This is a genomic window from Microbacterium sp. ARD31 (assembly GCF_031844425.1).
In genome coordinates this window covers 505,733-617,493 of record NZ_JAUZVE010000003.1, presented here as the reverse complement: position 1 = coordinate 617,493, position 111,761 = coordinate 505,733, and the positions used below count along the sequence as shown (strand labels likewise).

General features: G+C 70.7%; 109 protein-coding genes, 3 tRNA genes and 1 other RNA gene (2 of these 113 running past the window's edge). 43 read left to right on the top strand and 70 right to left on the bottom strand.

Going from position 1 to position 111,761, the window contains the following annotated elements; genetic code table 11:
- Together Q9S36_RS13455 and Q9S36_RS13450 are read left to right on the top strand one after the other, a co-directional pair.
- Window positions 1–940, top strand: partial view of an ABC transporter ATP-binding protein gene (locus Q9S36_RS13455; protein WP_217531414.1) — the 3' portion only. The gene continues 164 nt to the left of window position 1, outside the view; the window shows 940 of its 1,104 coding nt (coding positions 165–1,104); its start codon lies beyond the left edge, outside the window; the stop codon is at window positions 938–940.
- Between the two features lie 79 nt (window positions 941–1,019).
- Window positions 1,020–2,330: a DUF4032 domain-containing protein gene (locus Q9S36_RS13450; RefSeq protein ID WP_311285553.1), complete on the top strand. Its 1,311-nt coding sequence runs from the start codon at window positions 1,020–1,022 to the stop codon at window positions 2,328–2,330.
- Between the two features lie 6 nt (window positions 2,331–2,336).
- Here Q9S36_RS13450 and Q9S36_RS13445 read toward each other — a convergent pair whose 3' ends face one another.
- Genes Q9S36_RS13445 through cysS form a run of 3 tightly spaced genes read right to left on the bottom strand, consistent with a single transcriptional unit; the run spans window position 2,337 to window position 5,421 of the window.
- On the bottom strand, window positions 2,337–2,975 hold the full coding sequence (locus Q9S36_RS13445) for an NAD(P)-dependent oxidoreductase (RefSeq protein WP_253034275.1): 639 nt from the start codon (window positions 2,973–2,975) through the stop codon (window positions 2,337–2,339).
- Window positions 2,976–3,035: 60 nt separating this feature from the next.
- Entirely contained in the window at window positions 3,036–4,022 is a 987-nt protein-coding gene (gene rlmB, locus Q9S36_RS13440) for a 23S rRNA (guanosine(2251)-2'-O)-methyltransferase RlmB (protein WP_311285552.1), read from the bottom strand.
- Window positions 4,015–5,421, bottom strand: a complete 1,407-nt coding sequence (cysS, locus tag Q9S36_RS13435) for a cysteine--tRNA ligase (protein WP_311285551.1) — start codon at window positions 5,419–5,421, stop codon at window positions 4,015–4,017. Before cysS ends, rlmB begins: the two co-directional genes overlap by 8 nt.
- Before the next feature lie 58 nt (window positions 5,422–5,479).
- Here cysS and Q9S36_RS13430 point away from each other — a divergent pair, with 58 nt between their 5' ends.
- Together Q9S36_RS13430 and Q9S36_RS13425 are read left to right on the top strand one after the other, a co-directional pair.
- Window positions 5,480–6,406, top strand: coding sequence for an EamA family transporter (locus Q9S36_RS13430; RefSeq protein ID WP_311285550.1), 927 nt, complete (start codon window positions 5,480–5,482; stop codon window positions 6,404–6,406).
- Window position 6,407: 1 nt separating this feature from the next.
- Entirely contained in the window at window positions 6,408–6,875 is a 468-nt protein-coding gene (locus Q9S36_RS13425) for a GNAT family N-acetyltransferase (protein ID WP_311285549.1), read from the top strand.
- Between the two features lie 9 nt (window positions 6,876–6,884).
- Here Q9S36_RS13425 and ispD read toward each other — a convergent pair whose 3' ends face one another.
- The 3 genes from ispD to Q9S36_RS13410 form a co-directional block, all read right to left on the bottom strand.
- The gene (gene ispD, locus Q9S36_RS13420) at window positions 6,885–8,075 is read right to left on the bottom strand and encodes a 2-C-methyl-D-erythritol 4-phosphate cytidylyltransferase (protein ID WP_311285548.1); all 1,191 of its coding nucleotides are present in this window, start codon (window positions 8,073–8,075) and stop codon (window positions 6,885–6,887) included.
- Entirely contained in the window at window positions 8,072–9,085 is a 1,014-nt protein-coding gene (locus Q9S36_RS13415; protein ID WP_311285547.1) for an acyltransferase family protein, read from the bottom strand. The genes ispD and Q9S36_RS13415 overlap by 4 nt, the downstream gene beginning before the upstream one ends.
- A gap of 288 nt (window positions 9,086–9,373) precedes the next feature.
- A complete protein-coding gene (locus Q9S36_RS13410; protein WP_036313590.1) occupies window positions 9,374–9,856 on the bottom strand; it encodes a CarD family transcriptional regulator in 483 nt (160 codons plus the stop codon).
- Between the two features lie 134 nt (window positions 9,857–9,990).
- On the opposite strand from Q9S36_RS13410, the gene Q9S36_RS13405 reads away from it, so the two are divergent.
- On the top strand, window positions 9,991–10,476 hold the full coding sequence (locus Q9S36_RS13405; RefSeq protein ID WP_311285546.1) for a DNA modification methylase: 486 nt from the start codon (window positions 9,991–9,993) through the stop codon (window positions 10,474–10,476).
- A gap of 58 nt (window positions 10,477–10,534) precedes the next feature.
- On the opposite strand, the gene Q9S36_RS13400 is transcribed toward Q9S36_RS13405, so the two are convergent.
- On the bottom strand, window positions 10,535–11,218 hold the full coding sequence (locus Q9S36_RS13400; protein WP_253034268.1) for a response regulator transcription factor: 684 nt from the start codon (window positions 11,216–11,218) through the stop codon (window positions 10,535–10,537).
- Window positions 11,215–12,402: an ATP-binding protein gene (locus Q9S36_RS13395; RefSeq protein WP_311285545.1), complete on the bottom strand. Its 1,188-nt coding sequence runs from the start codon at window positions 12,400–12,402 to the stop codon at window positions 11,215–11,217. The genes Q9S36_RS13400 and Q9S36_RS13395 overlap by 4 nt, the downstream gene beginning before the upstream one ends.
- Before the next feature lie 176 nt (window positions 12,403–12,578).
- Here Q9S36_RS13395 and phoU point away from each other — a divergent pair, with 176 nt between their 5' ends.
- Complete coding sequence (phoU, locus tag Q9S36_RS13390; protein WP_064003130.1) at window positions 12,579–13,250, top strand: phosphate signaling complex protein PhoU; 672 nt, start codon at window positions 12,579–12,581, stop codon at window positions 13,248–13,250.
- A 67-nt stretch (window positions 13,251–13,317) separates the two neighbouring features.
- Here phoU and Q9S36_RS13385 read toward each other — a convergent pair whose 3' ends face one another.
- Window positions 13,318–14,067, bottom strand: a complete 750-nt coding sequence (locus tag Q9S36_RS13385; RefSeq protein WP_217531424.1) for a phosphoglyceromutase — start codon at window positions 14,065–14,067, stop codon at window positions 13,318–13,320.
- A gap of 41 nt (window positions 14,068–14,108) precedes the next feature.
- Between Q9S36_RS13385 and Q9S36_RS13380 the strand changes: the two genes are divergently transcribed.
- Window positions 14,109–14,933 carry a class I SAM-dependent methyltransferase gene (locus Q9S36_RS13380; RefSeq protein WP_311285544.1) on the top strand — a complete coding sequence of 275 codons (825 nt, stop codon included), beginning with the start codon at window positions 14,109–14,111 and terminating at the stop codon, window positions 14,931–14,933.
- A 10-nt stretch (window positions 14,934–14,943) separates the two neighbouring features.
- On the opposite strand, the gene Q9S36_RS13375 is transcribed toward Q9S36_RS13380, so the two are convergent.
- From Q9S36_RS13375 to Q9S36_RS13360, 4 genes are all read right to left on the bottom strand, one after another.
- Window positions 14,944–16,008, bottom strand: coding sequence for an FUSC family protein (locus Q9S36_RS13375; protein ID WP_311285543.1), 1,065 nt, complete (start codon window positions 16,006–16,008; stop codon window positions 14,944–14,946).
- Between the two features lie 32 nt (window positions 16,009–16,040).
- Window positions 16,041–17,120, bottom strand: a complete 1,080-nt coding sequence (locus tag Q9S36_RS13370) for a glycine cleavage T C-terminal barrel domain-containing protein (RefSeq protein ID WP_311285542.1) — start codon at window positions 17,118–17,120, stop codon at window positions 16,041–16,043.
- Window positions 17,117–17,722, bottom strand: coding sequence for an FABP family protein (locus tag Q9S36_RS13365; RefSeq protein ID WP_064003126.1), 606 nt, complete (start codon window positions 17,720–17,722; stop codon window positions 17,117–17,119). The genes Q9S36_RS13370 and Q9S36_RS13365 overlap by 4 nt, the downstream gene beginning before the upstream one ends.
- 171 nt (window positions 17,723–17,893) lie before the next feature.
- Window positions 17,894–18,184 carry a hypothetical protein gene (locus Q9S36_RS13360; RefSeq protein ID WP_311285541.1) on the bottom strand — a complete coding sequence of 97 codons (291 nt, stop codon included), beginning with the start codon at window positions 18,182–18,184 and terminating at the stop codon, window positions 17,894–17,896.
- Between the two features lie 117 nt (window positions 18,185–18,301).
- Between Q9S36_RS13360 and Q9S36_RS13355 the strand changes: the two genes are divergently transcribed.
- From Q9S36_RS13355 to Q9S36_RS13320, 8 genes are all read left to right on the top strand, one after another.
- Window positions 18,302–18,988: a response regulator transcription factor gene (locus Q9S36_RS13355; RefSeq protein ID WP_064003124.1), complete on the top strand. Its 687-nt coding sequence runs from the start codon at window positions 18,302–18,304 to the stop codon at window positions 18,986–18,988.
- A gap of 66 nt (window positions 18,989–19,054) precedes the next feature.
- Window positions 19,055–21,223, top strand: a complete 2,169-nt coding sequence (locus Q9S36_RS13350) for an RNA degradosome polyphosphate kinase (protein ID WP_311285540.1) — start codon at window positions 19,055–19,057, stop codon at window positions 21,221–21,223.
- Window positions 21,220–22,158, top strand: a complete 939-nt coding sequence (locus Q9S36_RS13345; protein ID WP_311285539.1) for an NUDIX domain-containing protein — start codon at window positions 21,220–21,222, stop codon at window positions 22,156–22,158. Before Q9S36_RS13350 ends, Q9S36_RS13345 begins: the two co-directional genes overlap by 4 nt.
- Before the next feature lie 137 nt (window positions 22,159–22,295).
- Window positions 22,296–23,411: a phosphate ABC transporter substrate-binding protein PstS gene (locus Q9S36_RS13340; protein WP_311285538.1), complete on the top strand. Its 1,116-nt coding sequence runs from the start codon at window positions 22,296–22,298 to the stop codon at window positions 23,409–23,411.
- A gap of 77 nt (window positions 23,412–23,488) precedes the next feature.
- On the top strand, window positions 23,489–24,451 hold the full coding sequence (gene pstC / locus Q9S36_RS13335; RefSeq protein ID WP_311285537.1) for a phosphate ABC transporter permease subunit PstC: 963 nt from the start codon (window positions 23,489–23,491) through the stop codon (window positions 24,449–24,451).
- Complete coding sequence (gene pstA, locus Q9S36_RS13330; RefSeq protein WP_253034258.1) at window positions 24,451–25,545, top strand: phosphate ABC transporter permease PstA; 1,095 nt, start codon at window positions 24,451–24,453, stop codon at window positions 25,543–25,545. Before pstC ends, pstA begins: the two co-directional genes overlap by 1 nt.
- A gap of 30 nt (window positions 25,546–25,575) precedes the next feature.
- Window positions 25,576–26,355, top strand: coding sequence for a phosphate ABC transporter ATP-binding protein PstB (gene pstB / locus Q9S36_RS13325; RefSeq protein ID WP_064003118.1), 780 nt, complete (start codon window positions 25,576–25,578; stop codon window positions 26,353–26,355).
- Between the two features lie 279 nt (window positions 26,356–26,634).
- Window positions 26,635–27,444 (top strand): type IV toxin-antitoxin system AbiEi family antitoxin domain-containing protein, encoded by an 810-nt coding sequence (locus Q9S36_RS13320; protein WP_311285536.1) that lies wholly within the window; start codon window positions 26,635–26,637, stop codon window positions 27,442–27,444.
- A gap of 108 nt (window positions 27,445–27,552) precedes the next feature.
- Here the strand turns inward: Q9S36_RS13320 and Q9S36_RS13315 are convergent, their stop codons facing one another.
- From Q9S36_RS13315 to sigK, 4 genes are all read right to left on the bottom strand, one after another.
- Window positions 27,553–28,437: an aminodeoxychorismate lyase gene (locus Q9S36_RS13315; protein ID WP_311285535.1), complete on the bottom strand. Its 885-nt coding sequence runs from the start codon at window positions 28,435–28,437 to the stop codon at window positions 27,553–27,555.
- Between the two features lie 324 nt (window positions 28,438–28,761).
- The gene (locus Q9S36_RS13310; protein WP_311285534.1) at window positions 28,762–29,400 is read right to left on the bottom strand and encodes a DNA-directed RNA polymerase subunit beta; all 639 of its coding nucleotides are present in this window, start codon (window positions 29,398–29,400) and stop codon (window positions 28,762–28,764) included.
- 43 nt (window positions 29,401–29,443) lie between these two features.
- Entirely contained in the window at window positions 29,444–30,238 is a 795-nt protein-coding gene (locus Q9S36_RS13305) for an anti-sigma factor (protein ID WP_311285579.1), read from the bottom strand.
- A gap of 13 nt (window positions 30,239–30,251) precedes the next feature.
- Window positions 30,252–30,830, bottom strand: coding sequence for an ECF RNA polymerase sigma factor SigK (sigK, locus tag Q9S36_RS13300; protein ID WP_311285533.1), 579 nt, complete (start codon window positions 30,828–30,830; stop codon window positions 30,252–30,254).
- A 216-nt stretch (window positions 30,831–31,046) separates the two neighbouring features.
- On the opposite strand from sigK, the gene Q9S36_RS13295 reads away from it, so the two are divergent.
- The 3 genes from Q9S36_RS13295 to Q9S36_RS13285 all read left to right on the top strand — a co-directional run bounded on the left by Q9S36_RS13295 (window position 31,047) and on the right by Q9S36_RS13285 (window position 32,123).
- The gene (locus tag Q9S36_RS13295; RefSeq protein ID WP_311285532.1) at window positions 31,047–31,721 is read left to right on the top strand and encodes a fasciclin domain-containing protein; all 675 of its coding nucleotides are present in this window, start codon (window positions 31,047–31,049) and stop codon (window positions 31,719–31,721) included.
- A 113-nt stretch (window positions 31,722–31,834) separates the two neighbouring features.
- On the top strand, window positions 31,835–32,011 hold the full coding sequence (locus Q9S36_RS13290) for a hypothetical protein (RefSeq protein ID WP_217531440.1): 177 nt from the start codon (window positions 31,835–31,837) through the stop codon (window positions 32,009–32,011).
- Between the two features lie 39 nt (window positions 32,012–32,050).
- Window positions 32,051–32,123, top strand: a tRNA-Lys gene (locus Q9S36_RS13285).
- Between the two features lie 230 nt (window positions 32,124–32,353).
- On the opposite strand, the gene Q9S36_RS13280 is transcribed toward Q9S36_RS13285, so the two are convergent.
- From Q9S36_RS13280 to Q9S36_RS13270, 3 genes are all read right to left on the bottom strand, one after another.
- Entirely contained in the window at window positions 32,354–33,346 is a 993-nt protein-coding gene (locus Q9S36_RS13280) for a TIR domain-containing protein (protein WP_311285531.1), read from the bottom strand.
- Between the two features lie 427 nt (window positions 33,347–33,773).
- Entirely contained in the window at window positions 33,774–36,638 is a 2,865-nt protein-coding gene (locus tag Q9S36_RS13275; RefSeq protein ID WP_311285530.1) for a hypothetical protein, read from the bottom strand.
- Window positions 36,635–37,279, bottom strand: coding sequence for a hypothetical protein (locus Q9S36_RS13270; protein WP_311285529.1), 645 nt, complete (start codon window positions 37,277–37,279; stop codon window positions 36,635–36,637). Before Q9S36_RS13270 ends, Q9S36_RS13275 begins: the two co-directional genes overlap by 4 nt.
- A gap of 1,085 nt (window positions 37,280–38,364) precedes the next feature.
- Between Q9S36_RS13270 and Q9S36_RS51615 the strand changes: the two genes are divergently transcribed.
- Complete coding sequence (locus Q9S36_RS51615; RefSeq protein WP_396653752.1) at window positions 38,365–38,871, top strand: DUF6869 domain-containing protein; 507 nt, start codon at window positions 38,365–38,367, stop codon at window positions 38,869–38,871.
- A gap of 1,297 nt (window positions 38,872–40,168) precedes the next feature.
- Entirely contained in the window at window positions 40,169–40,777 is a 609-nt protein-coding gene (locus tag Q9S36_RS13260; RefSeq protein WP_311285527.1) for a recombinase family protein, read from the top strand.
- 43 nt (window positions 40,778–40,820) lie between these two features.
- On the opposite strand, the gene Q9S36_RS13255 is transcribed toward Q9S36_RS13260, so the two are convergent.
- The 6 genes from Q9S36_RS13255 to Q9S36_RS13230 all read right to left on the bottom strand — a co-directional run bounded on the left by Q9S36_RS13255 (window position 40,821) and on the right by Q9S36_RS13230 (window position 45,480).
- Window positions 40,821–40,964 (bottom strand): hypothetical protein, encoded by a 144-nt coding sequence (locus Q9S36_RS13255; RefSeq protein WP_311285526.1) that lies wholly within the window; start codon window positions 40,962–40,964, stop codon window positions 40,821–40,823.
- A gap of 12 nt (window positions 40,965–40,976) precedes the next feature.
- Window positions 40,977–41,201 carry a hypothetical protein gene (locus tag Q9S36_RS13250; RefSeq protein WP_311285525.1) on the bottom strand — a complete coding sequence of 75 codons (225 nt, stop codon included), beginning with the start codon at window positions 41,199–41,201 and terminating at the stop codon, window positions 40,977–40,979.
- Between the two features lie 61 nt (window positions 41,202–41,262).
- Complete coding sequence (locus Q9S36_RS13245) at window positions 41,263–42,213, bottom strand: manganese catalase family protein (RefSeq protein ID WP_311285524.1); 951 nt, start codon at window positions 42,211–42,213, stop codon at window positions 41,263–41,265.
- A 98-nt stretch (window positions 42,214–42,311) separates the two neighbouring features.
- Complete coding sequence (locus Q9S36_RS13240; protein ID WP_253036154.1) at window positions 42,312–43,046, bottom strand: glycosyltransferase; 735 nt, start codon at window positions 43,044–43,046, stop codon at window positions 42,312–42,314.
- On the bottom strand, window positions 43,043–44,401 hold the full coding sequence (locus Q9S36_RS13235; RefSeq protein WP_311285523.1) for a PIG-L family deacetylase: 1,359 nt from the start codon (window positions 44,399–44,401) through the stop codon (window positions 43,043–43,045). The genes Q9S36_RS13240 and Q9S36_RS13235 overlap by 4 nt, the downstream gene beginning before the upstream one ends.
- Window positions 44,395–45,480 carry an acyl-CoA dehydrogenase gene (locus Q9S36_RS13230; RefSeq protein WP_311285522.1) on the bottom strand — a complete coding sequence of 362 codons (1,086 nt, stop codon included), beginning with the start codon at window positions 45,478–45,480 and terminating at the stop codon, window positions 44,395–44,397. The genes Q9S36_RS13235 and Q9S36_RS13230 overlap by 7 nt, the downstream gene beginning before the upstream one ends.
- A gap of 180 nt (window positions 45,481–45,660) precedes the next feature.
- On the opposite strand from Q9S36_RS13230, the gene Q9S36_RS13225 reads away from it, so the two are divergent.
- The 3 genes from Q9S36_RS13225 to Q9S36_RS13215 are packed head-to-tail and all read left to right on the top strand — an operon-like array spanning window position 45,661 to window position 46,777.
- Window positions 45,661–46,071 (top strand): phage holin family protein, encoded by a 411-nt coding sequence (locus tag Q9S36_RS13225; RefSeq protein WP_311285521.1) that lies wholly within the window; start codon window positions 45,661–45,663, stop codon window positions 46,069–46,071.
- On the top strand, window positions 46,058–46,441 hold the full coding sequence (locus tag Q9S36_RS13220) for a DUF3618 domain-containing protein (protein WP_311285520.1): 384 nt from the start codon (window positions 46,058–46,060) through the stop codon (window positions 46,439–46,441). The genes Q9S36_RS13225 and Q9S36_RS13220 overlap by 14 nt, the downstream gene beginning before the upstream one ends.
- Before the next feature lie 24 nt (window positions 46,442–46,465).
- On the top strand, window positions 46,466–46,777 hold the full coding sequence (locus Q9S36_RS13215; RefSeq protein WP_311285519.1) for a DUF4235 domain-containing protein: 312 nt from the start codon (window positions 46,466–46,468) through the stop codon (window positions 46,775–46,777).
- 8 nt (window positions 46,778–46,785) lie between these two features.
- Here Q9S36_RS13215 and moaA read toward each other — a convergent pair whose 3' ends face one another.
- Window positions 46,786–47,868 (bottom strand): GTP 3',8-cyclase MoaA, encoded by a 1,083-nt coding sequence (gene moaA, locus Q9S36_RS13210; protein WP_396653751.1) that lies wholly within the window; start codon window positions 47,866–47,868, stop codon window positions 46,786–46,788.
- 136 nt (window positions 47,869–48,004) lie between these two features.
- Between moaA and Q9S36_RS13205 the strand changes: the two genes are divergently transcribed.
- Entirely contained in the window at window positions 48,005–48,394 is a 390-nt protein-coding gene (locus Q9S36_RS13205; protein WP_311285517.1) for a hypothetical protein, read from the top strand.
- A 95-nt stretch (window positions 48,395–48,489) separates the two neighbouring features.
- On the opposite strand, the gene Q9S36_RS13200 is transcribed toward Q9S36_RS13205, so the two are convergent.
- From Q9S36_RS13200 to Q9S36_RS13180, 5 genes are read right to left on the bottom strand one after another with little or no spacing between them, the layout of a single operon-like run.
- Complete coding sequence (locus tag Q9S36_RS13200) at window positions 48,490–48,828, bottom strand: hypothetical protein (RefSeq protein ID WP_311285516.1); 339 nt, start codon at window positions 48,826–48,828, stop codon at window positions 48,490–48,492.
- Between the two features lie 43 nt (window positions 48,829–48,871).
- Complete coding sequence (locus Q9S36_RS13195; protein ID WP_311285515.1) at window positions 48,872–49,924, bottom strand: ABC transporter ATP-binding protein; 1,053 nt, start codon at window positions 49,922–49,924, stop codon at window positions 48,872–48,874.
- Complete coding sequence (modB, locus tag Q9S36_RS13190) at window positions 49,921–50,703, bottom strand: molybdate ABC transporter permease subunit (protein ID WP_311285514.1); 783 nt, start codon at window positions 50,701–50,703, stop codon at window positions 49,921–49,923. The genes Q9S36_RS13195 and modB overlap by 4 nt, the downstream gene beginning before the upstream one ends.
- Window positions 50,700–51,446 carry a molybdate ABC transporter substrate-binding protein gene (gene modA / locus Q9S36_RS13185; RefSeq protein WP_311285513.1) on the bottom strand — a complete coding sequence of 249 codons (747 nt, stop codon included), beginning with the start codon at window positions 51,444–51,446 and terminating at the stop codon, window positions 50,700–50,702. The genes modB and modA overlap by 4 nt, the downstream gene beginning before the upstream one ends.
- A 1-nt stretch (window position 51,447) precedes the next feature.
- Window positions 51,448–51,840 carry a molybdopterin-binding protein gene (locus Q9S36_RS13180; RefSeq protein ID WP_217530963.1) on the bottom strand — a complete coding sequence of 131 codons (393 nt, stop codon included), beginning with the start codon at window positions 51,838–51,840 and terminating at the stop codon, window positions 51,448–51,450.
- Window positions 51,841–51,964: 124 nt separating this feature from the next.
- Here Q9S36_RS13180 and Q9S36_RS13175 point away from each other — a divergent pair, with 124 nt between their 5' ends.
- Genes Q9S36_RS13175 through Q9S36_RS13160 form a run of 4 tightly spaced genes read left to right on the top strand, consistent with a single transcriptional unit; the run spans window position 51,965 to window position 54,673 of the window.
- A complete protein-coding gene (locus Q9S36_RS13175) occupies window positions 51,965–52,732 on the top strand; it encodes a HesA/MoeB/ThiF family protein (protein WP_311285512.1) in 768 nt (255 codons plus the stop codon).
- Entirely contained in the window at window positions 52,729–53,961 is a 1,233-nt protein-coding gene (glp, locus tag Q9S36_RS13170; RefSeq protein WP_311285511.1) for a gephyrin-like molybdotransferase Glp, read from the top strand. Before Q9S36_RS13175 ends, glp begins: the two co-directional genes overlap by 4 nt.
- Window positions 53,958–54,443 carry a cyclic pyranopterin monophosphate synthase MoaC gene (moaC, locus tag Q9S36_RS13165; RefSeq protein WP_311285510.1) on the top strand — a complete coding sequence of 162 codons (486 nt, stop codon included), beginning with the start codon at window positions 53,958–53,960 and terminating at the stop codon, window positions 54,441–54,443. Before glp ends, moaC begins: the two co-directional genes overlap by 4 nt.
- The gene (locus Q9S36_RS13160) at window positions 54,440–54,673 is read left to right on the top strand and encodes a MoaD/ThiS family protein (protein WP_311285509.1); all 234 of its coding nucleotides are present in this window, start codon (window positions 54,440–54,442) and stop codon (window positions 54,671–54,673) included. Before moaC ends, Q9S36_RS13160 begins: the two co-directional genes overlap by 4 nt.
- Before the next feature lie 21 nt (window positions 54,674–54,694).
- Here the strand turns inward: Q9S36_RS13160 and Q9S36_RS13155 are convergent, their stop codons facing one another.
- The 3 genes from Q9S36_RS13155 to Q9S36_RS13145 are packed head-to-tail and all read right to left on the bottom strand — an operon-like array spanning window position 54,695 to window position 57,187.
- On the bottom strand, window positions 54,695–55,123 hold the full coding sequence (locus Q9S36_RS13155) for a molybdenum cofactor biosynthesis protein MoaE (RefSeq protein WP_311285508.1): 429 nt from the start codon (window positions 55,121–55,123) through the stop codon (window positions 54,695–54,697).
- Window positions 55,120–55,605: a MogA/MoaB family molybdenum cofactor biosynthesis protein gene (locus Q9S36_RS13150; protein WP_311285507.1), complete on the bottom strand. Its 486-nt coding sequence runs from the start codon at window positions 55,603–55,605 to the stop codon at window positions 55,120–55,122. Before Q9S36_RS13150 ends, Q9S36_RS13155 begins: the two co-directional genes overlap by 4 nt.
- A 31-nt stretch (window positions 55,606–55,636) precedes the next feature.
- A complete protein-coding gene (locus tag Q9S36_RS13145; RefSeq protein WP_311285506.1) occupies window positions 55,637–57,187 on the bottom strand; it encodes a molybdopterin-dependent oxidoreductase in 1,551 nt (516 codons plus the stop codon).
- Window positions 57,188–57,389: 202 nt separating this feature from the next.
- Between Q9S36_RS13145 and Q9S36_RS13140 the strand changes: the two genes are divergently transcribed.
- Window positions 57,390–58,433 (top strand): GNAT family N-acetyltransferase, encoded by a 1,044-nt coding sequence (locus Q9S36_RS13140; RefSeq protein ID WP_311285505.1) that lies wholly within the window; start codon window positions 57,390–57,392, stop codon window positions 58,431–58,433.
- Between the two features lie 24 nt (window positions 58,434–58,457).
- On the opposite strand, the gene Q9S36_RS13135 is transcribed toward Q9S36_RS13140, so the two are convergent.
- The 3 genes from Q9S36_RS13135 to Q9S36_RS13125 all read right to left on the bottom strand — a co-directional run bounded on the left by Q9S36_RS13135 (window position 58,458) and on the right by Q9S36_RS13125 (window position 61,096).
- The gene (locus Q9S36_RS13135) at window positions 58,458–59,291 is read right to left on the bottom strand and encodes a MerR family transcriptional regulator (protein ID WP_311285504.1); all 834 of its coding nucleotides are present in this window, start codon (window positions 59,289–59,291) and stop codon (window positions 58,458–58,460) included.
- Between the two features lie 65 nt (window positions 59,292–59,356).
- A complete protein-coding gene (locus Q9S36_RS13130; protein ID WP_311285503.1) occupies window positions 59,357–59,866 on the bottom strand; it encodes a hypothetical protein in 510 nt (169 codons plus the stop codon).
- A 48-nt stretch (window positions 59,867–59,914) separates the two neighbouring features.
- Window positions 59,915–61,096, bottom strand: coding sequence for an FAD/NAD(P)-binding oxidoreductase (locus tag Q9S36_RS13125; protein WP_311285502.1), 1,182 nt, complete (start codon window positions 61,094–61,096; stop codon window positions 59,915–59,917).
- A 425-nt stretch (window positions 61,097–61,521) separates the two neighbouring features.
- On the opposite strand from Q9S36_RS13125, the gene Q9S36_RS13120 reads away from it, so the two are divergent.
- On the top strand, window positions 61,522–62,928 hold the full coding sequence (locus Q9S36_RS13120) for a DUF222 domain-containing protein (protein ID WP_311285578.1): 1,407 nt from the start codon (window positions 61,522–61,524) through the stop codon (window positions 62,926–62,928).
- A 319-nt stretch (window positions 62,929–63,247) separates the two neighbouring features.
- Here the strand turns inward: Q9S36_RS13120 and Q9S36_RS13115 are convergent, their stop codons facing one another.
- The 6 genes from Q9S36_RS13115 to Q9S36_RS13090 all read right to left on the bottom strand — a co-directional run bounded on the left by Q9S36_RS13115 (window position 63,248) and on the right by Q9S36_RS13090 (window position 69,079).
- A complete protein-coding gene (locus tag Q9S36_RS13115; protein ID WP_311285577.1) occupies window positions 63,248–63,607 on the bottom strand; it encodes a DUF6596 domain-containing protein in 360 nt (119 codons plus the stop codon).
- Between the two features lie 170 nt (window positions 63,608–63,777).
- On the bottom strand, window positions 63,778–64,674 hold the full coding sequence (locus Q9S36_RS13110; RefSeq protein WP_311285501.1) for an SDR family oxidoreductase: 897 nt from the start codon (window positions 64,672–64,674) through the stop codon (window positions 63,778–63,780).
- Window positions 64,675–64,711: 37 nt separating this feature from the next.
- Window positions 64,712–66,523: a glycoside hydrolase family 15 protein gene (locus Q9S36_RS13105; protein WP_311285500.1), complete on the bottom strand. Its 1,812-nt coding sequence runs from the start codon at window positions 66,521–66,523 to the stop codon at window positions 64,712–64,714.
- 75 nt (window positions 66,524–66,598) lie between these two features.
- Window positions 66,599–67,786 (bottom strand): glycosyltransferase, encoded by a 1,188-nt coding sequence (locus Q9S36_RS13100; protein ID WP_311285499.1) that lies wholly within the window; start codon window positions 67,784–67,786, stop codon window positions 66,599–66,601.
- Between the two features lie 76 nt (window positions 67,787–67,862).
- Complete coding sequence (locus Q9S36_RS13095; RefSeq protein ID WP_311285498.1) at window positions 67,863–68,483, bottom strand: DUF2510 domain-containing protein; 621 nt, start codon at window positions 68,481–68,483, stop codon at window positions 67,863–67,865.
- Window positions 68,480–69,079, bottom strand: coding sequence for an isochorismatase family protein (locus Q9S36_RS13090; protein WP_311285497.1), 600 nt, complete (start codon window positions 69,077–69,079; stop codon window positions 68,480–68,482). Before Q9S36_RS13090 ends, Q9S36_RS13095 begins: the two co-directional genes overlap by 4 nt.
- Window positions 69,080–69,150: 71 nt before the next feature.
- Between Q9S36_RS13090 and Q9S36_RS13085 the strand changes: the two genes are divergently transcribed.
- Window positions 69,151–69,543 (top strand): DUF3054 domain-containing protein, encoded by a 393-nt coding sequence (locus Q9S36_RS13085; protein ID WP_311285496.1) that lies wholly within the window; start codon window positions 69,151–69,153, stop codon window positions 69,541–69,543.
- Between the two features lie 9 nt (window positions 69,544–69,552).
- On the opposite strand, the gene Q9S36_RS13080 is transcribed toward Q9S36_RS13085, so the two are convergent.
- The 12 genes from Q9S36_RS13080 to Q9S36_RS13025 all read right to left on the bottom strand — a co-directional run bounded on the left by Q9S36_RS13080 (window position 69,553) and on the right by Q9S36_RS13025 (window position 81,253).
- Window positions 69,553–71,787, bottom strand: a complete 2,235-nt coding sequence (locus Q9S36_RS13080) for an efflux RND transporter permease subunit (protein WP_311285495.1) — start codon at window positions 71,785–71,787, stop codon at window positions 69,553–69,555.
- A 38-nt stretch (window positions 71,788–71,825) separates the two neighbouring features.
- Entirely contained in the window at window positions 71,826–72,215 is a 390-nt protein-coding gene (locus tag Q9S36_RS13075; RefSeq protein WP_311285494.1) for a hypothetical protein, read from the bottom strand.
- A 17-nt stretch (window positions 72,216–72,232) separates the two neighbouring features.
- Window positions 72,233–72,308: transfer RNA gene (locus Q9S36_RS13070), tRNA-Thr, on the bottom strand.
- Window positions 72,309–72,375: 67 nt separating this feature from the next.
- A complete protein-coding gene (locus tag Q9S36_RS13065) occupies window positions 72,376–73,920 on the bottom strand; it encodes an alpha/beta hydrolase (RefSeq protein WP_311285493.1) in 1,545 nt (514 codons plus the stop codon).
- A complete protein-coding gene (locus Q9S36_RS13060) occupies window positions 73,917–75,068 on the bottom strand; it encodes a DNA polymerase III subunit delta' (protein ID WP_311285492.1) in 1,152 nt (383 codons plus the stop codon). Before Q9S36_RS13060 ends, Q9S36_RS13065 begins: the two co-directional genes overlap by 4 nt.
- Before the next feature lie 30 nt (window positions 75,069–75,098).
- Window positions 75,099–75,722, bottom strand: coding sequence for a dTMP kinase (gene tmk, locus Q9S36_RS13055; RefSeq protein ID WP_311285491.1), 624 nt, complete (start codon window positions 75,720–75,722; stop codon window positions 75,099–75,101).
- Entirely contained in the window at window positions 75,719–78,382 is a 2,664-nt protein-coding gene (topA, locus tag Q9S36_RS13050; protein ID WP_311285490.1) for a type I DNA topoisomerase, read from the bottom strand. Before topA ends, tmk begins: the two co-directional genes overlap by 4 nt.
- A 77-nt stretch (window positions 78,383–78,459) precedes the next feature.
- Window positions 78,460–78,786, bottom strand: coding sequence for an Rv3654c family TadE-like protein (locus tag Q9S36_RS13045; protein ID WP_311285489.1), 327 nt, complete (start codon window positions 78,784–78,786; stop codon window positions 78,460–78,462).
- Window positions 78,786–79,124: a TadE family type IV pilus minor pilin gene (locus tag Q9S36_RS13040; protein WP_359919430.1), complete on the bottom strand. Its 339-nt coding sequence runs from the start codon at window positions 79,122–79,124 to the stop codon at window positions 78,786–78,788. Before Q9S36_RS13040 ends, Q9S36_RS13045 begins: the two co-directional genes overlap by 1 nt.
- Window positions 79,121–79,324 (bottom strand): DUF4244 domain-containing protein, encoded by a 204-nt coding sequence (locus Q9S36_RS13035; RefSeq protein ID WP_064003058.1) that lies wholly within the window; start codon window positions 79,322–79,324, stop codon window positions 79,121–79,123. Before Q9S36_RS13035 ends, Q9S36_RS13040 begins: the two co-directional genes overlap by 4 nt.
- 49 nt (window positions 79,325–79,373) lie before the next feature.
- Complete coding sequence (locus Q9S36_RS13030) at window positions 79,374–80,267, bottom strand: type II secretion system F family protein (RefSeq protein WP_311285486.1); 894 nt, start codon at window positions 80,265–80,267, stop codon at window positions 79,374–79,376.
- Window positions 80,264–81,253 carry a TadA family conjugal transfer-associated ATPase gene (locus tag Q9S36_RS13025; protein ID WP_311285485.1) on the bottom strand — a complete coding sequence of 330 codons (990 nt, stop codon included), beginning with the start codon at window positions 81,251–81,253 and terminating at the stop codon, window positions 80,264–80,266. The genes Q9S36_RS13030 and Q9S36_RS13025 overlap by 4 nt, the downstream gene beginning before the upstream one ends.
- Window positions 81,254–81,618: 365 nt before the next feature.
- Here Q9S36_RS13025 and acs point away from each other — a divergent pair, with 365 nt between their 5' ends.
- Window positions 81,619–83,589 (top strand): acetate--CoA ligase, encoded by a 1,971-nt coding sequence (gene acs / locus Q9S36_RS13020; protein WP_311285484.1) that lies wholly within the window; start codon window positions 81,619–81,621, stop codon window positions 83,587–83,589.
- Between the two features lie 21 nt (window positions 83,590–83,610).
- Here the strand turns inward: acs and Q9S36_RS13015 are convergent, their stop codons facing one another.
- Together Q9S36_RS13015 and Q9S36_RS13010 are read right to left on the bottom strand one after the other, a co-directional pair.
- Window positions 83,611–84,078, bottom strand: coding sequence for a RidA family protein (locus tag Q9S36_RS13015; RefSeq protein WP_217530896.1), 468 nt, complete (start codon window positions 84,076–84,078; stop codon window positions 83,611–83,613).
- Entirely contained in the window at window positions 84,078–84,296 is a 219-nt protein-coding gene (locus Q9S36_RS13010) for a DUF4177 domain-containing protein (RefSeq protein ID WP_064003053.1), read from the bottom strand. The genes Q9S36_RS13015 and Q9S36_RS13010 overlap by 1 nt, the downstream gene beginning before the upstream one ends.
- A 97-nt stretch (window positions 84,297–84,393) precedes the next feature.
- Between Q9S36_RS13010 and Q9S36_RS13005 the strand changes: the two genes are divergently transcribed.
- From Q9S36_RS13005 to Q9S36_RS12990, 4 genes are all read left to right on the top strand, one after another.
- Window positions 84,394–87,057, top strand: a complete 2,664-nt coding sequence (locus Q9S36_RS13005) for a transglycosylase domain-containing protein (protein WP_311285483.1) — start codon at window positions 84,394–84,396, stop codon at window positions 87,055–87,057.
- Window positions 87,054–88,022 (top strand): metallophosphoesterase, encoded by a 969-nt coding sequence (locus Q9S36_RS13000; RefSeq protein ID WP_311285482.1) that lies wholly within the window; start codon window positions 87,054–87,056, stop codon window positions 88,020–88,022. Before Q9S36_RS13005 ends, Q9S36_RS13000 begins: the two co-directional genes overlap by 4 nt.
- A 16-nt stretch (window positions 88,023–88,038) precedes the next feature.
- A tRNA-Pro gene (locus Q9S36_RS12995) sits at window positions 88,039–88,112 on the top strand.
- Window positions 88,113–88,199: 87 nt separating this feature from the next.
- Window positions 88,200–88,964, top strand: coding sequence for an HAD-IIB family hydrolase (locus tag Q9S36_RS12990; protein ID WP_311285481.1), 765 nt, complete (start codon window positions 88,200–88,202; stop codon window positions 88,962–88,964).
- A 6-nt stretch (window positions 88,965–88,970) separates the two neighbouring features.
- Here the strand turns inward: Q9S36_RS12990 and Q9S36_RS12985 are convergent, their stop codons facing one another.
- The 4 genes from Q9S36_RS12985 to sigJ all read right to left on the bottom strand — a co-directional run bounded on the left by Q9S36_RS12985 (window position 88,971) and on the right by sigJ (window position 93,411).
- On the bottom strand, window positions 88,971–89,609 hold the full coding sequence (locus Q9S36_RS12985) for a thymidine kinase (protein WP_311285480.1): 639 nt from the start codon (window positions 89,607–89,609) through the stop codon (window positions 88,971–88,973).
- A gap of 9 nt (window positions 89,610–89,618) precedes the next feature.
- The gene (locus Q9S36_RS12980) at window positions 89,619–91,169 is read right to left on the bottom strand and encodes a malate:quinone oxidoreductase (RefSeq protein ID WP_311285479.1); all 1,551 of its coding nucleotides are present in this window, start codon (window positions 91,167–91,169) and stop codon (window positions 89,619–89,621) included.
- 135 nt (window positions 91,170–91,304) lie between these two features.
- On the bottom strand, window positions 91,305–92,375 hold the full coding sequence (locus Q9S36_RS12975; protein ID WP_311285478.1) for an aspartate-semialdehyde dehydrogenase: 1,071 nt from the start codon (window positions 92,373–92,375) through the stop codon (window positions 91,305–91,307).
- 121 nt (window positions 92,376–92,496) lie between these two features.
- On the bottom strand, window positions 92,497–93,411 hold the full coding sequence (gene sigJ, locus Q9S36_RS12970; protein ID WP_311285477.1) for an RNA polymerase sigma factor SigJ: 915 nt from the start codon (window positions 93,409–93,411) through the stop codon (window positions 92,497–92,499).
- A 52-nt stretch (window positions 93,412–93,463) separates the two neighbouring features.
- Between sigJ and Q9S36_RS12965 the strand changes: the two genes are divergently transcribed.
- Window positions 93,464–94,207 (top strand): NAD(P)H-binding protein, encoded by a 744-nt coding sequence (locus Q9S36_RS12965; protein WP_311285476.1) that lies wholly within the window; start codon window positions 93,464–93,466, stop codon window positions 94,205–94,207.
- A gap of 18 nt (window positions 94,208–94,225) precedes the next feature.
- On the opposite strand, the gene Q9S36_RS12960 is transcribed toward Q9S36_RS12965, so the two are convergent.
- Window positions 94,226–95,512 carry an aspartate kinase gene (locus Q9S36_RS12960; RefSeq protein WP_064003044.1) on the bottom strand — a complete coding sequence of 429 codons (1,287 nt, stop codon included), beginning with the start codon at window positions 95,510–95,512 and terminating at the stop codon, window positions 94,226–94,228.
- Window positions 95,513–95,653: 141 nt separating this feature from the next.
- Between Q9S36_RS12960 and Q9S36_RS12955 the strand changes: the two genes are divergently transcribed.
- Together Q9S36_RS12955 and Q9S36_RS12950 are read left to right on the top strand one after the other, a co-directional pair.
- Window positions 95,654–97,045 carry a threonine/serine exporter family protein gene (locus tag Q9S36_RS12955; protein WP_311285475.1) on the top strand — a complete coding sequence of 464 codons (1,392 nt, stop codon included), beginning with the start codon at window positions 95,654–95,656 and terminating at the stop codon, window positions 97,043–97,045.
- A gap of 21 nt (window positions 97,046–97,066) precedes the next feature.
- Window positions 97,067–97,465, top strand: coding sequence for a hypothetical protein (locus tag Q9S36_RS12950; RefSeq protein ID WP_217530878.1), 399 nt, complete (start codon window positions 97,067–97,069; stop codon window positions 97,463–97,465).
- On the opposite strand, the gene recR is transcribed toward Q9S36_RS12950, so the two are convergent.
- Both recR and Q9S36_RS12940 read right to left on the bottom strand, forming a co-directional pair.
- The gene (gene recR / locus Q9S36_RS12945) at window positions 97,466–98,059 is read right to left on the bottom strand and encodes a recombination mediator RecR (protein ID WP_064003041.1); all 594 of its coding nucleotides are present in this window, start codon (window positions 98,057–98,059) and stop codon (window positions 97,466–97,468) included.
- A gap of 3 nt (window positions 98,060–98,062) precedes the next feature.
- Complete coding sequence (locus Q9S36_RS12940; RefSeq protein ID WP_311285474.1) at window positions 98,063–100,201, bottom strand: DNA polymerase III subunit gamma and tau; 2,139 nt, start codon at window positions 100,199–100,201, stop codon at window positions 98,063–98,065.
- A 93-nt stretch (window positions 100,202–100,294) separates the two neighbouring features.
- On the opposite strand from Q9S36_RS12940, the gene Q9S36_RS12935 reads away from it, so the two are divergent.
- On the top strand, window positions 100,295–101,401 hold the full coding sequence (locus Q9S36_RS12935; RefSeq protein WP_311285472.1) for an FAD-dependent oxidoreductase: 1,107 nt from the start codon (window positions 100,295–100,297) through the stop codon (window positions 101,399–101,401).
- A 2-nt stretch (window positions 101,402–101,403) separates the two neighbouring features.
- Here the strand turns inward: Q9S36_RS12935 and Q9S36_RS12930 are convergent, their stop codons facing one another.
- The 5 genes from Q9S36_RS12930 to ffs form a co-directional block, all read right to left on the bottom strand.
- Window positions 101,404–104,022, bottom strand: coding sequence for a glycosyl hydrolase family 65 protein (locus tag Q9S36_RS12930; RefSeq protein ID WP_311285471.1), 2,619 nt, complete (start codon window positions 104,020–104,022; stop codon window positions 101,404–101,406).
- 46 nt (window positions 104,023–104,068) lie between these two features.
- Window positions 104,069–104,791: an HAD family phosphatase gene (locus Q9S36_RS12925; protein WP_253035247.1), complete on the bottom strand. Its 723-nt coding sequence runs from the start codon at window positions 104,789–104,791 to the stop codon at window positions 104,069–104,071.
- A 31-nt stretch (window positions 104,792–104,822) separates the two neighbouring features.
- Window positions 104,823–106,046 carry an acetate kinase gene (locus Q9S36_RS12920; RefSeq protein WP_311285470.1) on the bottom strand — a complete coding sequence of 408 codons (1,224 nt, stop codon included), beginning with the start codon at window positions 106,044–106,046 and terminating at the stop codon, window positions 104,823–104,825.
- Complete coding sequence (pta, locus tag Q9S36_RS12915; RefSeq protein WP_064003032.1) at window positions 106,043–108,178, bottom strand: phosphate acetyltransferase; 2,136 nt, start codon at window positions 108,176–108,178, stop codon at window positions 106,043–106,045. The genes Q9S36_RS12920 and pta overlap by 4 nt, the downstream gene beginning before the upstream one ends.
- 51 nt (window positions 108,179–108,229) lie before the next feature.
- An RNA gene (gene ffs, locus Q9S36_RS12910) (signal recognition particle sRNA small type) lies at window positions 108,230–108,326 on the bottom strand.
- Window positions 108,327–108,417: 91 nt separating this feature from the next.
- Between ffs and Q9S36_RS12905 the strand changes: the two genes are divergently transcribed.
- From Q9S36_RS12905 to Q9S36_RS12895, 3 genes are all read left to right on the top strand, one after another.
- Window positions 108,418–109,449, top strand: a complete 1,032-nt coding sequence (locus tag Q9S36_RS12905; protein ID WP_311285469.1) for a MoxR family ATPase — start codon at window positions 108,418–108,420, stop codon at window positions 109,447–109,449.
- 76 nt (window positions 109,450–109,525) lie between these two features.
- Window positions 109,526–110,710, top strand: coding sequence for a DUF58 domain-containing protein (locus tag Q9S36_RS12900; protein ID WP_311285468.1), 1,185 nt, complete (start codon window positions 109,526–109,528; stop codon window positions 110,708–110,710).
- On the top strand, window positions 110,700–111,761 hold the 5' portion of the coding sequence (locus tag Q9S36_RS12895; RefSeq protein ID WP_311285467.1) for a DUF3488 and transglutaminase-like domain-containing protein. The gene runs 1,179 nt beyond the window's last position; only the first 1,062 of its 2,241 coding nucleotides appear in the window; the start codon lies at window positions 110,700–110,702; its stop codon lies beyond the right edge, outside the window. The genes Q9S36_RS12900 and Q9S36_RS12895 overlap by 11 nt, the downstream gene beginning before the upstream one ends.

The following is a 111,761-nucleotide window of genomic DNA, read 5'->3' as shown; positions in this document are numbered from 1 at the left end:
GGAGGTCAACTCCGGCTCGATCCGCATCGGCGACCGCGACGTCACCGACGTCCCGCCGAAGGACCGCGACATCGCGATGGTCTTCCAGAACTACGCGCTGTACCCGCACATGACCGTCGCCGAGAACATGGGCTTCGCGCTCAAGATCGCCGGCGTCGGCAAGGAGGAGCGCGCCGCCCGCGTCCTCGAGGCCGCCAAGCTCCTCGACCTCGAGCAGTACCTGACCCGCAAGCCGAAGGCCCTCTCGGGTGGTCAGCGTCAGCGTGTCGCCATGGGTCGCGCCATCGTCCGCCAGCCCCAGGTCTTCCTCATGGACGAGCCGCTGTCGAACCTCGACGCCAAGCTCCGCGTCCAGACGCGCACGCAGATCGCGTCGCTGCAGCGTCGCCTCGGCGTCACCACGGTCTACGTCACGCACGACCAGACCGAGGCCCTCACGATGGGTGACCGCATCGCGGTCCTCAAGGACGGTCTGCTCCAGCAGGTCGGCACCCCGCGCGACCTCTACGAGAAGCCGAACAACGTCTTCGTCGCCGGCTTCATCGGCTCGCCTGCCATGAACCTGTTCCCGGCGAGCCTCGCCGACGGCGGCATCCAGTTCGGCACCGAGGTCGTCCCCCTCGACCGCGACACCGTCGGCCGCGCCACCGGCAGCCAGGTCACCGTGGGTGTGCGCCCCGAGGACCTCGAGGTCGGCCCCGCCGACGGTCGCGGCCTCGCCGTTCAGGTCGACCTCGTCGAGGAGCTCGGCGCCGACGGCTACCTGTACGGTCACGTCGACATCGACGGCAAGCGCACCGACGTCGTCGCCCGTGTCGACGGCCGCAACCACCCGAACGCGGGCGAGACGGTCACGCTGGCCGCCAAGCCGGGCCACGTCCACGCGTTCGACATCGAGTCGGGCGACCGCCTCAACGACAAGCCGGTCGTCTCGGCCTGATCGTCATCATCAGCAGGACCGCGGCGCGGGAAGGTCTCCGGACCTCCCGCGCCGCGGCGCGTCAGCCGGAGGTCACCGCGTGGTCCATTCCCTGAGCATCACCGCCAGCAGCGTCGACGCAGGGCTCCTCGCCCTGCCCTGGTCGACCCCGCTCGGCGAGTGGCCGAGCGACGCGATCGTCTCGCTCCCCAAAGGCCTCTCCCGCCACCTCGTGCGATTCGCGAGCCTGTCGGGGCGGGTGATCGCGGTGAAGGAGACGACCGCCGAGATGGCGCGCCGGGAGTACGAGATGCTCGGCTCGCTCGGCCGGCTCGACGTACCCTGCGTGAGTCGGGTGGCGGTCATCGACGGGCGGCGGACGCCCAAGGGCGAGCCGCTCCCGGCCGCGCTCGTCACCGCGCACCTGCGCTTCTCCCTCCCCTACCGCGCCCTGTTCACCCAGGTGCTGCGTCCCGACACGGCGACGCGGCTGGTCGACGCACTGGCAGCCCTGCTCGTGCGCCTGCACAACGTCGGCTTCTTCTGGGGCGACGTGTCGCTGTCGAACACGCTGTTCCGACGGGATGCCGGGGCCTTCGCCGCGTACCTGGTGGATGCCGAGACGGGCGAACTGCACGAGGGCGGCCTCACGCGGGGTCAGCGCGAGCACGACCTCGACGTCGCCCGCACGAACATCGCCGGCGAGATCATGGACCTGGAAGCCGGTGGCCGCCTCGAGGGCGGTGTCGATGCCGTCGCCATCGCCGACGGCATCATGTCCTCGTACCGCTCCCTGTGGAGCGCGCTGACCGAGACCGAGAGCTTCGCCGCGAACGAGACCTGGCGCATCACCGAGCGTGTGCAGCGGCTCAACGGTCTCGGCTTCGACATCGGCGAGATGTCGATCGACGAGACCGCCGACGGCACGAAGGTCCTCATCCAGCCGAAGGTGGTGGATGCCGGCCACCACCAGCGACGTCTGCTCCGCCTGACGGGGCTCGACGTCGAGGAGAATCAGGCGCGGCGCCTGCTCAACGACATGGACGAGTTCGCCGCCCGAGTCTCGCGCCTCGGCAGCGACGAGGAGATGGTCGCGCACGAGTGGCTCACGCGGGTGTTCGAGCCGGTCGTGAAAGCCGTCCCGTGGGAGCTGCGGAGCAAGCTCGAGCCCGCCGAGGTGTTCCACCAGGTGCTGGAGCACCGCTGGTACATGTCGCAGGCGCGCGGCAAGTCGATCCCGATCGCGGAGGTCCTGTCGTCGTACATCGACGACGTCCTCCGTCACCGCCGCGACGAGGCGACCGTGATGGGGCCGCCGACCGAGACGATGGCGGTTCCGGTCGTCACCGCCGATCTGCCCCTCCCCGACGAGGACGACGAGGAGCAGGTCGACTGGCGCGACCTCGTCTGAGCGGGCTCAGTACCCGACGGTGAACCGCTCGTTGCGGTGCTTCGGCGACTCGATCTCGTCGAGGACGGCGATCGCGAAGTCGGCACCGGAGATGAAGGACTCGCCCTTGTCGTCGGTGACGATGACGTCGCCGCCGTCGCGGTACGAGCCGGTGCGCTCCCCCGGCGCCCAGGCGCCGAATCCGCCGGCCGGGTGGATGTAGAACCACTCGCGGCCGGTCGTGTCGGCCTGCAGGTCCTCGAGGATGCCGATGGCCTCCATCGCTTCGGGCTTGATCTCGTCGGGGAAGCCGCTGTCGATCACGCGGGGCCCACCCGGGGCGACGAGGCTACCTCCGGCGCCGCCGACGACACCGACCCGCACGGACAGCGGAAGCTCGCGGATCAGCTCGGTGACGGCATCCCGCATCTTGCCGGCCATGTCACCGCGCGGCGACGTCGCGAACACGACGACCTCGACGCCCTCCAGCTCGGCGACGAGCGCGGGCGCGTCGAGGAGCGTGCCCTCGACGTAGGTCGCGCCGTCGACGCGTTCGGCGGGGAGCTTGCGGGCCACGGAGACGACCGTGTGGCCGCGCTCGGCGGCCTCAGCGACGATGTGGCCGCCGGCATAGCCGGTGCCACCGATCACAGCGATACGGGTCATGGGATGCGTCCTTTCGCAGTCGGTGACGTCAGTCTGGCGCGCAATCCTCCGCCTGGGCTCTCACTCGGACGCCGCGCGCAGCGTGGCGACCTGGTAGAGCGCGACGGATGCGGCGATGCCGGCGTTCAGGGACTCGGTCGCCGCGTTGATCGGGATCGAAACGATCTGATCGCACGTCTCGGTGACCAGGCGCGAGAGACCCTTGCCCTCGGAGCCCACGACGATCACGACGGGGCGGTCGGCGAGCTCGAGCGCGGGCAGGGAGACGTCCCCGCCGCCGTCCAGACCCAGGATGAAGACGCCCTGCTTCTTGAACTCCTTGAGCGTCGTCGTGAGGTTCGGCGCGATGGAGACGGGGATGCGGGCGGCCGCTCCCGCGCTCGTCTTCCACGCGGCGGAGTTCACCCCCGCGGAGCGGCGCTGCGGCAGGATGATCGCCTGCCCGCCGAACGCGGCGGTCGAGCGGATGATGGCACCCAGGTTGCGGGGATCGGTGACGCCGTCGAGGGCGACAAACAGGGGCAGCTGGCCGCGGTCGATGACCTGCTCGAGCAGGTCCTGCGGGTGGGCGTACTCGTACGGCGGCACCTTGAGCGCGACACCCTGGTGCACACCGTCGAACCCGGCCATCCGGTCGAGCTCCTGACGGGTGACCTCGAGGACGGGGATGTCGCGGTTGGTCGCGATCGAGAGCATCTCCTTGACGCGGTCGTCCATCTCGACGCGCTGCGCGATGTAGAACGCGGTCGCGGGGATCTTGGCGCGGAGGGCCTCGAGCACGCTGTTGCGCCCGGTCACGGTCTCGGTGTCGTCGCCGGACTTCGCCTTGGGCGCACGACCGCCCGTGGTCTGGCGGATCTGCGGCTTGCCACCGGCGGCGACGAACCGCTCCCTGGCGGCCTTGCGCTTCCCGGCGGGGTGCCAGGCGCGGTCCTCGGCCTTGGGGGTCGGGCCGCGCCCTTCGAGCGAGCGCTTGTTCTTGCCGCCGGATCCCTTCGTGGGACCCTTCTTGCCGCGTCCGGCGGACGGGTTGCCTGGCTTAGCCATTGTTCAAACTCCAATGGGTCCCTTCGGGACCGTCTTCGAGGACGACGCCGGCCGCCGCGATCGCGTCGCGGATGCGGTCGGCTGCCGCCCAGTCTTTCGCCGCGCGGGCCTCCGCGCGCTGGTCGATCATGGTGGTGATGAGGGCGTCGAGGGCGGCGTCCGCGGCGGCGCCGTAACCGACCGCTGTCGCGGAATCGTCTGCGGGAAGTCCGAGGACCTGCAACATGGCGACGACGCTCCCCCGGTGCGTGATGGCGGTCGCCAGGTCCCCCGCATCGACCGCCGTGTTGCCGCAGCGGACCGTGTCGTGCAGGACCGCGAGAGCCTGCGGCACGCCGAGGTCGTCGTCCATGGCGACCGCGAAGGCCTCCGGGATGCTCCCTGGCTGCAGGACCGACGGCTCGGAACCCGCCGCCCGGAGGACGCGCTGCAGGAACGAGTCGATCCGACCGAGCGCCGCCTCGGCCTCGGCGAACGTCGAGGCGGAGAGGTCCAGATTCGAGCGGTAGTGGGCCGCGAGCAGCGCGTACCGCACCACGACGGGGTCGTTCTCCTCCAGGACGTCCTCGGCGAGCAGGAAGTTGCCGAGCGACTTCGACATCTTCTGGTCGCCGACGGTGACGAGGCCGTTGTGCACCCAGTACCGCGCGAACGGATCACCGGCGGCGGTCGACTGCGCGAGTTCGTTCTCGTGGTGCGGGAAGCGCAGGTCGAGACCCCCGCCGTGGATGTCGAACTCGGGCCCGAGGTAGCGCCGGCTCATCGCCGAGCACTCGATGTGCCAGCCGGGACGGCCCGATCCCCAGGGTGATGCCCATGCGGCATCCGCCGGTTCGCCCTCCTTCGCGCCCTTCCACAGGGCGAAGTCGCGCGGATCGCGCTTGCCGCGCGGATCGGCGTCAGCGGCGGACTCCATCGCGTCGACGGACTGGCGGGTGAGCGCCCCGTACGGCGGCCAGGACCGCACGTCGAAGTACACGTCACCTGCCGCGGCGTACGCGTGGCCGGCCTCGATGAGGCGTTCGATGAGTTCCTGCATCTGCGGGATGGATGCCGTCGCCCGGGGCTCGTACGTCGGGGGCAGGATGCCGACCGCGGCATACGCGCGCGAGAACTCGAGTTCCATCCGGTACGCCAGCGCCCACCAGGGCTCGTCGTCGGTCGCGTTCGCGAGGACCTTGTCGTCGATGTCGGTGACGTTGCGGACGAACGTGACGCGACCGAACCGGTGGGCGAGCCACCGACGGAGGATGTCGAAGCTCAGCGCCGCGCGGACGTGGCCGATGTGCGGCCCCGACTGGACGGTCGGCCCGCAGACGTACATCGTGACGTTCCCGGGGTCGGCGGGCGCGAAGTCGCGCAGCGCCTGAGCCTGGGAATCGTAGAGCCGAACCGTCACCGGTCCATGCTACCGGCGGGTGGCGGAGGCACCCGCGTCGAGACGATAGAAAAGGAGGGTGCTGCATCTGCTCGCCGTCCTCGCCGCCGCGCTGCTGTTCGGGACGACGGGAACCGCAGGCGCCCTCGGTCCGGACGACGCCTCGACGCTCTCGGTCGGCGTCGCGCGGATGGTGGTCGGCGGCATCGGGCTCGCTGCCCTCGCGTTCCTCCTCGCCACCCGATTCCGCCGACGGACACCCGACCGGCCGCGCCCCGCGCTCACCTGGCGCCCGCTCGCGCTCATGGCGGCCACGGGGGTCGCGATCAGCCTCTACCAGCCGCTTTTCTTCCTCGGCACCGAGACCAACGGCGTCGCCGTCAGCACCGTGATCGCGCTCGGGTCCGCTCCCGTTCTCGCCGGCATCCTCGAATGGGCGCTCTCGCGCCGGGTGCCCTCCGGATTGTGGATGGCGGCCACCGCCCTCGCCGCGGTGGGTGTCGTGCTGCTCGGGCTCGGCGGCGGATCGGGCACGGGTGGTGTCGACGGCGCGGGTCTCGCCGCCGCCGTCGGCGCCGGCGCCTGCTTCGCCGTCATCGCCAACGCGCAGCGGCGCCTGCTCGACGCGGGATGGGACGCCTTCACCGTCGTGGGATCGATGGGTGTCGGGTCGGCCGTTCTGTGCGCCGCGGCGATCCCCTTCGTCGACCTGAGCTGGGCGGTGACGCCGTCCGGGCTCGCGATGGCGCTCTGGCTCGGTCTCGCGACGATCTCCCTCGCCTATGTGCTCTTCACGTGGGGCCTCCAGGGGCTGACGGCGGCGACGGCGGCGACGCTGACCCTCGGCGAACCCCTCACGGCGACGGTGCTCGGCGTGACGGTGCTCGGCGAGGGACTCTCCCCTCTCGCGGTGACGGGCCTCGTCGTCCTGGCTGCGGGTCTCGTGACCCTGGCCTGGGGGTCGCGGCGACCCCGCGACCCCGCCCCGTTCGCCGTGGAGGCCTGACGTGCCCGCTCCCCCCGACATCCGCCTCGACGACCTCACCGGGCCGGCCAGCACCGCCCTCGTGCGGCAGCACCTCGCCGGCATGCACGCGCAGTCCCCCGCCGAGAGCGTGCACGCCCTCGACGTCGGCGCGCTGCGGCATCCGTCCGTCACCGTCTGGTCGGCGTGGCGGGAGGGCGAGATCGCCGGGATCGGAGCCCTCGCGCGTCTCAGCGCGACGCACGGCGAGCTGAAGTCGATGCGGGTCGCCGACGCCCATCTCGGCACCGGCGTCGGCCGCGCGATCCTGCGTCACATCCTCACCGCGGCCCGCGCCGACGGCCTCACCCGGGTCTGGTTGGAGACGGGGTCGGATGCCGCGTTCCTCGCCGCGCGCACGCTGTACGCGAGTGAGGGGTTCGTCGAGTGCGAACCGTTCGGCGACTACCGCCCGGATCCCGCCTCGACGTTCATGACGCGAGAGCTCTGAGCCGCCGGGTCACGCGGGGACGACGACGGCGACCGCGAACGCCGCGACGCCCTCTCCGGTACCGGTGAATCCGAGCCCGTCCGTCGTCGTCGCCGACACCGCGACGGGAGCGCCGAGCGCCTCGGACAGCACCCGTTCCGCCTCCGCGCGCCGCGCGGCGAACCGCGGCCGGTTCGCCTGCACCTGCACGCTGACGTTACCGATGCGCCATCCCGCCTCCCCGGCGAGTGCACGGGTGCGGGCGAGGAACGCTGCGGCATGAGCACCGGCGTACTCGGGCTGGTCCGTGCCGAAGTGCGTGCCGATGTCGCCGAGCCCCGCAGCGGCCAGCACCGCGTCGACGATCGCGTGCGCGACGGCATCCCCGTCTGAATGCCCGTGGAGTCCCGGCTCCCCCGGCCACTCCAGGCCGGCGAGCCACAGCGTGCCGTCGCCGCCGAAGGCGTGGACGTCGGTACCGATCCCGACCCGCGGGATCGCGACCGGCGCCGCCGGGACGACCGGCGGGATCGGCGAGACGAGCCCGCGTGCCCGGTCGAGGTCCGCCGACGTCGTGATCTTGAACGCCCGCTCGTCGCCGGGGACGGTGCGCACGACCGTGCCGGCGGCCTGCAGCAGGGCGGCGTCGTCGGTGTGGTCGGCCGTGGCATCCCGATACGCGTCGTCGAGGACGGCGCGACGGAAACCCTGCGGGGTCTGCGCCGCGGCGAGGACCGACCGGTCCACCGGCTCGACGACCGTGTCGGAGTCGATCCGCTTCAGGGTGTCGACGACGGGCAGCACGGGGATGACCGCATCCGACCCCGCGGCGACCGCGTCGATCACCCGGGCGAAGACCTCGGGCGGGGTGAGCGCGCGGGCGGCGTCGTGGACGAGGACGATCTCGACGTCGGGCCAGACCGCGGCCAGTCCCGCCGCGACCGACGCCTGCCGGGTCGCCCCGCCGGCGACGACCGAGACCAGGTCACCCCGATTACCAGCGGCCTCGCGGGCCTCCGTCGTGGCGTCGCCGACGCGGTCGGCGGGCGCGACGACGACCACCTGCGCCTGGGGTGCCGCGAACACGCCGCGCAGCGCGTGACGCAGGATCGTGTGCGCATCGATCCCCACGAACGCCTTGGGCGCGTCGGCCCCGAGCCGGGTGCCCGACCCCGCGGCGACGACGATGACGGCCACATGGGGAACGGGGATGATGCTCATGCCTCCGAGCGTAGCGACGCGTGTGCGCGCGGGCGGCGCCGAAGGAGGAACACGGCGACGGCCAGCAGCACCGCACCCCCGACCGCGATCGGCAGATCGAGGAACCACTCCATCACCGCGAACGGCGGGACGAACGCGCACACCCAGGCGAGGGCAACGACCGCCCGGGGCGGCGTCGACCCGAGCGTGCCGAGGGCCTCCCACCGTGCGATGGCGAGAGAGAGCACGAGCAGGACGGCCAGCACGACGACGAAGAGGATCGGCCGCGACCACCACCAGGCCTCGGACGCCGGTGTCGGCGCCGCCCCGGGGATGAGCAGGCTGATGCCGGTGAGGGCCAGCATCACCGGCAGGTGCCAGAGGTAGATCGTCATGAGCCGGGACCCGAGGACGAAGACGACCCCCTGCATCGCGCGGAGCGACATGAGGCGCGCGAGCGCCGGCTTGAGCAGTCGCAGCAGACAGGCCTGGGCGATCCCGAGGACCACGAGCGGAACCGTCGGCGGATTGAGGTTGCCGAGCATGCTGGTCGAGTACGGTCCGACCGCCGTCAACGGCCACAGGAGCAGATAGCAGGCGGCCGCGATGCCGACGAGGGTGAGCGGATGCCGCCGGTCGAACCATCCGTCGGCGTACCAGAACCCGAACTGCTGCACGAGGGGCCAGACGAACAGCAGGTTCAGCAGGCCGACCTCTTCGACACCCGAAGAGAATCGCACCACGTCGACCACGACGACACCCAGCGCGAGGACGACGAGCGTCGCCAGCGGACGGCGGGCGTGGCAGGCCGCGAGGAACGGGACCGCCGCCTGGCACAGGAGATACGCCGCGAGGAACCACAGCGGCGACCCGGCGCCCACGGCGGCATCCGACACGAGCTGCGCCGGCAGACCGGCCGCCGTGGCGACGCCGAGGACGACCGCGAAGAAGACGAAGAGGGGCAGGGCGGGCTGCGCGAGACGGAGCGTGCGCGTGCGGATGAAGCCGGCGGCATGATCTGCCCGATCCACGTCGCCGCATCGAACCACGGCTGCTGTTCGGCGGGGCGGGATGCGACGAGACCGCCGTCGGGTCCGGGTCCGATGCCCACCTGCACGAGGTGCACGACGATGACGAACAGGACGCAGACGACCCGGGCGAGGTCGAGGGTGAGGTCCCGCCGCGAGAGGTCGACGGCGGCGGGCGCGGCGCGGGTGGTCACGCCCTCATCCTGGCGCGCGCATCGCCCGAACGCACGCATGCCGTCCCGCGGCAAACGAAGAACGGCCGGCTGAGCAGCCGGCCGTTCTTTCGTGGTCTCAGGAGGCGAGGACCTCGTCGAGGACGCTGGACGCCTTCTCCTCGTCGGCCTTCAGTGCCAGCGCGATCTCGGAGATGAGGATCTGCCGCGCCTTCGCCAGCATCCGCTTCTCACCCGCGGAGAGCCCGCGGTCCTGGTCGCGGCGCCACAGGTCGCGCACGACCTCGCTCACCTTGATGACGTCACCCGACGCGAGCTTCTCGAGGTTCGCCTTGTAGCGACGCGACCAGTTGGTCGGCTCCTCGGTGAAGGGTGCGCGCAGGACGTCGAAGACCTTCTCGAGCCCGTCCTTGCCGATCACGTCGCGGACGCCCACGAGATCGACGTTGTCCGCAGGGACCTCGATGATGAGGTCGCCCTGGGTGACGTTGAGCTTCAGGTATTTCTTCGTCTCTCCCTTGATGACGCGATCCTTGACCTCGATGATGGTCGCAGCGCCATGGTGCGGATAGACGACGGTTTCGCCAACCTCAAAAAGCATGCAGTTGTGTCCTTTCGGCAACCTCCAGAATACCACAGGCGACATACGCTAGAGTTCGCCGCCCCCTCCGCCCGGTCCCGCCGTCGTGACCCCATAGGATGAGAGGGCCGCCGTTCGTGTCATCTGGAGGATCCGTGAAATCGCGTCTCATCGCGTCCCTCGCCCTGGGCGCCGCCGTCGTTCTGGGAACCACGGGCTGCAACATGCTGGCCCCGCAGGCGACGACCATCCAGTACTCGGCGTCCGACGGCGTCAACATCCCCGAGTCCGGGCCGCTGAAGGTCCGGAACGCCATGATCATCGCCAACGAGGACGGCTCGCTGGGCAACCTCATCGCCGGCATCGTCAACGGCACCGATGAGGACCTGGTCCTCAACGTCACCGTCGGCGACCAGCCGCAGCGCGTCGACGTCCCGGCGAACAGCACCGTCAGCCTCGGCGTGACGCAGGCTCCGCTCCTGTTCGACGACACCGGCAAGCCCGGCTCCGACGTCGAGGTCTCGTTCCAGTCGGGCGAGGGCGAGGGCGTCCGCGTCGCCGTCCCGATCCTCGACGGCACGCTCCCCTACTACACCGAATTCGTCCCGACGCCCGCCGCGACGGCGACGACCACCGGCTGACACCCCCGTCACGAAGGCCCCCACCGCGAGGTGGGGGCCTTCGTCGTCGAGGGAGCGCTCAGGCCTCGAAGCGGTAGCCGAGTCCGCGGACGGTCAGCAGCATGACGGGGTCGCTCGGATTCGTCTCGATGCGCGAGCGGATGCGCTTGATGTGGACGTCGAGCGTCTTCGTGTCACCGAAGTAGTCGCTCCCCCACACGCGGTCGATGAGCTGCCCTCGCGTCAGCACCCGACCCGCGTTGCGCATGAGCAGTTCGAGGAGCTCGAACTCCTTGAGCGGCATCGAGATCTCGTCGCCGTCGACGGCGACCGTGTGCCGGTCGATGTCGAGGGTCACACGACCGCCCTGGATGATCCGGTCGTCGACGTCGAGCTCGTCGCTGTCCGCACGGCGCAGCACGGCGCGCATGCGGGCGAGCAGCTCACGCGAGGAGTAGGGCTTCGTGATGTAGTCGTCGGCGCCGAGTTCGAGCCCCACGACGATGTCGACCTCGCTGTCCTTCGCGGTCAGCATGATGATCGGCACCTTGGAGGTCTGCCGGATGACGCGGCACACCTCGGTGCCCGGCATCCCCGGCAGCATCAGGTCGAGCAGGACGATGTCGGCGCCGCGCGACGTGAACGCGTCGAGGGCCAGGCCTCCGTCCTCGGCGATCTCGACCTCGAACCCCTCCCGTCGCAGGAGGTAGGCGAGGGGGTCTGCGAGGTCGGGTTCGTCTTCGACGATCAGGACTCGGGTCATGAGGCTTTCCTTCTGCTGGGCGCCTTCGCGCCGATCTTCTTCTTCTTGGGCTTACGGGTGGTGGAGGTGTCGACGGCGGCGAGGGGCAGGCGGATCGTGAAGGTCGACCCGCGCCCGGGGCGCGACCAGAGGTCGACCGACCCGCCGTGGCGCTGGACGGCGTGCTTGACGATCGCGAGCCCGAGTCCCGTGCCACCGGTGCGCCGGGACCGGGCCTGGTCGGCGCGGTAGAAGCGCTCGAAGACGCGCTGCTGGTCCTCTTCGGGGATGCCGATGCCATGGTCGGCCACGGCGATCTCGACCGCGCCGTCGGCCTCCCGCACGCCGACCCCCACCTGCGCTCCGGGCGGCGAGTAGGCGATGGCGTTGGCGAGCAGGTTGCTGACCGCCTCGGTGAGGATCTGGCGGTCGCCGCGGACGAACAGGCCGCGGTCGCCCCCGCGGGCGACGCTGATCTCGGCGGACTCCGCCGACACCGCGAGCGACTCGATCGCCGCCCGGACCACCTCGTCCACCGAGACGTCGCGCATCTCGGAGATCTCGTCGGCGGACTGCAGGCGGGAGAGGTTCATGATGCGGGAGGTCAGCTGCCCGAGGCGGGTCGCCTCGGCGCTCAGACGCCTGACGAAGTGGCGCACCTGTTCGGGGTCGTCGGCGGCGGACTCGATCGCCTCGGCGAGGAGGGTGACGGCGCCGACGGGGGTCTTGAGCTCGTGCGAGGTGTTCGAGACGAAGTCGCGCCGCATCTGCTCGACGCGCTCGCGCTCGGTGATGTCGCGGATGACGATGAGGGTGAGACGCGGGGTGATGACGCTCGCCCGCGCGGCCACGACGCGCGGCTCGACGCCGCGGTTGAGCGTCATGTTCTCGGTCGCGGGGAGCCCCGTCTGGCGGGCGCCGCGCACGAGGACGCGCAGCCGCTCGGCGTCGAGGCTCTCGTTCACCCGCAGCGAGAAGACCTCCGCCGTCGCGGAGGCAGCGAGGACGAGCATCGACGGATCGACGACGACGGCCGCGTCGTCCATGGCCTGCAGAACGGATGCCGTGCCCTCGGGGAGCTCGGTCGAGGTAACCAGCCGGGTGCGCTCCCGCGATCGCGCCGCATAGAACACGAGTGCGGCCGCACCACCGCCGACCAGGAGCCCCACGACGAGCGCCAGCAGCTCGAGCTGCGTCGAATCCATGACCCCAGCGTAGGGTGGGCACACCCCCGCCATCGGACGGAAATCGGCCCGTAGGTCGGTCACCGCCGACTGTTCACCGTGTCGGCACCGACCGTTAACCTGAGCGCGGGAGGATGGCCGAGGTCTCTGCGCGACAGTCGCGCCCCTCACCCGCCCGCACGAAGAGAAGGTGCTCCATGCGCGAAGTTTTCCACCAGTCCCTCGAGGACGTGCAGACCCGTCTCGTCGAGATCTCCGAACTCGTCACCGTCGCCATCGAGAAGGCCACCCGGGCCTTCGCCACGAGCGACGTCGCCCTCGCCGAGGACGTCATCGACAACGACCAGGTCATCGATGACAAGGCCATCGAGCTCGACGAGCTCGCCATCGAGATCCTCGCGCGCCAGCAGCCCGTCGCGCGCGACCTGCGCATCGTCGTCGCGGCGCTGCGCGTGAGCGCCTCGCTCGAGCGCATGGGCGACATCGCCGAGCACATCGCCCAGCTGACGCGGATGCGCTTCCCCGAGCGGGCGGTCCCGAAGGGACTGAAGAACACGTTCACGAAGATGGGCGAGATCGACACCGAGGTCGCCCGCACCCTGGCCGACCTGCTGCGCACCGAGGACCTGTCGCTGGTGAGCCGCCTGCACGAGCTCGACGACCAGCTCGACGCACTGCACCTCGCGGTGTTCGAGAAGGTCCTGAGCGACAACTGGCAGGGCGAGGCATCCGCCACCGTCGACGCCACGCTGGCCTCCCGCTACCACGAGCGCTTCGGCGACCACGCGCTGTCGGTCGCCAAGAAGGTGTCGTACCTCGCGACCGGAACCTGGGCCGCCGACACCGAGGGCGTCGACCTCGAGGTCTGAGCCGCCGCAACGACGAAGAGCGGATGCCGGGAGGCATCCGCTCTTCGTGTTCCCGGTGTGAGGCGGGTTACTTCTTGCCCTGCGAGGCGACCGCGGCGGCGCCGGCAGCGGCGGCGTCGGGGTCGAGGTACTCGCCCGGTCCGATCGGGACGAGGTTCTCGTCGAGGCGGTACACGAGCGGGATGCCGGTGGGGATGTTGAGCTCGGCGATGTCGTCGTCGCTGATGCCGTCGAGGTGCTTCACGAGCGCGCGCAGCGAGTTGCCGTGCGCGGTCACCATGACGGTCTTCCCCGTCTTCAGGTCGGGGACGATCTCGCTCTCCCAGTAGGGCAGCAGGCGGTCGATGACGATCTTCAGCGACTCGGTGCGGGGCACCTCGCCGTCGATGCCCTCGTAGCGCACGTCGCCGACCTGCGTGTACGGGTCGTCGTCGGAGATGTCCGGCGGCGGGACGTCGAACGAGCGACGCCAGAGCATGAACTGCTCCTCGCCGAACTCCTCGAGGGTCTGCGCCTTGTCCTTGCCCTGCAGGGCGCCGTAGTGGCGCTCGTTGAGGCGCCACGACCGCTTGACCGGCACCCACAGGCGGTCGGCCGCGTCGAGGGCGATGTTCGCCGTCTGGATGGCGCGGGACAGGAGCGAGGTGTGCAGGATGTCGGGCAGCAGACCCGACTCCTTGATCAGCTCGCCGCCGCGCTGGGCCTCGGCCTTGCCCTGATCGGTGAGACGGACGTCCACCCACCCGGTGAACTGGTTCGACTTGTTCCACTCGCTCTGGCCGTGCCGGAGGAGGATCAAGGTGTAGGGGGCTGTCATGCCCGCAATCCTACCGGCGCGGCGGGTGCGATCATGGGGGCATGACGCGCTCCGATCCTGTCGTCGGACAGGTGACCCGGGGGACGACGAACACCAACCGCCTGCGCCGCGTCGACCGCTGGATCGCGCGGCATCCGGTGCTGCGCCGGACCGTCGATCCGCTCGTGGTGGACCTCGGGTACGGAGCGAGCGGGGTGACCGCGTTCGAGCTCGAAGCCCGGCTGCGGCGAGCGCGCCCGGACGTCGAGGTGCTGGGGCTGGAGATCGAGCCGGCCCGCGTGGAGCGCGCCCGCGCGCAGCTCGCGCTGATCCGTGCGGGGGCGGGGGTGTTCGCCGCGGATGCGCGCGTGTCGTTCGCGCGCGGCGGGTTCGAGGTGCCGGTGCCGGACGGGCGCCGCCCGGCGGTGATCCGCGCGTTCAACGTCCTGCGTCAGTACGACGAGGCCGACGTGCCCGCGGCGTGGGAACGGATGGCGTCGCGCCTGCGCCCGGACGGCATGCTCGTCGAGGGCACGTGCGATGAGCTCGGCCGGATCGCGACCTGGATCGAGATCGGACCGGATGCCGCGCCCCGCACGCTCACGATCTCGTTGCGGCTCGCGGGGCTCGACTCCCCCGCCGTCGCCGCCGAGCGGCTGCCGAAGGCGCTCATCCACCGCAACATCCCGGGCGAGCGGGTGCACGAGGTCCTCGACGCCCTCGATCGGGAGTGGACGCGGGCGGTCGCCGCGTCGTCGTTCGGCCCGGTCCAGCGGTGGCGCGCCGCCCTCGACGCGCTCGTCGCGGCGGGGTGGCCGATCGGCGGGCGGAGCCGGTGGCGACTGGGCGAGTTCACGGTGCCGTGGGAGGCCGTCGAGCCCCGATGAGCGGGGCGCGTCACACCCGCGGGAGCAGCGCGCGGGCTTCGTCGGGGTGCAGGCCCGTCGCGCACAGCAGGTCGGTCGCGAGCGGCCGCAGCGCCGTGATGAGGGTCTGGTCGCCGAGCGATCCGTCGGGGACGAGGGCGATCGGGTCGAGGCGGGCCGCCACCGCGGTGAGTACCTCGCGCGCCGCCGGCTCGTGCGAGATGTCGGTCAGCGACGAGGCGACGAGGTTCGCGCCGCGCACAAGCTCGAGGAGCAGATCGGCGGCGACGTCGCGCTCGCGACCGTCGTCGCTCAGGTAGACGGCGCGCCGGGCGACGACGCGCAGGTTGCGCACCGCGAGGTCCATGGCCTGCCGCATCCGCTCGAAACGATCGAGCTCGAAGCGCTGTCGGCGGAGGAACGGCGAGATGCGGGCGATCGCCGCGCCCGACTCGACCGAGACCCGCCAGTCGTCGACGAGGCCCTGCAGCTCGCGCGCCTTCTCGAGCCCGCGCTCGGCGCGTACGCGGCTGCCGCGACGCAGGCCCTGTGCGACGGTGCCGGCGGCGCCCTCGAAGGCAGCGAACAGGCGCGTCGCGTCGGCGAGGGCGGTGCGGAGCGGGCTGCGCGGGATGAGGGCGGTGACGAGCAGCGCCATCGCTCCGCCGATGACGGCGTCGAGCAGTCGCAGGAACGGGGTCTGCGAGGGGACGACGACCACGATGATCGACTGGATCGCCGCGGCGATCGCGAAGCCCGCCTGCGGCGAGACGAACCGCGCGATCGACAGGCTCACCCCGAGGGTGAGGGCGAGCTGCCACCACCCGCTGCCGGCCGCGAAGACGACCAGCTCGGCGACGAAGACGCCCAGCACCATGCCGATGACGGTCTCGAGCACCCGCCACGGTCGGGCGTCGCGGACGAGACCAAGGCTCGAGATGGTGACGGTCGCCGCGATCAGCGGAGCCGGGTGCCCCAGTCCGTAGTGCGCGATCGAGAACGCGGCGCTCGCGGCGACCACGAGCTGCACGATCGCGACGGCGGACCCGCGCAGTCGCGCCCAGCCCTCGCGCGGATACCTCCGGGCAGTGGGCACCGGAACCGTGGTGGTCGGCTCGGGCGCCATCGTCAGCGGCGCTGCGACAGACGGGGCAGACGCGGGACGGATGCCGCACGCCCGGCATCCGGCGGAACGACGACCTCCTGCGCCGCGGCGATCTCGCCATCCGCGACGGCCACGGTCAGCGCCGCGTCGACGGGGACGGACCGCTTCACGATCGCGAGGGCGATGGGGCCCTCCTCGTGGTGGCGGGCGACGGAGGTGATCGCTCCGACCTCGGCGCCGTCGAGGCTGACCGGTGCGCCCGGGTCGGGCAGCTCGGCATCCGAACCGTCGAGCTGCAGCGCGACGAGGCGACGCGGCGGGTGCCCGAGGTTGTGCACCTTGGCGACCGTCTCCTGGCCGCGGTAGCAGCCCTTGTCGAGGTGGACGGCCGTGCGCAGCCAGTCGACCTCGTGCGGGAGGGTCCGGCCGTCGGCCTCCGCGGCGGCGCGGGGACGCCAGGCGGCGACGCGCAGCGCGTCGACGGCGAGGTGACCGGCCAGGCGGACATCGCCGCGGAGGGCGGTGGCGGCGAGCTCGTCGAGGGTGGCCCGCGGCACGATCGCCTCGGCCCAGTCGCGCTCGGCACCGGGGTGCGGTGCGACCGGGGAGTATCCCCACCCACCGGGGCTCACGCGGGGCCACGGGTCGCGCCACACGACGGCGGCGCCCAGGGCGTCGACAGCGGCGGCGGTCCCGCCGACGACGGCGTGGTCGGCGGCGTCCTGCGGGTCGACGCGCAGGCGGAACCTCATCCGCGTCAGCCAGGTCAGCAGCGCGTCGGCGCGGTCGCGGTCGACGATGAGCCAGGTGCGCTCCCCGTCGTCCACGACGGATGCCGCGTGCTCGACGTGCCCCTGCGGGTCGAGGACGAGCAACTCGGTGCCGACTCCGGGCGCGAGGGTCGTCAACGCCTGCGAGGTGATGGAGTCGAGCCACGAGAGCCGGTCCTCGCCGGAGACGGTGAGGACGGCGCGGTCCGCAAGGGGCGCGACCGCGGCCCCGCTCGCGAGGTCGCGCTGCTCCCGCACCGGGTTGCCGAGGTGGGCGAGCCCGCGGTCATCGAGGACAGCACCGGGCACGGCCGCAAAGGCGTCGGCGGTCATTGGACCCTCGCGAGTCGAGCGGAGGCGTGGGACGACAGGTCCGAGCCGAGCGCGGCGATGTCCCACGCCCACAGCAGGTGCCCGTCGACGAGCCCGTACATCCGGGTCGCGGCGCCGTACTCCTTGGCGCCCGCGGGGCGGACGATCGCGTCGGTGGCGATGTCGATGCGCGGACCGCGCACCTGGCCGAGGTAGAGCTCGCTGATGCCGTCGGAGTGCACGAGCGCGACCTCGATCTCGAAGCCGTCCTCCGCCGTGCGGAGAGCCTCGACGTCGTGCACCGTGCGCGCGTCGACGCGGGGTGCGAGGGCCGGCAGCAGCGCGGGCCCGGGATCCTGCTCGGTCGCGGGGCGGGACAGCCGCCAGTACCCGGTCTCGGCGACGAGGTCGCGGCGGCGGCCCTCGGCATCCTCGAACCAGGCGGTCGCCGCGTAGTTCAGGGCGTCGCCACCGTCATGGCTGAAGCTCACGCGGTGAGAGAACTCGCCCGACATCGTGCGACCCTGCGCGTCGTACTCGAGGACGCCGGTGCCCTCCCACACGCCGAGGAGCCAGGAGAGCGGGACCAGATCAGCCGGAAGGTCGGTCGGCAGATCGATCACGATGTCAGCGCTGACCGCGGTAGAGGTTCCAGACGACGACGCCGGACACGAACGCGATCGCGAGCGATGCGAGGCCGAGCAGCCCGACGAAGAAGAGTTCGAGTGCGACGAGATCCATGCCGTCCACTTTAGCGGCCGGGAGCGGACCCTCGGTCGGCGGATGCCGGTGGATCAGCTCGCGAAGAGTTCGGCGAGCGCGAAGCCGGCGCCGATGAGTCCCATCACCAGCAACGCGCCGAGGACGCTCGCCGAGATGCGCATGATGAACCCCTGCGACCGCCCCGACGCCAGCTGCACCGCGAAGGCGAGGAAGAAGCAGAATCCGAGACCGACCAGCAGCCACGCACCGCGCCAGTCGGGCTCGACGAACACGCCGACGGCGAGGGCGACGAGAGCGGCGGCCACCCAGACCGCGATCACTCCGGCGGCCCGTCGACGAGGGAGGATCTCGGGCGCGGTCATGGTCTCTATTGTGGCGCACCGGCGCGGGGCCCGCACGGCGGCGAGCCCGCGTCGCGGCGGCCGCGGGGCGAGCCCCTAAGATGAGACCGGTTCCGAGTCCGCACCGAAGGGTCCCCCTTGGCACAGTTGCTCGTCCTGAGCTCCGCCGCCGGCGGCGACTCCGTCCTGCCCTCCCTCGAACTGCTCAGCCACCGGGTCCGCCAGATCCCCGCCGAGGCGGCGCAGCTGGTGAACGCCCCCAATGCGGACATCGTGTTCGTCGACGCCCGTAAGGACCTCGTCGCCGCGAAGTCGCTCTGCAAGATCCTGACGACGACGGGTCTCGACGCGCCGCTTCTGCTGGTCGTCACCGAGGGCGGACTCACCGCGGTCTCCCCTGACTGGGGCATCGACGACGTCGTCCTCGTCGGCGCGGGCCCAGCCGAGGTCGATGCCCGCATCCGCCTCGCCATCGGACGCGTGTCGAAGGAGCAGGTCTCCACCCGCATCCAGACCTCCGGCATCACGATCGACGAATCCTCCTACTCGGCGAAGGTGCACGGTCGCCCGCTCGACCTCACCTACAAGGAGTTCCAGCTGCTTCACTTCTTCGCGACGCACCCCTCGCGGGTGTTCACCCGCGAACAGCTGCTGAGCGAGGTGTGGGGTTACGACTACTTCGGCGGCACCCGCACGGTCGACGTGCACGTGCGCCGGCTGCGCGCGAAGCTCGGGGACCTCGAGCAGCTCATCGGCACCGTGCGAAACGTCGGCTACCGCTTCAACGTGTACGAGGACGAGCAGCTGCCGGGCTCCTCCGCCTGAGTCGGATGCCGCGGCATCCGTCGCCACGTTCACACACACGTCACCGTCCCCTGCAATGATGTGGGGATGATCGACACCCAGGTTCACGACTCCGGACTGGGCGACGCGGACGACGACGACTTCGACGACGTCGTCGAAGCGTACGACTCGCAGCTGCCCGACAACCGCTACCTCGACCGCGAGCTCAGCTGGCTCGCGTTCAATCAGCGCGTGCTCGAGCTCGCGGAGGATCCGAACCTGCCGACGCTGGAGCGCGCGAACTTCCTCGCGATCTTCGCGAGCAACCTCGACGAGTTCTTCATGGTGCGCGTCGCGGGGCTCAAGCGCCGCATCCTCACCGGGCTGGCCGTTCCCACCAACGTCGGACGCGCTCCGTTGGACGTGCTGGCGGACCTCGCGACGTCGGCGCACGCGCTCCAGGAGCGTCACGCGGCGGTGTGGTCGGAGCAGGTGCGTCCCGCCCTGGCCGATGCGGGGATCGAGGTGGTGTCCTGGGCGGACCTGTCCGACCAGGAGCGCAGCACCCTCTACGACTACTTCTCGGCGCAGGTGTTCCCGGTGCTGATGCCGCTCGCGGTCGACCCGGCGCACCCGTTCCCCTACATCTCCGGGCTCTCGCTGAACCTCGCGGTGCGCATCCGCAACGCCCGCACGGGGCGGCAGGAGTTCGCGCGCCTCAAGGTGCCCCCGATGCTGCCCCGGCTCATCGAGGTCGCCAAGAACGGTTCGACCGTGCGCTACCTGCCGATCGAGGAGCTCATCTCGGAGAATCTCGACGACCTGTTCCCGGGCATGGAGATCCTCGAGCACCACACGTTCCGCCTCACGCGCAACGAGGACGTCGTGATCGAGGAGGACGAGACCGAGAACCTCATCCAGGCGCTCGAAGCCGAGCTGCTGCGCCGCCGCTTCGGTCCGCCGATCCGCCTCGAGATCACCGAGGACATGGACGAGGTCACGCTCTCGCTACTGCTCGACGAGCTCGACATCACCGAGAACGACGTCTACCGCCTGCCCGCCCCCCTCGACCTGCGGGGACTCTTCTCCCTATCGCAGATCGAGCGGCCCGATCTGCGCTACCCGGCGCACGTGCCGAAGACCTCGACACCGTTCCAGCCGGCCGAGCAGAACGGCCGCGCCGACATCTTCGCGGCGATCCGCAAGCAGGACGTCCTCGTCCACCACCCGTACGAGTCGTTCACGACGAGCGTCGTGTCGTTCCTGCAGCAGGCCGCGCGCGACCCGCACGTGCTCGCGATCAAGCAGACGCTGTACCGCACGTCCGGTGACAGCCCGATCGTCGAGGCGCTCATCGACGCGGCCGAGAACGGCAAGCAGGTCCTCGCGCTCGTCGAGGTGAAGGCCCGCTTCGACGAGGCGGCCAACATCGTGTGGGCGCGCAAGCTCGAGAAGGCCGGCGTGCACGTCGTCTACGGGCTCGTGGGCCTGAAGACCCACTGCAAGCTCCTTCACGTGATCCGCGAGGAGGACGGCGTCCTCCGCAGCTACAGCCACATCGGGACGGGCAACTACAACCCGAAGACGAGCCGCATCTACGAGGACTACGGCCTGTTCACCGCGAACGAGCAGGTCGGTCGCGACCTGACCCGCCTCTTCAACGAGCTGAGCGGCTACGCGATCGAGAAGAAGTTCAAGCGGCTGCTCGTGGCCCCGCTCCATCTGCGCAAGGGCCTGCTCCGCCACATCGACGGCGAGCGCCGCAACGCGCTGGCCGGCAAGCCCGCGCACGTACGCATCAAGGTGAACTCGATGGTCGACGAGCAGATCATCGACGCCCTCTACCGCGCCAGCCAGGCCGGGGTGAAGGTCGACGTCTGGGTGCGCGGCATCTGCTCGCTGCGCTCGGACCTGCCGGGGGTCAGCGACAACATCACGGTGCGCTCGATCCTCGGACGCTACCTCGAGCACTCCCGCATCTTCACGTTCCACAACAACGGCGACCCGCAGGTGTTCATCGGCAGTGCCGACATGATGCACCGCAACCTCGACCGCCGCGTCGAGGCCCTCGTGCGGGTGACCGAGCCCGCGCACGTGAACGAGTTGATCTCGCTGTTCGAGCTGGCGATGTCCGACACCACGAGCTCGTGGCACCTCGGCGCCGAGGGCGAGTGGACGCGGCACCATCTGGATGCCGAGGGCAACCCGCTCGTCGATCTGCAGGAGAAGACGATGTCGCAGGTGCTCCGCCGCCGGCGGGCGCGGGCGGTGCGATGACGGAGACCGCGGTCTACGCCGCGGGCGGCGTCGTCTGGCGGATGGTGGACGGCAAGCTGCTCGTGCTGGCGATCCACCGCACGAAGTACCGCGACATCACCCTGCCCAAAGGCAAGGTCGATCCCGGTGAGACCCTCGCCGAGACGGCCGTGCGCGAGATCCTCGAGGAGACCGGCATCCGTGTCCACCTCGGGGTGCCCGTCGGGATCTCGAAGTACCGCCTGCCGAGCAAGCGGACGAAAATCGTCCACTACTGGAGCACCGAGGCGACCGAGGAGGCGATTCGCGGGTCGTCCTTCGTGCCGAACCGCGAGATCGCCGCGATCGAATGGCTCACCCCGAAGAAGGCGCTCGAACGGCTGAGCTATCCGGTCGACGTCGAGATCCTCGAGAACTTCCTGCACCTCGTCGACGACGGCGTGCTCGCGACCTTTCCCGTCGTCGTGCTACGCCACGGCAAGGCGACTCCCCGCGAGGACTGGAAGGGGAAGGATGCCGCCCGCCCCCTCACCGACCGCGGCAAGCGCCAGGCGAAGGCGGCCGTCGGGCCGTTGCGGGCGTTCGGCATCCGTCGGGTCGTCTCGAGCGACGCGGTTCGCTGCGTCGACACCGTGGCGCCGCTCGCGAAGGCGCTGGGCCGCGACATCCGTCGGACCGAGCTGATCTCGCAGGATGCCTGGGAGGGAGGGCACGCGGATGTGCGCACCGTCGTCGGCAAACGCGTGCGGTCGCGGAAAGCCGCTGTGCTGTGCTCGCATCGACCGGTGATCCCCACGATCATGAGCGAGCTGGCGCTGGCGACGGGGAGCTTGAAGGGCTCGTACATCGAGAGCGCCGCCGACCTCGAGGTCGGCGGGTTCTCCGTCGCGCACCTGTCGGCGACGAATCCCGGCTCGGGCATCGTGGCGATCGAGACGCATCCCCCGAAGGTGTGAATCGGCTGAGCGAGAGGCGTTCGGACCCGACCCGTTCACCTGTCGTTCACCTGTCGAGCGGAACCTGGTCACCGGCGACTCTTAGCGTCGAGCCAGCCCCGCACCGGGGTGTCCCGATCACCCGAAGGAATTCACACGTGAAGCTCAACCGCATCGCCCGCGTGGGCGCTGTCGCCGCCGTCGCCGTCCTCTCCCTGTCGGCCTGCGCCGCCAACGAGGGCACCCCTGCTGGCAGCGGCCAGCCCTCCGACGGCGGCAGCTCGCTGTCGGGCACCGTCAAGGCGACCGGCGCCTCCTCGCAGGGCGCCGCCCAGCAGGCGTGGACCGCGGCCTTCCAGACCGCTAACCCGGACGTCACGGTCAACTACCAGCCGACCGGCTCGGGGACGGGCCGCGACAACTTCATCGCCGGCTCCAGCAACTTCATCGGCTCGGACCGCGCGTACAAGACCGACGAGATCGCCGCCGGGAAGTTCGGCGCCTGCGCGACGCCCGACATCGTCGAGGTCCCCGCCTACATCTCGCCCGTCGCCGTCGTCTTCAACCTCGAGGGCATCACCGAGCTGAACCTCACGCCCGAGGTCATCGGCGAGATCTTCAACGAGAAGATCGAGAAGTGGAACGACCCGAAGATCGCGGAGATCAACGAGGGCGTCGAGCTGCCCGACCTGGCGATCACGCCCGTCTTCCGCGGCGACGAGTCGGGCACGACCGGCACCTTCACCGCCTACCTCGCCTCCGTCGCGCCCGACGCGTGGCCGTACGAGGACGACGACGCCTGGCCCGTCAAGACCACGCGTTCCGAGGCCGCTCAGCAGACCTCCGGTGTCGAGGCCGCCGTCAAGGCCGGCAACGGCACCATCGGCTACATCGACGCCTCGCGCGTCGGTGACCTGGGCTCGGCCGCCGTCAAGGTCGGCGACGACTTCGTGCCGTTCTCCTCCGAGGCCGCCGCGGAGCTCGTGGCGTCGTCGCCGCTCGAGGAGGGCCGTGCCGACGGTGACCTCGTCTACGACGTCGACCCCGCCAAGGCTCCCGCCGGCTCGTACCCGATCGCCCTCGTGAGCTACCTCATCGGCTGCCAGCAGTACGAGGATGCCGACACCGCCGCCATCGTGAAGGCGTACTTCTCGTACATCGTCAGCGAAGAGGGCCAGAAGGTCGCCAACGAGGCCGCCGGCTCCGCGCCGCTGTCGACCGAGGTCGCCAAGGAGGCCCAGGCCGCCATCGACCTGATCGGCGCCAAGCAGTAACACCCCTGCTGCGGGTGGCCCTCCATGGAGGGTCACCCGCAGCCCCACGTCCGCCCGCTTCCGACCCGAGGACTGCGATGCCCCCCACCTCCGACCTGGCCACCGACCAGGCGCCCACGAGACGACCGATGCGTCGCCGCGGCGACCTCGTCTTCTCCAGCACCGCACTCGGCGCGGGCATCATCATCCTCATCGTGCTCGCAGCGGTGACGCTGTTCCTCATCGTCGAGAGCGTGCCGGCCTTCACGGCGAACCCCGACGAGACGCAGTTCCTGAACGGCAAGCCGTTCTTGGAGTACGTCTGGCCGTTCGTCTTCGGCACCCTGTGGGCGTCCGTCATCGCGCTCGTCGTGGCGACCCCACTCGCCATCGGTATCGCGCTCTTCATCTCGCACTACGCCCCGCGCCGGCTCGCCTCGGCCCTCGGGTACGTCATCGACCTGCTCGCCGCAATCCCCTCCGTGGTCTACGGCCTCTGGGGCGCGTTGGTCTTCTCGCAGCTGCTCAAACCATTCTTCTTCTGGCTCAACGAGAACTTCAGCTGGATCCCGTTCTTCGCGGGCACGGTGTCGCAGACAGGGCGAACGATCCTCACGGCATCCCTCGTCCTGGCGGTCATGATCCTGCCGATCATGACGGCCATCACGCGGGAGGTCTTCCTGCAGACGCCCGTCCTCCACGAGGAGGCGGCGCTGGCCCTCGGCGCGACGCGCTGGGAGATGATCCGCATGGCCGTCTTCCCCTTCGCCCGGGGCGGCATGGTGTCGGGTGCGATGCTCGGGCTGGGTCGCGCGCTCGGCGAAACGATGGCCGTCACGATGGTGCTCTCGGCCACGGGTGCGGTCACGTTCCAGGTGCTCAACTCGAACAACCCGACGCCGATCCCGGCGAACATCGCCCTCAACTTCGGTGAGGCGTACGGGGACGGCGTCAACGTCCTCATCGCGACCGGCCTCATCCTCTTCCTCGTGACGTTCGCCGTCAACGCGCTCGCGCGGTGGATCGTGAGCCGTCGCGCCGAGTTCTCTGGAGCGAACTGATGACGACGACCCTCACCCGCTCCGCGGCCCGGACGCCCGTCGGCAACTCGCTCACCGCGGGTCAGCTGCCGAAGTGGATGCCGTGGGTGCTGCTGGCCGGTGCCCTCGCGCTCTCGAGCATCGTGTTCGCCATCATGAACGGCGGCGGTGACGTCGCGGACTTCAACATCGCCGCGGCGGTCTTCGTCGGGGTGGTGCTGTTCGCGATCGTCCTCGTCATCCTCTCGAACGTCGTCGAGACCCGGCGCCGCGCCGCCGACCGACTGGCGACCGTGCTGGTGTCGATCGCCTTCACGATCGCGCTGCTGCCGCTGATCTCGCTGCTGTTCACGGTCGTCGTCAACGGCATCGCACGATTCGACCCGATGTTCTTCTCGTACTCGATGCGGAACATCGTCGGCGAGGGCGGTGGAGCGATCCACGCCATCTACGGCACGCTCATCGTCACCGGGTGGGCGACGCTCATCTCCGTGCCGATCGGCCTCATGACGTCGATCTATCTCGTCGAGTACGGACGCGGCCGTCTCGCAAAGGCGATCACGTTCTTCGTCGACGTCATGACCGGCATCCCCTCGATCGTGGCGGGTCTGTTCATCGTCGCCGTCTGCGCGCTCATCTACGGACCGGGTCTCAACACCGGCTTCATGGGTTCGCTCGCGCTCAGCGTGCTGATGATCCCCGTCGTCGTGCGGTCGAGCGAGGAGATGCTGCGGCTCGTGCCGAACGAGCTGCGCGAGGCGAGCTACGCGCTCGGTGTGCCGAAGTGGCTGACGATCGTCAAGGTCGTGCTCCCGACATCCGTCGCGGGCATCACGACGGGCATCATGCTGTCGATCTCCCGCGTCATCGGCGAGACCGCGCCGCTGCTGCTGACGGCCGGCTTCACCCAGTCGCTCAACGTGAACGCGTTCGACAACCCGATGATGACGCTGCCGGTGTTCGTCTACGACCAGTTCCAGAACCCCGGCACGAACATCCCCGCCGCTCTCGAGCGGGCCTGGGCCGGCGCGCTCACCCTCATCATCATCGTCATGGCGCTGAACCTCATCGCACGCTTCGTCGCGAAGAAGTTCGCCCCCAAGTTCGGCCGCTGACTCGCGGCATCCGACAGAAAGCACCCCGAAGTGTCCAAGAGCATCGAAGTCAACGACCTCAACGTCTACTACAGCGACTTCCTCGCCGTGGAGGGCGTGTCCCTCGACATCGAGCCCCGCAGCGTGACGGCCTTCATCGGCCCGTCCGGATGCGGCAAGTCCACCTTCCTGCGCACGCTCAACCGCATGCACGAGGTCATCCCCGGCGCGCGCGTCGAGGGCGAGGTCCTGCTGGACGGCGAGGACCTGTACGGCCCGGGCGTTGACCCGGTGCTCGTGCGCCGCCAGATCGGCATGGTCTTCCAGCGCCCGAATCCGTTCCCGACGATGTCGATCCGCGACAACGTGCTGGCCGGTGTGAAGCTCAACAACTCGCGCATCTCGAAGTCCGATGCCGACGCGCTCGTCGAGAAGTCGCTGCGCGGCGCGAACCTCTGGAACGAGGTCAAGGACCGTCTCGAGAAGCCCGGATCGGGTCTGTCGGGTGGTCAGCAGCAGCGCCTCTGCATCGCGCGCGCGATCGCCGTCTCGCCCGACGTGCTGCTGATGGACGAGCCGTGCTCGGCCCTCGACCCGATCTCGACGTTCGCGATCGAGGAGCTCATCCAGGAGCTCAAGAGCGAGTACACGATCGTGATCGTGACGCACAACATGCAGCAGGCCTCGCGCGTCTCGGACAAGACCGCGTTCTTCAACATCGCCGGCACCGGCAAGCCCGGCAAGCTCATCGAGTACGACGAGACCGGCACGATCTTCACCAAGCCGTCCGTCCAGGCCACCGAGGACTACGTCTCGGGTCGCTTCGGGTGAGTCTTTCTCCCTGAGGCCACGCGCCGGCACGGATTCGGGTTCCGTGCCGGCGCGTTTTCTTTGTGCGCGCGTGCGTCGCGTGCGTGGGTCGGGTTGGCGTGCGCGGATGCAATGGATGCCGGGCGACACGCGGCATCCAATCGGTCTGCCACGGGGTGTCGGGGCGGATCTGTTGCATCGGTGAACGGGGCTTCCTCCCCGGAGGGTGGGATGCGGCGGCTCTCCCCCGGTTCGGGGTGCGAGTCCGTGCGGGGTGACAGCGGCGGCGAGGATCGCGGGATGTGCGAGCTGCGGCATCCGATTCTCCGTCTTCGTCAGTTGCTCGACGCGGGGTGGTCGATGCGACGGGTGCAGCGTGCGCTGCGGACGGGTGAGTTGCGCCGGGTCCGCGTCGGCGTCTTCGTTCCGCCGGACGCGTGCGCCGACGCCGTCGCGATCGCCCGGCACGGCGGGTCGATGGCGTGCGTGACCGCGGCGCGGCATCGCGGACTGTGGGTGCTCGACGAGGACGATTCGCCGCACGTCTGGATGCGGCCGGGCGGCCGGTCGCACGACGCGGACTGCGACTGCGTCGAGCACTGGGACGCGCCGGGCGTCGGTGAATCGCGGCGGGAGCCGTCGCTCGCCCGGGTGCTGCGGCAGATCCTCCTGTGCCGTGGCGTCGAGGCGTTCTTCGTCGCGCTCGAGTCGGCCCGACGACAGCGGATGCTCGACGGCGACGACATGCGGTGGCTCGCACAGAACCTGAACGCCGCCGGACGCGAGGCACTCGGACTGAGCCGGGACGACGCCGACAGCGGTCTCGAGTCGCTGCTGCGGTGGCGGCTGCGCGGGTTCGGGCTGACCGTGCGGACACAGGTGCGCGTCGCAGGCGTCGGTGTCGTGGACGCCCTGATCGGCGACCGCGTGATCGTCGAGGTCGACGGGCGGGTGAACCACGACGGCGCGTCGCTGCGGCACAAGGACCTCGTGCGGGACGCGAACGCCGCCTTGTGGGGATATGTCACGCTCCGGTTCGACTACGCGATGGTGCTGCACGACTGGGACCTCGTCGAGCGCGCGATCCTCGCGGCCCTCGCGCGGGCGTGACGCGTCCACGGATGCAAGGGATGCGGGGCGACACGCGGCATCCCGGGGCGGGTCAGCGGCGTGTCGGGGCAGATCTGTTGCATCCGTGAACGGCAACCCGCCGCGAGGTCAGTCGCGGGGGCTGAGGAGGTAGCGGTTGAAGGATGCGGTGAGCTCGGCGTCGACGGAGAGGGGGCGACCGTCGACGGCGGTGATCGGAGCGGCGAGGCGCACGCTGGAGACGAGCCAGGCGGCATCCGCTTCGTACAGGGCCGAGACGGGCAGCGTCTCGTACGCGGTCTCGAAGCCCTGCGTGGCGAGGTGCTCGAACAGGCTCAGCTGAGTAGTGCCGTGCAGGATGCCGCCGTTCGGCGCCGGCGTCACGAACGCGTCGCCGCGGCGGATGATCAGCGACGCGGTCGGCGCCTCGAGCACGAATCCGTCGGAGCTCACGAAGACGGCGTCGTCGGCTCCGCGACGCTTCGCCTCGCGGATCGCCGCCATGTTCACCGCGTACGACAGCGTCTTCGCGCCCAGCAGCAGCCACGGCGCCCGCCCGGGCAGATCGATGCTGTACCCGCGGTCGAGCACCGCCACGGCGATGCCCTCGGTGCGCGCCTTCGTGAAGTCCGCGGCCGGCGCGACCGTGACCCACGCGGTCGGCGTCGGACCATGCTCGACACCGCGGCTCAGGATCAGTTTGATGACCGCCTCGCCCTCCCCCGACGCGGTCTGCGCCCGCCGGATCGCCTCGCGCCACTGCCGCAGGTTCGGCGCGGGCAGCTCGCAGATCTCGGCCGAGTGCGCGAGTCGCTCGAGGTGCGGCTCGACCTCTTGCGCGTGCCCGTCGACGACGCCGATCGACTCGAAGATCCCATCGCCGCGCTGCGTGCTCAGCTCGCCCACGGTGAGCGCGGGGGCCGACGGGTCCACCTCGGTGAACGTGTCGGCGAAGTCGGTGCGCGCATCGTCGGATGCGGCGGGGTCGATCATGAGAGCGAAGCGCCAAGCCATGCGATGAGCCTACGCGGCGGCATCCGTCCGCGGCGGTGTCGACGGATGCAATGGATCGTGCGCGACACGCCGCTGAAGGGCGACGGGATGCCGGGTGTCGCCCGGCATCCGTTGCATCCGTGAACGCGCACGACGCCCGCGGCGCGACACGCCCGGCCCGAACGAAATCCCCCGCGGGCTGGAATACCCGCGGAGCCCCTCCGTTACACTTTTCTAGCCGGGCCGCAGTAACCCCGGGCTCCATCTTCAGCCGCTGCGAGCGGCCACGCGCCGAGAGGCGTTCTGCGGCCCGGCACTTTCCTGCCCGCGAACGCGGCCCCCGACTCAGGTGAGGCCGTCGCGGCGCCACAGGGCCGCGGCCGCCGTGAGGTCGCCGGCGTAGGTGTCGAGGCGCAGCGCGCGGGTCGTGAACTGCGACGCCCGTCCGGGTTCGCTCGCGTCGTAGTCGTCGGCGAGGTCGGTCGCGCCGGCCGAGACGACGCGCGAGAACGCCGCCGCCCGCTCGAGGGCGAGCGCGAAGTCGCCTGCGAACACCCCGCGCATGATGAGGTCGATGAGCGAGACGAGCTCGTCGGGGCTTGCCGGTGTCGGCGCCCCCGCGATGACGACATCGGCCGATGCGAGCCGCGTGCGTCCCCGCTCGTAGAGCAGCGCGGACGTCGCCGGGTCGTCGTGGATCATCAGCTGCAGCAGGTACAGCCGCCACAGCGCGCCCGGCAGCGACCGGGCGGGCGACTGCGCCCACAGCTCGGCGATGGTCGCGATGCCGTGCGCGTCCGTGAAGGTCACGAGCCGGTCGATGACCTCGTCGTGCGGCGCCTCGCGCACCCGCGAGAGCAGAGCGGATGCCGTGGCGTGCGCCACGCGGTTGGCTTCAGCGGGATCGTCGGCGGCGAAGTTGCGATCGAACGAATCGGGGGAACGGCGGACCGGCTTGTGGAAGTCGCGGGACGCGTCAGACATCACTCCAGGCTACCCCGCGGGGCGGGGACGGGCCTCGGCCCGCTCAGGCCGTGGGGATCGTGATGATCGGGTCGGTCGTGGGCGAGCCGTCGGGCGATCCGCCCTTCTGCTCGACCGTGACCGCGACGATGTCGCCGGGCTGGAACTCGCCCGACAGCAGCGCCGTGATCTCGTCGGACGGGTCGAACACGCCGGCCGAGATGGGCTGGTCGCCGCGGATGAACCACAGCTCGAAGGAGCGGTCCGAGGGGATCTCGGGTGCGTCATCCGTCGTCAGGACGACCTTGTCGAGCTCGTCCGACCAGTGCAGCACGGCCTCGCCGCCGTCGGTGAACTGACCAGTGACGGTCTGCGCGTCGGGCGCGGCCTCGATCTGCTCGAGCGCCTGCACCTCGAGGGGCGTGCGGGCCTGTTCGACGAGGGATCCGACGCCCCAGCCGATGCCGACGAGGAGTGCGGCGGATGCGACGAGCGCGAAGAGTCCGCGGGTCCAGTTGCGCCGCTGCACGGCCTGGATCGCTTCGGTCGGCGGGCCGGCGACGACGGGCTCGTCAGCGGGAGCGGACTCGGTCGCAGGCTCCGCGGCGACAGGCTCAGCGGCAGCAGCACGCGCCGGGGCCTGCGGCATCCCACTGATCTGCTCGAGCAACCGGGCCCGCAGATCGGCGGGAGGGGCTTCTTCGCCCGCGCCTTCGGCGAGGAATCCGGCGACCTGTGCGTCGGCGTCGACCTGGTCCTGCCACTCGGGGTGGGCGGCCAGTGCGTCCTGGTAGGCGCGTTCGTCCTCCGGCGACAGCGCGTCGAGCGCGTGCCCTGCGGAGAGTTCGGCGAACTCCATCTCGTTCACAGTGTCACCCCATCTCCTGTCGTAGGCGGTTCAGTCCGTCGCGCATCCGTGTCTTGATCGTTCCCAGCGGTGCTCCGAGGAGCGTCGCAATCTCACTTTGGCTGTATCCCCCGAAGTACGCGAGGGTCAGGGCCTCACGTTGCGGGTCGGGCAGAGACCGGAGTGCGCGGACGACGCGACGTCCTTCGATCTTCAGCTCGACCTGTTCGGCGATGCCTTCTTCTTGTGTGTACGCGTCCCGGGCTCCGACACGCATATCCCGGTCCACGCTCGATTGTGACGAGCGCACCCGGTCGACGGCCCGACGATGGGCCATCGTCAGGATCCAGGTTCTTCCTTGCCCTTTGTTCGGAGCGAACGAGGAAGCGGATTGCCAGACCTCGAGGAAGACCTCCTGCAGCACCTCTTCGCTCTGCGACGGGTCGACGAGGACGCGTCGGATCAGTCCGAACACCCGTGAGGAGAGCATGTCGTAGAGCTCTGCGAAGGCCGCCTGGTCGCCGTCGGCGATGCGGACGAGGAGGTCGCCGGCGTGATCTGCCGCCTGCCCGTCGTCGGGAACGTCAACACCGTCGATAACCATCGCCTCTCAGCATGCCACCCCGGAGACGAGGAACTCGGATGCCGGGGCTTGAAACCCCGGCCACACGTGGGATCGAGAGCGTTTTGTGACCGTCGGCATGCGCCCGGATCGGATACGCGAAAAAGAATCTCGGGAAATGTGCAATCCGTTTGCCTAGTGGTTCCGAAGACCAGACATCGCCGCCGCAGAGGGCGGTCCCAACACATGGAGGACAACATGTTCAGCACGAAGAAGAAGATGACCGCAGCACTCTCTCTGACGCTGGTCGGTGCGTTCGCTCTCGCCGGCTGCTCGTCGAGCACCGCCCCCGAGGGTGGCACCAGCAGCGAGGGCATGGAGTCGCAGGAGCCGATGGAGTCGCCCTCGCCCGAGATGACCGAGGACACGATGGACCCCGCCGCCAACCTCGTCGGCCCGGGCTGCGCGGACTACGCCGAGGCCGTTCCGGACGGCGCCGGATCGGTCGCCGGTATGGCGCAGGACCCGGTGGCCACCGCGGCATCCAACAACCCGCTGCTCAAGACGCTGACCGCTGCGGTCAGCGGCCAGCTGAACCCCGACGTCAACCTGGTCGACACGCTGAACGGTGACGAGTTCACCGTCTTCGCCCCGGTCGACGACGCCTTCGCCAAGATCCCGGCCGAGACCATTGAGGGTCTGAAGACGGACTCCGAGACCCTGACGTCGATCCTCACCTACCACGTGGTCCCCGGCCAGATCGCTCCCGACGAGATCGTCGGCACGCACGCGACCGTTCAGGGCGCTGACCTCGAGGTCACCGGCTCGGGCGACGAGCTGATGGTCAACGATGCCAACGTCATCTGCGGTGGCGTCCAGACCGCGAACGCGACCGTTTACCTCATCGACACGGTGCTGATGCCCCCGATGTGATCACGGTCTTCTGACCGGCGGCGTCGTCGGAGCTCTGCGGGCTCCGGCGGCGCCGCCTTCTTTTCCCTCGTGTGGGGGATGCCGCGGCTCGGCGCCGTCCGTAGCGTCGAGGCATGGCGAACAAGAACATGAACGGGATGTCGTTCGGCCTCTGGATCGGTTTCGGAATGCTCGGCGGGATGATGGTCGGACTGCTGTTCCTCGACAACATCGGGCTCGGCGTCGGGTTCGGCCTGTCGTTCGGCATCATGCTCGGGGTCGTCTTCGGCAGTTCGAAGAGCACCGAGTGACGGATGCCGCGCCGCTCCCCCGTTAGGCTGGGATGCTGAGGGCCTCTAGCTCAGTCGGTAGAGCATCGGACTTTTAATCCGCGGGTCGTGGGTTCGAGCCCCACGGGGCCCACCTCTATGGCAGCGTCGGAGTTTGGTCCCTGCGAGCCGCGCCACGCACCGAATCTGCTCGACTGGGTGATGCTCACGCCGACAGTCGCTTGGCCCGCGCGGCGGACCTTGCCCGTGCATCGCATCGGGCGGGCTATCTGAAAACACCGCGTCCGCGGGCGACGGGCGCGGGCGCGTGAAGCGGGACTGGCACGCATGACGACCGGCTTGCGAGCGAACTCTTGCGCACGCTCAGACGACGCGGAACGGACCTGCTGCGGTATCCATAAGGTCGTAGTCCCCCGCGCGGACCGTTGCCCCCACGGTCTCCAGACGGTTCTTTAGGTCTTTCCGGCTGTCCCACAAGCCGTCGAGTTTTACCCAATTGAAGCCCGCCACGTCGGAAATGTCACGAGTCGGCGCGCTCTTCACGAAGATGGTGCGACTCCGTTCCATCGCGAACGCCATGCCTGCTTCGAGAAGTACGTTCTGGCGCGCCTGTCCCTGCAATCCCCGGTCCGGGTCGCCCGGCTCGGAGAAGTCGTCTCTCACGCGCGCAAGGTCATCGGGAGAGAAGATGACGATGATGGCCGCTGCGCCGGCCATCCCGGCGCGGACCACGTCGTACGTGTGTGGCTGCGACTCGCCTGTCAGTCGCACCGCCTCCGACCAGGGCATCATGTGCAGGCCGAGGTAGAGAAGGTACTGCTTGATGACTTCGACGGGCCGCATGTCGCGACCGTGGACGACAAAGACCTTGCTCACGTCCCGCGGGATGCTCGGCGGGCTCGGTGCTGCTGACGGCGAACCCCACGGCGAGGAGACTGCACTCCACGGGTCCGCTGTCGAATAGTCCGGCACCGTAACCGCTGGCCTCTCTACTCGCTCGAGGGTGTCGATGTCGCTGCCATCAGGCAAGGCAAAGCCGTTGTCCGTCAGGCGGATGCCGCGCGGCTCGAGGACGTTCGAGCGTAATGCCCGGTACGACGGGTTCCCGTCACTGAGGTCAGCGCGCGGATTCTCGATGAAGAGATAATTCAGCATGCCCACAACTAGGGAGTCCGTGTCTGGTTGCTCGAACATGTACCGGACGACGGCAGTTGCACGACTCGTCTTGTTCGCGCTCAGATCGGTAGCGGTGCCCACCGAGAGCTCAAACTGAGAGATGCCTGCGGCGGTCGTGTTGTCAACGAGAGCATCGACAAGGTAGCGCGTATCCACGCGCTTGAAGACATCTGAAGGCACCCCTCGATACTAGGGATGTCTCTCTAGTACAGGCGGAAGCGACAGTCGCTCCTCTCGGCGGCATCGTGTGGTCGTCGCATGCGGACCTCGCTCGCTGCGAACGAAGAGGCCCGGTTGACTCTCGTTCGAAGCGTCGCCGGGGTGTCAGCCGATCCGGCTACGCGTCAATCCAGACGCGGATTTCCCAACGTCTCCCCGACTCAGCAGCCGGCCGCGGAGCGGGAAGCTTACGAAGCTCTGCAGCTGTCGCGTCTCGTTTCGGAGTACGCGACCCGGCAGCGATGGCTGGAATGCGAGAAACGTGAGATCGACAAGATCCTCGAGAGGTGCATCGTCGCGAAGGATCGGAGACGCCGGCATTAGTACCGGACGAGCGCGCAGAGGCATCCAATCTCGTATGCCGTTCGTCCTCGCGCCGAGGCGTTTCCTACTCGTCGTCGTACTCGCCGGTCGCAGCAGTTCCGTCCAGCATTGATTGAACCTCCTTGTCGAGGTTGACGCTTCCTCGTGCGCCAAGCTCGTTCATGTAGGTCTCGGCGTCGCGCACTAGCGCGTCGTCGCCTGATCTGAGTGCGTTCGCGATGACGGTGGGGACTGCCCGCATGGTCAGGTCGAATGCCGTCAACCCCGAGCCGTGTCGCTCGTCGAGCAGGAGCCTGAGAACTTCGAGCGCTTCGCGCGGCTGTTCCGCGGACGCGGCTGCGAGCTCCTTGCCCAGCATGTATCGTTCGTTCGCTATCTCGGGTGCAAGGGTTAGTGCGGCGCGAAGTCGCGGTAGCCACCACTCCGGAGAGAACGCGACTGCTTTTGCGAGCCAGAAGATGCCGCTCAGTTCGGCGGAATCCTCGGGATGAGTTTGCACGTGGGCGAGACGGTCGTCCCAGATGTCGCCGAATTGGTCGCGGATCGTGTCGTCGACGCTATTGGCGTGGAGAAGTCGCCATGCGACTTTGCCCAGCGCATCGCCACGCACGCTCGCTGGCGTCTCGGCGAAGAACTTCTTTACTTCGGGATCGTCGAATGACTTGTGGCCGAGGATAACGGCGTCGATCAACCACTCCCCGAGCCTCGGTAGCGGCTTCGAGCCGCCCTCCCAGCCGGCGGCGAGCGCTTCCCCGACGCTGATCGCGCCGAGCATGGCCGATCGGAGGGCGTCGAACAGTTCAGGGTGGTACCGATGTGTGGCAAGGATCGTGGTGAGCGTGATCTGCTGCCGGCGCGTAAGACCGTGCTGCGAGCCGACCATCGCTTCGATGCGGGGACTGAGCCAGAATCCTGCCCGCGCGAGAAGTCGACCAAAGCCCTCCCCGAGAGCTGCGTCTCCGGCGCCATGGCGGTCGTCTCGCGTGAGTTCATATTCGAGGGCCTTAAGCGCATCGCCCTTCCAGGAGGGGTCGGGTTCCGCCGTCGCCGCGAAGATCAGGGCGCGGATTCGCTTCGGCCACTCATAGTTGAGGGAGAGCGTAAGCGCGTCCCAATCGCCCCGCGGCTCAAAGCTGTCGTAGCTGTCCCAGGCCTCGTCGCTCGGGGCTTTGATGAGAAGTTGCGCGAACCTTCTTCGGAACTCGACCGGTACGGGATCCGAGTCGCGGTGCTTAAGGAGTTCCTCAAGGAGGCCGATTACCGCCTTCTTGGTGGCGCGGAAGTCTCGGTCGTCATCGAACTCGGACCCCTCGATGTCGTATGGCGAGTCCATCGGATGACTCAGCACATCATCGATCAGGCGGGTGGCCTGTTCCCAGTCAAGTTCAAGATCGGCCTTGATCGCTGCCTCCCATCCTTCAAGGATTGCTCGCAGGTAGGTTGGCCGGAGCTTGTCTACGAGGTTTGGCACCCCGGTCAACGCCATCGGCGCGGCAGTGAGAAGCCCTGCGAGTTCTCGTCCCTGCCCTTCATGGGAGGGACGCGGCCCCCAAATGTCGCCGTCGTCGTGCCAGCTGGCCAAGTGAGCCACCAGCTGCGCTGGTGTCATCCTGCCCATCTCCTCTTGCGAAGTGTGCGCGTTCGGGCCTGTCCACGTGGTGACAACTCCCAATGGCGCGAGCGGGTTGTCGATCTGGCCGCGACGGATGTCAAACGCTTCCAACTCGGCTTGGAGGTCCGGAGGAAGCGCAGACGTACCGATCGCCGCGAGCCAGCTGTGGCGGTAGGAGTCGGCGCGGTCGCGAAAGTCTTCCGCGCCTTCTCCCACGAGCCGACCATCACGGGCAGCCTCGCGCATCCGGTCCAAGTCGACCTCATACGCGCGATCGAGGAACGGACCGATCACGGAGACAGCGTCAGGATCGACCTGGGACACGGCCTGCGCTAGATCCGCGTACTCGATCCTGAGGTGCTCGTCGTCCGATTCTGGATCGGAGAGGAGACGGATCGCCGTCGGGAGGAGTTGGCTCGGATCAGCTCCGCCGCTCGTTGCGACCCGGATCGTCTCTGCGATCACGAACATCGCAATCTTGCGGTGAAGTACGGATTGGTGTCGCAAGAGGATCTGAACCGTGTCGCCGGCATCCACCAGCACCGCGCCCACGGCGAGGTCCCGGATCGCCTCGACAAGGGCGTTCTCGGGATCCCTGTGGGAGTCGCCGCGGTCCCGGATTGATGGCCGCGTCATGCCGCTGATGTCGTGCTCTTCACTGACCAATCCAGCTGCGCGGAGATAGTCAGCAAGCCAGCCGGTCAGTGCCTTGAGGGCGTCTTCGCCAAGAGCGGGGACGATCTTCGGTAGTTCCTCTTCGAACCAGTAATCCTCAAGCCCGAACCTTGGGGAGCGAATCCGATTCGGGTCGTCTGGAGGTGGAGTCGGCTTGAAGAGCGCGTTCGCCAGCCACCGGCCTTCCTTTCGCGCGCCGCCATTGAGCAGGCGAGCGGCGAAGGAGACCATCGTCCGCGGGTCGGTGCGCCAGCCGAAGCCAGTAGGTTGCCAGGCCCTGAGCAGCGGGATGAGGCGTGTCCCTTCGGCTGCCGGTATCGCGGCGCCGATCTCGAAGGTCGCCCGCCGGACCCAGGCGTTCGTGCTGGACTCGAGAGCGAGCAAGACGTCTACGACCGCTTCGGGAGCCTCCGGCGCGACGCGCGTAAGGTAGTCCAGTTCCGGCCAATAGGTGTCTTGAATGTACCGATCGTCGGTCACCGTCGGCTCAGGTGGACTTGAAAAGGCGCCGGCTTCCATGAGTGGACGTACCCAGTGCGGGTTGGTCAGGCCCCCGTAGAACACGCGACGAAGCTGATAGGTCGGGATTCTGAGCAGCGCCGCTTCGACCTGCGACTGGTTCGGGATTCGCCGGTCGCTCACGCGGTGTCCCCTTTGTCATTGATCTCGGCGAGTAGGTCCTCGATGGATTGTCGCGCGGTGAAGAACTGAGTGATCACGCCGTCGACGAGCGTTTCAAAGGTCGCCACATGTGCCCTGATCTCGTCGTCGCTGGGTAGCTCTTCGCTCGGTACAACCCGATCATGGATGTGAGCCCATTTGACGAAGAAGCCTCTCGCTTCGATCCACTTCGACACCGCCGCGTGCGCCGCGTTGCCGTCATCGGTAAGCAAGGCAGCGACATCGTCGCGGCTTCGTCTCTTCTCCTGCACAGCTGCCCTAAAGAGAGACTCCATCGCGACGGCCACTTCTCGCGGAATCGGAACAAGCTCCTGGCCGACGTCGAACTGCAGGTCGGGAAACCGCGATAGCAAGTCCGGAAGTTGCTGCACGCGGTCGCTCGAAGAAGGTTTGACGGCAGGTGCGATGGGGCGCCCCATTGCGGTGATGATCCGGTTCATGACTTCACGCATCGAGTGACAGATATACGAGATGCGAGTGCGCGCGCCGACCTCACCACTTGGAACGCGGAGTTGATCAATCGCGACGCGATACATGTCAGCGAGGTCGGGGCGACGCTCGACCAACGCATCAAAGACCCTCTGCTGAATCGGTTCCATCACACGCGCGACCCCAGACGAGTCGCTGGTTCAACACTGACGCGATCAGATGGCTCCCGGCTTGCAACGATCACGAGCGCCAACCTAGCGCTATTCCGGACCCGGAACGTCAGGTCGCGTTACTGCGTCGTGGGGTAACGATGTCGAATCGTCCGTCGAGGCGAACCTGGATGGGATCTCACGCCATCCTGCCGCTTGTTAGCGTCCGCGAGGGAGAGGAACGCACGCCACCGGTCCCCTCAGCGAGCACGGCACGATAGAGGATCCCCTTACGGTCACATATGGCAACCCTTCCCGAACTCACGATCGACCCAACGAAAACGTCCTATGAGGGCTTCGGCCAGTGGCCGTCGCGGCGGGGAGCTTTGGCGGTTCCATCGCCCGGCGTGTTGAGTGCTGATCCACGACGGCGCCCGCCGTGCCATAAACGATCGTTTTCGGCGGGGCTAGACAACCCGCTGTCTCCCTAGGACCGCGAGCGGCTCTCAATTGCTCAGAGCACGATCACTCGTCGACAGAGCAGCGAGCTGTGTCATCGTCACTCAGCCAATCGCCGTCCGTGTTCCATCGCCACACGCCGAGCGAGACATCATCGGACTCAACCTGAACGCTCGAGTGGAACGATGCTCCGATGTGTATCGACGTCCAAGCGCCCTGCGGGCGATGAAACCTCACGACGGAACCTGCGGATGCGGGCCCAAGCTCAATGACGGGCGGCAGGTCGGTATCTTCGCTGTTCCTGTCCGTTGAGACGGCCACCCAGTCGTTCGCCTCGGGCACGCATGTGACGTAATCAATCGACCCATCGAAGTTCACGCGAATGGCAGACGGATGCACGGCCTGGCATCCAGTTAGCGCGACGACTCCGACGGCGCAGATCCCCGTGAACCAGGATCGAATGGGACGCATGGCGCGACAATATCGGTCATTGCCTCCGGCGCAGGATGACATCGTTAAAAAGTTGTGCGCCGCGCCACCTCATCGACCTATGCACGCCATAAACGATCGTTTTCGGCGGGGCCAGTAGCCGTTGCAATCAATCTCATTGAAGAGACTTGAGGAGGCGCGGGGGCAACGAGTGGCACAGAATGGGGGACGTGTCAGAGACGTCGTGGTTCTCACTGCCGCCTGAGTCGGTTGACGCCTATGCGCGCCATTGGCTCGCCTTCGAGTCCGGCTCAGTCGACTTCGATGACGAGATGGACGAGCCGCTGGACGCGGTCATTGACGGCAGGTTGGCGAGCTCCGATCCGCACCGCGCGCTCGACGTGGTGATTCGAATCCTCGATCTGATTCGCGACGACCTGAGTGGAGGTCTTGGCCAGCACACCGGCATCCTCGCCGCGGGACTGACCGAGGACATTATCCGCTTCCATGGAGAACTTGTGATCGAACGGATCGAGGCGATCGCTGGCGAACGTCGCGACTTCGCTGATGTTCTCGGAGGTGTCTGGATGGTCACCAGCGACGATGTCTGGCGCCGTATCCGCGCAGTCGCGACTCCCGTCGAGACCCGTCCCGACTCTGACCAGCGACCACGATTGCGCAGTCACCGACGACAGCTGAGGGCGACACCGCTCCGTCGGCGCCGCTAGCCAGATAGCTTTCGGGGTCGGGGCTCTTCCCTCGTCCACGGCGCACCAGAAACGTCCGCCGGAACTCAGTTCCGGCCAACCTTTCCGGGCGCCCATCCTCCCCCTCCGCGCGTAGCGGGCCGCAAACGATCGTTTTCGGCCGCATCGCGTGAACGTCGCTGAGGTCCATGCCGGAAACGTGCATCACAACCTAGTTTCGGCAGGCGTTTTCGGTGCTCTCGGACTACCCGGTATCGGTCCTCCGAGATCCGACGATGAACGCAGTAGCGTGTCGTGTGTGATCAATGAGGCGAGGCCAGCAGGGTATGCCGCCCCTGCGGAGCTTGCGGTCTTGGTCGAAGAAGCGAGCCGCGTCCTGAGGCTCGAGGTGGACTTCCCAAAGCTTGTATTCACCGATCCTCGCGGTTCCCTGCGCTGGACCGATTCTGACTACCTGGGATGGGCGCCACTTCGAGACTTCGCACGGTTGCATCAGGACACGGATGTCAGCGTCCTCGTCCCCGGCGCTGTTCGTCGCTCTTGGCGGCGCGGCGTCCGCACCCCAATCCGCCTTGGTTTTACTGTCACTGCCCGCGCCAGCACCGACGAGTTCGAGACGCTGCTGGGGGCCGACGGCGGAGCGCAGCACCAGGGCAGTTTGGCGATGTTCGGCCCCTCGGGTCGATGGGCAGTTTTCGGAGAACCAGACCTTGCAGCATGGTGGTCCGTCCTGCCTGCTGACGCCCCCGAGTTGAGTGCCTGGGAGCTGAAGTATCGGCCTTGGGCTTACTCGGCGGATGATGCAGCTGACCTCTGGTCCCTCGCATTTAATCCGGGGGTACCCGAAGAGCTACGCGCAGAGCTGCGAGCCAATTACGGCGCCTTCGACAGAGAGGACCGCGAGGCGTCGATGCCGGAAGTCCCGATGGCTCGGCGATCACTACGAGAGTTCGATTAGGCGGCGCTGCGCCTGATCCATACGAGCGTCGTCTTCAACGGGGCATCAGCCGCGCTTGGGGCGTTGCGAGCGATCGCAGACGGCACAGTCAAGGCGCGGGTGACACCCTGAAGCGGCGCGTTTGGTGGGGTGGAGTCGAGCCACGCTGTATCGGCACCAGGCCGCGGTAACCGGCTAATGCCGCCAACCCGCTGAACAGAACACCGCCACATTGGAAGAACGGTCACAGATTTCGACCCCACCAACGACCGTGTGGAGGTGTTCGTTAGCTGATGGCCTGCGCGACAACGGACAAGCTCGGCACCAGGTCGTCGGATGCCCGTGCTGCGCCCCCGCCGTGGCGGTGACAACGTCGTCCGCATGAACGGAATACTGATTGGCTACGCCAGAGTCTCCACCGCGGATCAGGACCTCACATCGCAGCGAGACGCGCTGCTGCGACTCGGAGTCCTCGCTCGAAACATCTACGTCGATCATGGGCTGACCGGCACCAACCGGGCCCGGCCCGGGCTGCGCGAGGCACTCGCAGCGGTTCGAGAAGCCGACACACTCGTCGTGACGAAACTCGATCGGCTCGCCCGTTCGCTGAAGGACGCGCGCGACATCGCCGACGAACTCACAACGAAAGGTGTCGCGCTCAGTCTCGGAGGGAGCAGGTACGACCCCACCGACCCGGTGGGGCGACTGCTTTTCAATGTGCTCGCGATGGTCGCAGAGTTCGAGCGCGATCTCATCAGCATGCGCACAAAGGAGGGGATGGCGGTGGCGCGCGCGAAGGGTCACCTGAGAGGCCGACAGCCGAAGCTCTCGACAACGCAGCGGAAGCTGTTGTTCGACGTCCAGGACCGGGGCGAGTACACGCAGACGGAGATCGCCGAGTTGTTCAACGTGTCCCGTGCGACCGTCTATCGCGAATTGCAGCGCCGCCGAGCGGCGTTCCTAGCTACCTGTGAGGCGCACATCTACTGAGCCGCTCGCATCCCAGTTGGGACAGCGCCGCGACAACGGGCTGTCAGCCGCCGGGCCGGAGGACGGCCCAACCCGCGTTCAGCCCGTCCGCGAAAATCTTGAGTTGCACGAGGGTGTCCGCGTCGTAGGCGATGCCCTCGATCCGGCCGGGCGCGGCGCAGTCCTGTGCGACGGACGTCGGTCCCACGGGATTGGCCGGCTACTCGCCCGCGGCGGGCGCTGGGGCCCATTCTAGCGTCACCCGAGCGGTCGACGGACTGCAGTCGAAGTCGATCACGTACCGCTCCCCCGTCACCACGACACCCGAGACGGCCGCCTCGCCTTCCGAGATGCCACCGGCCCCCTCAGCGACGAAGGTGATCCGCGAGAACTCGTCGTCAGCGACGCCGGGCACGGCGTAGTCGCCAAGGCCCGCCACGGCCATTCAGCACCACGATCGCCTGACCCCCGACCCCGCGGGACGGGGCCGGGGTGCACGCGCCGGCTTACTTCATGCGCCCGAACGTGGCGTCGATGTCGGCCATCTCCATCGCCGCGGTCGCCTCGATCAGCGCGCGGAGATCCTTGTCCGCGCCCGGCGAGAACTCCTCGGGCCGTTCGGGCGAGATGGTCATCGGCGATCCGACGGGTGCCTGCTCACTGGCATCCAACTCGGTGCCGTCGTTCGACGGCGAGGCGCCCTGGAAGATACGGCCGGCCTCGGACTGGTTGCCGAGATCGAACGAGTACTGCTTGCTCTGCAGGCCCATGTCGACGAGCTTCTTCACCTCGGGGAACTGCTCGGCGTTCGTCTTCGGGATCGGCAGCGCGGTGCGCCAGCTCACCCCGAGCGTCTCGAGCGCCTTCGCGTAAGCGTTCTCGTGCGCCTGGTCACGGACGATGAGGTACGAGATCGTGCTGCGGGCCATCTTGTTGTCGGTCATCTCGTACAGGCGGCACTTCTGTAGCCGGCCCGTCGACTCGAGCATGAGGTTGTAGAGCAGGTCGAGCACGAGGTTGCCCGAGTTGTAGACGTAGCTGCCCATCCATGGGTTGCCCGCCGCATCCACCGGCAGCGCACCCTGCGCGCCGACGAGGTAGTGGTGGATGTTGCTGTGGTCGACGGCGATGCTCAGCGGCGTCGCACCGCCGGCACCCGGCTCGTCCACGGGGTCGGTCGGCTTGCCCTTGTACCGCGGCGATCCGTCGAGCAGGCGCGAGATCGTCGTGCCGACGAGCTCGACGTGGCTGATCTCCTCGGTGCCGATGCCCTGGATGAGGTCCTTGTACGGCTTGCCCGAGGGCCCGCGGAAGTTGATGCTCTGGAAGAGGTACTGCATCATCGTGCGCATCTCGCCGAACTGGCCGCCGAGACCCTCCTGCAGTGCGTTCGCGGCGGCGGGATCCGGCTCGTCCTGCGCGATCTCGTTGATGAACTCTTGAACGTGGAAATACATGGTTCCTCCGATGGGGTGTGGGGATGCCTCACGATCCGCACCTCTTCCGCGCCCACCGATCCCCTCGCCAAGCAGGCCGCAGCGAGTACCCTCCCGTATCAGCCCCGCGCCTCCCCCTCGATGCGCTCGTGCGTCGCGCGGACGAACGCCGCGTAGCCCCCCGCGGTCCGGCCCCAGAAGCGGCCGGAGGTAGTCACCTCGGTCTCATCCGTCGCGTGCACCCGCGCGCCAACAGTGCGAGCGGCGCGGACCAGCTCGACATCCTCGTGCTGGTCGAGGTCGGCGAACTCCCCCGCCGCGATGTAGACGTCCGCCCGCAGCCCCAGGTTCGCGCCGTGCACGTTGCCGGCGGGACGACCCCGCGGGTGGGTCGCGAGCCAGTGCGCAGCGTGCTCGACGGTGAGGTCGGCGAAGTCGGGACGGACCGTGCCCAGGACGACATCGGTCCCCGCTGCCCGCACGTCGAGCTGATGGCTGAGCCACGCGACCGGCACCGTCGAGTCACCGTCGGTCGTGGCGATCCAGGTGGCGCCCAGCGGCACGTCCCGCAGTGCTGCGAGCGCGGCGGCGACGCCGAGCCGCCGCGCGGTGCCCACGTTCCGTGCGTCGATGTGCAGCGTCTGCACGGGCCACGACGCCGCGATCTGCTCGGACGCGTCCGTGCAGGCATCCAGGACGACGACGGTCACGACTCGCACGTCCGGATGCGTCCGGCGGGTGTGCGCGATCGCTGCGTCGAGCGCCGCGAGACAGCCACCCAGCAGGGCGGCCTCGTTGTGCACCGGGACCACGATCGCGACGGCGGCGACGGCATCCGACTCCGCCGCTGTCACGCGATGAGCCCGGTCTCGGCAGCGACCGACCGCGCGCCCGCCAGCCCGTAGACCTCGAGCACGTAGTCCTCCTCCTCGTGCACCACCAATCGGACGAGGCCGTCCGCGGCCCGGAGCGCCGCGTGGACGTCGTCTCCCGACAGCGGGTATTCCTCGACGGGATGCCGCCAATGGCACGCGAGCAGCTGCCCGTCGCGCGTGAGGGCGGCCCGCATCCGCTCGACCCCGTCGGCCAGGTCGGCTGCGCCCCAGTAGTAGCCGACCTCCGACAGGACGATGAGGTCGAACGAGCCCTCGGGCCACTCACCCGGCAGCGCGCGGCGCTCGAGGCGCACATCCGCCCCCTCACCGATACGGCGACGCGCGGCCTCGAGCGGCGCCTCGGCGATGTCGACGGCGAGCACAGCGTCGCACCGCTCGGCCAGCAGCTGGGTCAGCGCGCCGGTCGAGCACCCCAGCTCGAGCGCGCGGCCGTACCGGGGTCGCGGCAAGCACGCCATCGTGACCGCACGCTTTCGCTGCTCGTACCACCGCGATTCGAACCCCCACGGGTCGTCACCGTTGCGACGGTAGAACGCGTCGAAGTAGGTCTCGTCCAGGCTGCCGCGCTCACTTGCGGGCCGGATGAAGACCTCGAACGGGCGGTCGAAGTGCGCCTGCATCCGTTCGTGCAGCATCACTTCGTCGCCCGGCGCGTCGGACAGCGGCTCGATCTGGCTGCGGTGGCGATGCAAGGCGTGCCGCTTCGCGTCGACGGTCGCATCATCGAGTGAAAGGACCTCGATCTCGTCCCACGGCACATCGTCGGGCGTGCCCCAGTGCCACAGCCAGATCGGGTACCACCGGTACGGGATGCCCCGCTCGGCGCACACCTCGGCCGTCACCTCGCCGACCACGCGGTGATCGCGATGCCCATCGCCGGTCCATGGCGCGACGACGAGACATGAGCCCGCGTCGGCGACGGTCTCGCGGAGCGCCGTGGCGATAGGGGTGCTGTGACCGTCGGTCCCACCGTCGGGGATGCCGAGGAACCGCAGCTCGATCGACGGCGCCAGCTGCGCGAGCGCGTCGGCCGCCTCGCGGCGGCGCAGCGCGCCGAGCTCGACGGGTGTCGCGGACGGCGAGTCGGGGTGCGACCCCTCCCCGTCCGTGACGACGAGCACGGTCACCCTCGCCCCGCGGCGAGCGGCGGCGGCCATCAGCCCTGCCGCTCCGAGGGTCTCGTCATCGGGGTGCGCTGCAACGACGACGAGGTGATCGAACTCGACGTCGAGGCTCGCGGGGTTCCGCCCGGCGAAGGCCTCGGCCCACACGTCCTCGCCCGTCCCGGGGTCGAGGTGGCTGAAGCTCACCATGCGCCGCGACCCTGACCGAGGTCGGCGCCGATCCGAGCGAGGTCCCGCTCGCCGTGGTGCTGGCGGAGGTAGATCCCCAAATCCGCGACCCGACGCGCGTGCGCGTCGTCGGCGACCAGCGGCAACGGTCCGAGCGCACGGGCTGACTCGGCGAGCGTGGTCTCGACGGCGCCCGCCACGACGGCCCGCACGCGGGCGGCCAGGATGCCGGGGTCGGGAGCGCGGTCGGATGCGGCGGGCGCGGCATCCATCTGGTCCGCAGCCGACCGCAGCGCGAGCCGCGCCGCCCACAACGCCGTGTCCACGCGACCGAGATGCAGACGCGACAGCTGGTCGGCGCCGTCGCGCTGCGCCGCTGCGAGGAGCGCCGCGCGGAGCGGCAGCGCACCGCCCCACCAGCACGCGGCCACCCCGACCCCGCCGGCCGCGAAGCCCGGCCGCCTGAGGTACCAGCCGGGCTCGCCGACCGGCACGGCCGGCGCCGACGCGAAGTCCACCGGAGCGCTCACGACCTGGCGCAGCCCGCGCGCATGCCACGGCCCGTCGTGAGGGCTGACCGCGGGCCCTCGCAGGGCCACCGCGAAGAGGCGACGCTCGTCGCCGACCCATGCGGTGACGAGCGCGTGGGTCAGGTGCTGCGCGAGCGAGCACCACGGCTTGGTTCCCGTCAGCAACCAGCCGGAGCCGTCGTCCCGCGCATCGAGGCGCACGCCCGCACCTTCGGCGGCGAACACTCCCCACGACGAGCCCGGGCCGGCACCGATCGCTTCGAGGTCCGGCCCGACGGCCGCGTGTTGCGCCTGGTCGAGGATGTCGAGCGCGTCGAGGTGCGGTTCGAGGATGCGGGCGGCCGCGACATCCCGCTCCGCGACTGCCGCCAGGAACGACCAGTCGTCGGCGAGGGAGCGGTCGTCGTCGCGGGCGGCGCCGACGCCGATCGCCCACGCAAGGGTGGCGGACACATCGGTGCCGAACCCAGCGAGCTCGTCGGCTTCGGCGAGCGCGGACCGCTGTGCGCTGGGAAGCGGGTGGTCGCCGAGGGCGCACGACGTCGAGGGATCTGCAGCGGGAGAGCTCACACTCGTGAGTCTCGGGGCGTGGGTCGCGGGACGGCAGAGGCTTGCCATCGCATCCACCTGTTCGCTAGCGGTCGACGACCCGCGCCTCACGCACCGCCGTCGACGGAAGTCAAGCCTGTCGTGCAGATGGACGAAGATCCACGAGCCTGAAGCCCTACCACCCGATGAGAGGAGTCGGTCGTGACGCAGGCCAAACCATCACCCGAACCGTCGACCGCGGAGCTGATCTCCCGTCTGTCCGAGCAGACGTCTCGCCTCGTGCGGGATGAGATGCGCCTCGCCCGAGCGGAGCTCTCATCGAAGGCTAAGCAGGGCGGACTCGGCGTGGGGCTGCTCGGCGCGGGCGGCGTGCTCGCGTGGTTCGGCGTCGGCGCGCTCATCGCGACAGCGATCATCGCGCTGTCGCTGCTCCTCCCCGCATGGGCCGCCGCGCTGATCGTGACCGCCGTGCTGTTCATCGTCGCCGGCATCCTCGCGCTCGTCGGCAAGAAGAAGGTGTCGGCCCTGTCGCCGACGCCGGAGCGGACCGTGCAGAACGTGAAACAGGACATCACCGAAGTGAAGGAGCGCACCCACCATGACCACGCCTGACGTCCCCGCACGCGAAGTGCCCCTCTCGTCCACCCCCGCGACGAAGCCGGAACCCGCGGACGGCGCGTCCGTCGAAGAAATCGAAGCCGACATCGCACAGACCCGCGCGGAGCTGGGCGACACAGTGGAGCAGCTCGCAGGCAAGCTCGACGTGAAGGCGAGGGCGAAGCAGCAGGTCGAGACCGTGAAGACGAACGTCGCTGCGCAGATCGGCGATGCCCGCGAGCACGCGGCCGATTACGTGCATCAGGCGACGAATGCCCTCACGGACGACGCCGGCAAGCCGAACCGCAACGGCTGGATCGCCCTGGCCCTCGCGGTCGTCGCGATCGGCGCCGTCATCACCGCTGTCGCGCGCCGCGGCCGCTGAGACACACCTCGAAAGGACCCCCGCATGTCGAAGAAGACCTCGAAGCCGGCGAAGAAGTCGAGCACGTCGGCGAAGATCCTGTACCGCCCGATCGGGCTCATCAGCGGCATGGTGAGCGGCGCCCTCGCCGGTGTGATCTTCAAGCAGCTCTGGAAGCGGGCGAGCCCGACCCACCGCGAAGACAGCCCGAAGGCCCTGGAGTCAGAATTCGGCCTCGGCGAGGTGCTGATCGCAGCCGCCTTGCAGGGCGCCTTGTTCGCCCTGGTGAAGGCGCTCGTCGACCGCGGCGGCGCCCGGGCGTTCGAGCGCGCGACCGGGGAGTGGCCTGGCGACTGAGCCCGCGGTCAGCCGCCGATCGCGTTCATCCCCCGCGCGGGCTGCAGGAACGACGGGTCGTTGATCGCGTGCCCGGGCAGCTTCCCCAGCACGCACGCGTGCAGCACCTCGGCGATCACGCGCCGCCGATCGGCGGGCGCGGCATCCACCGGCATCCCGCGCACCGGGGTCGTCACGTCGTACTCGGTCAGCGAGAACAGGCAATTGCGGAACTGACCGTCGGCGGTCAGGCGCAGCCGGTCGCACGCACCGCAGAAGGGCGCCGTCACCGACGCGATCACGCCGACCTCGTGCGGGCCGCCGTCGATGCGCCACTTCTCGGCCGGAGCGCCGCCGCGCCCGGGCACCGGCTCCAGCGACCACCGCTGCGACAGCGCCGCGAGGATCTCCTCGCGCGTCACCATCGCACTGCGGTCCCACGTGTGCCCAGAATCCAGCGGCATCTGCTCGATGAACCGCAGCTGCGCACCCACCTCCATCGCGAACGCGACGAGGTCCGCGAGCTGGTCGTCGTTAACGCCCCGCATCGCGACGGCGTTCAGCTTCAACGGCTTCAGATCGGATGCCGCGGCTGCTGCGATCCCCTCGAGCACATCGTCGAGCCGGTCACGCCGCGTCAGCGCGGCGAATCGCTCGCGGTCGATCGTGTCGATGCTGATGTTCAGCCGCCTCAGGCCCGCGTCGATCAGGTCCGGTAGCACCTCGGCCAGCCGGATCCCGTTCGTCGTCATCGCCACTTCGACCGGGCCCTCGGGCCCCGAGATCGCTGCGACCCGACGCACCACGTCGACGATGTCCGTCCGCAGCAGCGGCTCCCCGCCGGTCAGCCGGAACGTACGGATGCCGAGACCCGCCGCCACCTCCGCGATCTCGACGATCTCATCCGTCGTCAGGATGCTCGTGCGCGCCAGCCACTCGTTGCCCTGCTCGGGCATGCAGTAGGTGCAGCGCAGCGAGCACCGATCGGTGAGCGAGATCCGCAGGTCGCGGTGCACACGGCCGTGCGTGTCGACGAGTCCGACCGCCGGGTCGGGAGCGTTGACGGCGAGTACCTGCGGCGCTCGGCCGAGCGAGATCGGCACGGCCGTCACCGGCTCATCCCCCCGCGGCATCCCATTTTCCGAGCCTAATCGCCCTGACCGGCGAGGCGGCCTGTCAGACCGCCCACGGGCTGGGAAGTCGGCACCAACCCCGGTCGGGCGACGATCCTGCGGTACGTTTCGGCGCATGACCCTGCGCCGCATCGCCCTGCCGGTCCTCGCCGCGACCGCCCTGCTCCTCACGGCGTGCGCGCCGACCGAGTTCGACCGCGAACAGACCGCCACTGACCGCCCCGACTCGGTCGTCGACGGGGCCGACGGCGCGATCGACGTCGCGACGCTGCGCCACGTCGGGAAAGCCGACGCGTACGACGTCTACCTGGCGCGCGCAGCGGACGACAGTGATTCGCTGTGCCTGTCGCTCACCCTCGACGACGCCTGGCAGACCACCGCCTGCGCGCGCGACTCCGTCTCGGTACGGATCAGCGACAGCGCAAGCGTCGCCGCGGATCTCAGCTACCGCAGCGGCGAGGGTCGCGACATGCTCTCCGACAACGTCTGGGTCAACCGGAAGTAGCCTCGCGCGTCATCGCCACGCACCGCTCTCCGACGGCCCGACCTGCAGCCGGACCGTGTCATTGCGACCCGCGGGTCCGCTGTCACCATCATCAGTCAGTGCCGGACGTTGAAGAAGAGCAGGAAGATGATCGCGCTCGCCAAGATCGCCACGCCGAGCCCGAGAGTCGTCCAGACGGCGATTCGGCGCACGCGGGAAGGACGCTGCCCGCCGAGACCTGCATACGCCGCGATGAATGACAGCGCGGCCCAGCCCGCGAGGCCCGCCACGCCCATCGCTATCCCTATCGCCCGTTCTGAGTCGTCTGAATCGGACAGTTGTGCAACGACGAGACCGCTGTCCCAGTGCACGCCTGCCAGAGCGAGCATGAGGGCGCCGAAGAGCCCGACCACGGTGCCGGCGACAGCGAGGATGAGGCTCCCGACAATGCGCATGACCCCATCCTGACGGACCGAGCGAGTTCCGCTGCACAGCCGATCAGTGTGCGGACGACATCCCCACGAACCGCACCCGCGCCGGGTCGACCTGCAGCCACACCGCGTCACCGACCGCGACCGCCGTCTCCGACACGTCGACCACGCCCTCCGTCGTCCGCACTCGCGCTCCCGACAGCGTCGGCTCCACCCCCGCCACCGTCGCCGACCAGGCGTTGTCGCCCGCAGCGCCCACGATCCGCACGTCGCCCGGGCGGAACACAGCGGCGAGCCCGACACCGTCCCCGGCGGCGAGCGCGGTCGACGCGGCATCCGTGCTTGTCAGCACCTGCCCCGCCGCACCCCGCCACACGCCGCGCGCGGCGACCCCCGGCATCCGATTCATGTCCGCGATCGACGCGACGAAAGCGGATGCCGGGGCCCGCAGCACCTCGCGCACCCCGCCGCTCTGCACCACGCTTCCCGCCTCGATCACGAACAGCCGCTCGGCGAGGGCGACCGCGTCACCGGCGTCGTGCGTGACCGCGACGGTCGTCGTGCCGGCGAGCTGCTCGCGCAGCATCCCGCGGATCGCCGACGCCGTCACGGGATCCAGCGCGACCAGCGGCTCGTCGAGCAGCACCACCCGCGGCGACGCCGACAGCGCCCGCGCGATCGCGACACGCTGCTGCTCGCCTCCCGACAACTCGTGCGGCATCCGCGCACCCGTCCCACCGAGACCCACCCGCTCGAGCCAGGCGTCGGCCTCGGCGCGCGCCTGGACGGCCGGCATGCCCTTCGCGCGCGGACCGAACGCGACGTTCTCGCGCGCGCTGAGGTGCGGGAACAGCCGCGGATCCTGCCCGAGCAGCACCACGCCGCGCTGCATCGGCGGCGTGCGCACCCGCGGAACGGCCGCCCGCTCGACCGTGCGACCGGCCACCGCGATCTCGCCGCCGTCGAGCGGCACGAGACCGGCGAGCGCCTCGAGCAGCGTCGACTTGCCCGCGCCGCTCGGACCCATGACCGCGACCGTCTCACCCGCATCCGCGTCGATCTCGACGTCCACGCGAAAGCGCGGACGCTCCACCACGACGCGCGCCCGCAGCCCGCTCATCGCACCGCTCCCGGTCGCCAGCCGCGCACCAGCATCAGCACCAGCACCGCCGCGGCCAGCAGCAGCAGCGCGAGCGCGACGGCCGTGCCCTGCGTCACCCCGGCACCGTTGAACGCCGTGTAGATCGCGAGCGGCATCGTCTGCGTGACGCCGGGCCGGTTGCCGGCGAACAGGGCGGTCGCGCCGAACTCGCCGATCGCGCGGGCGAAGCACAGCACGACACCGGCGACGATCCCGGGGGCGGCGAGCGGCAGCGTGATGCGCCGCAGGATCGTCCAGCGCCCGGCGCCCAACGCCGCCGCGGTCCGCTCGAACTCCATCCCGGTCGAGCGCACGGCGCCCTCGACGGCGAGCACCAGGAACGGCAGCGCCACGAACGTCTGCGCGACCACGACGGCGGGCGTCGTGAACGACAGCCCCCACCCGCCGAGCCAGCCCTGCCGGCCGAACAGGTACAGCAGCGCGATGCCCCCGACCATCGGCGGCAGCACGAGCGGCACCGTCACCGCCGCCCGCAGCACCGCCGCCAGCCGCGGACCCGACCGCGCGATCAGCAGCGCCAGCGGCACACCGATCACGACGCAGATCGCGGTGGCCGCCGCACCCGTACCGAGCGAAAGACCCAGCGCAGACAGCGCAGCAGGCGACGTCACGTCGGCGACGAACGTCGACCACTGCACCCGGGCGATGAGCGCGACCAGCGGCAGGATCAGGAACGACAACCCGACCAGCGCCGGTACCGACAGCGTGCGCGGGACGTAGCCGCGCCCCGCGCTCACGGGGCCCCGAACCCGCGGTCCGCGAGGATCCGCTGCCCGGCATCCGACAGCACGAACGCGACGAACGCCTCGGCGGCGGCGGGGTTCGCGGCATCCGTCAGGGCAGCGATCTCGTACCGGTTCACGACGTCGCCGCTGCCCTGTGGGACGACCGCCTCGACGTCGTCGCGCCCGACCACGTCGGTCGCGTAGACGAGGCCCGCATCGGCCTCACCCGCCGCCACCTTCGTGAGCACCGCGGTCACGTTCTGCTCGAGGCTCGCGGCGTCGACCGTGACATCCGCGCCCTCGAGAAGCCGAGCGGATGCCGCGCCGCACGGCACCTCGGGGGCGCAGAGCACCGTCATCACGCCGGACAGATCGGCCAGCGACGCGACGCGTTCCGGGTTGCCCGCCGGGACGACGATCACGAGCGTGTTCGTCGCGAAGACCGCGGAGTCGGGTGCGAACTCCGACACCTTCGCCATCGTCGACGCATCGGCCGACGCGAAGACATCCGCGGGCGCGCCCTCGGCGATCTGCGTGGCGAGCGTCGACGACCCGTCGTACACGGGACTGATCCGCACGTCCGGATGCTGCGCCGTGAACGCGTCGGCGACCTCGTCGAACGACGCCTGCAGGGATGCCGCGGCGTAGACGGTCAGGGTGCCGTTCACGTCGTCGTCCGACGCCGGCGGAGTCGAGGCGGCGCAGCCGGTCAGCGCGAGCACGAGCGCAGCGAGCGCGACGGCCGGGCGGCGCACGTCAGTCCCCCGCCAGCTCGACGACGACGTTCGTCGCCTTCACCGATGCGCGCGCTGTCGTCCCGACCTCGAGCTGCAGCTCGCGCACCGCCTCGGCCGACAGCAGCGACACCACCCGGTGAGGACCGGCCTGGATGTCGACCTGTGCCATGACCCCGTCGACCTGCACCCGCGTGACGATCCCGACGAAGCTGTTGCGCGCGCTGGAGCGATGCTCGAAGCCGTCACCGGGGTCGTTCGCCATGGTCACCGCGAACGCCGCGAGGGCTTCGCCGGGGATCTCGGCGGGCACGGCATCGGTCACGGGGAGCAGGCCCTGGTCGATCCAGCGCCGCACCGAGTCGTCGCTCACACCCAGCAGACGAGCGGCCCGGGCCACACGGTAGGTCGTCATGGTTCGATCATGCCGCACACGCGGCTGATTGGGGGCCGGCGATGCCGCATCTGCGGACCCGTTGGCCCGTCGGCATCCGATTCCGCGGCGGCCCTGCCATCACCGACACACGTACACTCGGGACATGCGCCCGTTGGTCGATCCCGTGCCCGAGTTGGATCCCGACGAGCGCCGGCGCACCGCGCGCCACACGGTGCTGAAGGGCATCGGCGACGAAGGTCAGCGGCGGCTCGCGAACACCCGCGTCGCCGTCGTCGGCGCGGGCGGCATCGGCTCGCCGGCGATCCTCGCCCTCGCCGCCGCGGGCATCGGCGCGATAACCGTCATCGACGACGACACGGTCGAGCTGCACAACCTGCAGCGCCAGATCGCGCACCGCATCGAGGACATCGGGGTGCACAAAACCGTCAGCACGGTGCGCGCAGTCGCCGCCCTCTCCCCCGTCACCGTCGTCACCCCCGTGACCGCCCGACTCGACGAGACGAACGCGCAGGAGTTCTTCGCGGGCGCCGACATCGTCATCGACACGAGCGACTCGTTCGCCACCCGTCGCGCCGTCGCCGCGGCGACCAAGGCGCTCAGCGTGCCACTCGTCTGGGGCGCCGTCCGCGAATGGCACGCGCAGATCACGGTGTTCTGGTCGCGGCCGATCGAGGGCGACCCCGTCGTTTTGAACGACCTCTTCGCCGTCGGCACCGAGGGCGATCCGCCGACGTGCGCCCAGGTCGGCGTGCTCGGCGCGCTGTGCGTGCAGGTCGGCGGCATCCTCGCCACCGAGGTCGTCAAGCTCGCGATCGGCGTCGGGCAGCCGCTGCTCGGCCGCATGCTCGTGCTCGACGCCCTCTCGAGCCGGCAGCACGAACTGCCGCTGCGGTCGGCGGCGCGCGCATGAGCGGCCTCCGCACGGTCGAGGAACAGCTCGCCCGCGTCCTCGCCGCGGTGCGCCCGATCGCCGGCGAGACGCTCCCCGTCGGTGACGCCGCGGGCCGCACGCTTACGGCACCCGCCGTCGCCGCGCACGACATCCCCCTGTTCGACAACTCCGCGATGGACGGGTTCGCCGTGCGCGCCGCCGACGTCGTCGCGGCGGGGCCGGGGCATCCCGTCTCTCTCCGTGTCGTCGCGGACCTGCCGGCGGGAGTCGCCAGCGATCCCCCGCTCGCTGCGGGCGAGGCGGCGCGCATCATGACCGGGTCGCCGACACCCACCGCCGCCGACGCCGTCGTGCCGTTCGAGAGCACGGCGGGTGGACTCGCCGACTCGCTCGGAACCGTCGAGGTGCTCGAGGCGCCGACGCCGGGCGCGTTCATCCGCCGCCGCGGCGCCGACCTGCGCGCGGGCGACGTGGTCGTCGACGCAGGCGAGCGTTTGGGACCGTTCCAGGTGGCCGCGGCCGTCGCGGCGGGAATCGACGAGGTCACCGTCGCCCGGGCACCTCGCGTCGCCGTCGTCTCGACCGGCAGCGAGCTGCTCGCCCCCGGTGAGCCCGTGCGGCGTGGCCTCATCCCCGACTCGAACGGACCGCTCCTCGCACAGCTCGTCGTCGACGCGGATGCCGAGCTCGTGCTCACCGCGCGCGTGTCGGACGACGGTGCGGCGGTCGCGCAGGTGACGGCCGACGCCCGCGCGGCCGGGGCCGACGTCATCGTCTTCACCGGCGGCGTGAGCGCCGGGGCCTACGAGCCGGTCCGCGCCGCCTTCGACGGCCACGGGGAGGTCGAGTTCACCCGGGTGTCGATGCAGCCGGGCAAGCCGCAGGCGTTCGGCACAGTGGGTGACGGATGCCTCGTGTTCGGCCTTCCCGGCAACCCGGTCAGCGTCGCCGTGTCGTTCGAGGTGTTCGTGCGTCCCGCCCTCCTCGCGCTGCAGGGGCGCTCGGTCATCCAGCGCCCGCGGATCACTCTCACCGCCGCGGAGTCGTGGACGACACCGCCCGGTCGGCGCCAGTACCTGCCCGCGGTCGTCGACCTCGCCGCCCGCACGGTGCGCCCCGCGACGGCGGGCGGCTCGGGCTCGCACCTGGCCGGCGGGCTCGCCCGGGCATCCGCTTTCGCGATCGTCCCCGCCGAGGTCGCGAGCGTCGCCGCGGGTGACGAGGTAGATGTCATGCTGGTCGGATGACGTTCCCCCACCTCGACTCCGCCGGCCGCGCGCACATGGTCGACGTCACCGCGAAGAGCCCGACGGTCCGCACCGCGACCGCGCGCGGGTTCGTGCGCTGCAGCGCCGAGGTCGTCGCCGCCCTCCGCGACGGCACCGCGCCGAAGGGCGACGTGCTCGCCGTGGCCCGGATCGCCGGCATCCAGGCGGCGAAGTCCACCGCCACGCTGCTGCCCCTGGCGCACGTCATCGGGGTGCACCGGGCGTCGGTCGAGCTCGAGATCACCGACGAGGGCGTCGAGATCGAGGCCACCGTGGGTACCGCCGACCGCACCGGCGTCGAGATGGAGGCCATCACCTCGGTGTCGGTCGCCGCGCTCGCCGTCGTCGACATGATCAAGGGACTCGACCGCGCGGTCGTCATCGAGAACGTCCGCATCGTCGCGAAGTCCGGCGGCCGCTCGGGCGACTGGGTGCGCCCCGGCGAGGAGGAGCGGGCATGACCCTCGTGCGCTACTTCGCGGCAGCCGCCGAGGCCGCCGGGACCGAGAGCGAGGAGCGGACCGAGGCGACCCTCGACGAACTCCGCACCGCCGTGCTCGACGAGCACCCGAAGCTGTGGTTCGTGCTGCCCGACTGCGCCGTGCTGGTCGACGGCGTGCGGACCGACGGCGACGCCCCGCTCGCCGACGCACGCCTCATCGACGTGCTGCCGCCGTTCGCCGGCGGATAAGGGCGGGCGGGTGAGCGCGGGTCAGCCGCCGATGCCCTTCCAGGCGGTCGTACCGTCTTCCTCGACCTGACGCTTCCACACCGGCAGGTCGGTCTTGATCGTCTCGATGATGGCGCGGCAGACCTCGAACGCCTCGGCGCGGTGCGCCGACGCGACCGCGATGACCACTGCCGCGTCGCCGACGGCGAGGCTGCCGACGCGGTGACTGACGGCGACGACGGCGTCCGCGGCATCCCCCGCCTCGGCGGCGATGCGGTGCAGCGTCGTCTCGGCGTCGGGGTGGGCGCTGTACTCGAGCCCGACGACCGTGGTCGCGGCATCCGGGTCGTTGTCGCGCACCCGCCCGATGAACGTCGTCACCGCGCCGTACCGAGGGTCCTCGACGGCGCGCAGGTGCGCCTCGATGTCGAGCGCGGCCTCTTCGAGCCGCGCGATCCGCACCGTGTTCACGAGTGGTCCCCGCCCTTCGCTTGATCGACCACGTGCCGGGCGACCGACACGATCACCGGGATGCCGGAGGTCACCGCTCGGGTCGAGCCCGGCAGGTTGACGATCAGCGCCCCCTCGGGCTCGACGACGCCCGCGACGCCGCGGGAGAGCAGCGACATCGGGGTGTCGGCGAGGCCGACGCGGCGGAGCTCCTCCGCGACGCCCGGGATGACCCGCGTCACCACGCGCTCCGTGCCCTCGGGAGTGCGGTCGCGCGGACCCACTCCGGTGCCGCCGGTCGTGACGATGAGCCGGGCCGGGGTCGCGAGCGCACGGCGGAGCGCCTGCTCCACGGCATCCGCTCCGTCGGGGACGATCTCGCCGCCGACGCACGGAATGCCGGCCTCGCCGAGAAGCGCGACCGCGAGCGGCCCGCCGCGGTCCTCGCGTTCGCCGGATGCCGAGCGGTCGGACACCGTGATGACGTAGGCGCGCAGAGTCACGTGCTCACCCTAGGCGGTCGCCCGCGCACGATCACGAGACCGTGATGAGCGAGCGCTGCCAGCCGGTCGATCCGTCGGGCGCGATCGGTACACGCTCCTCGATCTGGGTCTCGCCGTTCTTGTTGATCGCACGCACCGCGACGTAGTGGGGGCCGGGCGTGGCGTCCCACTCGAGCACCCACTGCACCCAGGTGTCCTCGTTGATGGGGGTCGAGAGCTTCGCCGGCTGCCAGTCGCCGTCGTCGATGCTGACTTCGACGCCCTCGATGCCCACCGTCTGCGCCCACGCGACGCCCGCGAGGGGCACCTTTCCGGCCGCGACGGGCGTGCCGCTCTTCGGGGTGTCGAGCCGAGACGAGAACTTGATGGGCGCCTCGGCGGAGTATCCGCGCGGGGTCCAGTACGCCTCGTCCGCGGCGAAGGTCGTGATCTTCAGTTCGGTGACCCACTTCGTGGCCGAGACGTACCCGTACAGACCGGGGATCACCATGCGGACGGGGAAGCCGTGCTCGGGCGGCAGCGGCTCGCCGTTCATCGCCACGGCGAGGATCGCGTCGATGTTCTCATCGGTCCCGGCCGACAGCGGGGTGCTGGCCGTGTAGCCGTCGACGCTGCGGGAGAGGATCATGTCGGCATCCGCCTTCGGCCCCGCCATCTTGAGCACCTCGCGCAGCGGCACACCCTGCCAGATGGCGTTGCCGACGAGCCCGCCGCCGACCTCGTTCGAGACGCACGTGAGCGTGATCGCGTACTCGTCGAGGCCCATGTCGAGCAGGTCCTGGAAGCTGAGCTCGACGCGCCGGTCGACTATGCCGTCGATGACGAGCCGCCACGTCGAGGGGTCGACCGTCGGCACGGTGAGCGCCGTGTCGACACGGTAGAAGTCGGCGTTCGGGGTGATGAGCGGGCTGATGCCCTTGACGTCGAGCTCGGCACCCGCGGGGATCGTCACGGTGCTTCTCGGGGCGGGCAGCTTGAGCGCTCGACGGATCGCGTCGGCCGAAGTGGTGGCGGCGCTCACCGCGCGGGCCGTGACGCCCACGACGACAGCGGATGCCCCGGCGATGACGGTCGTCAGCAGGAACCGCCGGCGATCGAGGCCCTGTGCCTCACCGGTGTGGGTGTCGTCGCGCCAGCCGCGCAGCCACCGTCCGAGCAGGAACAGGACCGCGGCGGAGCCGAGCGTGCCGAGCGTGGGCGGGAGGAACGCCAGCGGCGTGGCGTCGGCGCGGGTGACGATCGCCGCACCCGACAGGATCCCCGCGACGAAGAGCGCGATCACGCCGACGGGCGGTCGCACGTACTCGAGGATGCCGGCGATCGCCGACGCGATCGCGACCGCGAGGCCGAGCCCGGCGAGGAGCGCGATCTTGTCGTACTCGCCGAACGTCGTGATCGCGAACTCCTTGAGCGGCCGCGGCACGATGTCGACGACGAACGATCCCACGGCGAGGATCGGGCTGGCCGTGCTCGAGAACAGGAGGGCTGCGAGTTCCGCGATGGCGAGGAACACCGCGCCCGCGACGATCCCCGAGAGGGCGGCCCACAGAGTGAACCGCGTACCGCTGGTGTGAGTGCTCATGTCATCCCTTCAACAGGTGTTCGGAGCGAACACGCGATCGGATGAACCGAGGAGCGGCACGCGAGGCGAGCTGATGCGTCTCACTCTGGCTGGTCGTGTGAGCGAAAGCTCGCTCTTGCGGAGGCGGGGCGGATGCCGCAGGGGCTCGCGCACGCCGGCGGGACGCGTCGGGGCGTGGGCCGCGTCGAGTAGTGTCGGCCCGGTGACCCCCGCGCACCTCGCCGATCGTCTCGAGAAGACACCCGGGCCCCAGCTCCCCTCGCACCCGGCGATCGCCGTGTGGCGCGCAGCGGCATCCGCCGACATCGACGCGATCCACGCGGTCGTCAGCGCGGCCGACGCGGTCGACCACCCCACGTGGACGACTCCGCGGCAGGACGTCGCCGAGGCGTTCGAGTCGACGCACATCGACCCCGCGCGGGACACCCTGGTCGCCGTCACCGCCGACGGCGAGATCGTCGCGACCGGCGTCAGCGCACTGCACCCGTCGCGGGCCGGAGGGATGCTGTCGGTCGACCTGAGCGGCGCGGTCCACCCGCAGTGGCGGCGCCGCGGCATCGGAACCGCACTGCTGCGCTGGCTCGACGCGCGGGCGCAGCAGCAGGTCGCGCGGGCGGCGCAGTCGCTCGAGGGCGGCGGGTCGGAGGGTCGGCTCAAGGCGTACGTCGAAGAGCCCAACACCGACCACGCCACGATCCTCGCGGCGCGGGGGTATACGGCCGAGCGCTGGTTCTCGACGATGGAGCGCGACCTCGCCCAGCCCGTCGCCGGCCTCCCGGTGCCGGAGGGCATCTCTCTCGTGCCGTACGACCGGGCACGGGATGCCGACGCGCTCGCCGCGCGCAACGACGCCTTCCGAGACCATTGGGGAAGCTTGCCGTCGAACGAGGAGCGCTGGCAGCAGTTCGTCGGCGGCGACTACTTCCGCCCCGACCTGTCCCGCATGGCCGTCACCGATGACGGGCAGATCGTCGCGTTCTGCCTCGCCTCGGTTAACGAGGAGGACTTCGCGGCGCTCGGGGCATCCCACGCCTACATCGACCTGATCGGCGTCGTCCGCTCGCACCGAAAGCAGGGGCTCGCACCGCTCGTCATCGCGGCCGCCCTCGAGGCGATCACGGCCGAAGGGTTGGAGCGTGCCGTGCTCGATGTCGACACCGACTCCCCCACCGGAGCCAACCGGCTTTACGAGGGGGTCGGGTTCGTCGCGACGCACCGGGTCGTCGCGATGGTGCGGCGGCTCTGAGGGCCATCGAGCTCTTGGCGGCGGTCAGCGGCCTCCGTCCGCGAACGGCCAGGCGACGGTCAGCCGCAGGGGCTCGTCGTCGCGGGGTGAGTTGTGCCAGATCTCCCGGGGCGGGCCGACCGGCGTGCCCCCGGCATCCGTGATCCATGCGTGCACCTCGTCGTAGAGCGCGAGGATCTCGGGGAAGTCGGTCTCGCGACCCTCGGCGTGGCGGAGCGCGAGCCGGCCGCCCGTCATCCGATAGCTGCGGACGCCGTCGGTCTCGTCGGTGAGGCCGTCGACGGGCAGCACGATCTCGAGCGGGCCGTCGGAGTCGTCGGTGACGGGGGCGTGGAAGACCCCGAACGGGTCGCCCGTCGGAGTGAGCCCGGCGCGTGCGGCGACCTGCCGGAGGCGGGTCGTCTCGGTGTGGATGATCTCGTCCATCTCGTGCGGCGCCATCCGGCGCATGACGCTGAGCACGGGCAGGTCGGCCTCGATCGTGGTCTCGACAGCGGACATGGGGGTCTCCTTCGTGAGATGGAGCCGAGCTCGGGCGAGCACGACGTCGTTTGCCTGCACGCGGCGGTGCATCGAGGCGACCGCGGCGTCGAGCAGGGCGACCGCGCCCGCGGGGTCGGCCTCGGCGCGGTCGAGGATCGCGGCGATCTGCTCGAGCGACAGGTCGGCCGAGCGCAGCAGCGCGATCAGCCATCCGGTCGGCACCTGATCGGCCGAGTAGTAGCGGTAGCCGCTCGCCTCGTCGACCCGACGCGGCGCCAGCAGTCCCCGGTCGGCGTAGATGCGCAATGCCTTCGCCGACAGCAGGGTCTCCGCCGCGAACCGGCCGGCGGTCATCCACTCCTCGTGTTCTGTCACGTGCTCAGCCTCGGCCATGCCCCTGGGGCGAGGTCAAGCACCGATAGCGTGAGGCCTGGGACCCCCTACTCCTCGTCGGCGGGCGCGGAGCAGTCGGAGGCGACGACGAAACGGGCCGTGCTGGTCGCTTCGATCAGCCGTCCGTCGAGCCAGTACCGTGCGGTGTACCCCGCTGACCGGTGCACCTCGCCGCCACCGACGGGCGCCACGGCGAACAGCGCCGTGACGTCGGTTCCCGGATCGACCACCGTGCCGCGGACGTCGATGCGTCGGTTCCAGACCTCCGGGTCCGGCGGGTAGGCATGGCTGCCCAGACTCGTCGTGCCCTCGATCGGAACCAGGTAGCTCTCGCGGAGTTCGAGACCTTCGGGGTCGATCAGGTCGATCGAGTCCATGAGGACGGCAGCCCCGTTCGACGTCCGCACCACATCGCCGAAGGTGACCATCGCCGCGTCCGACTGGACACAGACTTCGTACCCGCCGCCGAGCGTCACAGGCGCCTCGCCCGCGCAGGCGGAGAGGCCGCCCGCGACAAGAACACACGTGAGTGCGGCGATCGGGATTCGACGGGCCATGCGCTCACCCTGGCACAGCGGCGGTCGACGCGCACCCAGGCGCTGATGTCAGCCGATGCGGGTGCGGAGGGCCTCGGCATCCGTCTCACCGTCGACGAGCACCGCGCGCGCGAGGTCGCGCGCGTCCTCGACGTTCCAGAGCAGCACGCCGACGGGAGCTCCGGATTCGTCGCGGTAGTAGACGACCGTGCGCTCCTCGTCGAGGTCGACGACGAGCGGGTCCTTCTCGGGATCGAGCGTGCCGACCGCCTCCCATCGGACGCCGAAGACGGCGGAGTAGAAGTACGGCGTGTGCGTGTACGGCAGGCGCTCCCCCGCCATGGAGCGGCCGACCGCGGAACCCATCTCGTTCGCGTTGTCGACGTGTTCGACGCGCGTGCGCCCGAGGATCGGGTCGGGGTACGACGCGATGTCGCCCGCAGCCCAGATCGCGTCGTCGCTCGTGACGAGGTGCTCGTCGACGACGACGCCCTCATCGACGATGAGGCCTGCCTGCTCGGCGAGGTCGGTCACGGGGTCGACGCCGAGGCCGAGCACGACGATGTCCGCCGGTCGTTCGTCGCCGCCCTCGAGCACGACGTGCAGGCGGTTGCCCTCCGTCCGGACCTCTTCGACGCGCGCGTTCGGGCGGAGCTCGACCCCTCCGTCACGGAACAGCTGCTCGTAACGCCGGGCGAGCTCGGGCGGGAACGTGCCGTCGCCGAGGACCTCGGACGGGAACACCAGCTCGGTCTCGACGCCGTTCTGCACGAGCGCGGCCGCGATCTCCGCGCCGATGTAGCCGCCGCCGACCACAACGGCGCGACCGCCCTGCGCCGCGAGTTCGCGCAACCGTCGATAGTCGTCCGCCGAGCGGAAGAACAGCACGCGGTCGTCCTCCGGCGCCGGGATCTCGCGGGGCTTCGAGCCGGTCGCGAGCAGCAGGCGGCGGTAGCCCAGCTCGTGCCCCTCACCGATCGAGACCGTCTTCGCTTCCCGATCGATGGACGTGACGAGCGTCTCGAGCCGCAGCTCGGCGCCGGTCGCCTCCTCGGTGCCGAGCGCAACCTGGTCCCACGTGAAGTCCGGGTCGGTCCAGAGCTTCTTCGACAGGGCCGGCCGCGTGTACGGCGGATCGATGTCCGCGCTGAGGATCCCGATCGTCCCGTCCGGATCCAGTTCCCGGATGCCGCGCGCCGCCGCATCCGCCACCATTCCGCCGCCGACGATCAGATAGTCGTAGGTCCTCATCGCTTCGCTCCGCTCCGTTCGTTTGGGGCAACGGTAGGTGGGAGCGGTGGGATCGGCGGCGGGGTTGCGTGTGTGCGCGGGGGCGGTTAGGTGAGGGGCGTGGGCGGTGCGCGCGGGGGCGGCGGGGGCGAGGTGCGCGGCGGGGCGGCAGGCGCGGGGGCGCGGTGCGCGGCGGGCGGTTAGGTCGCGCGGATTCGGAGATGTGCGTCGGATTCGGATCGCGTGGGGTGGTGCATCCGAATCCGGCGACTCCCTCCGATTCCGGCGCCTTTACCTTGAGTCGCGCTTGCCGTCGGGGGCGGACCGAGTCGCTTCTCCCGCTCTCGCGAAGAATGAGAGGACTCTCATTTTCGGGAGGTGCATACCGTGTGTTTTGGGCCGGTTTTGCCGGGGTGGATGTCGGTGGCCAGTGGCAGAGTGCAGGTATGACGGATGCGGCGGAAACCCCCGGTGGCGAGGACTATCTCGCGACCCTGGCGGGCGTCGTTGCGGACGTCGATTCCGCAGCTCGACGGATCGCTGCGGCGCAGATCGAGGAACTGCGCGCACTGGCCGCAGCAGGGCGGTTGGCCGAAGCGCAGACCGCGCAGCGCAACGCGCGGGTCCAGGTGCACGACATGGCGTTGCGGTCGATCGCGGCCGAGGTCGGCGGAGTCATGCGCGTGACCGACCGGACCGTCCAACGGCGCATCGGTGAAGCACGAACCCTCGTCGAAGGGTTTCCCGCGACGGTCGAGGCATGGGAGCAAGGCCGCATCGTTCGGGGCCACGCGATCGCGATCGTCGAGACCGGGACGAGCCTCCCGCCGGAGATGTGGGCCGAGTTCGAGCAGGTCGCGATCGGCCGGTGCGAACGCGATACCCCGAACCGGGTGCGAGGCGAGCTCGAGATCCTCGCCCACCGGATGCACCCGCGCTCGTTCGCGGAACGGCACGAGGAAGCCGCCGCGACGCGATGCGTCCGGATCGTGCCGGGGCGAGACGGGATGTCCGACGTCGTCGCAACCGTCCCGACGGTGATCGCCGAGGGTATCCACGACCGGCTCACGCAGCAAGCGCGAGCAGTCATCGACACCCGCGACGAACGTGCCGCTGCGCGCGGCTGTGCGGGTGTCGCGTTCGGGGAAGCCGCCAGCGACGGCGACACTGACGGCGATCGCGACGACGACGCCGCCGCGATCATCGCCACCGACCAGCGCTCCATCGACCAGGTCCGCGCGGACGTGCTCGCCGACCTGCTCCTCGCCGGAACACCCGCCCTCGACGACACCCGAGACACCACCGCGGGACCCCTCGGCGCGATCCGCGCACGCGTACAAGTGCTCATCCCCGCCGCGACGCTCACGGGCGAGGACGACGGACCGAGCGACCTCGCGGGCCGCTCCGCCATCGATCCCGCGACCGCCCGCACCCTCGCCGGCGGTGCGCAGATCTGGGAGCGCCTGTTCCACGACCCGACCACCGGGGTCACGGTCGCGACCGACTCGTACCGCGTCCCGTCCGGGATGCGCCGGTTTCTGCAAGCCCGGGACCAGCACTGCCGGTTCCCCGGATGCCGCGTCGCGGCGATCCGCTGCGAAGTGGATCACACCCGCGACTATGCGCTCGGCGGACGAACCGAACTCACCAACCTCGCGCACCTGTGCCAGCGGCACCATTCGATGAAACAGTTCACCGCCTGGAGGGTGCGACAACTGAAGGGTGGTGTCCTGGAATGGACTTCACCCCTCGGCAGGATCTACAGAGAAGACGCACCGACCCCGGCCGTCGCCTTCACCCCTGCCGCACCACCATCACCACCACCCGCACCAGCGGAACCCGCACCTTTCTGATGTGACTATCGGGCGCGCCAAGACACCGTGCGCGTGCGAGCGTCAGGCGAGTGCCACGCCCCCGACCGGGCCGACCTACTCCGCGCCGAGCCACGCCGCCTTCTCGCGCAGCACCGCCTGCTGCACCGTGTTCGCCGTGAGTTCCGCTGCCGCCAGCAACTCGGCCCGCGCCTCCGACACCCGCCCCAACTGCGCCAGCAACTCCCCCGCACGCTCGGAACGACATGCGACCCGCGCAGCGCCCCGGCGCGCTCCACCTCATCGACGATCGGCAGCGCCTCCGCCGGACCCACCGCCATCGACACCGCCGCGGCCCAGTTCAGCTCCACCACCGGACTCGGCGCGACCCGACCGAGGATCTCGTACAGCAGCACGATCCGGCCCCAATCGGTCTCCGCCACACTCGGCGCCACCGCATGGCACTGCGCGGTCCCCGCCTGCAGCGCGTACGGGCCCCGCCCGAGCCCGCGCGCCGCAGCCACGGCATCCGCCGCCGCCGCAACTCGTCCACCGCCCTCGCGATCAGCACCGCACCACCCGACGCGGTCTCGCGCGCCGCGAACCGCGACCGCTGGAACTCCATCAGCGCCAGCAACGCCAGCGCCTCGGGCTCCCGCGGCAGCAGCCCCGACACCACGCGTGCCAGCCGGATCGCCTCATCCGCCAGATCCGGACGCACCCACCGGTCACCCGCCGTCGCCGCGTACCCCTCCGTGAACACGAGGTAGAACGGCACCCCCGCCGCCCCGGAAGCGGGCCGCGACGGCGGAGAAGGAGCTCGTCGACGCCTGACGCGGCATGACAAAGGCCCCGCGCGCTCGATGCGGCGGGGCCTTCGTCATGCGATCGTCAGGGCGTCGGCATCCCGCCGTTGACGTTGAGGGTCTCGCCGAGCACGTAGCTCGACTCCGGCGACGCCAGGAACACGTACGCCGGGGCGAGCTCGGCGGGCTGTCCCATGCGTCCGAGCGGGGTGTCCTCGCCGAACTGCTCGAGCTTCTCGGGCGGCTGGCCGTCCGTGACCTGCAGCGGCGTCCAGATCGGTCCCGGAGCGACCGCGTTGACGCGGATGCCCTTGGGCGCGAGCTGCTGGGCGAGCGCCTTCGTGAACGCGTTGATCGTCGCCTTCGTCGAGGCGTAGTCGACGAGCGTCTCGGACGGCGAGTACGCCTGGATCGACGTCGTGTTGATGATCGTCGATCCCGCGGGGAGGTGGGGCACCGCTGCCTTCGTGATCCAGAACATCGCGTCGACGTTCGTCGTGAACGTGTGGTCGAACTGCTCGTCGGGAAGCTCCGTGATGTCCTCGCTGTAGATCTGCTTGCCGCCGTTGTTGACGAGGATGTCGAGACCGCCGAGGCCCTCGACCGTCTGCGCGACGAGGCCGACGCAGTACTCCTTGTCCTTGAGGTCGCCCGGCAGGGTCAGGACGGTGGCCCCGGCCTCGCGGAGGATGCCGGCGATCCGCTGCGCGTCCTCCTCCTCTTCGGGCAGGTACGACAGAGCGACGTCGGCGCCCTCGCGCGCGAACGCGATCGCCGTCGCCGCGCCGATGCCCGAGTCGCCGCCGGTGATGAGGGCCTTGCGCCCCGTCAGCCGACCGGTGCCGCGGTAGGTGTCCTCGCCGAGGTCGGCCTTCGGGGCGAGGTCGGCGTCGAGGCCGGGCTCCTCCTGGTGGCCCTTGCGGGGTTCGATCTCGGAGTAGAGCTCCACCGGGTTCGTGAACGTGTACTGGTCGCGTGCCATCGTGCTCTCCTTCTTCTTGGTGGTGGTCAGGGGGTCGTCAGCGGCCGTCGGCGTCGTCGCCGACCAGCTCGCGGATCGTCAGGGCTGCGCGGATGAGCGCCAGGTGGCTGAGCGCCTGCGGCAGGTTGCCGAGGAACGCGCCGTCGTCGGGGTCGATCATCTCGGCGAACATGCCGACGTCGTTGCCCGAGGCGACGAGCTCGTTCATCGCGGCGATGCCTTCGTCGTGACGGCCGACGCACACGAGCGCGGCGGCGCGCCAGAAGCCGCACGCGACGAAGGTCGCCTCCTCCTCGCGCATGCCCGTGTAGCGGAAGAGGTGCGGCCCCTCGCCGAGCTCTCCCGAGAGCGCGTCGATCGTGCGCGACATCCGCTCACCGCGGTCGAAGCCGCTCAGCGAATGCAGCAGGACGGAGGCGTCGAGGTCGCGGCTGCCCTGGGCCATGACGTACGCGCCGCGGGACTCCGACCAGCCGTGCTCGTCGACCCAGTCGCGCACGAGCTCCGCCTCGGCCGCCCACCGCTCGCTGCTGCCCGGGATCTGCTCGAGCTCGGCGAGCCGCACTGCGTCGTTGAGCGCCTGCCAGCACCCCATCTTCGACGAGACGTAGTGCCGCTCCTCGGGCAGCTCCCACATGCCCGAGTCGGGGTTCCGCCACGAATCGCACACCTTGTCGGCGTACATCGACAGCATGCGTCCGGTCTCGACGTCGAGGGCGTTCCCCGCCTCGACGTAGGCCCGGCAGATCGCGAACAGGTCGCCGTAGACGCCCAGCTGCACCTGCTCGCGGGCGGGGTTTCCGGTCACAACCGGGCCGATCCCGCGCCACCCGGGCACGTCGTACTCGGTGACGTGGCCGTCGAGCTCGCCGTCGAGGGTGTACATGACGTGCAGCTCCGGCCCGTGCCGGCGGATCGTCCGCAGCAGCCACGAGATGGCGGCGTGCGTCTCTTCGCGCAGTCCGAACCCGACGAGGGCGTCGAGCGTGTACGCGAGGTCGCGCACCCAGGCGAGGCGGTAATCCCAGTTCTTGCCCCCGGCGAGGTTCTCGGGGAGCGACGTCGTCGCGGCGGCCGCGATCGCACCGGTCGGACTGTGGATGAGGAGCTTGAGCATGAGGGCGCTCCGCTGCACGTCGGTCGCCCACGGACCGTCGTACGAGAACTCGCGCGACCAGGCGCGCCAGGCCTCGATGGTGCGGTCGATGCCGCGGTCGACGTTGTCGGGGTCCGGGAAGTGGATCGGCTCGTCGTGCGTGCCGACGACGATGAGCAGGTGCCGGCTGCCCTTCGTGGCCGTGAAGCCGCCGGCGAGTCCCGTCGCGATGCCGTCGGCGGATGCCGCGGGTTCCGGCCCGTGGTCGCGCCCCGTCACGCCGATCGTCGTGAGTCCCGAGCGCAGGATGCTGCGGCCGTTCGCCCGGTCGTGCCAGGGTGCGGCGGTCTTCAGCGACGTGCCCGGCTGCACCCGCCAGCGGAACGCCACCTCGCCCTCCACCCCGTCGACGCGGCGGGCGAGCTCCGCCCACGGCAGGCGCCCCGCCACACCCGTCACGAGCGCGTCGGTCACGGTCGCCGTCCCCGACGCGGTACGGAAGGTCGTCACGAGGACGTTGGTCCGCGGCAGGTAGCGGCGGCGGACGTCGTACTCCTCCACCGGTTCGAGCTCGATGCACCCGCCGGCGTCGTCGTCGAGCAGTCGCCCGAAGATCGGCAGGTCGTCGATGCCGGGCAGCGGCATCCAATCGATCTGACCGCGCAGCCCGATGAGCGCGACCGTGCGGCCGTCACCGATCGGCGCGTAGCTGCGCAGATCCTGACCGGGAGCGGCGTCGTCGTGAGGGGGCATGACCCGAGTCTTCCCGGGGCGCCGACCGAGCGGATGCCGGTTGACACCCCGCCGACGATGTGTGACGGCGTCGGGTCAGGCAGCCGCCTCGCGACGTTCGGCCAGTCCGTCGATGACCCCGCGGTAGGCGTCCAGCATGCGATCCGCGCCCACTCGAGGGCGGGCGGCGAGGGCCGCGGCGCGGTAGTCCGGCCGGCGGGCGATGACCTTCGCCCAGGCGGCGGCGATCGCGTCGGGGTCGTGCGGCGTGACGAGTCCGATGCCCGCGACGACCTGCGCGGCGTCGCCGACCGCCGTCGTCACCGGGGTCGCCCCGCTCGCCGCTCCCTCGATGAGGCAGAGCGGCGACGCCTCGCCGAACGCGCTCGTGAGGGCCACGATGTCGGCCCCGCGGTACAGGCGCGGCATGTCGTCGCGGATGCCGAGACGATGGATCCGCTCGACGGGAGCACCCGCCTCGGCGATCGCAGCGGTGAGCGCGGGGTCGTCGACCGTCATGCCGGCGCCGCACAGGACGTACTGCGTGCGGGTGTCGCGCGCCGCGTGCGCGGCGACCGCCCGCAGGAACAGCCCGGGGTCCTTCATCGCGTCGAAACGCGCCGCGAACAGGACGACCGGCGCGGTCGGGGCGATCCCGAGGTGGGCGCGCAGCGGCATCCGCTCGTACGGCTTGGGACGGTACCGCGTCAGATCGATCCCGTTCGGGATCACGACGCGCTCGACGGACGGCGGCGTGTAGCGCGCGTAGGCGTCGCTCGTGGATTCCGCGCACGAGATGGTCGTGGTGAGCCGACCGGATGCCGCCAGCTCCCCCATCCAGCGCGCCGCGGCGCCCGAGTGCGTCGGGTCCGACCGGTGCAGGCACGCGGCGATCGGCACGTCGGGAAGGAGGCCGCGGGCTTCGAGGGCGAGGAGGAGGCCGAGCGGCTGCTCCTTGAGGGTGAGGATCACGTCGGCGCGCCGGACGGCCGCGGCGGCGACCTCGAGCTCCGCATCGGTGAAGCTCTCGGGTTCGGGCGGCAGGGCGCCGGCCTCGCGCCCCAGGTCGGTGACGTCGACACCGGCGTCGCGCAGCCACCGGTACCGCGGGTCGTCGGCGATGTGCTGCACGGCGCCCTCGCGCCGGGCGCGCGACGCGATCGACAGCACGGCATGCTCGTGCGAACCGTCCTGGTGGAGCGACGTCACGACGTTCGTGTGGAGCACGCGGGCGCCACCCGAGAAGAGGCCTTCGTACAGCGAGAGCACGCGGTGACCGGTCATCCCCCCATGCTGAGGCGGGGCCGCGCCGGCGCGATGAACCGCAGATGACCATCGCGTGAAGATCGCCGCGAAGGGGTCACCGTGCGGTGGTGACCGCCTCCCACGCCGCGTCCGAGAACAGGGTGATCCAGACGGCGAAGACGACCAGGCCGACGGCGGTCGCGATCAGCCAGCCCCAGAACGGCGCGAGCCCGCGCCCCGTCTCGCGGTGCACGACGAACGTACGACCGGCGACGTAGACGCCGAGGGTGGCGACGAAGGCGAGCGCCGCCCAGCCCCAGCCGAAGGGTGACGGGATGCCGCGACGCCGCAGGGCGCGATGGTCGAGGCGCGCGAACAGCACCGCGAGGGCGACGAGGACGAGGTCGACGACGACCAGCAGGCTGAGACCGGCGACGATCCACCCCGCCGGCGTCAGCGCCGCGGACGCCTCACCGAACAGCCGCGCGACCGCCTCCATGTCGAGGAACGCCCCCGTGTAGAGCGGCAGGACGGATGCCGCGATCGCCGCCCAGATCCAGACGGTGCCGGCGCGCACGGCGCCGGGCGCCGGGGCAGCGGCGGGTTCCGGGTCGACGACCGCGACGGGCGTGCGCGGGGCGACCGTGTCGGTCGCCCACTCGGTGCCGTCCCACCACCGCAGCTGATTCGGCTCGCCCGGGTCGGGGTACCAGCCCGCGGGCGCCTGGCGGCTCACCGGCCGCTCTCGTCCCGGTCGCCCGTCGACGAGGCGAGCTCGGCACCGGCGTGCGCGAGTTCGGCGAGCGCGGCTTCGCTGGGGGCGGGTGCGACGCCGGCGATGAGGTCGGTGAGGATGCGGACCCGTCGCCCGTGCGCGATCGCGTCGAGGGCGGATGCCCGGACGCAGTGATCCGTCGCGATCCCGGTGACGTCGACGTCGACCACGCCGTGCGCCGTCAGCAGGTCGGCGACCGTCTCACCGGCATCCGTCACCCCTTCGAACAGCGAGTAGGCGGGCTGGCCCTGCCCCTTCTTGACGTGGTGCGTGACCGCGCTCGTGTCGAGGCCGGGGTCGTAGTCCGCGCCCGGGGTGCCCGCGACGCAGTGCACGGGCCACGAGTCGACGAAGTCGGGCTCGGCGGCGAAGTGCCCGCCGTTGTCGCCGTCGCCGTCGTGCCAGTCGCGCGAGGCGACGATGAGGTCGTAGTCGGCGGCGTGTGCTCTCAGGTGCGACGTGATGGCTGCGGCGACCGCATCCCCTCCGTCGACGCCCAGGGCCCCGCCCTCGGTGAAATCGTTCTGCACATCGACGATGAACAGCGCTCGGGTCATGTGACGAGGGTACGACGGCGCGGGGCCGGCGGTCATCTCCGTGTCGCGGGCGGCGCGGCTACGCTGGCGGCATGACCGTCCCCGTCCGCGACCGCCGCTCGACCGCAGGCATCCTCGCCGCCCTCGGCCTCGACGTCGTGCTGGTGACGGTCTTCGCCGCGATCGGACGGGCCAGCCACTCCGAGGCGCCGTTCGCGGGTCTCGCGACGACGGCGGGGCCTTTCGTCGCCGCCCTCGTGGCCGGCTGGCTGGTGGCCCTCGCCTGGCGCGCCCCGCTCGCGGTGGTGCGCACCGGCATCCCGGTGTGGGCGGTCACCGTCGTCGGCGGCATGATCCTGCGCGCCCTCTCCGGTCAGGGCGTGCAGGTCGCCTTCGTCATCGTCGCCGCATCCGTCCTGCTCCTGCTGCTGGTGGGATGGCGCCTCGTCGCCGCGCTCGTCGCGCGCCGCCGCTCGGCCGACTGACGGCGCCCCTCACGCGTCGAGCGTGCGGCGGTACTCGGCGCGCGTCATCTCCTCGGGTGCAGCGTCCGCCGAGGCGTCCTCTGCATCGACACGGGACAGCGTGGAGGGCCACCAGATCTTCCGGCCGATGTCGTACGCGAGGGCCGGCACGAGCAGCGAGCGCACGATGAACGTGTCGAGCAGCACGCCGAAGGCGACGATGAAGGCGAGCTGGACGAGGAAGAGGATCTGGATCACGCCGAGCGCCGCGAACGTCGCCGCCAGCACGAGGCCTGCCGAGGTGATCACCCCGCCCGTCGCGACGAGTCCGCGGAGGATGCCGCGGCGCGTCCCGTGCGCCAGCGACTCCTCGCGCACGCGCGACATGAGGAAGATGTTGTAGTCGATGCCGAGGGCGACGAGGAAGACGAAGCCGTAGAGCGGCACGGCGGGATCGCCGCCCGGGAACCCGAACACGTCGTTGAAGACGAACGCGCTCACGCCGAGCGCCGCCGCGAACGACACGATGACGCTGAGGATCAGCAGCACCGGTGCGAGCACCGAGCGCAGCAGCAGCATGAGGATCAGCAGCACGACGACGAGGATGACGGGGATGATCACCGTCCGGTCGCGGATCGAGGTGTCGTTGGTGTCGAGGTCGACGGCGGTGGTGCCGCCGACGATCCCCTCGAACGGCGCGTCGGCGAGGGAGGCTCGCAGTTCGCGCACCGTCTGCTCGGCCTCGAGAGAGTCCGCCGCGTCCGAGAGGGTGGCCACGAGCATGACGTCGCCGCCGTCCACGGTCGGCTCGGGGGCCGGCGTCCCGGGAGGACCCTGCGGCGCCAGGACGAGTTCGCCGCCCTCGACGCTGACGGCGGCCTGCCCCGAGGGCGTGTCAGCGGCCACCACACCGACGGAGTCGACCCCGTCCTGACCGGCGACGAGCTCGGCCGCCTCGGGGGCGTCGCCCTCGGACACGATGACGTAGAGCGGGCTGCCCGACCCCGCCGGGAAGTGCTCGGCGAGCACGACCCCGCCGTCCCGCGCTTGGGACTCCCCCAGCACGAGTTCGCTGGCGGGGACGCCGTCCGCCTTCAGCTGGGTGACACCGACGGATGCCGCCAGCAGCACGACCGTCGAGAGGATCCAGACGACCCGCGCGCGGCGCGCGACGAACCGTGCGAGCTTCGCCCACAGCCCGCGGGCGGGCTGCGTCAGGTCGGCGGGGAGCTCCGCCATGCCGGTCTTCGGGATGAACGGCCAGAACGTCGCGCGCCCGACGAGCGCGAGGAGCGCGGGCAGGAAGGTCAGCGCCGACAGCATCGCGAAGGCGATGCCGATCGAGGCGATGGGGCCGAGGGCACGGTTGCTCGCGAGGTCGCTCAGGAGCAGGCAGAGGAGGCCCGCGATGACCGTGCCGCCCGAGGCGAGGATGGGTTCGATCGAGCCCTTCCAGGCGGCGGTCGCGGCATCCCACCTCCGGCGGCCCTCCCCGATCGCCTCCCGGAAGCGCGCGACGTAGAGCAGCGCGTAGTCGGTCGCGGCGCCGATGACGAGGATGAAGAGGATGCCCTGGACCTGACCGTTGAGGACGACGATCCCCGCCTTCGCGAGCCACCACACGCTCAGGAGGGCGACGCAGAGCGCGAACACCGAGGTCAGCAGCACGAGGATCGGCAGCAGCGGCGACCGGTAGACGACCACGAGGATGACGAACACGGCGCCGAGCGCGACGAGCAGCAGCAGGCCGTCGATGCCGGTGAAGCCGGTCGCGAGGTCGGCGGTGAAGCCGGCCGGACCCGTGACCCACGCCTCGAGGGAGTCCGGGGCGTCCGCCGCGACGAGCTCGCGCACCTCGCCGACGATGTCGGTGACCTCCGCCGAAGCGTCGATGGAGACGACCACCTGCGCCGCCTCGCCGTCCTCGGACGGGATGGCGGGCGAGACCTCGAGGACGCCCTCGAGCACACCGATCTCGTCGGCGACGGTCTGCACGCCCTCGAGGTCGGCGGCGTCGAGACTGCCGGTGCCCTCGAAGACGACGAGCGCCGGGATCGCGTCGCCGCCGAGGAAGTCGTCCAGGCGCTCCTGCACCTGCGTCGACTCGGCGCTCTGCGGCAGGAAGCTCGACTGATCGTTCGTCGAGACCTCCTCGACCTTGCCGAAATAGGGCCCGCCGATGGATCCCCCGGCGAGCCAGATGACCACGAGGACGAGCGGAAGCGCGATGCGCAGCCAGCGTGAGGATGTCGATGCGGATGACATATACCTAGCTTATCTAGATATACGCTTTTACAACAATCTCAGGATCGCAGGAAGAAGACGATCACCGAGGCGAGCACCGTCACGACGCCCAGCGCACCGCCGCCGACAGCCAGCCCCACCAGCAGTCGCAGGACGGGCGGACGCCTCGTGAACCGCATGCGATCGCGCCAGCCGTGGCGATACCAGATGCGCGCCGTGCCGCCTGCCCCGAGGTGATCGCGGTCGTGAGCAGACAGCTCTGCGGCGTTCACCTCGCCGGCGTCGTCGAGCCACCGCAGGGTGCGACCGTCCTCGTCGAGGTACGCGTCCGCGGGGAGCCAACTGCCGTCGGACGCCCACACGACGAGGACGGCGATCCCGAAGACGACGGCACCCCCGAAGCCCACCCACGAGAAGATCTCGAGAATCGCATCGAGGGCCTGTGTCACCCGTGTGTCCTCTGTTCTGGAGCCACCTAAGGGAATCGAACCCTTGACCTATTCATTACGAGTGAATCGCTCTGCCGTCTGAGCTAAGGTGGCGCGCTTCGCTCGCGCGTTGCACGATCATCGATCCTACAGGGTCCGAGGGGATGGTGCGAACGCGCCCCTATCCGGCATCGCAGCGGACGTCGCCGGTGGGCACCTCGCCGTCCTCGACGTACGCCACGACGGTCTCGTCGACGCAGGCGTTCCCCTTGTTGAACCCGGTGTGCCCCTCCCCCACCCGCGTGATCAGGATGCCGGAGCTCAGCTGCTCGGCCAGGGCCGCCGACCACTCGTAGGGGGTCGCGGGGTCGTTCGTGGTGCCGATGACGAGGATCGGCGCCGCCCCGTCGGCGGTGATCTCGCTGCGTGAGCCCGTGGGCGGGTAGGGCCATTCGTCGCAGAGGTCGACGTCGGAGCTCCAGTACGGCGCGAAGGTGGGCGCGTCCTCGGCGACCTGAGCCTCCGCCTCCGCGACGACGTCGGCCGGGTCGGCCGGGTAGTCCATGCAGTTGTACGCCGAGAACGCTTCCGTCGAGTTGTCGAGGTACGACCCGTCGTAGCGGTTGTAGTAGCGGTCGACGAGGGCGAACATCTCGTCGGGATCGCCTTCGAGGACCGCGGTGAGCGCCGACGAGAGCGTCGCCCAGCTGCCCTCGCTGTAGAGCGCCGAGATGATGCCCATCACGAGCGCGTCGGCCCCCAGCATCCGCCCGTCCGACGCCGGCAGCGGGGTTGCGTCGACGGCGGCGAGCGCGTCCTCCAGCTGCTGCTGCGCCGCGTCCTGCGCTCCGTCGAACGGGCAGTCCGAGCCGGCGAGGCACCAGGCCAGATAGGCGTCGAGCGCGGATTGGAAACCGGCGGCCTGTCGCGCGCCGACGATCGCGCCCGGGATCGACGGGTCGAGTCCGCCGTCGAGGACGACGCGGCCGACGTTCTGCGGGAAGAGCTTCGCGTACGTCGCGCCGAGGAACGATCCGTACGAGTATCCGAGGTAGGCGAGCTTCTCGTCGCCGAGCACAGCGCGCATGAGGTCGAGGTCGCGGGCCGCGTTCTCGGTGGTGATGAAGGGCAGGATGCCGCCGCTGTTCGCGTCGCAGGCGCGGGCGAACGCGGCGGCCGACTGCCGCTGCTCGCCGGCGCGCTCGGGCGTTCCGCGCGGGGCGGCGGGGATGTCGAAGAGGTACCGGTCCATCGCGGCGGCGTCGAGGCAGCGCACCGCCGTGGAGCGTCCGACCCCGCGCGGATCGAAGCCGACGACGTCGTACGACTGCAGCAGCTCGGGCCCGACGGCGAAACCCGCCGACTGCCGGACCATGTCGACGCCGCTCGCACCCGGTCCGCCGGGGTTGACGAACAGCGACCCCTTCGACTCGCCGTTCGAGGCGACGCGGACGATGACGGCGAGGTCGAGGTCGCCGGCGTCCGGGTCGGTCCAGTCGCGCGGCGCGGTGATCGTGCCGCAGAAGTAGCCCCCGTCGTCGAAGCCGGTGCACTGCTCCCACGCGACGTCCTGGCCGTAGTAGTCCTCGAAGCCGGCGGGGGCGCCGGAGACCACCGGCGCGCGGTCGGGGGCGACGGGCGTCCTCGGGGTGCAGCCGGCGAGCATCGCCGCGAGACCGGCCGCCAGGACGGCGGCCGCCGCGCGGCGGAGCACGCCGCGGATCACGCCGCGCGCCCCGTCGCGACGGTGATCAGCATGCTCTCGAGGGCCAGGGCGGGGGCGGCATTGCCCTGCAGGTTGGTGCGCGTGAGCGCGATGGCGTCGAGGACGGTCAGGGTGTGCTGCGGCGTCCACGCCGCCGCGAGCGCCTCGATGTCGGGCGTGAGCTCGCGGTTGATGAGCTCGGTCTCGCGGCCGAACTGCCGCATGAGCGTGTCGCGGTAGAGCGACTCGAGGTCGGTCAGCACCCGGTCGATCCCGTCGCGCAGGCTGCGGGTCGCGCGCCGTTTCTGCTCGTCCTCGAGGGCGCTGACCTGGCTGCGCACGGCGGGAGGCACGGCGCTGCCCGGAGCGACCCCGAGCGTGCGCAACAGCGCCTCGCGCTCGCTCTCGTCGCGTTCCGCGGTGAGCGCCTTCGCGTCGTCGGTCGCGGACTGCACGATCGTGGCCGCGACCTCGACCGCGTCGCCGACACCGCGCACGCGGAGCACCGCGCGGAGGGTGCGCTCGCGACGCTCACGGGATGCCGCATCCGTCGCCAACCGCTGCGCCATGCCGATGTGGCGCTGTGCGAGCCGGGCCGACTGCTCGGCCACGGTGTCATCGACGCCCGTCCGCTGGACGATGAGCCGGGCCACGTCGGCGACGTCGGGCTCGCGCAGCCGCAGAATGCGCACGCGCGAGCGGATCGTGGGGAGCAGATCCGCGTCGCTCGGCGCGCAGAGGATCCAGACAGTCTGCTCGGGCGGCTCCTCGAGGGCCTTCAGCAGGACGTTGCTCGTCCGCTCGACCATGCGGTCGGCGTCCTCCATGACCATGACCCGGTAGCGCCCGAGCGACGGCGAGAAGTAGGACCGTTCGACGAGCGAGCGCGCCTCTTTGATCGAGATGATGACGCCCTCGGTGCGGAGGGCCGCGAGGTCGGGGTGGGTCCGCGCCATGACCTGCCGCATCGCGTTCTCGTCGCCCGGCTCGGCGATGAGCGCCGCCGCGAACGCATACGCGAGGGTCGACCGGCCTGATCCCGGTGGTCCGGTGATGAGCCACGCGTGCGCCAGCTGGGAGGGGTCGGATGCCGCGGCCCGCAACTGCGCGACGGCCTCGTCCTGACCCCAGACCTCGCCCCACGGGAGCACGTCGGTGGAGGCGGTCATGCCGTTCAGCCTACGAGGTGCCGGGGACGCTCAGGACAGGTGCGGGGCGATGCGGGAGCGGATCTCCGCCGCGATCTCGTCGATCGCCCGCGTCGCGTCGACGACGAGGAAGCGGTCCGGATCGGCTTCCGCGAGCGCGAGGAACGCCGCGCGCACGCGCTCGTGGAACGCGCTCTTCTCGGCTTCGAGCCGGTCGAACGGCTTGTCGGCGGCATCCAATCGTCCGCGCGCCGTCGCCGGATCGACATCCAGCAGAACCGTGATGTCGGGGAGCGCACCCTCCGTGGCCCACAGCGAAAGGTCGCGGATCTCCCCTCCGTCGAGCACGCGGCCGGCGCCCTGATAGGCGACCGAGCTGTCGAGGTAGCGGTCCTGGAGGACGACGTCGCCGCGCTCGATCGCCGGCCGCACGAGGGTCGCGACGTGGTGGGCGCGGTCGGCGGCGTAGAGGAGCGCTTCGGCGCGCGGCGCGATGTCGCCGCGGTGGTGCAGGACGATGTCGCGGATGAGGACGCCGACGTCGGTGCCGCCGGGTTCGCGCGTGCGCACGACCCGGCGACCCTGCTCGCGGAGCCACTGCTCCAGCAGGGCCGCCTGCGTCGTCTTGCCCGAGCCGTCACCCCCCTCGAGGGTGATCCACAGCCCGGAGGTCACTTCTTCTTCGCCGCCGGCTTGCGCGCCGCGGGCTTGCGGGTCGTGCGCTTGGGCGCCGGCCCTTTGGCCCGCTTGTCGGCGAGCATCTGCACGGCGACCTCGAAGGTGATGTCGTCGGGCGTCTGACCGCGCGGGATCGTCACGTTGGTCGTGCCGTCGGTGACGTAGGCCCCGAAACGGCCGTCCTTGATGCGGATCGGCTTGCCACTGACCGGGTCGGCCTCGAACTCCTTCAGCGAGGTCGCGGCGCGGTTGGCGTACTTCGGCTGCGAGTAGATCTCGAGGGCCTGCTCGAGCGTGATGTCGAAGATCATGTCCTCGCTCGCGATGCTGCGCGAGTCGGTGCCCTTCTTGATGTACGGACCGTACGGACCGTTCTGGGCCGTGATGACGGTGCCGGACTCGGGGTCGACACCCACTTCGCGCGGCAGCGACAGGAGCTTCAGCGCGGTCGCGAGGTCGATCGTCTCGGGCGACATGCTCTTGAACAGCGAGGCGCGCTTGGGCTTGGGCGCGACGGCCTTCTTCGCGCCGCGCTTGGGCTTCGCGTCCTCGGCCGGCGCCTCCTCCTCGGGCAGCGCCTCTTCGAGGTAGGGCCCGAAACGACCGTCCTTGATGACGATGTCGCGGCCGTTCTCGGGGTTCTGCCCGAGAACACGGTCGCCGCCGACGGGCGCCTCGATGAGCTCCTGCGCCTTCTCGGGCGTGAGCTCGTCGGGTGCGAGGTCGTCGGGGACGTTGATGCGCCGCGGCGTCTCGGGGTCGTCGCCCGGGACCTCGAGGTACGGACCGTAGCGGCCGAAGCGGAGCACCGCGACGTCGCCGATCCTGGTGGAGTTGATCTCGCGCGCGTCGATGTCGCCCAGGTTGTCGACGATGTTGCGGAGGCCGACGTGGTCCTCGGAGCCGAAGTAGAACTCGCGCAGCCAGGCGGCGCGGTTCTGCTCGCCCCGGGCGATCGCGTCGAGGTCGTCCTCGAGCGCGGCGGTGAAGTCGTAGTCGACGAGATCGGCGAAGTGCTCCTCGAGCAGCCGCACGATGCTGAACGCGAGCCAGCTGGGGACGAGCGCCTGGCCGCGCTTGGACACGTAGCCGCGGTCGAGGATGACGTCGATGATGCTCGCGAAGGTCGAGGGACGGCCGATGCCGCGCTCCTCGAGCGCCTTGACGAGCGACGCCTCGGTGTAGCGGGGCTTGGGGCTCGTCGCGTGGCCCTTCGGCTCGACGTCGGTCAGCCGCAGTGCGTCGCCGACGGCGAGCGCCGGCAGCGACTGGTCGTCGGTGCGGTCGTTGTCGTGGCGCTTCTCGTCGCGACCCTCCTCGTACGCGTCGAGGAAGCCCTTGAACGTGTAGACGGTGCCGGATGCCGTGAACGTCGCGGTGCGACCGGCGGCATCCGCGTCGATTGCGACGGTCGTCGTCTCATACTTCGCGTCGGCCATCTGGCTGGCGACGGTGCGCTTCCAGATCAGGTCGTACAGGCGCAGCTCGTCGCGGTCGAGGCCGGAGGTGACCTCCTTGGGCGTGCGGAAGTGCTCGCCCGAAGGACGGATCGCCTCGTGCGCTTCCTGCGCGTTCTTCGCGTTGTTGCGGTAGCTGCGGGGGTTGGCGGGCACGGCCTTGTCGCCGTACAGCGCGACGGCCTGCGTGCGCGCCGCGGTGACCGCCTGGGCCGACAGGGCGGTCGAGTCGGTACGCATATAGGTGATGTACCCCTTCTCGTAGAGCCGCTGCGCGACGCCCATGGCGTGCTTGGCGCTCATCGAGAGCTTGCGACCGGCCTCCTGCTGGAGGGTCGAGGTCGTGAACGGGGGCTTGGGGCTGCGTGTGCCGGGCTTTGCCTCGACGCTGACGACGGATGCCGCGCCCGACGCCTCGAGCGCTGCGGCCAGCTCGCGCGCCTGGTCCTCGCTGAGGACGACGACGGCCTTCTTCAGCGCACCGGTGTCGTCGAAGTCGGTGCCGCGCGCCAGAGGGGCGCCGTCGAGGCGGGCGAGGCGGATCGCGAACGAGTCCGACCCCTTCACGGCGGTCGAGTCGACGTCCCAGTACGAGGCGGACACGAACGCCATGCGCTCGCGCTCGCGCTCGACGACCATGCGGGTCGCGGCGGACTGCACGCGCCCGGCGCTCGTGCCCTGACCCACCTTGCGGCGTGTGACGTCCGAGACGTCCCAGCCGTAGAGGCGGTCGAGAATGCGCCGCGTCTCCTGCGCGTCGACGAGGGCGTGATCGAGCTCGCGGGTGTTCTTCACCGCGGCCTGGATCGCGTCCTTCGTGATCTCGTGGAAGACCATGCGCTTGACGGGGACCTTGGGCTTCAGGGTCTCGAGCAGGTGCCACGCGATGGCTTCGCCCTCGCGGTCCTCATCGGTGGCGAGCAGGAGTTCGTCGGCGTTCTTCAGGGCGCGCTTGAGCTCGGCGACCGTCTTCTTGCCGCGGTCGCTCTCCACATAAAGAGGAGTGAAGTCGTTCTCGATGTCGATGGAGTACTTGCCGACGGAGGTCTTCTTCAGATCCGCCGGGATGTCCTTCTTGTCGGCGAGGTCGCGGATGTGCCCGACCGAACTCATGACCTCGTATCCGTCACCCAGGTATCCCTGGATCGAGCGCATCTTCGTCGGCGACTCGACGATGACGAGCTTCTTGCCCTGTGCCACGTGGGGTCCTTTCTTCGTTGCACACCATACACACCGCGTTGTCAAGAGCACGCTGGGAGCGGTTGCGGTCCGGCGCGTCACCCGGCGCCGGGCGGCGGGCCCGCGCGGGCGCGCGCCCGCGCGTCCAGGGGGCCGACGCCGATCGAGACCTCGATCGTGACGATGAGGCCGTCGATGCGACACGCGGATACCGACGCGCCCACGCGCGAGGCGACGTCCGCGGCGCGTGCGCACGGTTCGCCGGGAACGAGGCCCGACGCGGTGTCGGCGGCCGCCAGGGCTGCGGCGTCGGCGGCTCCCGCGGCGCGCGCGGCGGTCGCCGCCGCCCCTCCGGCTGCGAGGAAGCCGACCGCGAGCGTCGCCGTGACCGCCAGGACGCCGACGGTCGTCGCCGATCCTGCCATCAGTCCCCCTCCGGTGCGGGCAAAGCGCACGACGACGCGCGCAGGTCGGGCAGCGGCAGCGGGACCCCCGACGCCGCGGTCAGATCGACGCAGACGAGGTCGCCGTCCCGGCGGGTCCCGACCTCGGCGCCCGAGGCGAGGGCGCGCGCGGCGGCGACCACCCGATCGGCGGGCTCCTCCCGAGCGGCCAGACGCGCCGCCTGCGCGGCGGCGTGCTCGAGCCGCACCTGCCGACCGCCCACGGAGAGCGCCGAGACCGCGAGCACGAGCACGAGGACGACGGCGGGGACGGTCACGGCGAACTCCGCCGCGACCGATCCCCGCTCGTCGCGCCTCATGAGACGGTCAGGGCGCGCCGGACCAGGTCGGTGAGGATGCCGCGCACCTCGTCCGAGCGCATGATGATGACGAGCAGGCCCGCGAAGGCGACCGCCGCCATCGTCGCGATGGCGTATTCGGCAGTCGCCGCGCCGGTCTCGTCGGCGAACAGTTCCGCCGCGCGACGGCGGGTCAGGGTGGGCAGGTCGTGGGATGTCATGATCTCCTCCGATGTGGGTTGTGGATGTGGTTGCGGGCACGTCTGGGGCTCACAGCGTGAGCGGGGTCGTGGTGAGGACCGAGAGCAGCATCGGGCCGACCCCGAGGAGCAGGAACGCGGGGAGGGTGCAGACCCCGAGCGGCAGCAGGAGCCGCCCGGACAGGGCGGCGGCGCGCAGCCGACCCTCCGTCCGTGCCGCCTGACGGCGGGCCGCGGCATCCGCTCGCAGCAGTTCGACAGCGGGGGCGCCGGCGGAGCGGGAGAGCGCGAGCACCGCGCCCGTCTCGCTCGACGGCGCGAGGCCCGACGCCGCCGCCGCGACCTCGATCGCGCGCGGGATGGAGACGCCGCCCGAGAGCGCGATCGCGATCACCTCCGCATCGAGCCCCGGGATGTCCTCTCCCGGCTGCGCCCGGGCGACGAGGGCGCGGGTCCACCGGTGGGTCAGGAGCATCAGCGACCCTCCGGCCACGAGACACACGGCGCCCGCCGGCGTGGCGAGGGCCGCGAACGGGTCGAACCCGAGCGCCGCGCCCAGCCCCAACGCGACGAGGGGCAACCACGCGATGAGGCGGGCCGTCGTCTGCGGCTCGGCGAGCGCCGTGCGCACGTCGTCGCGCGCCTGATGGGCGTCGCGGAGCGCCTCGGCGAGGCCGCGCAGGCTCGCCGCCAGGGGCGCCCCGACGACGGTCGCGACCTGCCACGCCACCCCGATCTGGCGCCATGCCTCACCGCGTTCGGTGAGAGCGGATGCCGGCGGATCCCCTGCGTCGAGGCGGGCGCAGACCGCGCCGGCGGTGTCGTCCCCCGCCGCGGCCAGGTGGCGCCAGGCCGCGCCCGGCGCGATGCCGGCCTGCAGCAGGACCGCGAGACGCTGGACGACGGCGGCGACCGCTGCCGCGTCGGGTGCCGCCGCGGCATCCGCTCTCCTCCGGCGCCTCACGGGAGGTCCTCCACGCCGAGCCGGTCGCTGCGCACGACGGGACGCGCGATCCCGGTCACGCGCCGCACCCCGTCACGACCCCGCTCGATGTGCACGATCGCGCCGATCGCGCTGGCGGTCTGCCGCGCGAGCGCCCGGTCGTCCATGCCGGCGAGGGCGCCGAGCGCTTCGAGGCGCGCGGGCACGTCGGCGATCCCGCTCGCGTGGACGGTGCCCGCGCCGCCGTCGTGTCCCGTGTTGAGCGCGGTCAGCAGTTCGCGGACCTCCTCACCGCGACACTCCCCCACCACGAGACGATCCGGCCGCATCCGCAGCGCCTCGCGCAGCAGGCGCCCGAGCGCGATCGCCCCGACGCCCTCGAGGTTCGCCTGCCGCGCCTCGAGGCGGACGTGGTGCGGGTGGGCGATGCGCAGCTCCGCGACGTCCTCGATCGTGACGATCCGTTCCGACACCGGGACCCGCCCGAGGAGCGCGGCGAGCAGCGTCGTCTTGCCGGCGCCGGTGGCCCCCGTCACGAGGATGTTCGCCCGCTCGTCGACGAGTCTCTCGAGGCGTGCGCCCGTCGCGGCGTCGAAGGTGCCGCGACGGCCCAGCTCGTCGAGGTCGGCCATGCCGGTCCCGGGCAGCCGGATCGAGATCGTCGCGCCCGTGCAGGCGATGGGCGGCAGGACCGCGTGCACCCGCACCCCGTGCTCCCACCGGACGTCGGCACACGGCGTCGCGTCGTCGAGGTGCCGCCCTCCCAGCGCGATCAGCCCGACGGCGAGCTCGCGGACGGCCTCCTCGTCGAGGCGCCAGTCCGGGATCCGTTCCGCTCCCCCACCCCGGTCCACGTACAACCCCTGCGTGCCGTTGACGAAGACGTCGGTCACCTCGGGGTCGGCGAGGTAGCGCCGCAGCGGTGCGACGACGGGATGCGGCGGCACCGGGCGCGGCTCGGCGGACGCCGTGCGGCCCCGCGGAGCGACGATGAACGGATGCGGCATGCCCGAGACGCTAGGCGCGGCGACGGGGGCGCCGCGGCGGCCGTCGGGCAGCGGTGGAGGACCGCGTCCGCACTCGAGGTGTGAAGGAATCGGCGCACCCCGCCCGGGAAAAGGAGAAGGGCGGCACCCATTTGGGGGGAAGGGTGCCGCCCACGCGACCGCGCTTCAGGGGGGATCAGCGGGGCCGCGAAGCCGAATCGATGTTCGGGCGTTAACGATCTTACGCTCATCGGCGGAGTGCACGTTCACAGACACTCGATGGTTGCCACGCACCCACTATCGGCGGTAGTAGACGACGACGAGCGATCCTAGAGTGACCGCATCGCAGGACGAGGCCACGACGGCCCGACGCAAAGGAGCGCCGCATGAGCAGCCAGATCGACCACCTCCTCACCGAGACCCGCCGCTTCGCGCCGTCCGCGGAGTTCGCGGCCCAGGCCAACGCCCACGCCGACCTGTACGAGGCCGCCGCGCAGGATCGCGAGGCCTTCTGGGCCGAGCAGGCGCGTGCCCTCCACTGGGACACTCCGTTCACGAAGACCCTGGACTGGTCGAACCCGCCGTTCGCCACCTGGTTCGAGGACGGCGAACTGAACGTCGCCTACAACTGCCTCGACCGGCATGTCGAGGCGGGCCTCGGCGACCGCGTCGCCCTGCTCTGGGAGGGCGAGCCCGGCGACGAGCGCCGGGTGACCTACGCGGAGCTCACCGACGAAGTCAAGCGCCTCGCGAACGTCCTGACCGAGCTCGGCGTCGAAGCCGGGGACCGCGTCGCCATCTACCTGCCGATGATCCCCGAGGCCGTCGCCTCGATGCTCGCCGTCGCCCGCATCGGCGCGATCCACTCGGTCGTCTTCGGCGGGTTCTCCGCCGACAGCCTGCGCTCGCGCATCGACGACGCCGGCGCGAAGCTCGTCATCACGAGCGACGGCGGCTACCGCAAGGGCAAGGTGTCCCCCCTCAAGCCCGCCGTCGACCAAGCGCTCGCCGACCGCGGCCACGGCCCGCAGGAGACCGTCGAGCACGTCCTCGTCGTCAAGCGCACCGACAACGAGGTGAGCTGGCAGGACGGGCGCGACCTGTGGTGGCACGACCTCGTGCCCGCGGCATCCGCTGATCACGTTGCGCAGCCGTTCCCGGCTGAGAACCCGCTCTTCATCCTCTACACGTCGGGGACGACCGGTAAGCCGAAGGGCATCCTGCACACGAGCGGCGGCTACCTCACGCAGGCCGCCTTCACGAACAAGGTCGTGCACGACCTGCACGCCGAGACCGACGTCTACTGGTGCACGGCCGACATCGGCTGGATCACCGGGCACACCTATGTCACATACGGTCCGCTCGCCAACGGCGCGACGCAGGTGATCTACGAGGGGACGCCCGACACCCCGCATCCGGGCCGCTGGTGGGAGATCGTCGCGAAGTACGGCGTGACGATCCTCTACACGGCCCCGACGGCGATCCGGTCGTTCATGAAGCTCGGCCGCAGCATCCCCGAGCAGCACGACCTGTCCTCGCTGCGCCTGCTCGGCAGCGTGGGCGAGCCCATCAACCCCGAGGCGTGGATGTGGTACCGCCACGTGATCGGCGGCGACACGGCGCCGATCGTCGACACATGGTGGCAGACCGAGACGGGCGCGATCATGGTGTCGGCGCTCCCCGGCATCACCGAGACGAAGCCGGGCAGCGCGCAGGTGCCCCTCCCGGGCATCAGCCTCGACGTCGTCGACGAGAAGGGTCACGTCGTCGGCAACGGCAACGGCGGCCTCCTCGTGCTGACCGAACCGTGGCCGAGCATGCTGCGCGGCATCTGGGGCGACCCCGAGCGGTTCAAGGAGACCTACTGGGACAAGTTCGCCGACCTGGGCTACTACTTCGCCGGGGACGGCGCCCGCCTCGACGAGGACGGCGACGTGTGGTTCCTCGGACGCGTCGACGACGTCATGAACGTCTCGGGGCACCGGCTGTCGACGACCGAGATCGAGTCGGCCCTCGTCGGCAACGAGGCCGTCGCCGAGGCCGCAGTTGTCGGCGCGTCCGATGAGACGACCGGCCAGGCGGTGGTGGCGTTCTGCGTCATCAAGGAGTCGTACATGAAGGCGCACTCGCTCGACGGCCTCGTCGACACGCTGCGCGTGTGGGTCGGCGAGCAGATCGGCCCCATCGCGAGGCCGCGCGACGTCTACATCGTCACGGAACTCCCCAAAACCCGCAGCGGCAAGATCATGCGCCGCCTGCTGCGCGACGTGGCGGAAGGGCGCGAGGTGGGTGACACCACGACCCTCGCCGACACGATGGTCATGTCCACCATCAAGGGGCAGGTCACGAAGAAGTAGCGCGGCCGGCAGCCCGGTCGATCAGGCGTGCGAGAACACGACCTCGACTTCGACCGGGCTGTCGAGCGGCAGCACGGGCACACCGACGGCGGAGCGCGCGTGACGGCCGGCGTCGCCGAAGATCTCGCCCAGCACGCTGCTCGCGCCGTTGATCACGACGGGCTGGCCGGTGAACTCGGGGACGGATGCCACGAATCCCGTCACCTTCAGGACGCCGGTCAGCCGGTCGACACCGCCCACGGCGGCCGCGGCGGCGGCGATGGCGTTGAGCGCGCACTGGCGCGCGAGCGCGGCGGCGTCGTCCGCGGAGACGAGGCCCTCACCCTCGCCCACCTTCCCGGTGGCCGGGAGCGCGCCGTCGACCATGGGGAGCTGCCCCGCCGTGTAGACGAGGTCGCCGTGCACCTTGGCCGGGATGTACGCCGCCAGCGGCGGGACGACGGAGCCGAGCTCGATGCCCAGCTCGGCGAGTCGCGCGGAGACCGACATCAGCCCTGCCCGAACTGCCGGGCGGCCTGAGCCGCGGCATCCAGTCCGGCGTTGGCGGAGCCGTCGCCGCCCGAGGGGCGCTTGAAGTAGCCGACGAGGCCGCCCTCGGGGCCGGTCACCACCTGCACGAGCTCCCACCCCTGCTTGCCCCAGTTGTTGAGGATCGCGGCGGTGTTGTGGATGAGCAGGGGCGTGGTCATGTACTCCCACGTGGTCATGCGGTGCTCCCGGAGGTCGAGGCGGGGCGGCCCAGACGGGCGCGACGACGGGAGCGTCACCGAGGCGTCACCCAGCTATCTCCCTTACGATCAGCCTATGCCCCACTCGAAACGCACGGCCACCGGTGTGCTCGGAGGCCTGTTGGGCCTCATCGGTCTGAGCACTGTGGCCGCTCTCCTCGTCACGGCGACCATCACTCCCGCGATCGCCGTCTCCGGCTACGCCGCGACGAGCGCGATCAAGATGTTCGAGAACATGCCGAGCTACCTCAAGATCGAGAAGCTCATGCTGCCGACGACGATCTACGCGAAGGACGACGAGGGCAAGGACGTCAAGCTCACCGAGTTCTACGATCAGAACCGCATCCCGGTCACCTTCGACCAGGTGAACCCGGTGATGTACGACGCGATCCTCTCGAGTGAGGACAAGAACTTCTACACGCACGGCGGCGTCGACCTGCTCGGCACGCTGAGCGCGCTCGCCCGCAACGCGAGCTCCGGCTCGAACCGCGGTGGATCCTCGATCACCCAGCAGTACGTCAAGAACGTCCTGCAGCAGACCTGCGAGGCGAAGGCCGTCGGTACCGAGCAAGTTCAGGCCTGCTACAAGGAGTCCACCGCAAACACAGGCACGGCGGGCTACCAGCGCAAAATCCAGGAGATGCGCTACGCCATCCAGCTCGAGAAGGAGTACTCGAAGGACGACATCCTCCTCGGTTACCTCAACATCGCGCACTTCGGCGGGACTGTCTATGGCATCGGCGCGGCCGCGCGGCACTACTTCGACACCACGCCCGACAAGCTGACCATCGGTCAGGCGGCAGTGATCGCCGGCATGGTGCAGGAGCCCAACACGCTCCGCATCGACCGGCCCGACGGCTCGACGACGACCAGCGACGGCACGCCTGTCAACGGCGCCGGTGACGGTTACAAGCTGAGCAAGGCGCGTCAGGTCTACGTTCTCGACCGCCTCCTCGAGGATAAGAAGATCACGCAGGCCGAGCACGATGAAGCTGTCGCCGCACCCATCGAGCCGCAGATCACGTCGCGTCCGCAGGGGTGTTCCGAGGCTGAGGGGGCCGAATTCTTCTGCGCGTACGTCACGTCGATCATTCGCGGCGACAAGGCATTCGGTGAGAGCGAGGCGGACCGCATCGCGGCGCTGCGTCGTGGCGGGCTGAGCGTCTACACGACGCTCGACCTATCCCTGCAGGAGGCCGCGAACGAGGCAATCTCGGTGGTGCCCGCCAGCGTCGATTACATGGACCTCGGTGCCTCGGGCGTCCAGGTCGAGGTGGGCACGGGTCGTGTGCTCTCGATGGTGCAGAACCGCCCGTGGGCGGATCAGGCCGACGACAAGACGAGCACCCAGGTCAACTACAACGTTCCCGTGAAGAACGGCGGCGGCGGTCACTCCGCGGGCTCGACCTACAAGGTGTTCAGCCTCATCAACTGGATGCAGCAGGGTCACTCGGTCAACGAGATGCTCAACGGACGCGTCGGCACCAAGACGGTGCAGACGTGCGACGGTGCGACGCAGACCGTTTACACCGGTGAGGGCACCGGACCCGACGGCCAGCCTCGGATCGGCAACTTCGAGCGCAACCGGGGCTACACCGGCACCGTCGCCCGCTTCACGAAGGACTCGCTGAACTCCGGTTTCCTGGCGATGGCGGAGAAGATCCCGGTCTGCACGACGAACAAGTTGGCGGGCGACCTGGGAGTGACGCTCGGCAACGGCCAGCCGCTCGACCAGAACAACAACCCCTACGACGTCCTCGGCTCGCAGGATGTCGCGCCCATCGACATGGCGAACGCGTACGCCGCGATCGCCTCGAACGGCACGCTCTGCGCCGCGAAGGCCATCGACCGCGTCGTCGACGCGGACGGCGAGGAGCAGCCGATCCCCGACACGAAGTGCGAGCGCAAGCTCAGCGAGGACGTCGCGGCAACTGCGGCCTACGTCCTGCAGAGCGTGATGACCGGGAGCGGAACCGGTAGCGGTGCGCGCACGTTCGACGGTGTTCCGATCTTCGGCAAGACCGGCATCCACCAGTTCCTCCACACGTGGATGATCGGCTCGAGCACCGAGGTCACCACCGCGGTCTGGGTCGGCAACGTCAAGGGCCAGGAGCGCCTCGAGAACCACTACGAGAGCGGCTACCGCCTCTCCCGCATCCGCAACTCGATCTGGCCCGCCATGCAGCGCGCCGCGAACGAGGAGTTCGGCGGGTCGGAGTTCCCCGAGCCGTCGACGGAACTCACCAAGCGCAGCTACGCGCGGCTTCCGAGCGTGATCGGCCTGGACGTCGACGCCGCGACCGAGCGGATCGAGGACGCCGGCTTCAGCGTCGTCGTCGGCAAGCCCGTCTCCTCGCCCGAGGCCGAGGGCACGATCGTGTCCCAGACGCCCGGCGCGGGCCGCGTCGTCTCGGGCACGACGGTCACCATCAACCCGAGTGACGGCGAAGGCGTCGTGGTCCCGGGTGTGAGCGGCACCCCGGAGCAGGCGGCGCGGGCACTGTCCGACGCCGGCTTCCGCAACGTCGCGCAGACGTGCGAGGACAACGACGGCGCGCCCGCAGAGGGTGTCGTCACCGGCACGGATCCCGCCGCCGGCGAGACCGTGAGCCGCGACGCCACGATCACCATCGAGTACCAGTCCTCCGACTGCGACGGCAACGGTGACGGTGACGGCGGCGGCAACGGGGGCGGCGGCAACGGCCGCGGCAACGGCAACGGCAACGGCAACGGTCCGTGAGGCCGGCTGGTCACACCGCCCTCACCGCGCTCGGCGCGGTGGGGGCGGTCGGCGTCGCCGCCGGCGTCTGGGGCGTCGGGATCGAGCGGTACCTCTTCACGCTTCGGCGTCATGAGCTGGCCGTCCTGCCGCCGGGGAGCCCCTCGGTCACCGTCCTCCACCTGTCCGACGCCCACATGGCGCCGTGGCAGCACCGAAAGCAGCGCTGGATCGCCGACATCGCCGACCGCATCCAACCCGACCTCGTCGTGAACACGGGCGACAACCTGGGGCACGTCGACGGTCTCCGCGGCATCCGGGCGGCGTTCGCGCCCCTCCGAGGCGTGCCCGGCTTCTTCGTGCACGGGTCGAACGACAAAGTCGCCCCCAGCGCCCGCAACCCGCTCAAATACCTCTTCGGCCCGTCGGGACCGCAGAACCACGAGTCCTTCACCCCGTCGCTCGACACCGACGCCCTCGACGACTACCTGACGGGTCTCGGCGAGACGCTCATCGACAACACTGCCGCGAGCATCCGCGTCGGCGGTGCCCGCATCGACGGCTTCGGGGTCGACGACGCGCACCGCGACTTCGACGACCTCGATGCCTCCTCCGACGCGCTCCGCGCCCTCGGCGGCGGCGCAGACGTCCGCCTGGGGGTCACGCACGCTCCCTACCGGCGGGTGCTGGACGCGTTCACGGATGCCGGTGCCGACCTCCTCATCGGCGGGCACACGCACGGCGGCCAGGTCCGCATCCCCTTCGCGAAGAAGGCGCTCGTGTCGAACTGCGACATCCCGCTCGAGAAGGCGCGCGGGCTCAGCTCGTGGACGCACGACGGACGCACGGTGCCGCTGAACGTCAGCGCCGGCCTCGGCCACTCGATCTACGCACCCGTGCGCTTCGCGTGCCGACCCGAGGCATCCGTCCTCGTCCTCCGCGCCCGACGCGCCGACGATTCGCCCGACGGGCGGTCGGCAGGGTAAGCTTGGAGGGTTGCCACGGGGTGTGGCGCAGCTTGGTAGCGCGCGTCGTTCGGGACGACGAGGCCGCAGGTTCAAATCCTGTCACCCCGACCGCAGAGAGGCTCCGCCGGACACCGGCGGGGCCTTTCGCATCCCTCCTCGGAGGGGCCATCGCACCTTCCACGGAACCGGAGCACCATGACCTCTCCCCGCCTCGTCGCCTTCGACCTCGACGACACGCTCGCACCGTCCAAGACCGCGATCGACCCGCGGATGGGTGAGCTCCTCTTGCGCCTCGCCGCGCGCGTCGAGGTCGCGATCATCTCGGGTGGGCAGCTGCAGCAGTTCCAGACGCAGGTGGTGGAGAAGCTGCCCGACGCGGATGCCGCGACCCTCGCGCGCCTGCACCTGATGCCCACGTGCGGCACGCAGTACTACCGCCTCACCGCGGACGGCATCGAGACGGTCTACGCCCTCTCCCTCACCGACGACGAGAAGTCGCGCGCCCTCGCTGCGGTCGAGGAGGAGGCCAGGCGCCTCGGCCTCTGGGAGAGTGAGACGTGGGGCCCCATCCTCGAGGACCGCGGCTCCCAGATCACGTTCTCGGCCCTCGGTCAGTCGGCGCCCCTCGATGCCAAGACCGCGTGGGATCCGACGGGCGAGAAGAAGAACGCACTGCGCGACGCGGTGGCCGCCCGCATCCCGGACCTCGAGGTCCGCTCCGGCGGGTCCACCTCGGTCGACATCACGCACCGGGGCATCGACAAGGCCTACGGCATGCGCAAGCTGGCCGAGCAGACCGGCATCCCCCTCGACGACATGCTGTTCGTGGGCGACCGCCTCGACGAGCACGGCAACGACTACCCCGTCCTCGCGATGGGCGTGACCTGCCACGCCGTCGAGGGCTGGGAGGACACTGCCGCCTACCTCGACGAGCTGATCCCGACCCTGCCGGCCCGCTGAGCCGCCTCAGCGCAGCCTGCCGCCCGACTCGCGCAGGTAGCACCGGGCGCACATCGACTCGTACGTGACGCGGTCGGCGGACAGTTCGTCGATCGCGACCTGGTCGCCGTCGAAGACGAACCGGCCCCCGACGAGGCGCGCGTTGAACAGCGCCTTGCTGCCGCAGCGGCAGATGGTCTTCAGCTCTTCCAGGCTGTGGGCGAGCTCCATGAGTCGCGCCGAGCCCGGGAATGCCCGCGTCTGGAAGTCGGTGCGGATGCCGTAGGCGAGGACGGGGATGCCGTCGTTCACCGCGATCCGCAGCAGGTCGTCGATCTGATCGGGCACGAGGAACTGGGCCTCGTCGATCAGCAGGCACGCGACGTCGGTGCGCGTGTCGGGGACGAGCGCCGCCTCGGCCTCGAGCTGCACCCGCCGGCGATGCTCCGCGAACAGCGCGCGGGCGTCGTCGTCCGGCCCGATGAGGAAGTCGACCTTGCGCTCGACGCCCAGCCGGCTGGAGATCTGGTCAGCGCCCTTGGTGTCGATCTCGGGCTTGGCCAGCAGCACGTGCTGCCCGCGCTCCTCGTAGTTGAAGGCGGCCTGCAGCAGCGCCGTCGACTTGCCCGAGTTCATCGCGCCGTAGCGGAAGTAGAGCTTCGCCACGGATGCGTCTCAGGCGTTGATCTTGAGGGCAGCCGCGGTCGTCTGCAGGATCTCGCGCGCCGTCTCCGGTGCGTCGTTGAGCGTCCGACCGTACGTGGGGATGAGCTCCTTGAGGGTCGGCTCCCACGCCGGCAGGCGGTCGGCGAAGCAGGTCTTCAGCAGACCCAGCATGATCGACGCGGCCGTGGAGGCGCCCGGCGAAGCGCCCAGCAGTCCTGCGATGGAGCCGTCGGCGGAGCTGACGACCTCGGTGCCGAACTGCAGCACGCCGCCCTTCTTGGGGTCCTTCTTCATGACCTGCGCGCGCTGACCGGCCTGCAGGAGCTCCCAGTCCTCATCGCGAGCGCTGGGCATGAAGTCGCGGAGCGAGTCGACCTTCTTCGCGTGACCCTTGAGGAGCTCGCTGACGAGGTACTTGATGAGACCGGGGTTGTCGATCGCGACCTTGAGCATCGGGAGGATGTTGCCGGGGCGCACCTGGGCGATGATGTCGGTCATCCGACCGTTCTTGAGGAACTTCGGGCTGAACGTCGCGAACGGGCCGAACAGCAGGGATGCCTCACCGTCGACGACGCGGGTGTCGAGGTGCGGCACCGACATGGGCGGCGCGCCCACCGACGCCTGCGAATACACCTTCGCCTTGTGCTGCGCGACGAGCTCGGGCTTGGAGGTCTTCAGCCACTGGCCGCCGATCGGGAAGACGCCGTAGCCCGAGATCTCGGGGATGCCGGAGCGCTGCAGGAGCTTGATGGCCCAGCCGCCGGCGCCCACGAAGACGAACCGCGCCCGCACCTTGCCGGGAGTGCGCCCGACGGTGCGGCGGTAGGTGACCTCCCACGTGCCGTCCTTCTGACGCTTCAGGTCGCGCACCTCGCGGTTGGTCTCGACGTCGACGCCCTGCGCGGCGAGGTGCTCGAACAGCTGACGGGTGAGGGAACCGAAGTCGACGTCGGTGCCCGCGGGGACACGCGTGGCCGCGAAGGGCTCGCCCTTGCGGCGCTGCTGCATGAGCAGTGGAGACCACTGGTTGATGACGCGCGAGTCCTCGGAGTACTCGATGCCGGCGAACAGCGGCTGTTCCTTGAGCACTTCGTAGCGCTTCTTGAGGAACGCGACATCCTTCTCGCCGCGGACGAAGGTCATGTGCGGCGTCGCGTTGATGAACGTCGACGGCTCGTCGAGCACGCCGCGCTCGACGAGGGCGCTCCACAGCTGCCGGGACTGCTGGAACTGCTCGTTGATCCCGATCGCCTTCGCCGGGTCGATCGTGCCGTCGGGTCCTTCGGGCGTGTAGTTCAGCTCGCAGAGAGCCGCGTGGCCCGTACCCGCGTTGTTCCACGCGTTGGAAGACTCCTGCGCGACCTCGGAGAGACGCTCGAACACGCCGATCTTCCAGTCCGGCTCGAGCTGCTGCAGCAGGGTGCCGAGCGTGGCGCTCATGATGCCGCCGCCGATCAGCAGGGCGTCGTACACCCCCGTCGGACTCGCCGCGGCGGGGCTGCTCGCGGCGGCGTTCTCTGCGGCGTGATCGTCTGCTCCGGGATTGTCAGTCACGGTCATCCAGTCTACGTCGCCCGACCACCGGCGATCGCCGTCGGGGCGCCGCCGGCGGTGCAGGAAACACGGTTCTTTCCCCAGGTGAAACGCGGATGCCGGGTGCCGCCGCGCGGGGACGGGGGCACCCGGCATCCACCCTCAGACGCGGGCGCTCAGGTTCGCGGCGACGAGCTCGGCGATCTGGACCGCGTTCAGAGCGGCCCCCTTGCGGAGGTTGTCGTTGCTGATGAACAGGACGAGGCCCTTACCCTCGGGCGCGGACTGGTCGGCCCGGATGCGGCCGACGAGGCTCGGGTCGGCGCCGGCGGCGGCGAGGGGGGTCGGCACGTCGGCGAGGGCGACCCCCGCGGCGTCGGCGAGGACCTCTCGCGCACGGGCGGGAGTGATGTCGCGCGCGAACTCGGCGTGGATCGACAGCGAGTGGCCCGTGAAGACGGGAACGCGGACGCAGGTCCCGGCGACGCGGAGGTCGGGAAGCTCGAGGATCTTGCGGCTCTCGTTGCGGAGCTTCTTCTCCTCGTCGGTCTCGTCCTCGCCGTCGTCGACGAGGTTGCCGGCGAAGGGGATGACGTTGAACGCGATGGGGGCGACGTACTTCTGCGGCGCCGGGAACTCGACGGCGGCGCCGTCGTGGACGAGACCGATCGCGCCGCCCTGGCCGACCACCGACTCCACCTGGCCGAGCAGCTCCTCGGCCCCCGCCAGACCCGAGCCCGACACCGCCTGGTAGGTGCTGACGGTCAGGCGGACGAGCCCCGCTTCGACGTGCAGGGGCTTGAGCACGGGCATGGCGGCCATGGTCGTGCAGTTCGGGTTGGCGATGATGCCTTTGGGCAGATCCTCGATCGCGTGCGGGTTGACCTCGCTGACGACGAGCGGGACCTCGGGGTCCATCCGCCAGGCGCTCGAGTTGTCGATGACGACGGCGCCCGCCTCGGCGAACCGCGGCGCGTGGGCGCGCGAGCCCGTCGCGCCGGCCGAGAACAGCGCGATCTGGATGCCGGCGGGGTCGGCCGTCGCGACGTCCTCGACGACGATCTCGCGGCCGTCGACCTCGATCGTCGAGCCGGCCGAGCGGGCCGTCGCGAACAGGCGGAGCTCACGGATCGGGAACGCGCGCTCGACGAGGATGTCGCGCATCACCGTCCCGACCTGGCCGGTGGCGCCGACGACGGCGACGGAGAATCCCGAATCGGAGAAGACGGTCATGGTGCGGTTCCTCGGGGGTGCGGCGCCGCGCGACGAGGCGTCGCGACAAGGCGCAGGAGAGCGGGTTCCGGCGATTCTACCGGCGCCGCGGGTGCCGTGATCCGCATGTGTCGCCCGGGCGTCACACCCAGGCGCGCAGCTTGCCGGGGTGGCGCATCATCCAGACGTCCGTGATCCGCTGGCCGTCGGTCGCGAACGTCACGACCGCGGCGACGGCGCCGCCCAGGCGTATGACGAAACCGAGGCCGTCGCCGGTGACCGCCGGCTCGTACACCGCCGCGGGCTGCTTCTGAGCCAGCCCGAGCAGGAACCGCGCGACGTGGTCGGCACCGCGCACCGGCCGCCTGGCCGCGGAGACGACCCCGCCGCCGTCCGAGACGAGGACGACGTCGGGCGCGAGCACGCGGACGAGGGCGTCGAGCCGCCCCGTCGCACTCGCGGCGGCGAACGCGGCCACGACCTCGTCGTGCCGGCTGCGCGGGACGGTGGCCCCCGGGCGGCGGCCGACGTGACGACGAGCGGATGCCGCCAGCTGTCGGCACGCGGCGGGCGAACGCCCCAGCACCTCGGCGATCTCCCCGAACGGCACCGTGAACACCTCGTGCAGCACGAACGCCACGCGCTCGGCCGGGGTGAGGGTCTCGAGGACGAGCAGGAGCGCCGTCGAGACGCTCTCCGCCCCGGCGGCGGCATCGGCGGGGTCGCCGCCGGCGGACTCGGCGGGGACCGGCTCGGGGAGCCACTCCCCCACGTAGATCTCATGGCGCGCCCGCGCCGAGCCGAGCACGTCGAGACAGATCCGACCCGTCACCCGCATGAGCCAGCCCGCCGGATTCGCGATCTCCGCCCGCTCAGTGTCGCTGAGGCGCACCCAGCGGACGTACGCCTCCTGCACGGCGTCCTCGGCCTCGGCGAGCGTCCCGAGCATGCGATGGGCCGCGGAGACGAGGATGCGGCGGTGCGCGTCGACCTCGCCGGCCGCGGCATCCGGTCGCGTCGCGGCATCCGTCATCGCGATCTCCGTCCCCGGCCTCACATTCACGGAGGCTGCGTCGTCACCACAGTGACACACCTTCGGAAGGGGAGAGATGAAGATCGCAGTGGCAGGCGGAACGGGCACCGTCGGACGACTCGTGGTGGAGCGGGTGCGCGCAGCGGGGCACGAGCCCGTCGTCCTCTCGCGAGCGGCGGGGGTCGATCTGCGCGACCGCGCGGCGACCGATCGCGCGCTGGTGGGCGTCGACGCCCTGATCGACGCGGCCAGCGTCGGGACCACCCGCGCGACAACGTCGACGGAGTTCTTCCGCGCCGCCTCCGGGACGCTCCTCGCGGCGGCCCGGGCGGCGGGTGTGGCGCACGCGGTGCTGCTGTCGATCGTCGGGATCGACCGCAACCCGAACGGCTACTACGCCGGGAAGGTCGTGCAGGAGGAGCTGTTCGAACGCGGCACGGTGCCCTGGACGATCCTGCGGGCGACCCAGTTCCACGAGTTCGCCGGGCAGGTGGCGTCGCAGGCACGACTGGGGCCGCTGCAGCTCGCTCCGCGCGCCCGCGTGCAGCCGGTCGCCGCCGCCGAGGTCGCGGCGCGACTGGTCGCCCTCGCCGTCTCGGGACCGCAGGGACGTGCGACGGACCTCGCGGGGCCCCGCGAGGAACTCCTCGAGCGCATGATCCGGGCGTGGGTGCGTCGGGACGGCTCGCGGACCCCCGTCATCCCCGTCGGCATCCCGGGGGCGCAGATGCGCGGCATGCGCGCCGGGCTGAACCTGCCGACCGCGGGGGCGAGGCTCGCCGGGCCGACCTTCGACGACTGGCTCGCCGCGCAGGGATGAAGCCCGGCGGGGTCGTCGTCAGCGGCCGGTGCCGGCGTGGACGACGGCCTCGGTGTCGCCGTCGAGACCGTACGCGGTGTGCACGACACGCGCCGCCTCGGCGAGGTCGTCACCGCGGACGACGACCGAGATGCGGATCTCGGAGGTCGAGATCATCTCGATGTTGACGCCCGTCGTCGACAGCGCCTCGAACAGGGTCGCCGAGACGCCCGAGTGGGTGCGCATGCCGGCGCCGACGACCGACAGCTTGCCGATCTGGTCGTCGTGGACGAGCTTGTCGAAGCCGACCGAGCCCTGCTCGACCGACAGGGCGCGCAGAGCCGTCGACGCCTCTGCCTTGGGCAGGGTGAACGAGATGTCGGTGCGCCCGGTGGCGGCGGCCGACACGTTCTGGACGATCATGTCGACGTTCGCGCCGGACTTCGCGACGATCTTGAAGATCTCGGCGGCCTTGCCGGGGACGTCGGGCACGCCGACGACGGTGATCTTGGCCTGGCTGAGGTCGGTGGCGACACCGGTGACGATGGGCTCTTCCATCTCTTCTCCCTCTTCGTGGTCGGGGGCGGTCATCCCCGGACCGAGAACGTACGTGCCGACACCCGAGCTGAAGGTCGAGCGGGCGTGGATCATGACGCCGTGACGGCGGGCGAACTCGACGGCGCGGATGTAGAGCACCTTCGCGCCGTTGGCGGCGAGCTCGAGCATCTCCTCGGATTGGACCGTCGCAAGCTTGCGGGCCTTCGGCACGACGCGCGGGTCGGCGGTGAAGATGCCGTCGACGTCGCTGTAGATCTCGCAGACGTCGGCGTTCAGGGCGGCGGCCAGCGCGACGGCGGTGGTGTCGGAGCCGCCGCGGCCGAGCGTCGTGATGTCGCGGGTGTCGCGGCTGAACCCCTGGAAGCCGGCGACGATGACGATCGCGCCCTCGTCGAGCGCCTCACGGACCCGGACGGGGGTGACGTCGACGATGCGGGCGGCGCCGTGCGAGCTGTCGGTGATCATGCCGGCCTGGCTGCCCGTGAACGAGCGCGCCTCGAAGCCCATCGAGTTGATCGCCATCGCGAGCAGCGCCATCGAGATGCGCTCACCGCTGGAGAGCAGCATGTCGAGCTCGCGCGGAGCGGGCAGCGGTGAGACCTGCGAGGCGAGGTCGAGCAGCTCGTCGGTCGTGTCACCCATCGCGCTCACGGCGACGACGACGTCGTGACCGGCGCGGCGGGCGTCGACGATGCGCTTCGCGACGCGGCGGATGCTCTCGGCGTCGGCGACGGACGAACCGCCGTACTTCTGGACGATCAGGGCCATGGTCGGATACTCCCGGGTGGATGCCGGGCGCAGCCGGCGGGCGGAGACTCACGCCCGCCGTCCATCCTACGGAGCGGCCCGTACCGCGACAGCCATGTGACGCGGGCGGACCGCCGGAAGGGCTCATTTAGGCTGGATCCCATGGGACGACGCCAGCTCTTCACGTCGCTGCAGGCCCTCGTCCGCACTCCCGAGAGCTCAGCTCCGCACACCGAGATGCTGCCCGTCATCGACGACGCGTTCGCGGTCGGGGTGCTCGATCTGGCCATCCGCATCGGCGAGTCCATGCTCGCCTCGGGCGCCCCCGCGAGCGAGGTGACGCTCACGATCGTCCGGGTCGCCGGGGTGTACGGCCTCGACCCCGTGCACGTCGACGTCAGCTACAACTCGATCACCGTCGCGCATCACCGCAGCGGCGCCGACCGTCCGATCACGCTCATGCGCGTCGTGCGGAGCCAGGCCCCCGACCACGCCCGTTTGCAGCGGCTGCAGGCCCTCGTCGCGGCGATCCGGAACGGGATGCCGCTGGAATCCGCGCGCGCCGAGTTCCGGATCGTGCGCCGCACCCCCTTCGCCTATCACCCGCCGGTGATCGTCGGGGCGCAGGCGCTGCTCGCCGTCGGCGTCGCCCTCATGTTCGGCGCGAACTGGCTGGTCATCCTGCTCTCCTTCATCGCCGCGGCGGGGGCGGCGATCACGCAGTTCCTCCTCGGCCGCGCGCACGTCCCGTTCTTCTTCAGCCAGGTCGCCGGCGCCTTCGTCCTGACCCTCATCGCCGCCGTCGCCCCGCGCCTCGAGGCGACGGGATGGATGGCGGCGCAGGAAATCCGACCGTCGGTCATCGTCGCCTCCGGCATCGTGCTCATGCTCGCGGGGCTCACCGTCGTGGGCGCCGCCCAGGACGCGATCGACGGCTTCGCGCTCACGGCGACCGGCCGCATCCTCGAACTCACGACCCAGACCCTGGGTGTCGTCCTGGGCATCCTCGCGGGACTCGAGACGGCGCGCGTCGTCGGGGCGGGGATGGACGCCCCGAACGACCCGCTGCCGTTCGGGCCGATCCCCTTGCAGTTCGCGGGCGCCGCGCTCATCGCCGTCTCGGTCACGATCTACAACGGCGCCGGGCTCCGGGTCGTCGCGGTCAGCGTGGCCCTGAGCGTCGTCGCCTGGGCGGGCTACACCGCGGCATCCGCCCTCGGCTTCGAAACCGCGGCCGCCAGCGGTGTGGGGGCGTTCGTGGGGAGCCTCATCGGCATCCTCGCCGCCTACAAGCTGCACGTGCCGTCGGTGGCGATCACGACGGCGGCGATCCTGCCGATGGTGCCCGGCGCGGCCGTCTTCCGCGGCCTCCTCGGCGTCGTCGAGTCCGGGCAGAGCACCGTGACGCTGCTCATGGGCTTCACGACCCTCGCCTCGGCGGCGACCGTCGGGATCGCGCTGGCCGTCGGCGCGTCGCTCGGCATCTACGTCGGTCAGCCGCTGCGCGCGACGCTCGGCACCGTCATCCGCGCCCGCGCGCGCGAGCGGTCCTGAGCTCTCCCCTAGGCTCTTCGCATGAGCTCTGCGAGTGACGCGATCTGGAACCGGGCCGTCGATTTCGACGCCGCCGCGACGCTGGCGGGCGACCTCGCCGCCCGACGGGTCCTCACCTTCCACGGAATGGTCCAGAACGGCGGATTCTGGTACGCGATCGAGGTGCACTCGACCGATGACGAGTTCCCCCTGAACGCGATCGCCGACGGCTACCGCACCCTCGGACTCGAAGCGACCGCCGAGGCCGTGGACCGAGCAGCGTCCGAGTACGACGAGACGGCGGGGGTCGGCGACGAAGAGGCGTGGGGCGAGGCCGAGGAGCGTGTGAACGGCGAGTACCGCCTCGAGGACGAGGACATCCTCGCGGCCATCGAGCGCACGCTCGCCCAGGAGCCGGAGCTGTTCGCCCCGACCGACTGACTAGACCGCGCGACGGCCTTCGAAGGCACGCCCGAGGGTGACCTCGTCGGCGTACTCGAGGTCTCCGCCGACCGGGAGTCCCGACGCGAGCCGGGTCACCCGGATCTCGAGGGTGTGGAGCAGGCGGCTCAGGTAGGTCGCGGTCGCCTCGCCCTCGAGGTTCGGGTTGGTCGCGAGGATCACCTCGGTGACGGTGCCGTCGGCGAGGCGCTGCATGAGCTGCGCGATGCGGAGGTCGTCGGGACCGATACCCGCCATGGGGCTGATCGAGCCGCCGAGCACGTGGTACAGCCCCCGGAACTCGCGGGTGCGCTCGATCGCCGAGACGTCCTTCGCGTCTTCGACGACGCAGATGAAGGTGCGGTCGCGACGGGGGTCACGGCAGATGGAGCACTGCGTCTGCTCCGACACGTTGCCGCAGATCTCGCAGAACCGCACCCGCTCACGCAGCTCGGACAGCAGCTGCGCGAGCCGGGAGACGTCGAAGGACGGCGTCTGCAGGATGTGGAAGGCGATGCGCTGCGCCGACTTCGGGCCGATGCCAGGAAGGCGCCCGAACTCGTCGATCAGGTCTTGGACGATGCCGTCGTACATGGGTCAGTTGAACCTCGTCGGCGGCGTGTACGGCTCCTCGCGGATGAACCGGGCGCCGAGCAGTTGGCGGACCGCCGCCTCGCCGACCCGCTCGATGCCGCCCGGACGCGGCGCGCGCGGCGGCTCGGCGGCGAGCCGCGTGGGCGGCGGGGTGTGGACCGGGACGGGCGCGTCGGCATCCACCGGCGGCGGCACGTCGTCCTCGTCGTCGTCGGGTGCCTCGGCGGGCAGAACATCGCCCTCCCGCGGCGCGGTGAGCGTGCGGACCGGCGCGGGGGCCGCATCCTCGGGCTCCTCGTCGACCGCGAACTGCGCGGCGGGCGCACCGTCGTCGGAGGGGATGGGAGCGACCGCCCACTCGGTGACGGGCGCGGCGGCCGCGGGTGCGGTCCGCGGGGCGGCGGACGGCGGACGGGATGCCGCGGGTGCAGCGGCGCCGCCGGGGCCGGACGAGGGCGTCGCGGCGGGCGGGGCCGTCGGGGCGGGCGGGACGTCGGGTCCGACGCCGCCGGGCGGCGGCGGGGTCGGATCGGTGTCGTGCCGCGTGAGGTACTTCACCCGCACGCCGAGCACCGACAGGATCGCGGTGCGCAGATCCTCGCTCGGACCCTTGCCCGCGCTCAGCTTCTTGAACGACTGCACATCGGCGTGGCTCTGGAACGACAGCGTGAGGATGTCGCCCTCCGCATATGCCACCGGCCGGGACGCGCTCGCGATCATCCACGATGTGCGGCTGAGGTCTTCGAGCCGGCGGAGGATTTCGGGCCACGAGTCGCGGATCTGCGCGAACGTCACCGGCCCGGTCGAGACGGGCGGCTCGGGCAGGGCCGCCGGGGCCGGCTCGGGCGCCGACGGGGCGGGCGCCGCGGCGGCCCCTGCGCCGGGAGCGGCGGGAGCGGATACCGGGGGCGTCGCGCGGGGTTCCACCGCGGCGGGTGCCGGCGCCGCAGGTACCGGCGCCGCAGCGACCGGCGCGGAGGCGACCGGCGCGGAGGCGACCGGCGCGGGCGCCGAGGGCGCGGCCGCGGCGGGCGCACCGGCATCCGTCGCCGCGAGGACACGGGCCACGAGAAGCTCGAGCTGCAGGCGGGGCGAGGTCGTGCCGGTCATGTCGTCGAGCGCGGTGACGACGAGGTCGGCGATCCGCGAGAGCCGATCGGTGCCGAACGCAGCCGCCTGGCGCCCCATGCGCTCGAGCTCGTCGGCCGGCACACCGCGCAGCACGGCGCGGGCGCCCTCGCCGGTCGCCGCCACGATGATGAGGTCGCGCAGGCGCTCGAGCAGGTCGTCGACGAAACGTCGCGGGTCCTGACCGGTCTGAACGACGCGGTCGACGGCGCCGAAAGCCGCGGCGGCATCGTGCGACGAGAACGCGTCGACGACCTCGTCGAGCAGTTCGGCGTGCGTGTAGCCGAGCAGGGCGACCGCGCGCTCGTAGCCCACGGCGCCGTCCTCGGAGCCAGCGATGAGCTGGTCGAGGAGCGAGAGGGTGTCGCGCGGCGATCCACCGCCGGCGCGGACGACGAGGGGCAGGACACCGGGCTCGACCGTCACGCCCTCGCTGGCGCAGAGCTGCTCGACGTACTCGAGCATGGCGGCGGGGGCGACGAGGCGGAACGGGTAGTGATGGGTGCGCGAGCGGATCGTGCCGATGACCTTCTCGGGCTCGGTCGTCGCGAAGATGAACTTCACGTGCGCGGGGGGCTCCTCGACGAGCTTCAGGAGCGCGTTGAATCCCTGCGCCGTGACCATGTGCGCCTCGTCGAGGATGAAGATCTTGAAGCGATCGCGCGCGGGGGCGAACACGGCGCGTTCGCGCAGGTCGCGCGCATCGTCGACACCGTTGTGCGAGGCGGCGTCGATCTCGACGACGTCGAGCGAACCGCCGCCGCCGCGGCTGAGCTCCTTGCAGGAGTCGCACTCGCCGCACGGGGTGTCGGTCGGGCCCTGCGCGCAATTGAGGCAGCGCGCGAGGATGCGGGCCGAGGTGGTCTTGCCGCAGCCGCGGGGACCGGAGAAGAGGTAGGCGTGGCCGACCCGGTCGCTGCGCAGCGCCGTCATGAGCGGCTCGGTCACCTGGCTCTGCCCGATCATCTCGCCGAAGGACTCCGGGCGATAGCGGCGGTACAGAGCGGTGGTCACCACAACAGACTACGGCGTGGCGCCGACATCCGATCCGGTGCCGAGGCTCCGGGCACCGGGAACAGCCGGGGTCGGTCTCACGTTGCAGCCGTCATGTCCCCCGAGCCCGTCGACGTCGCCGTGATCGGCGCGGGGCAGGCCGGGCTCAGCGCCGCCTACCATCTGCGTCGCCGCGGTTTCGTCCCACTCCGGGACACCCAGGCGGAGGCGCCCACGTTCGTCGTCGTGGACGCTGAGACGCATGCCGGGGGCGCGTGGCAGCACCGGTGGCCGTCGCTGCGGATGGGCACGGTCAACGGCATCCACGAGCTCCCCGGCTACGCCGTGCCGCCGGCGGATCCGCGGGCGGCCAGCCGGGAGGTCCTGCCGGAGTACTTCACTGCCTACGAGGCGCGGTTCGAGCTCGCGGTCCGTCGCCCCGTGCAGGTGCGCGCCGTCCGACGGGCCGACGACGACCCGCGCGGCCGGCTGATCGTCGAGGCGGACACCAGCGACGGCGCCCACGCCTGGGCGGCGCGGTACGTCATCAACGCCACGGGCACGTGGCGGAAGCCCTTCTGGCCGACCTACCCCGGGCAGGCGACGTTCACCGGCCGGCAGCTGCACGTGCACGACTACCGCTCGGCCGAGGAGTTCCACGACCGGCGCGTCGTCATCGTGGGCGCGGGTGTCTCGGCGATCCAGCTGCTCGACGAGATCTCGCAGGTGACCGAGACCCTCTGGGTGTCACGCACCGAACCGCAGTGGGATGCCGTCGCGTTCGACACCGCAGCGCGCATCCAGGCGATCGCCGGAGTCGAGGAGCGCGTGCGGCAGGGGCTGCCGCCGGGGAGCGTCGTCTCGGTCACCGGCGCGCACTGGTCGCCGTGGGCGCAGGCGGCGAAGGAGCGGGGCGCCCTGGTGTGGCATCCGATGTTCCGCGCGATCGAGCCGGATGGGGTGCGGATGCCGGACGGCACCCTCGAGCGCGCGGACGTCATCCTGTGGGCGACCGGCTTCCGCGCCGACATCGCCCACCTCGCGCCGCTGGGCCTGCGCACCCCCGCCGGCGGCGTGAGGGTGCGCGACACCCGCGCGATCGACGAGCCGCGGCTGTTCCTCATCGGCTACGGCCCGTCGCAGTCGACGATCGGCGCGAACCGCGCCGGTCGCGACGCCGTCCGCGCGATCGTCCGCGAGCGCGCCACCGCGACGGTCTGAACTCAGACCGTCGCGGTCACATCACCCACGTCGATCGCCGGGAACTGCTGCGTCCGGGTGTCGGGCTCGAACGCCTGCCGCGCCGGGGCATCCGCCTGGTCCTCGTCCGCCGTCACGATCGGGATCGTGCCGGTGTGCACCGGGACCGAGGTCGCGGCCGTCGCGTCGGGGACGGATGCCGACAGCAGCGTGCCGTCCTCGCGCAGTTGCTCGCCGATCTGGCGGAGGGTGGGGCGTCCCGGGATCACCGGGCCCTGGCCGTCGAGGTGCACGGTCACCGTCTCGCCGCCGGCGACCGTGTACCCGGCGCCGCGGACCGTGAACGACACGGCGTCGCCGTCGTCAGCGGTGACCGTCATCTCGTCGCGGCGGACCGTGATCCGCAGGCGCGTGCCGTGCCAGTGGAGCGTGTACGACAGCGACGGCCAGTCGGCGGGCAGGCGCGGGTCGAAGCTGAGCGCCCCACGGTGGTCGCGCATGCCGCCGAACCCGGCGACGAGCGCCGTCCAGACGCCGCCGGCGGAGGCGACGTGGACGCCGTCGGACGCGTTGCTGTGCAGGTCGCCGAGGTCGACGAACGCCGACTCGCGGAAGTACTCCAGCGCGAGGTCCTGGTACCCGACCTCGGCGGCGAGGATCGCCTGCACGACCGCCGAGAGCGTGGAGTCGCCCGTCGTCAGCGCGTCGTAGTACTCGAAGTCGGCGAGCTTCTCGGCCGGGGTGAACTGGTTTCCCTGCAGGAACAGGGCGAGCACGACGTCGGCCTGCTTGAGGACCTGGTACCGGTAGATCACCAGCGGGTGGAAGTGCAGCAGGAGCGGGCGCTGCTCGGCGGGGGTGTTCTCGAGGTCCCACACCTCGCGCTCGAGGAAGACGGCGTCCTGGGGGTGGATGCCGAGGGCCTCGCTGTACGGGATGTGCATCGCCTCGCCGGCGCTCTGCCACGCGACCGGCTCGGCCTCGTCGAGATCGAGACGGTCGACCATCGCGCGGTAGGCCTCGGGCTGGTCGACGGCCATCTCGCGCACGACGCGCGCGGCGTAGCGCAGGTTGTACCGCGCCATGACGTTCGTGAACAGGTTGTCGTTGACGACCGTCGTGTACTCGTCGGGACCGGTCACCCCGTGGATGTGGAAGCTCTCGGGCTCGCCCGTCTCGGTGAACCGCCAGAACCCGAGGGTCGCCCACAGCCGCGCCGTCTCGACGAGGATGTCGACGCCCTCGCGGTGCAAAAAGTCGGTGTCCCCCGTCGCGCGGACGTACTTGCCGAGCGCGAAGGCGACGTCGGCGTTGATGTGGTACTGCGCGGTGCCGGCGGCGTAGTAGGCCGAGGCCTCCTCGCCGTTGATCGTGCGCCACGGGAACAGCGCACCCGCCTCGTTCAACTGCCCCGCGCGCTTCCGGGCCGCCGGGAGCATGAGGTACCGCATCCGCAGCGCGTTCCGCGCCCAGAGCGGCGTCGTGTACGCGAGGAACGGCAGGACGTAGACCTCGGTGTCCCAGAAGTAGTGGCCGCTGTAGCCCGAGCCGGTCACACCCTTCGCGGGCACGCCGAGCGAGTCGGCGCGCGCGGCCGCCTGGGCGAGCTGGTACAGGCACCACCGGGTCGCCTGCTGCAGGTCGTCGTGCCCCTCGATGAGCACGTCCGACCGCTCCCAGAACGCCTGCACCCAGGCCTCCTGCCGCTCGAACAGCCGCTCGATGCCCTCGTGCTCGACCCGGTCGAGCGTGCGGCGGGCGCGCTCGACGAGCTCGCCCGCGGGGACGCCGCAGGAGGTGTGATACGCGACGGCCTTCGTGATCGTCACCGGCACACCCTGCTTCGCCTGCACCCGGAAGACGTTCTTGGCGACGTCGGGCTCGACGAGCGAGCGCGACGAGTACTCGTTCTCGGTCTCGACGAGGTGGTCGGCGACGACGGCGACCGTCATGCCGGAGTCGGTGACCTTGTACGACAGCGCGGCGCGGGTGCCGTCCTGCCAGTGGTCCTCGGGCTGCAGCACCCGGTTCGCGAAACCGTCGGCCTTGCGGGGGTCGAACCCGGCCTCGGCCTGCTTGCCGAGCCCAGGACCGCCGTACACGTCCTGGCCGTCCTGCCGGTTGATCATCTGGCAGTTGACCGTGACCGGGGCATCCGCGTTCAGCACCGTGACCGAGATGCGCATGACGGCGACGTGGCGCTCCTCGAAGGAGACCATGCGCTCGTAGTCGATGACGACGTCCTTGCCGCTCGGGGTCATCCACCGGATGTGGCGGGTCAGTACTCCCCGGCGCATGTCGAGGGCTCGCTCGTATTCGCGCAGGTCCGCGATGTCGAGCGAGAGCGGCTCGTCGTCGACGTAGACGCGCATGACCTTGCTGTCGGGCGCGTTGATGATCGTCTGCCCGACCTCGGCGAAGCCGAAGGCGCGCTCGGCGTGCCGGATCGGGAACACCTCGTGGAAGCCGTTCAGGAACGTGCCGTGCTCGTGCGCCTGGCGCCCCTCGGGGTGGTTGCCCCGCAGGCCCAGGTAGCCGTTGCCCTCGGCGAACAGCGTCTCGGTGACGCCGACGTCGTCGAGCGAGAACGAGGTCTCGACGAGACGCCACGGGTCCACGGGAAAACGATGACGATCGATCATGCGGGGGTCCTTCTTCGGGTGTCAGGACGACAGGGGATGCCGCGGGTCAGGCGAAGACGGCGAGGTCGTCCACGACGACGTGCGCCCCGGCGTCACGCAGCGCCTGGGCTCCGGCGCCGCGGTCCACACCCACCACGAGACCGTACCCGGCGGAGGCGGCCGATCGCACGCCCGAATGCGCGTCCTCGACGGCGGCGCTGCGCGCGGGGTCCACCCCGAGCATCTCGGCGGCGCGCGCGAAGACGTCGGGCGCGGGCTTGGAGGCGAGGTGCTCGGACTCGGCCACGACGCCGTCCATGATGACCGGGAAGCGGTCGATGATGCCGGCGACCGTCAGGACCTCGCGGGCGTTCTTCGAGCTCGAGACGACGGCGATGGGGACGCCGGCGGCCTGCAGCTTCTCGACGAGGGCGAGCGAGCCCGGGTACGGCGCGATGCCGTCGGCGCGCAGCACGCGCTCGAAGACGACGTTCTTGCGGTTGCCGATCCCGCAGATCGTGTCGACCGAGGGGTCGTCGGACGGGTCGCCCCACGGCACCTCGACGTCGCGCGAGCGCAGCAGGCTCGCGACGCCGTCGTACCGCTTCTTGCCGTCGAGGTGCTCGAAGTAGTCGCTCTCGCGGTAGGCGGGCTCGACGCCCCACGAGGCGAACAGCTCCGTGAACATGCTCTGCCAGGCGTGCATGTGGACCTCGGCCGTGGGGGTCAGCACACCGTCGAGGTCGAAGAGGACTCCGTCGAAACGGGTGAGGTCGGGAAGCTCAGCCATCGTCACCGGACCAGCGTAACGGCCGCGCACGTCAGGCCGTCGCGACGGCGTGGGCCTGGCGCGCGATCTCGAGCTCCTCGTCGGTAGGGACGACGAGGACCGTCACGGGAGAGTCGTCGGTCGAGATGACGCGGATGCCGCTCTCGCCCGACGTGTTGCGCTCGGCATCCAGGTGGACACCGGCGAAGCCGAGGGTCTCGAGGGCCGCGGCGCGCACGACGGCGGAGTTCTCGCCCACGCCCGCCGTGAACGAGATGACGTCGACGCCGCCGAGCTGCGCGAGGTAGGCGCCGAGGTAGGCGCGGAGCCGGTGGATGTAGACGTCGAAGGCGAGCTGCGCGTCGGCATCCCCCTCCCGTCGGCGGGTGTCGATGTCGCGCATGTCGGACGCGCCGGCGAGCCCCAGGAGGCCGCTCCGCTTGTTGAGGAAGGCGTCGAGCTGGCCGGGTCCCATGTCCTCGCGTCGGGCGAGCACCCCGAGCACCGACGGGTCGATGTCGCCGGAGCGCGTGCCCATCACGAGCCCCTCGAGCGGCGTGAGACCCATCGAGGTGTCGACCGACTCGCCGCCGCGGATGGCCGTCGCCGACGCCCCGTTGCCGAGGTGCAGCACGATCTGCGAGAGCTCAGCGAGCGGCCGCCCGAGGAACGCCGCAGCCGCTTCGCTCACGAACTTGTGGCTCGTGCCGTGGAAGCCGTACTTGCGGATGCGGTGCTTCTGCGCCGTCTCGCGGTCGATCGCGTAGGTGTATGCCGCGGCCGGCATCGTCTGGTGGAAGGCCGTGTCGAACACCGCGACGTGGGGGACGTCGGCGAAGGCGGCGCGCGCCGCGCGGATGCCCTGCAGCGCCCCCGGGTTGTGCAGCGGCGCGAGGGCCGACAGCTCGTCGATGTTGATCTCGACGAGGGGCGTGATGAGGGTCGGCTCGAAGAAGCGCGCGCCGCCCTGCACGACGCGGTGACCGACGGCGACCGGGCGCGCGTTCTCGAGGGAGGGACCCTGGGCCGCGAAGGCCTCGAGCATGACGGCGAACCCGGCGGTGTGGTCGGGGATCGCGCGCTCGATGCGCGAGGTGGCCTTCGTCGCCGTGACCGCGGCGCCCTCCCCGCCGAGGAAGACGGTGTGGGTCGCGATGCCCGACTCCTCGCCGATCCGCTCGACCAGACCGGAGGCGAGGGGACGCTCGGTGGCGACGTCGACGAGCTGGTACTTGAACGAGGACGAGCCGCTGTTGATGACGAGGACGGGGGTCATGCGCGGGCCTCCGGGGACGCGGCATCCGCGTTCTGCGCCTGGATCGCGGTGATCGCGATCGTGTTGACGATGTCCTCGACGAGGGCACCGCGGGAGAGGTCGTTGATGGGTTTGTTCAGGCCCTGCAGGACCGGACCCATCGCCACCGCGCCGGCCGAGCGCTGCACGGCCTTGTAGGTGTTGTTGCCCGTGTTGAGATCGGGGAAGACGAAGACGGTCGCCCGACCGGCGACATCCGACCCGGGCATCTTCGTCGCCGCGACGGCCGCGTCGGTCGCGGCGTCGTACTGGATCGGGCCCTCGACGAGGAGCTCCGGAGCACGCTCGCGCACGAGCGCGGTCGCCTCGCGCACCTTCTCGACGTCGGCACCCGACCCGGACTCGCCGGTCGAGTACGAGAGCATGGCGACGCGCGGCGAGATGCCGAACTGCTCCGCCGTGGCCGCGGACGAGACGGCGATGTCGGCGAGCTGGGCCGCCGTCGGGTCGGGGATGACCGCGCAGTCGCCGTAGACGAGCACGCGGTCGGCGAGCGCCATGAGGAACACGCTCGAGACGACGTCGACACCGGGTTTGGTCTTGATGATCTCGAACGCCGGACGGATGGTGTGCGCCGTCGTGTGCGCCGCGCCCGACACCATGCCGTCGGCGAGCCCGAGGTGGACCATGAGCGTGCCGAAGTAGGAGACGTCGGTGACCGTGTCGGCGGCCTGTCGGAACGTGACGCCCTTGTGCGCGCGGAGGCGCTCGTACTCGCGGGCGAACTTGTCGACGTGGACGGCGTCGAAGGGGCTGAGCACCTCGGCGGCGCGGATGTCGAGACCCAGCTCGAGGGCACGCGCGTGCACCTCGATGGGCTCGCCGAGGATCGTGATGTCGGCGATCCCGCGCGCGAGCGCGGTGGCGGCCGCGCGCAGGATGCGGTCGTCGCCGCCCTCGGGCAGCACGATGCGGCGACGCTCGCGCCGGGCGCGTTCGATCAGCCCGTACTGGAACATGAGGGGCGTGACCACCTGCGAGCTCGCGAGGCCGATGCGTCGGAGGAGGTCGTCGGTGTCGACGTGCTGCTCGAACAGCGCCAGGGCCGTGTCGTACCGGCGCTGCGAGTGCGCGGCCAGCCGGCCGCGGGCGCTCATGATGCCGCGCACGGTCTCGTACGTGCCCTGATCGGTCGCGAGGATCGGGAGGTTCGAGTCGAGGCCGTCGATGAGGCGCTCGACGTGCTCGGGGAGCTCGAACGGGCCGTAGAGGACGATGCCCGACAGCGAGGGGAACGTCCCCGACGCGTTGGCCAGGAGCGCCGCGAGCAGCACCTCGGTGCGATCGGCGGCGACGGCGAGGATCGCGGCCTCCTCGAGCCGCGGCAGGACGTTGTTGAGCGACATTCCCGCGACGACGACGTGGAGCACCTCGCGGTCGAGCAGCGCCTCGTCTCCCTTCACGAGCGTCGCGCCGAGCGAACGGGCGACGTCGCCGACCGACGGGGCCACGAGGTAGGCGTCCTCGGGGATCGCCCAGACCCCGATGTCGCCCGCTGCGGCGGGGACGGCGCGGACGGCCGCGACGATGTCGTCGAGGTGCGCGGGGTCGGCGCGGTTGACCACGACGGCGAAGATGCCGGCGCGCTCGTGGGTGATCTCGGACAGCGCGAGGGTCGCGAGGTTGCCGACCTGGGCGGGTGTCAGCCCACCGGCATCCGTCTGCCGCTCGCCGTCGGCGGCCTGCCCCGACAGCACCACGAGGACGGGCGCCCCCAGGTTGGCCGCGATGCGGGCGTTGTAGCCGAGCTCGGCGGGACTGCCGACATCGGTGTAGTCGCTGCCGACGATGACGACCGCGTCGCACTGGGCCTCGACCGCCTTGTACCGCTCGACGATGCGGCCGAGGGCCGCCTCGGGGTCGGCGCGGACCTCGTCATAGGTGGCCCCGATGCACTCGTCGTAGCCGAGGTCGACGCCGTCGTGATCGAGGAGCATCTCGAGCACGTAGTCGCGCTCCTCGGTCGAGCGCGCGATCGCGCGGAACACCCCGACGCGAGGCGACCGGCGGCTGAGGGTGTCGAGCACGCCGAGGGCGATCGTCGACTTGCCCGAGTGACCTTCCGCGGAGGTGATGTAGATGCTCTGAGCCACGCTCCCAGCCTAGGGTCGCGGCCGATGGGCGGGCTGGGAGGCGCCGGGCAAAAGAAAGACTCTCCGCGAACCCGGCAGAGCCTGGTTACCCTTGCTACGTTTCCGTCCTGGGGGAGTTGGCCTGGATGCCGTCTCGCGGAGAGCTGCTGCAAGTCTACCCGACGTCGGGCGCCCGCCCGTGACGGGCGGGTTAGCATCGGGTCGGGCGCGCTGATGCGCCGACCGCGTGAGGGGGACGGATGACCGACGACCAGACGACGATGACGGCGCCGGGGGGCGCTTCCACGTCACGGGCAGCGACCGGAGTGGATGCCGCGGTGTTCGCCGAGACCACCGATGCCCTCATCTCCTCGGTGTCGCAGGTCATCGACGGCAAGCCGGACGCCGTCCGCGCCGCGCTCGTGTGCCTGCTCGCCGAGGGGCACCTCCTCATCGAGGACGTCCCGGGCGTCGGCAAGACGATGCTCGCCCGCGCGCTGAGCGCGTCGATCCGGGCGACCGTGCGCCGCATCCAGTTCACGCCCGACCTGCTGCCGAGCGACGTCACCGGTGTGAGCGTCTACGACCAGTCCGAGGGCAGGTTCGAGTTCAAGCCGGGGGCGATCTTCGCCCACGTCGTCATCGCGGACGAGATCAACCGCTCGTCGCCCAAGACCCAGTCGGCCCTCCTCGAGGCCATGGAGGAGCGCCAGGTCACGGTCGACGGCACGAGCCGCATCCTCCCCGACCCGTTCCTCGTCGTCGCGACGCAGAACCCGCTCGAGATGGAGGGCACCTACGCCCTTCCCGAGGCGCAGCGCGACCGCTTCATGATGCGCATCTCGATGGGATACCCGGATGCCGCGAACGAGGCGCTCATGCTGCGCCAGCGCGACAGCGGCAACCCGCTCGAGGCGATTCGCCCCGTGATCTCGGCCGAACGCGTCGCCGCCCTCATCGCCTGGGCGCGCTCGGTGCACGTCTCCCCCGCCGTCGAGGAGTACGCCGTCGCGCTCTCGCGGGCGACGCGCGAGCACAGCGACCTGCGGCTGGGGGCGAGCCCGCGCGCGACGCTGCAGCTCGTCCGCGCCGCGAAGGTGTGGGCGGCGCTCGAGGGCCGTGAGTACGTGATCCCCGACGACCTCGTGACGCTGCTCGAACCCGTCTTCGCCCACCGTCTCATCGCCGCCCGCGGCGGTGCGATGGCGCGCGGCCGGGGCGGCGCCGACCTCGTGTCGTCGGTGCTCGACTCGGTGGTGCGTTCGGTGCCCGTCCCCGTCGCCGCGCGCTGAGCGGTCCGACGACATGACGCGATGGCCCCTGACCCCTCGGGGCACAGGAGCGGTCCTGGTCGGACTCGCTTCGTTCGTGTGCGCCCAGATCTTCTCCGTGCCGGCGCTCGTCTTCTTCGGCGTGCTGCTGCTGGCGGCGGTGGGCGTCTCGTTCGCGTCGCTGTGGCTGGGACACCGCGACGACGGCGTGCGCCGCTCGTTCGCGCCCGCCGTGGCGAGCGTCGGGGGCGACGTCGACGTCCGCGCCCACGTCGAGGCGCGCACCGTCCTCCCGACGGCGGTGGGCACGTGGCAGGACCGACTGCCCCGCGGTGTCGACGGCGAACCGAGCGGCGTCTATCCCGCGCTGCGGTCGGGTCTCGTCTCGGGCGGGCACAGCGTCGACATCTCGTACCGGGTGCAGGCCCGGCGCCGGGGCGTGCGCCCCATCGGCCCCCTCGTCGTCGAGACGACCGATGCGTTCGGACTGAGCCGGCGGCGTCAGCAGCTCGGCGGCACCGTCCCTCTGACCATCGCGCCCGCCGTCGTTCCGCTCGAGGCCTTCGAGGAACTCCCGGGAGCCGCCGGGGGCACGATGCAGTCCGTCACCGACAAGCTCGGGCAGGGCGCCGACAACCTCATCCCGCGCGTGTACGCGCCCGGCGACTCGATGCGCCGCATCCACTGGCGCGCCAGCGCGCACCGCGGTGAGCTCATGGTGCGTCAGGAGGAGCGCGAGTCGAACCCGGAGGCCGTGATCGTCTTCGACCGGAGCGTGACGCGGTGGAGCGGCGACGCCCTGCGCTCCCCCGGCGAGGACGCGGGCTTCGAGGCGGCCGTCTCGATCGTGGTCTCGGCCGCGCACCGCTTCGTGCAGGAGGGGTACAGCGTGACGATCGTCGACGTGGACGGCTCGGAGATCGCCGAGCCGCTCGAGGGCGGCGACACGACGGCGCTCGAGGCGCTCACGACGGGCTTCGCCACGCTCACCGCGCGACGGGACGGGAACCTCCGCACCCTCTCGACGCTGTTCGCCGGGACCACCCTCGGCCCCGTGGTCGTCGCGACCGGCGAGATCGACGCGGAGGATGCCGCGGCCCTCCTTCCGATCGTCACCCACAGCAGCCTCCCGGTGCTGTTCGCGCTCGGCGGGTCGGCCGAGGCGATGCGGATCGCCCGCGACGGCGGCTGGCGCGTCCACCGGCTCGAACCCGAAGACGAGATCGACACCCTGTGGTCGGGCATGGCGGGGTTCCCCGAAGGCCGCGGTCATGTCGACTGACCGGATCGAGGCGGAACGGCCCCGCCACGACGGTCCGTCGACGATCGCCCTGCTCCTGGCGATCGTCGCGGCGCTCATCCCGCTCTTCTCGGTGATCGCCGGCGGTGCGTGGGCGGCGCTCGCCTTCGTGCTCTCGGCCCTCCTCCTCGGCGCCGGTTACCTCCTGCGGCGCCTCCGGCTCGTGGCCGGCGTGGTCACCCTCGCCCTCCTGGCGCTGTGGACGGCGATCATGACGGCGGTGTTCTTCTCCGACGTCGCGTGGCTGCTCGTCATCCCGTCCGGTGAGGCGTTCGCGCGGGTGCCGCGGCTGCTCGAGATCGCGAGCTCCGACATCGCCGTCGGCGTCGCGCCTCTCGAGGCCTCGGCGTCGCTGACGTTCCTCATCGTCGGCGCCGTCGGAGTGCTGACCATCGCGCTCGACCACGTCGTCCTGACGGCGCGGATGCCGCTCCTCGGCGGTATCGCACTGACCGCCGTCTGGCTCATCCCGACGATCGCCGTCCCCCGCGCGGTCGACCTGTGGGCGTTCGCGCTCCTCGCCCTCGCGCTCCTGTGGCTCATGCGCACCGAGACGCGCGCGCGGCACCGCGCGCTGCAGCCCGCCGCGCCCCGGGGCGGTGTCGGCGGCGTGGCCGCCGTGATCGCGGCATCCGCTGTCGTCATCGCCGTCATCGTCGCGCCCGTCCTGCCGACGGCCGTCGCCCCCGCGGGCGGGTTCGGCGGCGGCACGAGGATCGACGCGAGCCTCAACCTCGGCGACGATCTGCGGCGCCCGGCCGAGGTCCCCGTCGTGCGCCAGTGGAGTGCGAGCGGCGGGCCCTCGTACCTGCGGGTCGCCACCCTCACCGAGCTCGAGGGCGGGTCGTGGCGCCCCGACCGCGCCCGCACCGTGCCCGTCGAGGAGTGGGAGCCCGACGACTCCGCCGCGGAGGGCATCGAGATCGTGGAATCGTCGCGGACCGTCGAGGTGCTCGACCTGTCCTCGGCGCAGCTGCCCGTCCCGGCCGATGCGGTGTCGTTCGAGGGTCTGAGCGGCACCTGGCGCATCGCG

Excerpts from the sequence above, each read along its gene's own strand:
- recR (WP_064003041.1), bottom strand. The coding sequence starts at position 98,059 with ATGTACGACGGCATCGTCCAAGACCTGATCGACGAGTTCGGGCGCCTT.
- Q9S36_RS13350 (WP_311285540.1), top strand. The coding sequence starts at position 19,055 with ATGATCGACACCCAGGTTCACGACTCCGGACTGGGCGACGCGGACGAC.
- Q9S36_RS12980 (WP_311285479.1), bottom strand. The coding sequence starts at position 91,169 with ATGACCGTGACTGACAATCCCGGAGCAGACGATCACGCCGCAGAGAAC.
- ispD (WP_311285548.1), bottom strand. The coding sequence starts at position 8,075 with ATGAGCATCATCCCCGTTCCCCATGTGGCCGTCATCGTCGTCGCCGCG.
- Q9S36_RS13380 (WP_311285544.1), top strand. The coding sequence starts at position 14,109 with ATGACGCGCTCCGATCCTGTCGTCGGACAGGTGACCCGGGGGACGACG.
- sigK (WP_311285533.1), bottom strand. The coding sequence starts at position 30,830 with ATGGTTATCGACGGTGTTGACGTTCCCGACGACGGGCAGGCGGCAGAT.
- Q9S36_RS13005 (WP_311285483.1), top strand. The coding sequence starts at position 84,394 with ATGCCCCACTCGAAACGCACGGCCACCGGTGTGCTCGGAGGCCTGTTG.
- Q9S36_RS13290 (WP_217531440.1), top strand. The coding sequence starts at position 31,835 with ATGGCGAACAAGAACATGAACGGGATGTCGTTCGGCCTCTGGATCGGT.
- Q9S36_RS13105 (WP_311285500.1), bottom strand. The coding sequence starts at position 66,523 with ATGCCCCCTCACGACGACGCCGCTCCCGGTCAGGATCTGCGCAGCTAC.
- Q9S36_RS13015 (WP_217530896.1), bottom strand. The coding sequence starts at position 84,078 with ATGTCGGTCTCCGCGCGACTCGCCGAGCTGGGCATCGAGCTCGGCTCC.
- Q9S36_RS51615 (WP_396653752.1), top strand. The coding sequence starts at position 38,365 with ATGGGGGACGTGTCAGAGACGTCGTGGTTCTCACTGCCGCCTGAGTCG.
- Q9S36_RS12990 (WP_311285481.1), top strand. The coding sequence starts at position 88,200 with ATGACCTCTCCCCGCCTCGTCGCCTTCGACCTCGACGACACGCTCGCA.
- Q9S36_RS13215 (WP_311285519.1), top strand. The coding sequence starts at position 46,466 with ATGTCGAAGAAGACCTCGAAGCCGGCGAAGAAGTCGAGCACGTCGGCG.
- Q9S36_RS12955 (WP_311285475.1), top strand. The coding sequence starts at position 95,654 with ATGGGACGACGCCAGCTCTTCACGTCGCTGCAGGCCCTCGTCCGCACT.
- Q9S36_RS13410 (WP_036313590.1), bottom strand. The coding sequence starts at position 9,856 with ATGCTTTTTGAGGTTGGCGAAACCGTCGTCTATCCGCACCATGGCGCT.
- pstA (WP_253034258.1), top strand. The coding sequence starts at position 24,451 with ATGACGACGACCCTCACCCGCTCCGCGGCCCGGACGCCCGTCGGCAAC.
- Q9S36_RS12920 (WP_311285470.1), bottom strand. The coding sequence starts at position 106,046 with ATGACCCCCGTCCTCGTCATCAACAGCGGCTCGTCCTCGTTCAAGTAC.
- Q9S36_RS12965 (WP_311285476.1), top strand. The coding sequence starts at position 93,464 with ATGAAGATCGCAGTGGCAGGCGGAACGGGCACCGTCGGACGACTCGTG.
- Q9S36_RS13370 (WP_311285542.1), bottom strand. The coding sequence starts at position 17,120 with ATGACCGCCGACGCCTTTGCGGCCGTGCCCGGTGCTGTCCTCGATGAC.
- Q9S36_RS12935 (WP_311285472.1), top strand. The coding sequence starts at position 100,295 with ATGTCCCCCGAGCCCGTCGACGTCGCCGTGATCGGCGCGGGGCAGGCC.
- Q9S36_RS12905 (WP_311285469.1), top strand. The coding sequence starts at position 108,418 with ATGACCGACGACCAGACGACGATGACGGCGCCGGGGGGCGCTTCCACG.
- Q9S36_RS13295 (WP_311285532.1), top strand. The coding sequence starts at position 31,047 with ATGTTCAGCACGAAGAAGAAGATGACCGCAGCACTCTCTCTGACGCTG.
- Q9S36_RS13360 (WP_311285541.1), bottom strand. The coding sequence starts at position 18,184 with ATGACCGCGCCCGAGATCCTCCCTCGTCGACGGGCCGCCGGAGTGATC.
- Q9S36_RS13040 (WP_359919430.1), bottom strand. The coding sequence starts at position 79,124 with ATGAGGCGCGACGAGCGGGGATCGGTCGCGGCGGAGTTCGCCGTGACC.
- Q9S36_RS13385 (WP_217531424.1), bottom strand. The coding sequence starts at position 14,067 with ATGACAGCCCCCTACACCTTGATCCTCCTCCGGCACGGCCAGAGCGAG.
- moaC (WP_311285510.1), top strand. The coding sequence starts at position 53,958 with ATGACGTTCCCCCACCTCGACTCCGCCGGCCGCGCGCACATGGTCGAC.
- Q9S36_RS13010 (WP_064003053.1), bottom strand. The coding sequence starts at position 84,296 with ATGACCACGTGGGAGTACATGACCACGCCCCTGCTCATCCACAACACC.
- Q9S36_RS13310 (WP_311285534.1), bottom strand. The coding sequence starts at position 29,400 with ATGTCTGACGCGTCCCGCGACTTCCACAAGCCGGTCCGCCGTTCCCCC.
- Q9S36_RS13120 (WP_311285578.1), top strand. The coding sequence starts at position 61,522 with ATGACGGATGCGGCGGAAACCCCCGGTGGCGAGGACTATCTCGCGACC.
- Q9S36_RS13205 (WP_311285517.1), top strand. The coding sequence starts at position 48,005 with ATGACCCTGCGCCGCATCGCCCTGCCGGTCCTCGCCGCGACCGCCCTG.
- pstC (WP_311285537.1), top strand. The coding sequence starts at position 23,489 with ATGCCCCCCACCTCCGACCTGGCCACCGACCAGGCGCCCACGAGACGA.
- Q9S36_RS13220 (WP_311285520.1), top strand. The coding sequence starts at position 46,058 with ATGACCACGCCTGACGTCCCCGCACGCGAAGTGCCCCTCTCGTCCACC.
- Q9S36_RS13035 (WP_064003058.1), bottom strand. The coding sequence starts at position 79,324 with ATGACATCCCACGACCTGCCCACCCTGACCCGCCGTCGCGCGGCGGAA.
- Q9S36_RS13130 (WP_311285503.1), bottom strand. The coding sequence starts at position 59,866 with ATGGCCCGTCGAATCCCGATCGCCGCACTCACGTGTGTTCTTGTCGCG.
- Q9S36_RS13195 (WP_311285515.1), bottom strand. The coding sequence starts at position 49,924 with ATGAGCGGGCTGCGGGCGCGCGTCGTGGTGGAGCGTCCGCGCTTTCGC.
- Q9S36_RS13090 (WP_311285497.1), bottom strand. The coding sequence starts at position 69,079 with ATGACCCGAGCGCTGTTCATCGTCGATGTGCAGAACGATTTCACCGAG.
- phoU (WP_064003130.1), top strand. The coding sequence starts at position 12,579 with ATGCGCGAAGTTTTCCACCAGTCCCTCGAGGACGTGCAGACCCGTCTC.
- Q9S36_RS12950 (WP_217530878.1), top strand. The coding sequence starts at position 97,067 with ATGAGCTCTGCGAGTGACGCGATCTGGAACCGGGCCGTCGATTTCGAC.
- Q9S36_RS13175 (WP_311285512.1), top strand. The coding sequence starts at position 51,965 with ATGCGCCCGTTGGTCGATCCCGTGCCCGAGTTGGATCCCGACGAGCGC.
- acs (WP_311285484.1), top strand. The coding sequence starts at position 81,619 with ATGAGCAGCCAGATCGACCACCTCCTCACCGAGACCCGCCGCTTCGCG.
- Q9S36_RS12975 (WP_311285478.1), bottom strand. The coding sequence starts at position 92,375 with ATGACCGTCTTCTCCGATTCGGGATTCTCCGTCGCCGTCGTCGGCGCC.
- Q9S36_RS13160 (WP_311285509.1), top strand. The coding sequence starts at position 54,440 with ATGACCCTCGTGCGCTACTTCGCGGCAGCCGCCGAGGCCGCCGGGACC.
- Q9S36_RS13080 (WP_311285495.1), bottom strand. The coding sequence starts at position 71,787 with ATGTCATCCGCATCGACATCCTCACGCTGGCTGCGCATCGCGCTTCCG.
- Q9S36_RS13180 (WP_217530963.1), bottom strand. The coding sequence starts at position 51,840 with ATGACGACCTACCGTGTGGCCCGGGCCGCTCGTCTGCTGGGTGTGAGC.
- Q9S36_RS13200 (WP_311285516.1), bottom strand. The coding sequence starts at position 48,828 with ATGCGCATTGTCGGGAGCCTCATCCTCGCTGTCGCCGGCACCGTGGTC.
- Q9S36_RS13145 (WP_311285506.1), bottom strand. The coding sequence starts at position 57,187 with ATGAGCACTCACACCAGCGGTACGCGGTTCACTCTGTGGGCCGCCCTC.
- Q9S36_RS12925 (WP_253035247.1), bottom strand. The coding sequence starts at position 104,791 with ATGGCTGAGCTTCCCGACCTCACCCGTTTCGACGGAGTCCTCTTCGAC.
- Q9S36_RS13025 (WP_311285485.1), bottom strand. The coding sequence starts at position 81,253 with ATGCCGCATCCGTTCATCGTCGCTCCGCGGGGCCGCACGGCGTCCGCC.
- Q9S36_RS13245 (WP_311285524.1), bottom strand. The coding sequence starts at position 42,213 with ATGTATTTCCACGTTCAAGAGTTCATCAACGAGATCGCGCAGGACGAG.
- Q9S36_RS13260 (WP_311285527.1), top strand. The coding sequence starts at position 40,169 with ATGAACGGAATACTGATTGGCTACGCCAGAGTCTCCACCGCGGATCAG.
- Q9S36_RS13125 (WP_311285502.1), bottom strand. The coding sequence starts at position 61,096 with ATGAGGACCTACGACTATCTGATCGTCGGCGGCGGAATGGTGGCGGAT.
- glp (WP_311285511.1), top strand. The coding sequence starts at position 52,729 with ATGAGCGGCCTCCGCACGGTCGAGGAACAGCTCGCCCGCGTCCTCGCC.
- Q9S36_RS12960 (WP_064003044.1), bottom strand. The coding sequence starts at position 95,512 with ATGGCCCTGATCGTCCAGAAGTACGGCGGTTCGTCCGTCGCCGACGCC.
- Q9S36_RS13345 (WP_311285539.1), top strand. The coding sequence starts at position 21,220 with ATGACGGAGACCGCGGTCTACGCCGCGGGCGGCGTCGTCTGGCGGATG.
- Q9S36_RS13060 (WP_311285492.1), bottom strand. The coding sequence starts at position 75,068 with ATGACCGCCTCCACCGACGTGCTCCCGTGGGGCGAGGTCTGGGGTCAG.
- Q9S36_RS13045 (WP_311285489.1), bottom strand. The coding sequence starts at position 78,786 with ATGGCAGGATCGGCGACGACCGTCGGCGTCCTGGCGGTCACGGCGACG.
- rlmB (WP_311285552.1), bottom strand. The coding sequence starts at position 4,022 with ATGGCTAAGCCAGGCAACCCGTCCGCCGGACGCGGCAAGAAGGGTCCC.
- Q9S36_RS12930 (WP_311285471.1), bottom strand. The coding sequence starts at position 104,022 with ATGATCGATCGTCATCGTTTTCCCGTGGACCCGTGGCGTCTCGTCGAG.
- Q9S36_RS13110 (WP_311285501.1), bottom strand. The coding sequence starts at position 64,674 with ATGGCACGCGACCAGTACACGTTCACGAACCCGGTGGAGCTCTACTCC.
- Q9S36_RS13320 (WP_311285536.1), top strand. The coding sequence starts at position 26,635 with ATGTGCGAGCTGCGGCATCCGATTCTCCGTCTTCGTCAGTTGCTCGAC.
- Q9S36_RS13445 (WP_253034275.1), bottom strand. The coding sequence starts at position 2,975 with ATGACCCGTATCGCTGTGATCGGTGGCACCGGCTATGCCGGCGGCCAC.
- Q9S36_RS13250 (WP_311285525.1), bottom strand. The coding sequence starts at position 41,201 with ATGGCCGTGGCGGGCCTTGGCGACTACGCCGTGCCCGGCGTCGCTGAC.
- Q9S36_RS13100 (WP_311285499.1), bottom strand. The coding sequence starts at position 67,786 with ATGACCGGTCACCGCGTGCTCTCGCTGTACGAAGGCCTCTTCTCGGGT.
- Q9S36_RS13085 (WP_311285496.1), top strand. The coding sequence starts at position 69,151 with ATGACCGTCCCCGTCCGCGACCGCCGCTCGACCGCAGGCATCCTCGCC.
- Q9S36_RS13400 (WP_253034268.1), bottom strand. The coding sequence starts at position 11,218 with ATGACCCGAGTCCTGATCGTCGAAGACGAACCCGACCTCGCAGACCCC.
- Q9S36_RS13315 (WP_311285535.1), bottom strand. The coding sequence starts at position 28,437 with ATGGCTTGGCGCTTCGCTCTCATGATCGACCCCGCCGCATCCGACGAT.
- Q9S36_RS13235 (WP_311285523.1), bottom strand. The coding sequence starts at position 44,401 with ATGGTGAGCTTCAGCCACCTCGACCCCGGGACGGGCGAGGACGTGTGG.
- Q9S36_RS13395 (WP_311285545.1), bottom strand. The coding sequence starts at position 12,402 with ATGGATTCGACGCAGCTCGAGCTGCTGGCGCTCGTCGTGGGGCTCCTG.
- Q9S36_RS13305 (WP_311285579.1), bottom strand. The coding sequence starts at position 30,238 with ATGGAGTTCGCCGAACTCTCCGCAGGGCACGCGCTCGACGCGCTGTCG.